We start from the raw sequence: 115,343 nt of genomic DNA, 5'->3' as shown, positions 1-115,343 counted from the left end.
TCGTAGTATCATCATATAACAAATCCGAACAAAATAAAGCATAAATTCCTGCTCTTAAATCCTTAGGGTCTAAATGATAACTAGCTAAAAAGTGTTTTTTTGCTAAATCATATTTGCCTAAGAGTGCATATGCTAAACCTAAATCATATTGCAAAATACTATGCTGTGGATAAAGCTTTACTAATTCTTCTAATAACTCACTAGCACTCTTTATATCATAACTAAAAGCATAATTTAAAGCTTTTGTAATTTGTATATTTATCTTTGATAAAGTTTGACTATTTTTAAGATAATTTGAGCTTTTATCTAAATCATCTAAGTAAATATTAACATTTGCCTTATTTATCATTTTAGTCGCACTTGTCGCATCAAATACTTTAAAAGGCGAAAAATAAAATATCAAATCATATTTTTGTTGCTTTGAATCTATAAAGGTTTTTTCATAAGTATGTTGAGCGTAATTTATATCAAATATCCTATCATCTATGGTTGTTTTGACATTATAGCTTGACTTAAGCCACTCTAAATCATTTTTTTCTAATTCTTTTAAAAACCTTGAAGCTTCTTGATATTCTGCTAATTTTATATCAACTAAAGCTAAAGCTAATTTTGTCTCTTTTGGTTTTATTCTTTTTTCAAGTGCATTTTTTAAATAAAATCTTGCTTTGTTATATTCAGCATTTCTTGCATAAAGTAATCCTAAAGATAAATTTTTATCATAAGAATCTTGTAAATTAATCTCTCTTATAGAATCAGAACTTTTATTAAATGAGCTTAATATTTTTGCTCTTAAATATCTTGCGTCGTTTTGATAAAGTGGATGGATTTGTTTATTTAATGCTTGTAAAGCTTCAGGATAAAATCCTTTATAAAAATTCACTAAACCCAAGTAATAATAATAAAGGCTTGAGTTTTTTTCATTACTTAAATAAGAATATGCTAAATCTATATAATATTTAAATTCTTTATCTTTTTGTAATTTTAAAGCACAAACAGCAGCATTTAAAGCAGCCACCGTGTTATTTTCATTATTTTCTAAAGCCTTTTGAAAACTCTCTAAAGCTCCTTTATAGTTTGCTTGTTTCATTCTTGAAACTCCTAAATTATAATGCGAAAAACTCTCATTATATTTAGCTATATTTTCATATATTTTTAAAGCTTCACTTTTGTTTCCACTCTCGTATAAAGCATTGGCTTTTGCCACCATTAAATCTAATTTTTGGCTTTTAAATTGTTGAATGCTTATTTTTGGCTCTATTAGCTCATTTTGCTCAACTTTAATTTCTTTTGACTTATCTTGAGTAAAAATTAAAAAAAGTAAAACTACTAATAAAATAATAATAAGTAAAGAAAGTCCAGCGATTAAAATTATACTTTTTTTGCTGAACTTACTTTGTTTTACTGGAAGAGTATTTCCTTCTTCAATAACAATTACTTGTTCTTCTGCCATACTTTATCTTACATATATTTTTGTAATACTTCAGGTATTGCTATTGTGCCATCTTCTCTTTGATAATTTTCCATAATAGCTACTAAAGTCCTACCTACTGCAAGGCTTGAACCATTTAGTGTATGAGCTAATTTGTTTTTACCATTTTCATCTTTATATCTTATTTTTGCGCGTCTTGCTTGAAAATCATAACAATTACTAACAGAGCTAATTTCACGATATTTATTTTGTGCTGGTAGCCACACTTCTAAATCAACTGTTTTTCCTGCACTAAAGCCCAAATCCCCACTACAAAGCATTAAATGTCTATGAGCTAAACCTAAGCTTGTTAATAAATCACTTGCGCAACTAAGCATATCTTCAAATACTTTATCGCTATCTTCTTGAGTGCTAATGCTTACAAGTTCAACTTTTCCGAATTGGTGTTGGCGGATAATTCCTTTTGTATCACGCCCTGCACTTCCTGCTTCTTTTCTAAAACAAGGTGAATAGCAAGTCATTTTGATAGGCAATTCATTTAAAGCTATAATTTCATCATTATATAGATTTGTTACACTAACTTCACTTGTAGGGATTAAATACAATTCTTCGCCATCAATTTTGAATAAATCATCTTTAAATTTAGGTAATTGTCCTGTGCCAAACATAGTATTAGCATTTACAATATAAGGAGTATTTACAAACTCAAATCCTCTTGAGCGGTTAAAATCTATCATATAATTATATAATGCTCTTTCAAGTCTTGCACCTTCACCGCGTAAAGCTACAAAACGACTTTTAGCAACTTTTACACCACGCTCAAAATCAAGCCAACCAAGTGCTACACCTAAATCGTGATGGTCTTTTGGAGTGAAATTAAATGTTGGTGGAATTAATACCTTTTTAATCTCTACATTTTCTTCTTCATCATTTCCAATAGGCACACAATCAGCTATTAAATTTGGAATACAAGCTGCAATTTCATTTAATTTAGCTTCACTTACGCTTACTTTTTCATTTAATTCAGCTATTTTTTTCTTATTTTCATCTAAAGACTTTTTAAGCTCACTTATATCTTCTCCTGATTTTGCTTTAAGTCCCATTTCTTTTGAGAATTTGTTTTGAAAACTTTGGGCGTTTTCTAATTCTATTTTTAACGCTTTTGTATCATTGTAGCTATCTAATAAACTTTTTAAAACTCCATCATCTACTTTTTTTGCTTTTAATTTTTGATTAAAAACTTCATAATTTTCTTCAATTTTTCTTAAATCTATCATAATTTCTCCTTATAAACTTAAAGCTTTATAAACTTGTTGCATTTTATTTTGCGCTAATATACTAGCTTTTTTTGCACCATCGTTTAATATATCAGCAATTTCTTTACCTTGCAATAATCTTTCATACTCACTTCTAGCCTTGTCAAAATACTCCCAAATAACATCACATAAATACAATTTAAAATGTCCGTATCCTTCTCCACCTTTTTCATACCTTGCACGAAGACTTGCTAAATCATTTTCATCTAAAAATAATTCAGCAATTTTATATATATTACAATTTTTCCAATCCTTAGGCTCTTCAATAGGAGTGCTATCGCTTACTATTTTATTTACTTGTTTTTTAAGTTGTTTATAACTTGTGAAAATATCAATAGTATTGCCATAGCTTTTACTCATTTTAGCACCATCTGTGCCTACTATTGTTTGAGTATTTTCATCAACTAATGCTTCAGGGATAGTAAATACATTTCCAAATTCATTATTAAATTTAATTGCAATATCTCTTGTAATTTCTAGGTGTTGAATTTGGTCTTTTCCAACAGGAACTAATGGTGCATCAAACAATAAAATATCAGCCGCCATTAAAACAGGATATGAAAATAAGCCGTGATTTGCACTAAGACCTTTTGCTATTTTATCCTTATATGAATGTGCTCTTTCAAGTAATCCCATAGGAGTAAATTGCGATAGTATCCAATAAAGTTCTAAGACTTCTTTAACATCACTTTGTAAATAAAATATACTTTTATTTGGATTTAATCCTAAAGCTAAAAATGCAGCTGCTGCTTTATTAATATTATCTTTAAAATTACTAGCTGTTTTTTTATCCTTTAAAATACTTGTCATAGCGTGATAATTTGCAATAAACATTATCATTTCATTATCATTTTGTCTTTTCATCATTGGAGCTATTGCTCCAAAATAATTGCCTATATGCAAATCCCCACTTGGCTGAAGTCCTGTAAAAATTCTCATTTGTTCTCCATATCTTTACTTGTAATTTAAAATTTATGCTTAATATAGAGCAAAAAAATTAATAAAGGAGCTTAAATGCTATATGATTTAGTAGTAATAGGTGCAGGTCCAGCAGGAATTGCAAGTGCTTATGAAGCACATAAAAATGGTTTAAAAAATGTTTTATTAATAGAAAAAGCAGCAGAGAATTGTCAAACTTTTAGAACTTATTATAAAGATGGAAAAAGAGTTGATAAAGTTTATAATAAAATTGATATTCCAAACTTAGGAAATATACCTTTTGAAGACGGAACAAAAGAAAGCTCATTAGAATTATTTACAAGCCTTTGCGATGGTTCTTTTGAAGTAATGTTTTCAAATGAAGTTGAAAAAATCAAACAAGTTGATGGAAATTTAGTTGTATATTCAAGTAAAGGCGAATTTAAAACAAAAAATGCAGTAATTTCAATAGGTAGAATGGGAAAACCAAATAAACCAAGTTATAAACTACCTTCAAAATTAAGTAAAGTTATCAATTTTAACGCAAACGACGCTAAAGAAAATGAAAAAATCTTAGTAGTTGGTGGTGGTAATAGTGCTGTTGAATACGCTGTTGATTTAAGCAAAAAAGCAAATGTTACATTATGCTATAGAAGAGCTGAATTTAGTAGAATTAATGAAATAAATCATAAAAATGTATATGAAGCAAAACTTACTTTAAAATTAGCAACTGATATTAGCGAAGTAAATGAAGTAGATAACAAACCTGAAGTTACTTATACTAATGGTGAAAAAGAGATTTTTGATAGGATAATTTATGGAATTGGCGGCTCTACTCCAGTTGATTTTCTAACAAATAGTGGAATAGAAATTGATGATAAAGGCGTTCCTACTTTTGATACAAATATGCAAAGTAATGTTAAAAATATTTTCGTAGCAGGAGATATTGCTAGTAAAAATGGAGAAAGCATAATAACTGCTTTAAATCACGCTAAAAAAATTGCTGATTATATTATTAAGGGTTAAGCTTGGCTAAGAAGAATTTAACACTATATAGCTTAGGTGCTTGTGCTGTTATTTTAGGTGGAATTTATTTTGTAATTCCATCTAAAGACACAAAAACAAACCAAACACCAATAAAACCACAAGTAAAAATAGAGCAAAAACAACAAACAAAACAAGTGCAATTGCCAAAACTTGAAGAACAAAACTATAAGATATTAAATGATAGAATTGTAAAGCTTACAAAGCAAATAGAAAGCTTAAAAAATAGCAATACCAAAGCCAATGAAATAGAAAATCTATATCAAGAAATTGAAAAATTAAAAATACAAAACGAACAATTAGAAACCAAGAATAATGAATTAGTTCATCGTTTAAATAACGAAAGTTTATTAGTAAATGAAAATAGCAAAAATTCATATCATCAAATGATAGATAAGCTAAATGAAGATTTAGCAAATTATAAAAGCGAAAATGATAGTTTAAAATTAAGCTTAAATGATAAAGAAAACGCTGTTAAAAATCTAAATTCTTTACTAGGAACTCTTAGTAATCAAAAACAAATGGACGAATTTGAACACGATAATTTAGCAAGAAAATTGCAAGATGAATTAGATAAAGCAAATGCAAAAATCATAGCAAATCAAAAAAATTACACAGATGTGGTTAAAGAAAATGATATTTTAAAACAAAGAGTAAAAAATCTAGGGAATTTAGAAAGTGTAAATGCTGAATTAAGTAAAGTAAATAATGAACTTAACTTAAAAAATCTTGAATTAAGTAAAGAAATAAAAGCAGCAAGTAAGCTAAATGATGAATTAAAAAGCAATAATAATTCTGATTTTGTAAAGCTTAATTTGGATAATAAAAATCTCCAAGCAAAATTAGATGATGCTAAAACTTCAATATTAAAACTAAATCAAGTTAAAAATGATTTGGAACAAAAATTAGATAATTTAAAAAATATTGAAAAACAAAGAGATGAATTAAAAAATGAAGTTTTTCAGGCAAAACTAGAACTTGAAAAATCTAAAAACGAACAAACTAAAGTGATTAAGGATTTAAGTGATAAAAGCCAAAATTCACTTGATAATCTTACAAAAGAGCTAAATAAAGTTAATGAATCTAATGCTAAATTACAAGATAAAAATACAAAAAATGAAATAGCATTAAAAGATATGCAACTAAAAAATAAAGAACTAGAATTAGACTCAAAGAAAAAAGAAAAAGATTTAAGTGAAACAATAGCAAAGCTTCAAAAAATTGATGAGCAATTAAAAGCAAGTAGTGCAAATAATATGGATTTAAAAACAAAATTAGATAATTTACAAAAAGAAAAAATAGAATTAACCACGCAATTAAATAAAATTAATAATGAGTTTTTAAACTATAAAAACGATAGCTTAAGTAATAAACAAAACGATGTTAAGGACTTAAATAATAAACTTTACGAAAGTTCAAAAGCTTATGATGAGCTAAATGTAAAATATATAGCTTTAAAAGAAGAATATGCGGCTAAAGAACTAGATAATAATAAAGCAAAACAAGAAAACAAAACACTTTTAGATGAAATTGAACAACTAAAATTAACTATTAGTAAGGATACAAATTCTGAAAGAGTTTTAGCCTTAGAAGAAGAAAAAGATAAGCTATTAAAACAACTAAATGAAATAAATATCAAAACTTTAAATAACTATAATCAAGAAAATAGCGAACTAATAGCAAAAAAAGAAAAAATTCAAGAATTAGAAAAAAAACTTGAATTAGCTCAAAAAGGAAGTTCGTTAAATACAAATAGTTTAAAACTACAAGATACTTTTGTTTGTGATGATATAAAATCAGGAGTAATTGGACTTAGTAAAACTTGCTCGCTTGAACTTGATAAATTCTTAGCAAAATATAATCAAAATTATTTATATGAGATAACTCCTATAATTGATGATAGTGGCTTTAAGAGTTTAAGTGCTATTGATGGAGTTCATATGGCTAGCAAAGAAGTGCAAAGATTAACTCGCTTAGCTAATTTTGGATTATCAAAAGATAGAACAAAAAGTGCTGCAAGTTATATAAAATCAAAAATTCCTAATGCACTAATTAGCTCAAGTTTAGAGCCTGAATACTCAAAAGACAATAAAAAAGGCTTTATTTTAAGAGTTTATAAATGATAATTTATCAATATAAAAACGGCTATCGCTACAATAGTGATAGCATAATTTTATATGATTTTATAAATAAAGATAAGCTTAAAGGAATAGGACTTGATATTGGTGCTGGAAGTGGAATTTTAAGCCTATTATTAAGCGAAAATAAAAATATAAAAATAGATGCAATTGATATTCAAGAAGAAAATGTAAAACTATGCAAAAAAAATTATGAAAAAAATAATCTTGATTATAAAGTAATTTTAGGTGATATTAAAGATTATAAAGTTTATAATTATTATGATTTTATAATCTCTAATCCACCATTTTATTCTAAAATGCAAGCACAAAATAAGCATTTAAATATTTCAAGACATATTGATTTTTTGCCACTTGAAATATTGTTAAAAAGTGCTGATAAATTATTAAAACCAAAAGGTTTTTTATATTTTTGTTATGATGCTAAAAAAATTGATTTAATATTTGAAACCTTAAAAAATACGAATTTAAAATGCGAAATAATAAGATTTATTCACACAAAAGCCGAAAAACCATCAAATTTAGTATTAATTAAAGCAAGAAAATTAAGCAAAAGTGATGTGCTGATTTTGCCACCTTTAATATGTAACGATAGTAATGGCACAACAAAAGAATTTAATTCAATTTATCAAAATATCAAGGTTCAAAGTTATGATTTACAATAAAGATTACTCATATTCATTTGATGAGAGTAAATGTAGTGAGTGTGGCGGTAAGTGTTGCACGGGTGAGAGTGGTTATATATTTTTAACTAGCGATGAAATTATCCAACTAGCTAAGATAAAAAATACAACTTTTAATGATTTTGTTAATAAATATTGCATTAAAGTAGGCGTTAGGTTTAGCCTAATTGAAAAGCCATACAATAATGGCTTTGCTTGTATATTTTTTGATGAAATTAATAAAAATTGTGGAGTATATGAAGCAAGACCTATGCAATGTAGAACATTTCCGTTTTGGGAATATTTTAAAAATAACCTAAAGGAGCTTAAAAAAGAATGTATTGGGGTAAATTAATACTAATCTTATTAGCTAGTATTACTTTTGCTGATAGTATTGATGATTTGCGTTTAAACGCAATGTTAAACGAAAATAATAATGCTAAATTATCTAGCGAATCATATTTAAAATTATATGATGAAACAAAATTAAAAGCTTATTTAGAAAATGGAATAAAACAAGGTTTTATTGCTAATTTAAATATGGATAAAGCAGTAAATACTTTAAGAGATATTGATAAAGATAATAATTTAATCAAAAAACTAGATATTGTTAAATTAGTAGAACAAAAAAATTATAAACAAGCAAAAAAAGAATATTACAAATTCATATCAAAAAACGAAGATTTTACACTAGCTAATGCTATGAGTAAGGAGCTGTTTAATCAAGGATTAAAAAAAGAAGCCTTACAAATATCTAAAGATTATTATAAAAAATATAGCAATTTATACTCATTATATTTATATATTGAAATGCTTATGGCTAACGAAAAATATAAAGATGTAGTAAAACTAACAGAAGAATTTAATAAAACCGCAGAAGAAAATAATAAAGTAGATACAGAATTAGCTCCTTTTTTATTAATGCGTTTAAATGCTTTAAAAGCTCTTAATATGTGGGAGAAAACGATTAGATTAGACCCTAAAGGCTATTCAGAACAAATATTAAAATTATTTAAAGAAAAAGATTATAAAAATATCAAAGAATATACTAAATTAGTGCCTATAAATCCTGATTATTCATTGTTTTTATTGTATAGATTAGAAGCGCTTTATGAACTTAATAATTCTTCAGATATTGATGAGATTTTTAGCTTAGGAATGAAGCTTTATGAATTTACAAATAATAAAGATATTTTATACACAATAACTAAGAAATTATTGGAATTTAACAAGAAAAAAGAACTTTATGAAATAGCTAATTTAGATGATGAATTAGCTTATAAAGTATATTTTAATTTAAAAGAATATAAAAAACTTAGTGAATTTTTATATCAAAAAGCAATTAAAGAAAATAATAATAGTTATTTAATAGAATCATATATATACGAAATGCTAGATAATCCTAAAGAATTTGATTATTTCAAATTAGATGAATTAGTAGCTAAAGGTGGTGTTGCTCCTAATATGCTAAATATATATGCTTATACAATAATTGATGAAAAAATTGATATTGCAAAAGGTATAAAACTAATACAAAAAGCTTTAGAACAAGAACCTGATAATGCTTATTTTCTTGATACTTTAGCTTGGGGCTATTATTTAATAAATGATTGCAAAAATGCACAAGAAACTATGCAAAAAGTATTACAAAACGAAGATGTTTTAAATGAAGATGAAATAAAACTGCATAATCAAAGGATAAATAAATGCAAGAATTAAGCAAAGAAATTCTAATAAAAAGTCTTGGATTTAATCTGTTTTATCCAAGAGATTTAAGTGAATTTAAAAATGAAATAATTAAATTTAGCTATGACTTAAATGATTTAAATGATGCTTTTATTACCAGTGATTTTGATGAGCTAGGTTATGCTAGGCGTTATGTTAAAAAGCATTTATTTTATTATTCAAAAAACTTAAGCGAAGATGAATTAATCAAAGCTAGTATTTACGGAGCTGATGGGATTGTTTTGGATAAAATTGCTAATAATGATTTATTAAATCTTGCAAAAAATTGTGGTTTTAGCTTAGGATTTTTAGCTAAAAATAATATAGATTTATTTAAAGCTACCATAAAACAATTTGATATTTTTATTGCTAACGATAAATTATTAAAAAATGTTCCAAATACTAAATATAAAGGAATTCTTAATGCAACACCTAAAAGCACCTTGGCGTGATAAATATTTTAAAGAAGATAGAAGTTTATGTCCTTTTTGCGAAGTTAGTGAAGTGTTAGTTTATGAAGATGAATTATGTAGGGTTTTAATGAATAAATATCCTTATTCTCCAGGACATATTCTAATAACTCCTAGAAAGCATGTTGAGTTTTTAAACGATTTAGATGAGATAACTTGGCTTAGAATGGCAAAAATAGCTAGATTTGCTGAAAATATTATGAGAACAACCTTACACGCACAAGGAGTAAATATCGGACTTAATTTAGGCGATGCAGCAGGTGCTGGTATAGCAAAACATTTGCATTTACATGTCTTACCAAGATGGCATAAGGATACTAATTTTATAACCACTATTTGTGATACTAGAGTTATAGGGACTAGCCTAGATGAATTATATTTAAAGATAAAAGAGAGCTTTAAAAACTACAATGCAGCTAATTAGTGCTAAAGAATTTTTAAATACTAATAAAAATATTTTAATAGACGCAAGAAGTCCAAATGAATACAAAAAAGCACATTTAAAAAAAGCCTTAAACTTTTTTGCCTTAAATAACGAAGAGCATAAGTTAGTAGGGACAAAATATGCTACTAATAAATTTAACGCAAAGTTATTAGGAGCTAGTTTTATTTGCAAAAACACAAGCATTCATCTTAAAAAAATACAAAATATAGCAAATCCACATAAAGATGAAATATATATTTATTGTGCTAGGGGCGGTCAGCGAAGTGGTGCGATAGGTCATATTTTAAGTGAGATTGGATTTAAAGTCTATAAATGCGAAGGTGGTTTTAAAGAACTTAGAAACGAGATGATTTCATATCTTAATAGCTATCAAAATCCTAATTTTGTAAGCCTAGCAGGAAATACAGCTTGTGGTAAAACAAGGCTTTTAAAATTACTTGATAATAAAATAGATTTAGAAAAATTAGCCCATCATTTCGGCTCAACTTTTGGCTCTCGTGGGTTTTTACAACCTAGCCAACAGCAATTTGATATAAATCTAATAAATGAATTAAAAGCATTAAAAGATGCAAAAGTATTCATAGAAGCAGAGAGCAAAAACATAGGAACTATAACTTTATTTAATAATTTTTACGAGCAAATGAATAGCGGTATTAAGGTGTTTTGCGAAGCTAGTTTGGATATTAGAGTGCAAAATTGTGTGAATGATTATCAAAACATTAGCTCGGAATTTTTTTATTTTTGCCTTGAGAGATTAAAGCCTTATTTAGGAAATGCCTTAGTTTATGAGCTAAGCACTGCTTATAATAATAAGGATTTAAAAAGTGTAGCAAAAATACTTTTAATCAATTATTATGATAAGGTCTATAAAAAACCTAAGGAATTTGATTTATTATTAAATCTTGATGATTTAGAAAAAGCTAAAAACGAGTTAATGAAATTGTAATTTTATAATCTAAAGGATTTTTATGGATAATGTAAGCTCAAGCATATTAACTTTTAATGAATTAACCGAACTAAATCTTAGCATACCTGATTATCAACGCCCTTATGTATGGGAATTAAAGCAGGTTAAAAAATTAATTGAAAGTATAAATAAAGATGAAAAATTACTTGGTTCAATCGTGTTATATAAAAATAATGACACCTATGAAATAATAGACGGACAACAAAGACTAACCACTATAAAACTTATTTTAAAGGCTTTAGATAAAAATAATAAGTTTTTAGAAAATGCTAAATATTATCATCAAATATCACACATAAAAATTAAGCAAAATTACGAATACATTCAAAAATACTTAAAACAAAATAATAACTTTTATGATAAATTAAAAAATACTAATTTTATTTGTATTAGCACGAATGATATAAAAAGAGCTTTTGTGTTTTTTGATAATATCAATACTAAGGGCAAAAAGCTAGAAAATTATGACTTAATCAAAGCATATTGGGTATTAAATACCAATAATGATTTAATTAATTACTATGTTAAAAAATATAATGATTTTATTGAAGATGGGAAAAAGCACGAACACCCTACATATAATGGAGTAATTTATAATAATTATTTTCAATATTTTTTAAAAAATATAGCTATGATTAGGGGGTCTATGCGTGAATATAATAAAAACTATCAAGATATTAATATCATAGATGAATATTGTAAAATCACTCCTTTTAGTGCTGGATTAAATATAAATAATATAAATGCAAGTTTTACTAATGGGGTTAGCTTTTTTGCTTGGGTAAAAAAGCACTATGAAAATACAAAATTAATAGCAAAAAGTGATTTTATAAGTAAATTCCAAAAACTATATGTAAATAATAATTTATATCACTATACTATTTTTGTTTTGATTATATATCTTGATAAATTCCCTGATGGTGATTTTAATAAAATAGCTAGAATGATAGTTAGGATTACTTATTATAGAGCTATTAATAATGATACAAAATATTCTTATCAATCTTTAATCCAAGATTGCAAATATATAATCCAAATCATTTTAAGCTCAAATATAGAAGAAGAATTAGTTTATAGATTAAATGATTTAATAGCTCATTATCCTTACAAACAATGTATTAAACAACTTGAATTTTTAGAGCAAGAATTTAAAAATTATGGTATTTTAGGAGCTTCTTATGAATAGCAAAATCATTAAAATAAGCGAAATAAATCAAAGCATTGTAATACCGATTTATCAAAGGTTATATGAATGGGATAAAGAGCAAATTAAAATGCTTTTAGATGATATTTTAAATGCAAACGAAGAATATTTCATAGGCACAATTACAACTAGCTTAAAAAATAATGAATTAATAATAATTGACGGGCAACAAAGGCTTAGCACTATATTTTTCTTATGTGCTTATATGTGCTATGAAAATAACAAAATGCAAAAAGCTGAAGGGGAATTTGCAAATGCTTTTAATTTTGCGTATTTAGAAAATGAATGTAGATTTAAAATGCCTTTAAGAGAAGATATAACAGATGCTATTTGGAATTATGATTTTCATAATTTAGGCGAGAATATAGACAATGCTTTTAATACTTTTGAAGAGTATTTTAAAGACAATGATAAGTCAAAATTAAACGAAAACCTTTTTAAAAATATAAAAATTAATTTAGTAATTTTAGATGATAATTTAGGCGAATATTTTTTAACTATGAATAGCAATTTAATTCAATTAAATCCAAGTGATATTTTAAAATCATATTTACTAAATCTCTTAAAAGATGATGATAAATATTTTTATTATTCAAATATTTTAAATGAATGTATGCAAATGGATAAAATAGCTGATTTTAATACAGAATACAAAGCTCTTAGTATAGATGATATTTTAAATACCAAAAATCATGAAAATAATATAAAAATATACGAAAGCCTTATTGATTACCCTACTTTTGTTTTATATGTTTTTAAGATTTTATTTCCAAATAATATAGAAATTAACAAAAACAAATTCTTAGAAAATACTTGGAATAAAATAGAGCAAACAAAAGAAAACGCCATAAAAATAATAAATGCTTTAAAAGAATATAGAATTATTTTTGATAGAAGAAGTGTTAGAAAAACTCACGAAGATTATAAGCTTTTAGGAGATTTAAAGGATGCTAAGCTTGAATTGTTTTTAAATTATTTAAGAGTAGCTAGAAATCCTAGTGAATATTTAGAAACTTTACTAACTTGTAAAAGTGATGAAGATTTATTTAAAGAGCTAAAAAACCTAGATGATAATCTAGCAAAAAACGACAATCTTGATGATTTAAATTATAATCATCAAAATATTGTTTATTGGTTACAACGCTATGAATACTATCTAATGCAAGATGTTGATTTTAAAAACAACTATAAAAATTACATTGCAAATTACCGCTTTAGAGATATTAATTCAGTTGAGCATATTTACCCACAAAGCAAAAGTAAAATTGATGACTTAGGCAATTTAGCCGTAATAAGTGATAGTGAAAATTCACAATTTAGCGATAAAGATTTTAATAAAAAGAAAAATATTTTTCAAAATTTCATAAATGAAAAAATAATAATTAGTCTAAAATTATTAGAAGTCTATTCTAAAAATAGCTGGGATTTAGAAGAAATTAATGCCTATCATAAAAAAATGCTAGATATTTTAAATAATTCCTTTTAAGCTAAATACAAAATTATTTAAAATTCCATAAAAAATATTAAGAATTTAAAATAGATTTTGTGTTTAAAAAGTCTTTAGATAAAACGACTAAAATAGCCCTAAAGGATAAATTATGGATTTTACACATTTACATTTACATACAGAATATTCGCTTTTAGATGGCGCAAATAAAATTGATGAATTAGCAAAAAGATTAAAAGAGTTAAATTTTAAATCTTGTGCAATAACTGATCACGGGGTTATGTTTGGAGCAATTCATTTTTATAAAAGTATGAAAAAGCACGGAATTAAGCCTATTATTGGATTTGAAGGCTATTTGCACGATGATGATGATTTAAGTAGCACTGCAACCAATCGCCGTTGGCATATATGTTTATTTGCTAAAAATCAAAAAGGCTATGAAAACCTTATGTATCTTACTTCAAGAGCTCATATAGATGGTTTTTATTATCGCCCTAGAATTAATAAAAAATTATTAAAAGAATATAGCGAAGGTATAATCTGTAGCTCTGCTTGTCTTGCAGGTGAGATTAATTGGCATTTAAATGATAAAGAAGTTCGTCGCAATGGAAAAACAAATGCTGATATGGGTGCTAAAGGCTATGAAGGTGCAAAAGCAGCCGCACTTTGGTATAAAGAAGTTTTTAAAGATGATTTTTATCTTGAAATTATGAGAATGGGTATAAATTCTCAATTAAATATAGATACAAATATACTTAAATTAGGAAGAGAATTAGGCATAAAAGTAATAGCTACAAACGATTCACATTATACTTATAAAGATAGAGCTCAAGCTCAAAATATCTTTATGGCAATTAGCACAGGAGATATTGTAGGGGTTGATCCTGAAAGTGATGAAGCCAAAAAAGACAATGGCTTAAGACATACAATGAGTGAAATCTATGTAAAAAGCGCTGAAGAAATGCACGAATTATTCCTTGATGTGCCTGAAGTTGTGCAAAATACTCAAGAAATAGTTGATAAATGCAATTTAGAGCTAAACTTAGGAAACCCTACTCCACCAAATTTTAAATTCGCTCTTGAATATGCTGAAAAAATTGGCTTAGAATTGCCTAGTCAAGATATGTTTAGCTTTAGCAATGATGATGTATTGTTTGAAAGGCTTTGTTGGGACGGGCTTAATAAGCGTTTAGTATATATTGATGAGAGTAAACACGAAACCTATAAAGAGCGTTTAAGAACTGAAATCAACATTATTAAAAATATGCGTTTTAGTGGTTATATGCTAATCGTTCATGATTTTATAAAAGCTGCTAAGGATATGGGTATTCCTGTTGGACCTGGTAGGGGCTCTGCCGCAGGTTCATTGGTATCGTTTTGTTTAGAAATAACTGACCTTGACCCACTTCCTTATAATCTACTTTTTGAGCGTTTTTTAAATCCTGAGCGTGTATCTATGCCTGATATTGATGTGGATTTTTGTCAAAATAGGCGTGAAGAAGTAATTGATTATGTTGTAAAAAAATATGGTCGCTATAACGTAGCTCAAGTAATTACCTTTGGTAAATTACTTGCAAAAGGTGTTATTCGTGATGTTGCAAGGGTTTGTGATTTACGCATAAAAGATGCTGATACTTTAGCAAAATTAGTCCCTGATGAGCTAAAAATCACTCTAAAAGATGCTTACGAAAAAAACCCTGATATTAAGGCTTTCATTGAAGATTTAGACAATCGTGCAGAGTATAAAAATATAGTTTGCCACCCTGATGACGTAAGGGGCAAAAGCAAAATCGGAACTAGAGTTTGGGAGTATTCATTAGCACTTGAAGGACTTAATAGAAACGCAGGAATGCACGCTGCTGGAGTGGTGATTTCAAACGAAGAATTATGGAAAAAAACCCCATTGTTTAAACAACCAAAATCAGACGCATTAGTAACTCAATATATGAAAGATTATCTTGAAGATGTTGATTTGATTAAGTTTGACTTCTTAGGACTTAAAACTTTAACCGTTATTGATAATGCTATAAAACTCATTAAGAAACGCCATAATATAGATATAGACTGGAACAAAATTGATGTAAATGATAAAGGCGTTTATGATTTAATTCAAACAGGAAATACTCTTGGGATTTTCCAAATAGAAAGCTCGGGAATGCAGGATTTAAATGCTAGGCTTAAGCCAACTTGCTTTGAAGACTTAATCGCTGTTTTAGCACTTTATCGCCCAGGGCCACTTGATAGTGGAATGGTTGATGATTTTATAGATATTAAGCACGGAAGAAAACCAGCTGTATATGCTTTCCCTGAATTAAAGCCTATTTTAGAGCCAACTTATGGGGTTATTGTATATCAAGAGCAAGTTATGCAAGTAGTTCAAACCATTGGTGGATTTAGCTTAGGTGGAGCTGATTTGGTTCGTCGTGCTATGGGTAAGAAAAAGCTTGAAGAAATGGTGAAATTAAAAGGAGAATACCTAGAAGGTGCTATAAAACAAGGCTTTGATGAGAAAAAGGCTGATGATTTATGGGAGCTTATTTTAAAATTTGCTGAATACGGCTTTAACAAATCTCACTCAGCAGCCTATGCTCTAGTAGCCTTTCAGACTGCTTATCTTAAAAAATATTATGAAACAGAATTTATGGCAGCATTACTAACTAGCGAAGAAGGAAAAGTTGAAAAAATTGAAAAATATAAAGATGAGCTAGATAGATTAGGAATAGAGCTTTTACCACCTAATATAAACGATGGCACAAGGGAATTTAACGTTACTATAAAAGATGGAAAAGCTGCTATTGTCTATGGGCTTGGCTCAATTAAGAGCTTTGGAATTCCTAGTGCTGAAGGACTTGCAAAAGCTAGAGCAGATAAGCCATTTAGCGATATGAAAGACTTTATTGCAAGGGCTGATGCTGCTTATATGAATAAAAAAGGCTTAGAAGCTTTAGCTAAGACGGGTTGTTTTGAATGTATTGGGATTAATAGAAAAAGTGCTTTAAATGCAATTGATTATATTATTAATGAGTTTAAAGCAAAAAAAGAGCATGATAAAAGATTGCAAGAGAGTTTATTCTCTCAATTTGAAACAGAATATCATAGTAGTATTGATATTACAAACCAAGAAGAATTTAGCGTAGCAGAATTAGCCGAGTTTGATAAAGAATATTTAGGAATATATCTTGGCTCACACCCGCTAGATGAGTTTAAAAAAGAAATTAAATCAATTGAGCATTATAAAAGTAGTGATTTTGAGAATTTAGATGATGGGGAATATCAAGCATTTTGCTTAGGAATTATTGAAGAAGTTGATTTTAAACAAAGCAAAAGCGGTAAAAGCTATGCAAATATTAAAGCGCTTGATTATTATTCAAATTTTAATATTTTATGTTTTAACCCTGATTTAATAGATGTTTTAGCATCAAAATATAAAGCAATGAACCTAGCAGCTCAAGATGTAAAAACCAAAAAATCTCTTTACGCATTTATTTTAAATCTTAAAAGAGATAATGCAAAAAATACTTTATTTTTAAATAATTTAATAGAAGTAAATGCTAGTGAAATAGGTGTAAATACTGATGATAAAAACGCTCTTGGATATGAAGTGTTTAGTAAAAAGGGTGGTAAGAAAATTAAGGGCGATATTAAAAGATTTTCTCATCTAACTCAAAATATTGAATACTTAAAAAGTAGCGATTTTAACAAGGCTGATTATGGAGATTACAATGCTTTTTGCTTAGGAATAGTAACTGAAGCAGAATTTAAAGTAAGCAAAAAAAATAAAGCCTTTGCTAAGCTTAAAGTGGTTGATGAAGGTGGAGAATTTGATATTTTATGCTTTAATGATGAAGTGTATAAAAAGCTAGAAAATGAGTTTTTTAGTAAAGAAAAAGAAGAGAATTTATATGGATTTGAAGTTAGTTTAAGAGCTGATGAGAATGGAGTTGGGGTATTTATTGATGATTTTTTCTTAATTACTAACGAGCTTATAAAAGAGCCAAGTGAGAATAAAAACTCATTAGGTTATGTGGTATTTGAAAAACGAATAGCAAAACCAAGAAGGCAGTATTCTAAAGAAAATAAAGAAGAATTTACACAAAGTCCAAAAGCTTTTGAAGGAGAATTTATACAAATTGATTTATTAAATATCAGTGCAGAGATTTTGCAAGAAATCACAAGATTGATTAAAGAGAATTTAAGTCAAAATGTAAGTGCAAAAGAAATTGTTTTAGAATTTTTAGATGATTCTTGCGTGAATAAATATTCAAGAAGATTTGGTTTAAATAATGAAGCTATAGAGAAAATAAAGGAATTATCAAAAATTAGCTAAAAAATTGATATTTAAATTCTAGTGGATAAAGAATTTATAAAATAAATTATAAGACTTTATCCACTAAATAATCTTTTAATTTTATAACTAACTTAGATAAAAGTAAAAGAATTTAAAACATAGATTTTTAATAAGTCCTTATTAAGTATAAAATGCTAGTTAAGTAATACAAAATAAGTTGTATAAATTTTACAAAAGCTTTAGAATTAGGCGTTTGCTAGTATTTTTTAAAGTTAGATAAGACTTAAAGCTTTCAAAACTAAAATAGATTTTTCTTACAGGGTTTAAACTGATTAGCTAAGTGTAAGCTCTCATAAAGCAAACCTATTAGCTAGAATAAATATCTTTAAAACCTTTGCTTGTTATGATTTTTATAAAAAAGCAATACACAAAAATACCTAAAAGAATACGAAAATCAAATTCTAAACAAAATAATAAATGCTTAAAATAATAATTAAAATAACAAATTAGTATAATTTACTTCCAAAAAGAAGATATATTGAAAAAGTTATTGTGTTTTATACTTTTAAGCATTTGCATTATCGGTTGTTCTAAAACAAATATGCTAGAAAAAATCAAATGCGATCAAGATGATTACATTGCTTGCGTTCTCTTAGGTTATAATTATAAAGATAATTATGGTTATCAAAAGGCTGCACAACTAGCTACAAAAGCTTGTAATGATGAAGATTTTGAAGCTTGCTATCATTTAGGAGTTTTATATGAAAACGCACAAGGAGTAGAGCAAGATTATACTAAAGCATTTAATCTTTATAAAAAATCTTGCGAAGGTGGGTTTATTTATAGTTGTAATAATTTAGCTGGTTTATATGTTAGCGGAAATGGCACAAAACAAGACTATGCAAAAGCAGTAAAGCTTTATACTAAAACTTGTAGTGATGAGTATGCTGTTAGCTGTTATAATTTGGGATTTTTATATAATGTTGGAGTGGGTGTAAAGCAAGATTATACAAAAGCAATTCAATTTTATACAAAAGCTTGCGATAAAAACTATGCGAGTGCTTGTAGTAATTTAGGAACTTTATACCAAAAAGGTGAAGGTGAAAAACAAGATTTTGTTAAGGCTGTAATATTCTATCATAAAGCTTGTGAGAAAAATAATGCAATAGGTTGTATCAATTTAGGGTTTATGTATTTTAAAGGACAAGGTATAAAACAAGATACTCAAATAGCTAAACATTTTTTCAATAAAGCTTGTGATTTAGGCAACAATATAGGTTGTGAGAATGCTATGCAACTTAAATAAATATATTTAATTATTTTTAACTAAAAAATCTATATAAAAATAGTGATTTAATGTAATTGCTATATATAAATTTAACTAAAATAAGAGATTAAAAAACTTTTTTCAAGTGAAAATGTCTAGATAATGCTACAAGATATAAATAGAATTAAATAAGAGTTTTCGTTTCTAGCAAATCTAAAGGCTATGACATTCAAGAATTTGTAATGCGAGATTTTAATGATTATGTATATATAATTGCAGAAAAAAATAATTAAATTTAAAGGGAAATTATGAAAGCAGCAGTTTTAAATAATTTTAAAAGTGATTTAGAAATAAAAGAAATTGATATTCCAAAAATAACAGATGATGAAGTTTTAATTAAAGTAACTTATGCAGCCGTAAATCCACTAGATAATCTTATAAAAGATGGCGCACTAAATATAATAACTCCTTATAAATTACCACTAATTTTAGGCAATGAATTAGTAGGAGTTATAACTAGCATAGGTAAAAATGTAAAAAAATTTAAAGTTGGGGATAGAGTTTATGCAATGTGTGAAAAAGCATTTGCTGAATATGTAGCGATAAATCATAAGTATATAGCAAAAGTGCCTGAATATTTAAAAGATGATGAAGCAGCTTGCGTGCCACTAGCCTCTTTAACATTTTTACAAGCTATTAAAATAATGAATGCTAAAAATGAAAACTCAATATTTATTTCTGGAGCTAGTGGGAGTTTTGGAAATCTTGCTTTGCCACTTGCAAAAGAGTTTAAAATATATGCTAGCGGAAATGCTAATTTTAAGCAAAAAGCCTTAGAATTAGGCGTTTGCGAGTATTTTACAAAAAGCGATGATTATACAAAAATTAAAGTAGATTTTGTAATAGATTGCATTGGTGGAAATGAAACTTTTAAGCAGTTTAAAATCCTAAATAAAGGCGGAAAGCTAGTATCTTTAAAGGGTATGCCTGATATAAAATTTGCTAAAAGCTTGAAGCTTTCAAAACTAAAGCAGATTTTATTTTATTTTGCAGGACTTAAGCTAAACAATGCCGCTAAAAAAGTAGGCTGTGAGTATCATTTTATGTTTGTTAATAAAAACGGCGAAGAGCTTAAGCAAATATCTTCTATGCTAGATAATATAAAATACCGCCCATCAGTCGGTGAGATTTTTAGCCTAAATGATATAAACCAAGCTTTAAAAAGTGTAAAAAATAACAATAAAATCGGTAAGGTTTTAATTAGACTTTAGGAGGTTTTATGGCAAGTAGTAGACGCAGCAAAAACACTTCACAATTTTCAATAATTAGTATAAAATTATGATTAAATTATTTTAATTTAATATAATTATTGTCAAAGAATATAATTTAAGGAAATTTGTTATGATTATTTGTGGGATAGATTTTGATTTAATAGATAGTATAGAACAAATTACGATTGCAGATAGTTTTGTTAAAGGCGGAAATAAAATAGGTACAGGTCATGGCGAAGCAAAGCTTTATGTCGGGCAAATAACAGATAATAGAACACAAGAATTTTTTAATCTAAATCCACAAAATAAGCCTATTAAATGTTTTATATTAAAAGACGACCTTTATAGATATCTACTAGATACTAAAATAGAATATCAACATCCTACGCAAAATTATCAATCAGCTAGTCTTATGCCTATGCTTTGGCAAAAAAGATTGGAAAATCTTTCATCAAAAAACAATGTGCTCGAATTTGAACTAATAAATACAAACGTCACTCCGCCTAGAATTTATTTAAATACCCCAAATACAAATGATGAGAATTATAATTTAATAAGAGAATTTGCTTTGCCAAATTTAAGCTATTTGTCTTGTCTAAAATTACGAGATAAAAGAACTTATCAAATTTATTTTTATTTTAGAATTTTTGCAGACCTTAGCTATTTATCAAATAACACCTTAATGGAAAACGAAATTATTGAAAATCCAATTATGGCTAAAAATATCAGAGATGGTCAAGCAAAATACAGACAAATTTTATTGCTTGAGTGTCCATTTTGCCCTGTAACAATGGTAAACTATGATAGATTGTTAATCGCAAGTCATATTAAACCTTATGCCCATTGTAACGATTATGAAAAATATGACCCCAAGAATGGACTTATGCTCACTCCAACCATTGATAAGTTGTTTGATAAAGGCTTTATTACATTTAACATAAATAAACAAATTGTGTTAAGCCCGTGGTTATCAAAACACACTTTCAGGTGCTTAAATTTAACAGAAGGGACTATATATCCTAATTTGCCTTTTGATGAAAAAAGAATTGCTTATATACAATATCATAATCAATCTGTTTTCAAAGCTTGAAAAATTTGTTCTAAGATTTTAACAAGAATATTAACTACAATTGAGTTACCAGCTTGTTTATACATTTGTGTATCGCTTACAACAATTTTAAAACTATCATCAAAACCCATTAAACGCAAACATTCTCTTGGGGTTAATTTGCGAATTCTTCCAGCATGAGTAACATAATTATCAACCCCAGCTCTATGCATTTTATGCATTGTGTTTAAAAGTGGTCTTGCAATGTTTAAATCAGTTTTTGTGCTAGTTTTAAAATTTTTTGTGCCACCTGCTAGAACATAATCTTTTACTTTGTCGCTTAAATAATACTTCTCTTCTACATTTCTTATATCAAATATAAACTCATCAGGCTCTAAGGCTGTTTCAAAAACAAAATCTCCGTGCCAGTTATATTGTTGATTTGCTTTTTGACAAAGTGCTATTTTACCATTAATTTGGGTGTATTTTTTAAGACGATTTTTGGAGCTTGTAACAAATTTAATACCTTTTTCTTTTAGGTAATATTTACTATCTGTAAAATCTTGTAAAAAATCTTGCATAGTGCTTGTAAGCTCTATTGGTTTTGGAAAATTAAATTTAACATTATCTTTAAAACCAACCACGAAAATTCGTTCTCTGTTTTGTGGAATTCCATAATCTTTTGAGTTTAAAATTTGAGAATAAATTGTATACCCTAAATCTTTAAAAGTTTCTTGCACTATTTGCCATGTTTTGCCTTCGTCGTGATTTGTTAATCCTTTTACATTTTCATAGATAAAAACTTTTGGTTTACATTCTTTTATCACTCTTGCATAATCATAAAACAAAGTGCCACGAGTATCTTCAAAACCTTTACGGTTACCAACAATAGAAAAGCTTTGACAGGGACTACCACCCGCTAAAATATCTATTTGTCCTTCAAAAGGTGTGGCGTCAAATTTAGCAATATCGGTATGCCAGCTACTTTCATTTATATCATAATTTGCAAAGTAACTTTGTTTTACAAAATCATCTATGTCGCCAGCAAATTTTATTGTATGATTAATGTTTAATTTTTTTAATGCCATTTCAAAAGCACCTATCCCACTAAATGTGGATGCTACTTTTAAATTGTTCATATATTATATTTCCTTGTAATTTCTTATTGTGTTAAGTATATCAAATATTTTAAAATAACCCTCATGCTCAATGGCTCGTTTTGCTTTTATATAATTCTTTATAAGTAATATTGCTAAAATAATTTTCAATCTTCTTAATTGTTGTAATTATATACAGTTTTTCTTAAGCTTGTGCATACATTGTTTGTTTAAAAACTATCTATATATTAATAAAAAATATTATACACTCAATTACATATTTTTAATAATATAAAATATTTATATTGTAGCTTAAAGAAAAATATAACAGCGTGGTATTTTCTGCTTTTTTAATAAAATAGTAATACTATAATACTAAGAGATGAAAGAATTGTTATAATATTTGTAATTTAAATCAATGACATATTAAAATGTTAATAAAAAATGGCGAAGAGCTTAATCAAATATCTTCTATGCTAGATAATATAAAATACCGCCCATCAGTCGGTGAGATTTTTAGCCTAAATGATATAAACCAAGCTTTAAAAAGTGTAAAAAATAACAATAAAATCGGTAAGGTTTTGATTAATTTAAATAATTAGAACGCTTATAAAATATCTTTCTAATTTAAATTCTAAGAATTTAAATTAGACTAATTATATTTATATTTTAGTTAAAAAACTCAGGGTGTTTGTCTTTTAATAAAGCCATAGTTTCTAAAATAAGCTCAAAATCATCTTCACTCTTAGCTTCATCAATTAGCTCAAGATAAGTAAATGCAGCCTTTTCTAGGCAATTTTTCTTAACTCCTGCATAATACAAAGCAGCTTTATGCATTAGAGCAATCTCATACATTAAATCTTCAATTTCTTCATTTTTCATTAAATTTCTCCAAATAAGTTTTAGTTTGTTCGTAAATCTTAGAATATACACTACTATCTTTATAGCTTGTAAATATCCCGCCACTAGCATTTGCGTGACCGCCACCATTAAAAGCCGTTTTTGCAAATAAGCTAACATCAATTTTATTATTAGCCCTAAGAGAGATTTTCTTGCCAGGATTAATTTCTAAAAAGAAATCATATTCAGGATTTTTTACTAAAAAATCATTTCCTATAACGCTAACATTTCCTATATCATAGACTAATAAGCCTTTTTTATCTTTATAATAAATCGTATAATCTTGCTTATTTTCGCTTAAAATCCTTACTAAATAATCGCTTATTAAATTACACAAAGTATCGTTTTTGTCATTTTTAAAAAACTCTTTTTTAATACTATGAGTTGCATCTTCTAAAGCAATATTTGGATTTTCAAGATGAAAATATTCTCTAGCTTTGTTTAATAAAAAGAACATATAAGCGTGATTTTGCTTAGCAAACATAGTTCTATTTATCTCCTTACTGCTAGCAATTATTTGCATTAATATTTTGCCTAATTCAAAATATTTGCTATCACTTAGCCAAATATCAATGCTATTTATAATATCTACCATTAGGCTTAGCTCTTTATTTTCTCCAAAAATTTTACTAAAAAAATCATAAGTAATCTTAGTAGCACACCTTGAACTATCTAAAAAATACCAAGGATATTTTTCCATACAAGCTTTGCCTGTTTGATGATGGTCAAGCAATAATAATTTTGCGTGATTTAGCCTTGCAACCCTAGAAGTAAATTCTTCGCAAACACTTTCAATAGGATTTACATCAGTTATTAAAATAAGAGCAAATTCATCAGGATTTGCTTCTACTTTTATCATAATTTCTTCAAATTTTTCTTCAATTTCTTTGCCATAATTAGAATTATAAAATTCACAATCCTTAAAATAATTAGCTACCACATATTGGCAACCATATCCATCTAAATCAGTGTGGCTTAGGTGATATATTTTCATTATTTTCCTTTCTAAATTGCTGCATCAACATTACCTATATTATCAAAATCAGCGTTATTTGCAATCTCGCTATAAGCAAGAACAACAACTTGTTTTAATCCAAATCTTTCACAAATCTCTTTTATCTTTCTTCTAAGACTAGGTTCTACTAATAATATAAAAGTATTTGAATGCATATTATAATGCTCTTTTACTTTATCGCTAATTGCTGTATATAAAGCGTGGGTTTGCTCTGTATTGATTGCTAGGGTTGTTGTGCCGTTCTTATTAGTTACTAGCATTTCCAATAAACGCCTATTTACTTGCATTGATAGTGCATAAAATTGTAATTTGTTATTATCATCTAAATACATATTAGTAATTACTCTATTAAGACTAGCTCTTACATGATCTGTTATTGTATCAATATCTTGAGTATAAGGCACTAAATCAGATATTGTTTCTAATATACTTATCATATCTTTTATTGGAATTTGCTCTTTTAATAATTCTTTTAATACCTTTTGTATAAGACCTATTGAAGTGATTTTCAATACTTCTTCAACCAACACACTTTGAGTAAGCTTTAATCTATCTAATAAAGAATTTACTTCTTGCCTTGTTAAAAGCTCGGCTGCGTGCTCTTTAACCAATTCACTTAAATGCGTGCTAATTACTGCACCAGGATGAACCACTACATAACCACTCATTGTAGCTTTATTTTTTTCACTTGGGTCAATCCAAATAGCTTTTGAACCAAAAGCAGGTTCTATTACTTCTATTCCTTCTATTTCATCGGTTTCATCAAAACCATTATCAATTGCTAAAAATTTATCAGGATATATGATATTTTTTGCAATTGAAATTCCTTTAATTCTAAAATCATATTCATTAGGGTCTAACTGAATATTATCAATTATTCTAATATCTTGCATTAAAAAGCCTAGATTTTTAGCTATTGTTTGACGCATTGTTGGAATTCTATCTATTAAATCACTTTCAGCAACTTTTACTAAAGAATATCCGATTTGTAATTCAAGCATTTCAAGATTTAAGCTTTCTTCGTTTTTCTTTTTACGCTCTGCTGCAATTTCAGCTTCACTTTTTCTAGGTGGTGTTGTGCTTTGAGCTGGTGCTGCTCCACTTGTGTTTGGTTGTTGAGCTGCTCCTTTTTGCTTTGGCTTAGGACTTAATAAATCTTCATCTTTAGTCTTCATAAGTAAAAAGCCAAGCCCACCAAATACAAAAGCCATAAAACCTAGTGAAATAGTAGGAAGACCAGGAACTAAAGCAAATACGAACAAAATAAACCCAACTATAAATAAGGTTTTATAATCTCCAAATAATTGCTCTAAAGATTTTTCAGCAAATGGTTTTTCTTCTTTGCTTGCACGAGTAATAATTATAGCTGTTGCTGTTGAAGTGATTAATCCTGGGATTTGAGATACAAGTCCATCTCCTATAGTTAAAATAGTATAACTAGAAGCAGCAGCATTTAATTCTAAATCGTGCTGAAACATACCTATTAAAAGTCCGCCAACTATATTAATAATAGTGATGATTATACCTGCAACTGCATCACCTTTAATAAATTTAGAAGAACCATCCATAGCTCCATAAAAGTTCGCTTCGCCTATTATTTCTTGACGCCTTTCTCTAGCTTGCTCTTCAGTAATAAGCCCTGCATTTAAATCAGCATCAATTGCCATTTGTTTTCCTGGCATTGCATCTAGCGTAAATCTAGCTTGAACTTCACTAACACGAGTTGAACCCTTTGTAACAACCATAAAATTAATTAATACTAAGATACAAAATACAACAACCCCTATTACATAATTTCCGCCTACAACAAATTCTCCAAAACTAGCAATTATATCACTAACTGCAGCAGGACCTTCATGCCCTTTGCTTAAAATCATTCTAGTGGTTGCGATATTAAGGCTTAGTCTAAAAAGAGTGATTATTAAAATTAATGTTGGAAAAGTAGTCAAATCAGTCGGTTTTGGAATATACATAGCTATTAAAATCATCAAAACCGATATAGCAATACTAAGTGCTAAGCAAAAATCAAGTATTCCAGATGGTAAAGGAACGATAATAATTGCTAAAATAGCAACTATTAAACCTACCATAGAAAGACTTTTAAATTTTACAAGTGGCTCTAAATAAGGAGCTACTAGGCTTAGCATAGTATTTTTTTGTTTTGCCATTATTTTAAAATCTGCTCTAAGGTAATATCAGTTAAAAAAGAATTTATTTTATCTTGTAAGTTGGTAATTATAGGATATATTTTACAAGTATCGTGCCTATTACTAGGACACTTATCATCTCCTGTGCATTCAAAAACTAAAGGCTCTTTTTTTTCAGCAGATATTATGACATCTTTTATATTTATTAAATTTGGTTCTTTTGCCAGAATAAAACCACCATTAATACCTTTATAAGATTTTAAAATATGCGCTCTTGCTAAATTTTGTAATATTTTTGCTAAAAAGCTTCTTGGTATATTTAATTCACTTGCTAAAGTATCTACATCTATTGGACTTTTATGTTTTGCAATGTAAATTAAACTAATTAAAGCATATTCACTAGCTCTTGTAAATAACATTGTTTTCCTTAAAATATTTTTATTTAAATCTTAACTTTTTTTATTTAATACATAGACTAAGCAATAATCATTCTTGATTAGGAGTTTAAAAAATATTTATTTTATACTAAAATTAAAAAGGAATTTAAACTCAAAAATGAGTTTAAATTCTTAAAAATTATAAAGAATACACGCTTAATGATATTTCTTCTAAAGCCTTTAAATAAGCTTTTGCAATATCAAGATTTGTAAAGCTTGCAACCTTACTCTCACTTGCTGCGCGTCTTATTTTAAATCCATCACTAAGGCTATTTTTTGCATCTCTTGGAGTATTAATTACTAATGTAATTTCTCCATTAACAATTTTTGAAATTATGTCATCTTCATCGCCTAATTTATTAACACTAATTGCATTAATTCCGTGATTATTAAAATAAATTGCTGTATTTTTAGTAGCTAAGATTTTATAACCTAAGTTCATAAATCCACGAGCAAGCTCAAGTGAATCAGCCTTATTTTTATCATCAATACTAAATAATACTCCGCCAAACTCTTCTATTCTAACGCCACTTGCAACAAGACCTTTGTAAAGTGCTTTGTTTGCACTTGTGCTAGTTCCCATAACTTCTCCAGTGCTTTTCATCTCAGGCCCTAAAACTGTATCCACTAAAGATAATTTTGAGAAGCTAAATACAGGAACTTTTACATAATACATTCCTTGTATTTCTTCAAATTCTTTAGTAATTCCTTGCTCTTTTAAGCTTATTCCTAAAGCAGCTTTTAAAGCTATATTTGCTAGGTTTTTATTAATTACTTTACTTAAAAACGGCAATGTTCTTGAAGCTCTTGGATTTACTTCTAATACATAAAGTTTATTTTCAAAATATACAAATTGTATATTTAAAAGCCCTTTGATTTTTAAAGCAAGTGCAAGTTTTTTAGTGTAATTAATAATTTCTTCTTTTACCTCATCACTTATACTAACACTAGGAGTTATTGCTGTGCTATCTCCACTATGCACACCTGCTCTTTCAATATGCTCTAAAATACTTGGTATATAAACATTTTCTCCATCACAAATAGCATCTACTTCAAGCTCTTTGCCACATAAATATTTATCAATTAATATAGGTTTATCAAGGCTTACTTCTGTTGCTTCTTGCATATATTTTTTAAGTTCTTCATCGTTAAATACAACTTGCATAGCTCTACCACCTAAAACAAACGATGGACGAACTAATACAGGATAGCCTATTAAATTAGCATTTTTGATAGCTTCATCAACGCTAATTGCGGTAATTCCTTTAGGCTGATTTAAGCCTAAATCACTCATTAATTTTTCAAATAATTTTCTATCTTCAGCAGTATTTATGCTATCTAAACTTGTGCCTAAAATCTTAACTCCATTTGCTTCTAAAAACTCAGCTAAATTAATAGCAGTTTGACCACCAAAACTAACAATTACTCCTAAAGGTTTTTCAATATTAATAATTTCTAAAACTTCTTCATTACTTAAAGGTTCAAAATAAAGCTTATTAGCCACGCTATAATCAGTTGATAATGTTTCAGGATTGTTATTAATTATTATTGCTTCATAGCCCATTTCTTTAATAGCCCAAATAGCATGCACGCTAGAATAATCAAACTCAATTCCTTGACCAATTCTAATAGGACCACTTCCTAAAACTATGATTTTTTGCTTATTGCTAATTTCATTTGTGTCTTTAAATTCTTTATTATAAGTTGAATAAAAACTTGGAATTAGATTTTTATAATCCATCGGCTGAACGCATTTATAAATAGGTCTTATATTGTTTTTAGCTCTTAGTTCATACACTTCTTTTTGCTTGCATTCCCAACGATGTGCGATAATTTTATCAGCTAGTCCTATTTGCTTAGCTTTTATAAGTGCTTGAATATCAAATTTTTTCTCTTTTAATTCGTGTTCTGTATCAATGATTTGCTTAAATGTGTCTATAAATAATCTTTGCATTTTAGTAAGATTCATAATCTCATCAACACTAATTCCACGCCTTAAAGCTTCTCCTATGAAAAATATTCTTTCATCTCCAGCTTTAATTAAACGCTTTTTGATTTTTTCATCTGTATATGTTTCGCCGTTTTTAAGACCTAGATGACAAATTCCATATTCAAGTGATTTAATAGCTTTTAAAATACTTTCAGCTAGGCTAGTTCCTAAGCCCATTACTTCACCCGTTGCTTTCATTTGAGTGCCTAAATAACGATTAGCATCTTTAAACTTATCAAATGCAAATCTAGGAGCTTTAGTAACTATATAATCAAGATTTGGTTTATACTCAAGATAGCTTAAGCCACTTGCTTCGTTTTTAATCTCATCTAAAGTTTTGCCTATTGCGATTTTTGCTGCGATTTTTGCTATAGGAAATGAAGTTGCTTTGCTAGCTAAAGCACTTGAGCGTGAAACTCTAGGGTTTACTTCAATAATAAAATATTCTTTTGTAATTGGGTTTAAAGCTATTTGAACATTACAACCACCTTCAATTTTTAATGCTCTTATTAATTTAATAGCAACATCTATCATTTGTTGTTTGATTTTTGGCTCAAGTGTTTGAGTTGGTGCAACAACCAATGAATCACCTGTATGAATTCCAACAGGGTCAATATTTTCCATATCGCAAATTAATATAGCATTATCAGCTCTATCTCTTATAACTTCATATTCAAGTTCTATAAATCCTGCTATTGATTTTTCAATTAAACATTGTCTAGTAGGAGAATAAATTAAGCCTTCGCTAGCTATTTTTTTAAGTTCAGCTTCATTTTCACAAATTCCGCCGCCAGTTCCACCCATAGTAAATGCTGGACGAACAACAACAGGATAACCACATTCATTAGCAAAAGAAATTGCACTCTTTGTATTATTTACAATAACACTTGGTGGAACAGGTTCATTTAATTCATTCATTAATGCTCTAAATAATTCTCTATCTTCAGCCTTATTAATAGTATCTAAGCTAGAACCTAATACCTTTATATTATATTCTTTTAAAATCCCTGCTTTATCTAATTCTATTGCCATATTTAAAGCAACTTGTCCGCCTAAGGTAGCTAAGATTGCATCAGGGCGAGTTTTTTTAATAACCTTTGTTACAAATTCTAAAGTAATTGGCTCTATATAAATCTCATCAGCAATATTTTTATCAGTCATAATAGTAGCTGGGTTTGAATTGATTAATATTACATATTTACCTTCTTCTTTAAGAGATAAACAAGCTTGAGTTCCTGCATAATCAAACTCTGCTGCTTGACCAATTATAATAGGACCACTTCCTATAACTAAAATTTTATTTACATCTTGCATTTTATTCTCCTTTAAAAATAATTTTTCCATCACAAATTGTAAGCTCTACTTTTGAGCTTAATACACTTCCCAAATAAGGCGTATTCTTGCCTAAACTAACGATTTCATCTTCTTTTAATTCCCAAGTTTTATCTAAATCAATTACTACAATATCAGCTATCGAACCAACTTTAAGCTCCCCTGCATTTTCTAAATTAAATATTTTTTTAGGATTAGTGCTAAAAGCGTTTAGAATTGTCTCAAGTTTTACTAAATTAGTTTTTACTAATTTTGTATAAAGCAATGAAAACGCAAACTCACTTCCTATAATTCCAAAATAAGCCTTATTAAATCCACCTTGCTTTTCATCTTTTGAATGTGGTGCATGATCTGTTGCTATTACTTCAATTATGCCTTCATTTAAAGCATTTATTAAATAATCTCTATCAGCTTTGCTTCTTAAAGGCGGATTCATCTTCCACATTCCATTATCTTCTTTAATATCTTCATCACAAGAAATTAAATGATGTGGAGTTACTTCGCAACTTATATTTACTCCAAGTTTTTTGCCAAACTCAACCATCGCAACACTTTCTTTAGCACTTATATGGCATACATGATAATTTGAATTGCATTCTTTACAAAGCAGCATATCTCTTGCAACTTGCACGCTCTCGCTTGAACTTGAAATTCCTTTAATTCCTAATTTTTTAGACTGAACTCCATCGTGCATATGACCGCCTTCAACTAGGTCTAAATCTTCGCAATGTGCAATTACATATTTATTTAATTTCGCACATTCTTTCATTGCATCTTTCATAATTTTTGCATTTGCAACACCTCTTCCATCATCGCTAAACGCAAAAACAAAAGGAGCTAATTGGCTAAAATTAACTAAGCTTTGACCTTTTTCTTCCATAGTAATAGCTCCATAAGGAAGAACTTTCATACAAGAATCTTTTTGAATTAAATCTAATTCAAGTTTTAAATTCTCTAAAGTGTCAGGCACAGGTTTTAGATTTGGCATAGCACAAGCTGTAGTAATTCCACCTTTTGCATTCGCCATTGAGCCTGTTTTTATGCTCTCTTTGTGTGAATATCCTGGCTCTCTTAAATGCTGATGAATATCAACAAAACCCGCACTAACAAGCTTACCTTTAACATCAATTATTTCTCCACTATAATCAATATTAGGAGCTATTTTTACTATTTTTTTACCTTCAATTAAAATATCAGTTTTAACAAATTTATTATCTATAAATGCGTTACAATTTTTAAGAAGCATTTTAAATCCTTTCATACACATAATCAAGTATTGCCATTCTAGCAAATACACCATTACTCATTTGAGTAAAAATCTTTGATTTTTCACATTCAACCAAACAACTATCAATCTCTACTCCACGATTAATTGGGGCTGGGTGCATTATGATTGCATCATTTTTTAATCTTTTATAATTATTAGTTGTAAGTGCAAAAGATTTTCTATATTTTTCTAAATCTAATTCGTTTTTATCGTGTCTTTCGTGTTGAATGCGTAAAAGCATACAAACATCAACCTCATCTATAATTTCATCTAATTTATAGTATTCATTATAAGAATTATCTTGATAAATAGGAGGTGCAGCTAAAAATACTTTAGCTCCAAGTCTTTCAAGCGCATCTTTATTTGATTTTGCTACACGAGAATTTTTTATATCTCCAACTATTGCTATTTTTAAACCATTAAAAGTATTAAAATGCTCATAAATCGTTACTAAATCAAGCAAACATTGAGATGGGTGTGCTCCACTTCCATCACCTGCATTAACCACTTTAGCATTAAGTCCTACTAAATCATCAAAATAATTATTTTGTTTATGTCTAATTACTAAAACGCTAGTTCCAAGACTTTCAAAAGTCTTACAAGTATCATATAAACTCTCGCCTTTATTTACACTTGAACTACTAGCAGAAAAATTAAGCACTCTAAAGCCAAGCTTAAGCTCAGCAACTTCAAAACTTGTCCTTGTTCTTGTAGAATCTTCAAAAAATAAATTAGCTATGATTTGATTTTCATAATTTTTAAAAAAGCCATCGTGTTGTTTGTAATACAAAGCTTTTTTTATAAGCGTATAAAAATCATCATTGCTAAGATTTTTAGTTGTTAAATAATCACGCATTGTCCTTCTCCCACGAGAGTAAGGCCTAACCGCCATTAGAAAACAATTTTAAATAAAGGGGATTGTATAAGTGAAGTTCAAAAAAATCTGTCAATAATAATATTTTAAACTTAAAATAAAATTAATTTTTATAAATTTTAGTAAAAATATATTTTAGGAATTTAAATTCCTAAAATATTTAATTCTCTCTAAAGAATTTTTGTGCCATTTGATTGGCTTTTGCTTTATCACGACCTTTTTTAAAGCTTTTATAAATTCCACTTACATAGTTTTCAAAAGTTTCTTGAGAATCAAGAGCCTTTTCATCTTTTTCTATCTTGGTATAAATTCCATTCTCATCAAGCGTGTAAGCTAATTGATTATCACTTAATTGAAGTCTTAAAATCTCTGCTAATTTAGCGTGCAAACTCTCATTTAATATAGGTGTCATTAGTTCAAGCCTACGCTCAAGATTTCTTGGCATCATATCAGCACTGCTTATATAATATTGTGGAGTTGCGTGTTTAAAATAAAAAATCCTAGCGTGTTCAAGATATTTTCCAACTATACTTCTTACTCTTATATTTTCGCTAAATCCTTTAAGATTTGGTTTAAGACAACAAATCCCACGAACTATTAAATCAATGCTTACACCTTTGTTTGACGCTTCATAAAGTGCTTTTATAATGTCTTCATCAACAAGCGAGTTCATCTTCATTATAATTTCACCCTTTTTACCTGCTAGGCTTTCAGTTTTTATCATTTTTAAAATCTGCTCTTTTATCTGAAATGGGCTCATTGATAGAGTTTTTAAGCGTTTATTTTTGCAATAACCTGTAAGTATGTTAAAAAACGCTGTAATATCAGTATTTGCTATATCAAAATTAGATGTAAAAAAGCTAATATCAGTATATACTTTAGCAGTTGCTGCGTTATAATTACCCGTGCCTAAATGTGCGTAGAATTTAAGCGTGCCATCATCTAATTGGCGAATTACTTGAGTAATTTTTGCATGCACTTTAAACCCTGCTATTCCATATACTACATGAGCTCCTGCGTTTTCTAATTCTTTTGCCCAATAAAGGTTATTTTCTTCATCAAAACGAGCCTTTAATTCAACCATAACCGTAACTTGCTTTCCATCATTAGCTGCGTCCATTAAAGCCTTAATAATTTGCGAGTTTTTTTCTAAGCGATATAGGGTCATTCTAATTGATATTACTTTTGAATCCTTGCTAGCTTCTTTTATAAAACTTGCAACTGGGTCAAAACTCTCATAAGGCTGGTAGCATAAAATATCTTGCTTATCAATTACTTCAAATATACTTACATTCTCATCAAATGGTGGCAAAATCTTAGGCACATAAGAAGCATTGCATAAATAACTTAATTGCTTATTATTTACGATTTGTAGCATTGATGATAGGGCTAATGGGGTTTTGTATTCGTAAATATCTTTATTAAATACTTTTAAATGTATGCTTAAAAAGTTTTTAATCTCTTCACTAGCACCGCTTTCAATTTGAATTCTAACATAAGCACCTTTTCTTCTAAGTTTTAAGCCTTGCTCAAGTAGCATCATAAAATCATCTGCTTCTTCTTCCTCAATTATAATATCAGCATTCCTAGTTACTCTAAAAGCTGCACTTTCTACCATAGTAAAACCTGGGAAAATATCTTCTAAATGCTCTTTTACCACGCTTTCAATAGGAACGAAAAGCCCCCTATCAGCTTCAAAAAATCTAGGCAATACTCTAGGAATTCTAACCATAGCGAATTTATCGTGCTTTTCATCTTCGCTTTTTAACTTAACAGCTAGTGAGAAAGATAGATTATTAAGTGGCGGAAATGGGTGCGTTGAATCTACTGCAATAGGAACAATTACTGGCATTATGGTGCTAAAGAAATATTCTTTAGCTTTGCCTTTTTGATTTCTTGTTAAATCATTATAAGTTTTAAGCTCCACACCCACTTTTGCTAATTCGCTCATTATAGAAAAATAATTTTGTTCTAAAGTGTCTTTTTCTGCGTGTAAATATTCACGAATAGCGTTTAATTGCTCTAATGGTGGTAGTTCATTTTGTGGCACTACTCCTGCTGCAAAAAGTTGCTTAAGTCCAGCAACTCTAATCATATAAAACTCATCTAAATTCGTGCAATATATACTAATAAATCTTAATTTTTCTAATAAAGGTATTTTTTTATTGCACTGATCAAGCACCCTTGAATTAAATTTAAGCCACGATAATTCTCTATTAAAAACCAATTCCTTCTTCATTAATTATCCTTAATTTATAAAACCACTTGCTACTACTAAATCACCTTGATAAAATACTGCTAATTGTCCTTTTGCTAAAGCATATACGCTTTCTTCTAATAATACTTTTTTTTCATTTTTTAGCAATTTACAAGGCACTTCTTTAGTGTTATATCTGATTTTTACCTTGCAATCAATCTCATCAAAATCACAAAAAGCATTTACATTTTTTAATTGAAATTCTTTTACAAATAATTCTTCTTTTGAACCTACTATTATTACATTTTCTTTCGCATCAATTTCTAATACATAATGTGGAGTTAATGCACCTTTTACACTAAAACCACGCCTTTTACCGATAGTATAGTGCATATAGCCTTCGTGCTCTCCTACAACTTCGCCCTTAGTATTTTTTACTAAGCCTTTTTGATTAACTTTTACATAATCTTTTAAAATATCGGTGTAATTTGTGGTTACAAAACATATTTCAGAGCTTTCTTTTTGTTCGCTGATTGATTTTAACATAGGGATTTTTAGTGCTTGTTCTTTTATGTCTTTTTTAAATTTATCCCCTAGTGGAAAAAGCACATCATTTAGACTTTCTTTATTTACATTTGCTAGAAAATATGTTTGGTCTTTGCTTAAATCTACGGCTTTTTTAAGCATATTGTTTTCTATTTGAGCGTAATGTCCTGTTGCTAACTTTGCATTTTTGCTTTTAGCATAGTCTAATAATGCTCCTAGTTTTATTTTTTGATTGCATAAAGCACAAGGATTTGGAGTAAGTCCATCTTCATAAGTCTTAATAAATGGATTAAAAACTGCTTTGCTAAATTCATCAGTAAAATCAATAATATCATAAGAAATTCCTAAAAAATCAGCCACTCTTTGTCCATTTTCTATATTTTTTTCGTGATAGTTTAAACGATTGTGTAATTTCATATAAACACCACTTACATTAAAACCTTTTTCTTTAAGCATAAGAGCTGTATAAGAGCTATCAACCCCACCACTCATTGCTAAAACTACATTCATATAATTTCCTTTCCATCTAAATACATATTTTTTATTTTATTCGTTCTTAAAATTATTTGAGCTAATACATTATCCTTATCATAGCCAAAATCATCTAGCAAGATAAAATCTGCCTTAGCGCCATTACTTAATGGCTTTAAGCCATTTAAAAATAAATGAGAATTATCAAAACAAGCCGCCTTATAAATTATGTAAGCTAATTCGTTTAATTCAAATTCATTATGAGTAAATATAAAAGCTCTTAGCTCATCAAACATATTTAAACTATTATTTGAGCTAAGCCCATCTGTGCCTATGCTAAGATTTAAATCATTTGCTAAAAGATTTTTAAGCTTAATTGCACGAGAGCCTAAAAATCTATTTGATTTAGGACAAGTCGTAATTATATGATGAGATTTAAAAATACTAAAATCATCAACATAATTACAATGAGTAAAAATAGCTCTTAAATCATCAAATCCACTTAAAAAATCCTTAGTAATTAAACTAGGATTAAATCTAGCTAAATAATTGCTTAAAGCGTTACTTTTGCCTTGCAAATACTCCTTTTCATAAGCACTTTCTAAAAAATGTGTGCTGATTAATAAATCATTTTTCTTAGCAAAATTAAGTGCGTATTCATAAGTCTTATCGCAAATTGAATAAGGACTATGTAATGATATATGGTTATTAAGGTTTGAAAATCTTGAAAATCTCTCTTCAAAACTCTTAATATTGTTTTTTAAAGTTTCATCATTAGCACCTAAAATCTCGTGAAAGATAATGCTTTTTATCTTGCTATTTGATAGAATTTCTAGGTTTGCTCCAAAACTTGAAATTTCGCCTAGATACCCTACCCCACTTTGCATTAGAATTTCAATTTGTCTATTAATCTCTTTACTTAATAAATCTTTATTTATCGCTTCACGATTTTTGATAATACTCTCAAGCCATTTTGCAAAATCTCCATAATAAAGCTTAGATAGACAAAACTCTAAATGTGAATGCAAATTGCACAATACAGGGCTTAAAATATATTCGCTTTTATCAATTATTTGAGCGTTTTTGTATTCACTTAAAGCCTTGTTAAAATCACATATTTTAATAATCTCTTCATCAAATACTAAAGCTTTATTAGTTTGTAAAAATTCATCTTGGCTAAAGTCTAAAATAGCCTTAGTTTTCATAATTTTAATCATTTTTTTCCTTTATGAAATATTACGAAACTTTTTTTAATAAATGTTGTTAAAAATATCAAATCGGATAATAAAAATCCTTTTTAGATAAAATTTAATCCATAATTTAAATTCTTTTGATTAAAAATATGTATTAAAGCTTAATAAAATCACCAATTTTAAAGTATTGCTCATAATATTCAGATAATTTTAAAACCCCTTCATTACCCATTACTAAGGCACTATCATTATGAATTTTAAGGGCAGAACCATATGGCAGAGCAAAAACAGAAGAATTTTGATTTAGCTTAAAATATTCATAAAGCTTCATTGAATATTCCCTATCTTGAGGGATATATTCAGTGATTATTTGGTATTTTAAAATACCTAAAGCTTGCAAATTACTAGGATATAATATAGGTAAATCATTACAAGTTTTAATATCTTCTGATAATACACTAGCCCCAGCACCCCAACCAGCATAGGTTATAGAATTTTCTATTTTATCTTTTAAAATATCTAATAAATTTAGCTTTTGTAATCTATGCAAAAGAACAAATAAATTACCGCCACTTACTAATATCCCATCGCTATCGTTTAATATATTAATAGGGTCATTGTGTATAGAAACTATTTTTGAGTTTATTTTATTTTTAAGAGTTTTTTCGTATTCATCAAATCCATCAATTACTTGAGCATAAGGAACTAGAGCTATTTGTTTAGTTTTAGCAAAAAAATCATTTAATATACTAGCACACCAATCAAAAGAATCTAAGTTTTTATATCTATCACTGCTTAATAATAAAATATTTCTCATACTATTTTCCTTTTAAAACTCATATCTATAATTAATCATACTTGTATAATTTAAACTATCATAAAAATTATGATTTGAATTTTGCTTATCATAAATCAAAGCGAAACTCAAAGATTGATTATAATCTAATTTATAATCAAAAATACTAGAAATAACTATTTCATTATCTTTTCTTTTTGAATAATAAGATGAATCAACCTTTTTATAAATTGTATGATTATAACCAAAACTTGGCTTAAAACTAACTTTATTTAATATAGGAATAATAGCCCCGATTTTTATACCATAATTTTTAAAATCAGAATTAGCACTAAAACTATCTTTTGCATTTTCTAAATCATAATTTAAATTAAAATAATAAATATTATCATTATATGCAAAAACATTATTAAGACCTAAAGAATGATGAATAAAATTAGAATCTTTATCCATACTATCAGCAAATATTCCTTTAGATAAATCATAAGAAATTAAATATAAATAATTATCATTTACATTATTTTCATAATTAATACCCATATTTAAGCTATGCAAAAACGCAGCTCTTCTAAGTAATACAAAATCATAACTAGCATTTAGAGTAATTTTGTGATTATCCCTTACATAGCTTGGATTAATTGCTAATGTTAATACATTTAAATCAGGATAATTTTCGCTTTTATTTTTTAAATATTTTTTATTATTTAAACTCGCATAAAGCTCTGCAAAATAATTATTTCCTAAATCTAAATTATAAGCACCATCTATATTAAAATTAAAACTTAAAGAACCACTTGCTTTTTCATTTTTAAAATTTCTAATCTTCTCACCAACAAAATCAGTGAAATTATCATTGCCATAAAGCGGGTTTGTATCATAAGCAAAACCCAAATTAAGCCCTATAAAATAAGGCTTAGCAACTTCTTTTGTCAAATTATCTAAATTATTTAGCATATTATTAATTCTAACTTTTTGAGTAGAACTTAAATCCAAATTATTTAGCATATAATTTAATTCATCTCTCATAAGCTCTGGATTATTATTTTCATAATATAAATTAGCTATTGAAAATCTAGCTTCAATATTGTTTTCATTAATAATTAAAACCCTATCGTAAGCTGCAATTGCTTCTTTTGTATCTTTTAATTTTTCAGCACTTTTTGCCAAAATTAGGTTAAGTTTTTCATCACTACAATCAATCTCACATTGAGCTTTAGCTAATTCTAAAGCTTTTTTATAATTTTTCTTATTAAACTCATCTATATAATTAGCAAAAGCAAGAGAGCTTATTAAAAATGATAAAATAATCTTTTTTATCATTTTTGAACTCCGTAAGTAGAATTTCTTTGCCTATTGTTTTGATAGTCTTTACCATTTAAATATCCCTTATTTGCATAATTTATTTTATTTTGTATGCAATAAGTATTGCCATTACATATTTTAATAATATCTTTAGATATTGAATTAGTATCTAAATCCCTTATTCTTTCATTATTGTATTTATAATTATTTTTATAATCTTGATAATTTTTATTTTGATAATATTCTTGTTTTGCTTTTATCATTTCTTCTTTAGAATTTAAAAACTCATTAAAACTTTCGCTATTTTTATAAGATTGTTTAGTATTTACTTGACTTTCTTTACCTGTATTAATAGTTTCAAATTCCTTAGGCACTATCTTTTCAATCTTAATAACCTTATCATTATCAAATCTTAATTGATTTCCTGCTTGAACTAAAGAAGTTTTATTACCTACTTTAACATCTATTGCACCTTCTAAACAACCTACTTTATCAACCTTTCCAAGACTTCCAACAAACACGGTTCCTCTAATTCCAATCGTTGCTGTTTTTGCTTGAAATTCAAAATTCTTTCTAGCTATTTTTGAAATATTTCCCGATATTACCTTAAAATGCCCATTATTTACTTCAAGACTTACTTTTGATTTTTTACCATCAATTACATAATCTTTAATATTTAAAGTTGTATTTTTACCTAGCGTAACTATTGTATTATCTATGAATTTAATTTGTAATTTTGCATTATTTTTTGTGATTATTTTGTCATTTTCTTCTAAAATATCATTTGTTTTTGCAATTCTTTCTTTGTTGTCACTTAAAATTACAACATCTCCTCTTAATGTAACTATTTTTCCAATATTTGCGAAAAGTGAGCTTGCTAAAAACACAATTAAAGCTATTTTGTTCATATTTTCTCCTATTTTTATAATTTGATTACATTAAAACTACTTGGTTTTAATTTTTCTAATTTGATAATTCCTAAATTTTTATAGTGTAATCTCTCTCCTTTTTTTAAATTATATTTTTTACCGCCTACTCCAACTTCAATTTCTCCTGAAATACAATTAACAAAACCATTATTAACATCTCCACTAAATCTAGTTCCACGAATGCCAATGGTCGCTGTATTTGCTTGGAAAGTAAAGTTTTGTCTAGCTAGCTTAGAAATCTCTCCACTTACTAAATCGTAGCTTCCTTTTTTAGCTTTCAAATTCACTTTAGAATTTGCTCCATTAATTAAATATTTATTGATTTGTAAAGTTGAGTTTTTACCTAAAGTAAGAGTAGTATTATCTATAAATTTTATTTGAACTTTTGCATTATTTTTAGTAAGAATAATATCGTTTTCTAATAGCTCATAATTTTTATGATTTACATTAATTGTTGATTGATTTCTTAAAACCTCAACATCTCCTACATAATTTACAATACTTCCAACATTAGCAACTAATGAAATTGAAAAAAACACCAATAAAAGCAAAATACGCATAATAAGTCCTTTTTTAAGATTTAATCAGTGATTTTATGATATTAACTTTAATTATAAATTAAAAATATATTAAATAAAAAATATAATCAAAAGTAAATTTTATTTATAAAATAATAAATTTATAAATAATTCATCACAATAATTTTTATCTTATTGTGATGAAAGAAGATTAGAAGTTATATCTATATACTAGGTTAAAGCTATAATCTATGTTTAGATTACCACCGAATGTTTTTTCAAATTCTAAACCTATATTTGAACGATTATTTAGTCTGTAAGAGCTTGATAAATTAACAAATACTCTTGAATCTCTTTTACCATTATTAATACTTATAGTATCTAAATCTTTTATAGTTTTCTTAGAATTATTTACCAAATCGCTAGCAAGTCCAACGCCTGCTCTAAGTGATAAATCATTTTTATTAAAACCTGTAAAAATAGCTGTTTTTAAATTAAGTGGGATAAAAGAATCTGATTGTAAATATAATTTTTTATCACTGCTTGTTAATTCTTGCTTACTTACATAACCTGTTATTAATTCAATTTGTGGTTCTAAATAAAAATTATTAAAATCTTTTCTATATCCAATCTCAGCACTAGCTAAAAAAGTATAAGAATTATTTGGTTTTAAAGAATTTGTAACTTCGTTTTGATTTTTAACATATAAATTAAAATCATTTTTATAATTTATATATTTTGCTATTACATCAAAATACAATCCATTATCATATATAGTGCTAGAGTATGCTCCAAAACCATAACCTTTTATACTGCCATCTAAATTATCACTTAAACTATATTTACTAGCATTAAAAATAAGCCCTGTGTAATTTACATAATTATTGCCTTGATTTAATTTATCAGCACCTAATTGCATTTCATAAAACTTAGTCTTGTTTGCGTGTTCGTAAGAGCTTTGACCTGTATAAGCTCTAAACCAAATTCCAGCATTTGCATCTGTGTTATTTCTTAATTCCCCCATTCTTTTTTGCAAGTTATTCCATTCTAACACATAGCTAAAAAATACTTGATTTAACGAACTATCAATCATTTGTGTAACTTCTTTATTTTCTTGAACGAAGAAATAATCTTTAACACTAGGCTTATTTAAATCATCGTTAGGTTTAGGTTCTGGCTTTGTTTCTGGCACAATAGGAGTTGTATTTTCAATTTCTTCTTTATTTACCTTTACTAAATACCAATTAGCTTTGCCATTTTCATTAACAAACTCAACATTAGGTGTATAAATACTGATATTTTCTTTATAATCAAGTGCTTTTAAATAATCATTATTAATAGTATTGTTAGTATTTACAAGACTTGCTAATAAAAACTTATTAGCATTAGCTAAATCAGGTTTAATCATAAAAGTATTTTGCCCACCTAGTGTGCTTATACTTGATATTAGAGTATTGTTTAAACTAAACATAAAATTAGTCTTGCTAGCATTTAAATTAGCTACATTTATATTTGCATCAATATTTGCATTATTTAGCTTTAAAGTAGAATTATTATCTTCTGTGATTATAGAACCACTAAAATTAGAATTATTCATAATGCTAAGAGTTGAATTATTTTTTAATTTCACATTTGCAGTCACTTCAATATCTTTTGCAATTGAATTAAATTCATTAGCAAAAGAAGTAAATACTAAAGAGCTATTTATATGATTTGCATCGTATCTATCAAGATAAATCAAATTCTCTCCTATGCTAAGATTTGATTTATCTAAAGTAATATTACCTGATGTTAAATTGCTATGTTTTAATATTTTAAAGGTTGAATTACTTAGATTTATATTATTTATTTTGCTTGTTCTATTTTCGTATTCATCTTGAGTATTTGTATTAGGAGCAGTATTTACACCTAAAGAATTAGCTAAAGATTGATTTAGGAAATAAGAATGCTCTAAAGGATGACCTTGTAATATCGTAGTTCCACCATTTACACTTAATTCATCAGCTTTTATTTCTCCATCAAATACAAAAGTCTTAAAATTATTCAGTTTTAAATCAATATTATCGCTAATTTGTCCGTGATAAATACCTATATCATTAGTGTTATTTATACTTAGAGTTGATTTTTTAGAATTTGAATTAATAATCTTAGTTCTAAAATCATTTGCTTGAATTTTATCAAAACTCAAATCAACTCCATTTAAATCCAAATATCCACCATTAAAAACTAAATTAGCATTATTAATTTGATTTGCATTAGTTATTTTTAGCCCTGCATTGTTTAGAAGATAAATTGAACTAAACGCTTTATTGCTTGTATTTAAAATCGTTAGCCCTTCGCCACTTCTTAACCCACCTGCACTTTCTTTGCTAATTTCTAGCGTTCCTTTTCCCATTTTATGCAAATTATCATTAGCTGCTGTTTTTGCATTAAAATTAAGTGTCTTACCATCATCTATCACAACTCCACCCAATAAAACTTCTTCGCCATTTAAAGTAGAATTATCTTTAAAATAAAACACACTTGAGCCAAAATTCTCATTCTTATCTAGAGCAATACTTGCAGCTTTACTAAATACTAAATCTTTATTATTTTCATTATATTTATCTTTAATATTTGAATATATATCATTTGAATTATAAGAATTACCACTTAAAGTAGCAGTAAAATCATTCTTAAAATCATTAATTATAAAACTATTTATAAGAGCATATTTTGTATAAGAGCAAGTTGTATTATCATCACCACAATCGCTTCTACTAACTACTCCAATTACTAGCCATTCTTTTTTCAAATTATCCCATACATAAATAGCACTTCCGCTATCTCCTGGAGCTGAAGTATTTGAAAAATCAAGCCTTACATCTTTATAATAATCCTTTGCACTTAAATGTAAATATCCTGTTTCTATTTTGCTTTTATCTTCATCTACATATAAAACTCCGCCGGTTAAAAACTCTGAAGGATCAGCTACTTTTTTAGGAAAAATATTTGTATTAATATTACCAATTTTTTGAATTCCACTACCTGTTCTTGCATATACGCTAAATCTTTCTGGATTATTTAAAATTTCACCTTTTCCTATATTATCATCATCTTTTTCACCGCTTGTTTTAATATATTCTTTATAAGCATCAATATCCCACTCACTAGAGCTATTTTTATTAAAATACTTATCTTGATATATTACATTTTGGTCATTTTTTAAATTTTCACTAACATTTGTGTTTTTAAAATAAAATTCTTTATCAATTAGCTTTGCACTTTCATTGATATTTAATTTACTCATTTTAATTACAGCAAAATCTTTTAAATCATCAACTTGAACTAATTCACTACAAGATTTATTCCATTTAAAATAATCTTTAAAATTTGTATCACTTGCTACTACTTTTGATTTTACTAAGCCAAATTCATATTCTTTATCTTTTTTTATTAAATCATTTCTATATGTAGGACTAATCATATGAGCTGCAGTGATTGCAAAAGAGCCGCCTATATTAGTAAGCTCACCCATTAAATCTCCTGTAGTATTTGCTGCATTAAAACTTGGCATAGGAACTTTAAACTCAATAGTTTTTCCATAAATATCTGTAACTTCTATATTATTACCTACTTTAAATTTGCCTTTGTTATTTCCAAAATCTAAATAATCTTGATAAGCAAAATTAGGATTTACAACACCTGCAAATAAATTAACACTAAGTAAAATGGCACTATATTTGATTTTCATAGTGGCTCCTTATATTAAAATTATGTTTTATAATAATATCAATATACTTTAAATTCTCTTTAAAGAATAATTTTTATTAAAGGAAAAAATATGAAATTATTAAGCATAGCTTTAGAAAATTCTGCAAATTCTCATCTAAAACATATATTAAAAAAATTAGATAATATAGAATTATACGGGATTTATGATATTAATTTAAAAAATGAAATTCCTATTTTAAATTCTAATAATTATTGTGATTTTACAGAATTTAATGCTATGGGTTTTGTGCAGATTTTGCCACTTATTTTAAAAGCAAAAAAAGCTATAAAAGATTTGGTTCAAATAGCACTTAATGACAAAATTGAAAAGATTTTATTAATTGATTCTCCTGCTTTTAATATACCATTTGCAAAAGCCTTAAGAAAAGCAGGTTTTAAAGGCAAAATTATTTATTTTATCTTGCCACAAGTTTGGGCTTGGAAAAAAGGTAGGATTAAGGTGGTTGAGAGTTTATGTGATGAATTAGTTGGGATTTTGCCTTTTGAAAATCAGTATTTTAAAAAATCTCATTATTTTGGAAATCCAAGTAATGAAGCATTGAAAGATTATTTTAAAGAAAACTCAAATTCTAAAAAATTAATAGCCTTTTTACCAGGTTCAAGAAAAAGCGAAATCAAATCTTTAATGCCGATTTTTAGGAATTTAAAACAAGATTTTAAAGACTATGAATGCGTAGTTTGTGTGCCAAATTTTTTAAAAGATAAATTATATTTATATGGGGATTTAAGCGGCTTTACTATCTCATATGATACTAAGGCTACTTTAAAAGAATGCGAGTTCGCTTATATTTGTAGTGGGACTGCAAGTCTTGAAGCAGGGCTTATTGGAAATGCTTTTTGTTTATGTTATAAGGCTAAAATGATTGATTATTTCATAGCAAAAACTTTAGTAAAAATCAAATTTATTGGACTTTGTAATATTATTTTTGATAAGCTCAATTTGGGCGAATTTCATAAAGAATTCATTCAAAATTTAGATAAGACAGAGTTATTAAAAGCATTTGAAAATGCAAATAAAGATGAATTTTTAGAAAAATCAAAAAAATTAAGAGAATTAACTAAAGGTGAAATAGCAAATAATTTAGCAAAATTAATCAAGGAGTAATAATATGGAAATGATGACACAAAAAGGATATGAAAAATTATTTAAAGAATTAGAGCATTTAAAGGTAGTTGAGCGTCCTAATGTGGTAAAAGAAATTGATATTGCAAGGTCTCACGGAGATTTAAAAGAAAACGCTGAATATCACGCAGCAAGAGAAAAACAAAGCTTTTTAGAAGGCAAAATCGCAGAACTTAGCGAAATTTTAGCAAATGCTAAGATAGTAAATCCAGCAGAATTTAATCACGATAAAGTAAGATTTGGTAGCACGGTTTTGATAATGGATTTAAATACAGAAGAAGAAAAAACATTTAGCATAGTAGGAAATAGTGAAAGCGATTTAGATAAAGGTTATATTAGTATAAACTCACCTATAGCAAAAGCTATGATAGGTAAAGTTGAAGGCGATGAGTTTAATGTAGTATTACCTAAAGGTAAAGCTAGTTATGAAATACTTGAAATTTATTATAAAGAGCTTGATATTTAATGCTTGTATTAAAAGAAGGAGCAATTTTTATAGCCGATGTGCATTATGATAGCACTAGGCTTGATTTTGTAGATTTTATAGATTTTTTAAAAAAGACTAATCCACCACAAGTAATACTTCTAGGAGATATTTTTAATCTTTTAATAGGTGGAATTTCAAGTTGTAAAAACGATAATTTAGATATTATAAAAGCATTAGATGATTTAGCTTTAAAAATAGAAATTATTTATTTTGAAGGAAATCATGATTTTAATTTAACTAAGCTTTTTAACAATGTAAAAATCATTAAAAATCAACCAATTTTAGCAACTTATAACAATAAGATTTTTGCTATATCTCACGGAGATATATTCTTACCAATCATCACTCAAATAGCTTTAAGATTTTTAAGATTTAGCTTTGTAATTTTTATATTAAATTTATTAAATATTTTAAGTTTTGATAAAATTTATCAAAAGATTTGCAATCAACAAAAGGTAAAAAAGCTATATAAAAAATTAGATTTTTTTAAAAAATTAATGGAATTTAGAATTAAAAAATATAAAAGTTTTTTTATAAAAAAAGGCGTAAATATTGATTATATAATAGAAGGGCACTTTCATCAAGGAGATGAGTATTGCTTAGAAAATATAAAATATAAGAATTTAGAAGCTTTTGCAAATGACCGAAGTTTTTTTATACTAGAATATGGCTTTATAAAAAAATATAACTTACCCAGAAAGGAGTAAATATGGCAGAAGATAAAGTCTTAAAGGCTGATTCTAATGAAATGGAACTTGTAGATTTTCGTATCTATAAACAAGGACAACATAAAGTCTATGAAGGAATTTATGGAGTTAATGTTGCTAAAGTTAAAGAAATCATAAAAATACCTGCACTTACAGAATTACCAGGTGTTCCTGAATATATTGAGGGAGTATTTGATTTAAGAGGAGTTGTAATTCCTGTAATAAATTTAGCTAAATGGATGAATATAATTGAGCCAAAAGATATGGTATTAAAACCTAGAATTATTATTGCTGAATTTTCAAATATTATGATAGGTTTTATAGTTCATGAAGCAAAAAGAATTAGAAGAATTAATGCAAGTGATATTAGAGGTTCTGATTTTTCAACAAATACAGGCGGATTTGATAAAAGTCAAATAACAGGAATTGCTAAGATTGAAAATGATGAAGTTTTATTAATCTTAGACCTTGAAAGAATTGTTGAAGAGCTTGGAATTTACTCTCCAAAAATTGATATAGAAGAAAAAGAAATCAAAAAAATGACAGGAACAGCAGTTGTATTAGATGATAGCTCAACTGCTAGAAAATTAGTTCGCGATGCACTTGATAAAATGGGCTTTAAAGTAATTGAAGCAAAAGATGGTGTAGATGGACTTAATAAAATGAATGAACTTTATGAAGCATACAAAGGCGATATTGCTAATCAAGTAAAAGTTATTATTAGTGATGTTGAAATGCCACAAATGGACGGATTTCACTTCGCTTCAAGAGTTAGAGAAGATATTAGATTTAAAGGTATTCCAATTATCTTCAACTCATCTTTAAGTAATGAATTTTCAACTCTTAAGAGTAAAGATGTAGGTGGAGATGCCTTTTTAACCAAATTTGATGCTAATGTATTTTACAAAGAAGTATCAAGAGTAATTGAATCATATATTAAAAAGTAAGGAGCGTAGATATGGAAGATATGCAAGAGATATTAGAAGACTTCTTAGTAGAAGCTTTTGAATTAATTGAACAAATAGATCACGATTTAGTTGAGCTTGAGAGTAATCCTGAAGATTTAGAATTGCTAAACCGCATTTTCCGTGTTGCTCACACTGTTAAAGGAAGTTCAAGCTTTTTAAACTTTGATGTTTTAACAAAACTAACTCATCATATGGAAGATGTTTTAAACAAAGCTCGTCACGGAGAATTACTAATAACTCCTGATATTATGGATGTTGTGCTTGAATCAATTGATATGATGAAAGACTTATTACATTGTATTAAAGATAATGGCAATGATACAGCAATAAATATGGATATTAGCTCAATTTGTAGCCGTCTAACTGCAATTAGCGAAGGTAAAATTTTAAGCGAAGTTAAGGCTGAGCCAAAAAGTTTAGATGAGAAAATTGAAGAATTAATTGAAAAAGATTCAAATAGTAATGAAGAAGAAGTAGATGTAAATTCTTTAAGTGCTGATGAAGTAGAAGCTGAAATTGAAAGATTATTAAAACAAAGAAAAGCTGAAGATAAAGCAAGAAGAGAAGAGAAAAAACAACAAGAAGCAGTGGTAGAAACTAAAAAAGTTGAAAAAGTAGTTGAAACACCTGTTGAAAAACCAGTAGAAAAAATCTCTGAAAGAGCTAGTGAAAAACAAGATACAAAAGAAGCTAGAAATGCAAAACAAGCACCTGTAGCTGCTGATAAAGGCAATTCATCAAATATGGAGCAAACTATTAGGGTTGAAGTAAAAAGACTTGATAACCTAATGAACTTAATAGGCGAACTTGTATTGGGTAAAAATAGACTTTTAAAAATCTATGATGATGTTGAAGAAAGATATGAAGGCGAAAAATTCATAGAAGAATTAAATCAAGTTGTAAATCAATTAAGCGTAGTAACAACTGATATTCAATTAGCTGTAATGAAAACAAGAATGCAACCAATTGCAAAAGTATTTAACAAATTCCCAAGGGTTGTTAGAGATTTAAGCCGTGATTTAGGAAAACAAATTGAGCTTGAACTTGAAGGTGAAGAAACAGAACTTGATAAATCAATCGTAGAAGAAATAGGCGATCCTATTATGCATATGATTAGAAATTCTTGCGATCACGGAGTTGAATCAGCAGAAGATAGAATAGCAGCAGGCAAACCAGAAAGAGGAACGGTTCAGCTAAAAGCATACAATGAAGGAAATCACATAGTAATTGAAATAGCTGATGATGGTAAAGGACTTAATGCTGAAGTATTAAAAACTAAAGGTATTGAAAAAGGAATTATTAGCGAAAGAGAAGCTGATAATATGAGCGATAAAGAAGCTTATGGTCTTATATTTAAACCAGGATTTTCAACTGCTAAACAAGTAACAAATGTAAGTGGTCGTGGTGTTGGAATGGATGTTGTTAAAACAAACATTGATAAGCTAAATGGTATTATTGAAGTAGATAGCGAGTTAGGAAAAGGAACGGTTATAAAACTAAAAATCCCATTAACACTAGCTATCATTCAATCACTACTTGTAAAAACTCAAGAAGAATTCTATGCAATTCCACTTGCTAGTGTTCTTGAAACGGTAAGAGTTGCTATTGATGATATTTATACAATTGAAGGCAAAAATGTTTTAAGACTTAGAGATGAAGTTTTATCACTTGTAAGACTTAGTGATTTATTTGGAGTAAAACAAGTACTTGAAAATAGCGAACAAGCTTATGTAGTTGTTGTCGGTGCAGCAGCTTCTAAACTTGGAATTATAGTAGATACTTTAATAGGTCAAGAAGAAGTTGTAATTAAATCTATGGGATATTATTTACAAAATATCACAGGAATTGCAGGCTCAACCATTCGTGGAGATGGTAACGTTACATTAATAGTTGATGTTGGTGCAATGATGGATATGGCAAAAGATGTTAAAGTAGATATTAAAGCAAGTAGCGAAAGTGGTGCTAAAGTTTCAAAAGAAAAACCAAGTGATTATGTAGTTTTAGCTGTTGATGATTCTCAAATTGATAGAGGAATTATGAAAAAAGCATTAGAACCACTTGGAATTAAAGTAATTGAAGCAAGCAATGGTGTAGAAGCTTTAAATATAGTAAAAAGCGGCGAGCATTCAATAGATGGAATGCTAATTGATATTGAAATGCCAAGAATGGATGGTTACACACTAGCAGCAGAAATTAGAAAATATGCAAAATATAGAAATCTACCACTAATTGCTGTTACAAGTAGAACTAGCAAGAGTGATAGATTAAGAGGCGTAGAAGTAGGAATGACTGAGTATATTACAAAGCCTTATTCTTATGAATATTTAGAAAATGTAGTAAGAAAGAATTTAAAATTAGGATAATGTAATGGAAAGATTAAATCAAGTTTTAAATAGACAACAAGAACAAGTTAAAGGTGCTTCTGGTAGAGATGTAAAAGAAGAACAAATTAGACAATTAGTAGGATTTATGATTGATGAAGAAGAGTATGCAATTCCAATTCTAAGCATACAAGAAATCATAAAACCTATTGAATACACTAGAGTTCCTAGCGTTCCTGATTATGTATTAGGAGTATTCAATATGCGTGGTAATGTAATTCCATTAATTGACCTTGCAAAGCGTTTTGGCTTGGGTAGTTCAAAACATACTCAACATACAAGATATATAGTTTTAAAAGGTGAAGAAGGAAATATCGGTTTTGTTATTGATAAATTAACAGAAGCTATCAAAATTAAAGAAAGTAATATTGACCAACCACCTGAAACTTTACTTAAAGAAAAAGGTATGATTGATGGAATTGGCAAGCAAGAAAATAGTATTTTAACTATATTAAAAGTTGAAGCTTTAATGAAAAGGGATTTTTAATGAGTGGATATAGCATTTGGTGTGATTTTATTGAAAATAGTTTTTTAGATAATGAATTTTTACAAATGCTAGCTAGTGGCACTATAAATGGTGCTACTAGTAATCCTAGTATATTTAAAAATGCAATTACTACTTCAGCATATTATAAAGAAAGAATTAAGCAATTAAGTATAAAAAATAAAGAAGAATTATTTTTAACTCTAGCTTTAGAAGACATTAAAAAAGCAGCTATTAAAATGAGCTATTTATATGCAAAAGATAACAATAATGGTTTTATTAGTTTTGAAATAAATCCACTAAATAGCAATAATGCAGGTCTTAGTATTGCAGAAGGTTTAAAGATTGCTAATTTGATAAATATGCCAAATTTAATGATAAAAGTGCCGGCAACTAATGCAGGATATGAAGTTATGAATACATTGGCAAGTTATGGAATTAGCATAAATGCTACACTGATTTTTTCTTACGAACAAGCAAAAAAATGTAATGATGCAATAGCACAAGGTATGAAAAAATATAAAGCAAAAAATCCTAATGGAATAATTAATAAAGGTGTAGTTAGTATTTTTGTAAGCAGAGTTGATAGCTTATTAAATAATAGATTTAGCGTTAAAAACCAAATAGGAATTCAAAACGCAATTTATTCAGCATCTAAAGTAGATAGTGAAAATATAAGAGCTTTATTTGCAAGTACAGGAACAAAAAGTAATGATTTAAGTAAAGATTATTATTTAAAAGAACTAGAATTTAATAACACTATAAATACAGCTCCAATTAATGCTATAAATGCCTATAAACCTAGTAAAACTATAAAGAATTTAAATCAAGAAATAATTTCAAATTCAAAAGATTTTATATTCTCAACTATAAACGAAATTGAGTATAATGCCGCTTGCAAAAAACTTTTAGAAGATGGATTAATCCAATTTGAAAAAGCATATATAGATATTTTAGAAAGTCTTTAAAGGTTATTAATGGAAATAGATTTAGAAAATATTCGTTGGGAATTAAGAGATAATTTAGATGGTTGGTTAAATACCTTAATTGAAGTTGGTGGAAGTGATTTACACCTTAGCTCAAACCTAAATCCAAAAGGTAGAGTAAATGGAGAAATTAGCGAAATAGCACCTGATATTATATCAAGAGAAGATATGTTAGATTTATGTAAAGCCCTAACAAGGGGAGATTTTACAAGATTTGTAGATAATAAAAATATAGACTTCTCTTATGAGCCTAAAAATAAAGATAAATTTAAATACAAAGGCTCTTTTCGTGTGAATTTATTTTTTACAATGAATGGACCTAGTGCTGTTTTTAGAACAATCCCTGATACTATGCCAAGTTTTGAAGCATTAAAACTGCCAGAAGTTATTAAAGATATAACAACAACAGAAACAAGAGGATTAATATTAGTTACAGGACCAACTGGTAGTGGTAAAACAACTACACTTGCTTCAATCATTGAATATATTAATCAAAACTACCATAGACATATTATCACTATTGAAGACCCAATTGAATTTAAATATAAACCTGCAAAATCAATAGTAAATCAAAGAGCTATAGGACAAGATGCTTTAAGCTTTCAAGATGCACTAAGAGCAGCTTTAAGGGAAGACCCTGATATTATTCTAGTAGGTGAGATGAGAGATTTAGAAACCATTGAAGTAGCAATGCACGCAGCAGAAACAGGACACTTAGTTTTAAGCACACTTCACACAATTAATGCACAAGAAACATTAAATAGGGTTTTAGGAATGTTCCCTAAAGAAGAGCAAAACAGAATTAGAAGTTCATTTTCTGGAGTATTAAAGGCTGTTATTTCTCAAAGATTATGTAAAACCACAGATGGAAAAAGAACAGCTGCTATTGAAGTTTTAAGAGGAAATGAGCGTATAAAAAGACTTATTTTAGAAGGTAGAGAAAACTCAATAGGCGATGTATTAAAAGAAGGCACAATGAAAATGCAAAGTTTTGACCAACATTTGCTAATGCTATATAAATCAGGAAGAATTACAGAAGAAGAAGCGTATGATAAAGCAAGTAATGCAAATGACTTGAAAGTATTAATTGATGGTTATAAATTTGGAGAAGCTAAAAAATCATCATCTAATGTAAGCACTGGTTTTCAATTTAAACTTGCTTCTCAAGAAGAATGATATTTTTATTAAACTTTTTATAGTATTATTCACACTTATTTTTTTTGAAAGGACATTTTATGTTAGAAGGACAAATTAGACAGAGTATTGGTAGAAAGTCAGCTAAAGCTGCTAGACAAGATGGTATGCTAATTGCTAATATCTATGGCAAAGGCGTTGAAAATATCCATGCGGTATTTAAAACAAACGAATTTATTAAAGAAGTTCGTAAAAAAGACGGATTAATTTTCCCTGTTAGTGTTGATGGTAAAACTTATGAAGTTGTAATTGTTGATTATCAACACCATCCAGTAACTAGCGAAATTAAGCACGTTGATTTAAAAATAGCACTAAAAGGTGTTGAGAGCTTTTATATGGTTCCAGTAAAAGTTGTAGGAACTGCAAAAGGTCTTAAAAATAAAGGTGTATTAATTCAATCAAAACGCCGCTTAAAAGTAAAATGTAAAGCAGAAAATTTACCTAATTTCTTTGAATTAGATGTAACTGATTTAGATGTTGGTGATGCTTTATTAGTAAGAGATATTAAAGTTGCTGATAATGTAAAAATTATTGACGCTGGTCGTGTAGCTGTTGTTGGAGTTGAAAAAGCTAGATGATTTTAGTAGTAGGCTTAGGAAATCCTGGCGAGAAATATGCAAATACTCGCCACAACCTAGGCTTTATGTTAATTGATAAATTACTTAACTCTTCTTATACTAAACAAAGTTTAAACTGCAATGGAGAACTTTATAAAAAACAAAATATATTACTACTTAAACCACTAACCTACATGAATAATTCAGGGGAAAGTGTAAAGAAAGTCGTAGATTTTTATAAACCAGAAAGAATAATTGTATGCCACGATGAAATGGATATAAATTTTTCTAAGCTAAAAATTAAAAAAGGTGGTAGTTCTGGTGGTCATAATGGATTAAAATCCATAGATAACTTTATAGGTAATGATTATGAAAGAATTAGATTAGGAATTGGAAAACCTGATTTAAAATATGAAGTTATTAATTATGTTCTTGACAATTTTAATGAAAATGAAAAAAAAGAATTAGAAAACTTCTTAAATTATTCAAAAGACGCTTTAGAATATCTTTTGGACAATGATATATTAAAGACTCAAAATAAATTTCATAATTAAACACTTTCAAATAATTAATAAAATCATTATTCTTAAATAATTAATAATACAAATATGTATTTAAATAGCCTAATATTTTAGCTATTGCAATTTTGCCAAGCTCATAAATAAATTACAATTTATAATAATCGTGGTATAGACTTAAAATAAATCATACTTAAAGCCTATTTAAAATGTTTATTTAAAAACAAAATTTTTCAAAATAAGATAAATTAAATTACAAATATAAAATTATTTATCAACTAACTCCATTAACAAAACACTCATTAAATATTTATAAATATTTAAAAAGTTAATTTTATGAATTTAAAAATATACTTATATGATTAAATCACAACAATAGAATTTATAAAAAACTTAATATATTCAAAATCTACATATATTTCTAAAAATATAAAAGTAAAAATTAACAAATTCTCTAATTTGAACTATTTATAAAACACTTAGAAAATAATTAATTTAGCTAATTGATTATATCTAATAAGTTACTTTAATAACCTATAATCGCGACATTTTTTTAAAAAAAGGATTAAAGTGGCAGAGATAAAACTACAAGGACATACACTAAAATCATTTGACTTAAAAACAAAACCAATTATGCAAGAATACTTAAAGGATTTTGATGTTAATGTCAGTGATTATTCATTTTGTGCGAACTATATTTGGCTTTCTAAAGCTAGTGGATTTTATTCAATAATCAATAATACATTTTGCTTATTTGTTATGAATGGTGGAGAATTATCTATGTTATTACCACCACTAGGAAAACCTCAAGATTGTTATGATAGCATACCAGAATGCTTTAAGATTATGAATGAAAACAATACTTCTACATATTACTCTAAAATTGAATATGTTTGTGATAACTTCTTAGAAGGATTTATTACCCATACAAATGAAGGTGAAGTTATGTTTAGCTCACTAGATAATTATATAATAGAAAAAAAATTAGCAGATTATATATATGTAAGCGATGATTTAATAGAGCTTAAGGGCAATGCTTATCACACTAAAAGAACCGAAATTAATAAATTTAAAAGAGTATATCCAAATTATTTTTTACAGACATTAGATTGTAAAAAACATAGCGATGATATAAAAATGCTTTTTGATAAATGGGTAAGCGATAGGATTAAATATGTTCCAAAAGCAGAAGTAGATGCGTTTTTAGATGGAATTTATCAAGAAAGATTAGCAATTAAAAAATGCTTACAAGATTACGAGACATTAGGACTAGATGGCTTAGTAATTTATATTGATGATGAATTAAAAGGCTTTACAATAGGCGAAAAAATATGTAGCGATACAGCAAGTGTATTGATTGAAAAAACTGATTTTGAAACTTTAGGTTGTGCTCAATTTATATTTAGAGAGTTTTCAAAAGTTTTAAAAGAAAAATATGATTGTAAATACATAAATGTAGGAGATGATATGGGCTTTGAAAACCTAAAAAAAGTTAAAATGTCGTATCGTCCAGAAAAAATCATACCAAAATATACAATATACCAAAAACTATGATTATAAAAGCTACTAAAACTCATTTAAAAGACCTTTTGCTAATTGAAGAAGAATGTTTTAAAAATGATTGTTTTAAGTTAAGTAAAAATAATTTCTTATATCACATAAAAAAAGAAAACATATTTATTTTTTTATGTGATAAAAAAGTAGCTGGATATATTATGAAGCTTACTTATAAAAATAGTATTAGAATATATTCTTTAGCGATAAAAGATGAATTTAAGGGTTTAAAAATAGGCACAAAATTATGCGAAGAGCTAATTAATAATGCTAAAGTATTAAATAAAGAAAAGATATTTTTAGAAGTAAGAGTAAGCAATATAAATGCTATTAATTTATATAAAAAACTTCAATTTAAAGAAGAAAAAATCTTAAAAAATTATTATAGCAATGAAGATGGTATTAAAATGACGCTTATATTAAAGCCTAAAAATTAGGCTTTAAGTTTATTTTCTAATATGAGCATTTCCTATGATTTGATATTTTGTAGTTGTTAATTCATTTAATCCCATAGGACCTCTTGCATGAAGCTTTTGAGTGCTTATTCCTATTTCAGCCGCATAGCCAAATTCCGCACCATCGCTAAATCTAGTGCTAGCATTTACATATAAAACTGCTGAATCAATCTCATCTAAGAACTTATTAATATTAGTATAATCTTGAGAGATTATCGCTTCTGAATGATTTGTGCTGTATTTTTGAATGTGAAGTATAGCTTCATTAATATCATCTACTATTTTAATAGCTAGTATTAAATCTTCAAATTCTTCTTCCCAATCACTCTCGTTTGCCTTTTTATAATTTTTTAAAAATTTCTCACACTTAGTGCAAACTCTAAGCTCTACATTAGGCATTTTGCTTTCTAATAAAGGCAAAATTTCGCTAGCTATATTTTTATTAATGAGTAAAGTCTCTACACTATTACATACCCCTGGTCTTTGCGTTTTAGCATTATTTATAATATTTATAGCATCATCTATTTTCGCATTATAATCAACATAAATATGGCAATTCCCTACTCCTGTTTGAATACAAGGAATTAGGCTATTATTTTTAACTTCATTAATCAAACTAGCACTACCCCTTGGAATTACAACATCTATATAATCATTCGCCCCTAAAAGCTCTTTTACTAAATCCCTATTAGTATCACTTACAATCTGAACGAAATTCTCATCTAAACCAAATCTTTTTAATACCTTTTGAAAAATTGAAACTAAAAATAAATTAGTATTTAAAGCTTCCTTTCCACCCCTTAAAATCACTACATTAGAACTCTTAAAACATAGTGCAAAAGCATCTACGCAAACATTAGGACGAGATTCAAAAATAATAGCAACTACTCCTAAAGGCACCTTAATTTGCTGCATTTTTAGACCATTTTCTAAAGTCTTTCCAAATACTACCCTACCCACTACATCATCAAGTAAAGCGACATTTCTTAAAGTGCTTATCATATTATTTATTCTATTTTCATTAAGTCTTAACCTATCTACAAAAGCACTTTTTAGATTTGAATTATCATTAATATCTTTAAGGTTTGCTTTTAATAAACCATCAATATTTGCAAGTATTTCATCAGCACAAGAATTTAAAACTTCTTTTTTAATACTTGAATTAAGCTTAGCTAATTTAGTCTTTGCATTTTTTGCATTCTTGCATAAAATATCAATCATTTTTACTCCTTATCAAAAATAGTTCCTATATCAGCACCACTAATTAACTCGCTAATATTCATAGGATTAGAGCCGTTTAAAATAGCCATTCTTACACCATTTGTAGCACAATTACTTGCAGCTTGTAATTTTGTCTTCATACCACCTATACTAAACTCACTACCTTTATCTCCGCCCATTTGCATAATCTCATCTGTGATTTTTTCTACATAAGAAATTCTTTTTGCATTAGGATTGTTCTTAGGATTTGCTGTATAAAATGCGTCTATATCACTTAAGATTATTAGCAAATCAGCCTTGATTAGACAAGCAACACTAGCCGAAAGGCTATCATTATCACTAAATTCAATCTCATAAGTTGAAATAGTATCATTAGCATTAATTATCGGGATAATTTCGTATTTTAATAAAGTATTTAAAGTGTTTTCAGTATTTTGTTTTCTTTGCTCTATTTCAAAATCATCTTTAGTTAGTAAAACTTGTGCTACAAATGAACTAAAATTAGCAAATGCGTTTTGATAAATATGCATAAGCTCTGCTTGACCTATTGCTGCTGCTGCTTGTTTTTCCATAGTAATTGTAGGTCTTTGCTTAAAGCCAAGTTTTTTTGAGCCAACCCCAATCGCACCTGAAGTAACCAATACAACTTCTTTTCCTTGATTTTTCAAATCAGCTAAAACCCAAGCTAACTTATTAATTAATCCTAAGTTTAAATTACCATTTTCATAAGTTAGAGTTGATGTGCCAACTTTGATTACAATTCTTTTGCTATCTTTTAAATTAATTTTTAAATTCTCATTCATATTTTCCCCTTATTTAGAAGAATATTAAATACTTTAAATTAATGCTTAAATATAAAAATTACAAATGAGAATTTAAAATGATTAGAATATAAAATAATAATATTTTACCCCTAATATTAGGGGTAAATTTTAGTAAAATATTATATGAACTTTTTGACTTCCATGAACTCCAAAAACGGTTACAAGCTCAATATCAGATGTTCTACTAGGACCTGCAATATATAAAATATTAGTAGGTAAAATCTCATTTTCAGCCTTTATTCTAGCAAGACCACTAGCAAGTGAAGGCTCAATTTTTGTTTTATCAAGTAGCATAATGCAAAGCATTGGAGCAAGGCTTAGCATTCTTGGTTGATTTGCACTTGATTTTACACAAGCAACCCCATGTGAGCTAATAGCAAATTCTACATCAATTACTGAAAAATCACTATGAAAAACTTCACTTCTTAATTCTTCTACGCTTTTATCAAAACAAACTTTTTTACTTGCATTTATTTTTTCTACATCAGCACTTAGGCTTTTTGGATAAATTAAAGATGAATATCCATAAGAGCTTGTGATTTTGTTTATTTCATCATAAACATTATCTAAGCCACTAACTTCATGAACTTCAAATTTGTTTTCACTCATTTTGGTTTTAGTTTCTTCTAAAGGATTATCGCTTTGTTTTATATGCACACTTGGGTCTATACTTTTATCATTTAACTCGTGTCTTACACCACATTCAATTGCGTTTAAAATCTGATTTCTTGAGCGATTGCTTATCTCTTCAATTCTCTTATTCATAAGAAACTCCTTCTAAGTTTTCTAATTCTTTATAAATATTTCCTTTAAGTTCAGGTAAGTCTTTATAAGTAGCCCAATTTTTAAGCACAGGTAGGCTTGTTCCTAGACTTTGTAATAGCCAGTTAAACTTACTTGCGTTACCAATAGCAACTCTCCACATTTTTGGACTTGTAGCAATATCAGCAAACTTAGCAAATCCATAGCTTTCCATTGCACTATGCTCTAATTCATTTGCACCTAGTGGAGCATTGTCCCCAGCTTCACCTATCTTATCACGGCGTAATTTTCTAATCATACTATCAAGTGGGATTTTTACAGGGCAAACTTCAGAGCAACGACCACATAAAGAACATAAACTTAAAATATCTCCATGCTCTTTCATACCGAATAATTGCGGAGATATAACTTCTCCAATTGGACCAGGATAAACAGCATCATAACTATGACCGCCGATTTTATCATATACAGGACAAAAGTTCATACAAGCACCACATCTAATGCAGCGTAATGCTTCATAATAATCTTCGTTACTTAAAATATTTGTTCTATGGTTGTTAAATAATATTATATGCACTTCTTTAGGACCATCTAGCTCATCAGCTTTTCTAGGGCCTGTAATAATATTGTTATACGCAGGGATAAATTGTCCTGTAGCAGATGGAGTTAATAATGTATCAGTTGTAGCTGCATCAGTAAAACTCTCTACTATTTTTTCAATTCCACAAATTGCTACATGAATAGTTGGAGCAGTTGTACACATTCTACCATTGCCTTCGTTTTCAATCAGCCAAATAGCACCTTCGCTTGAAATTGCAAAATTTACCCCGCTAATTCCCATTTGCAAACCTTCAAATTCATTTCTTAGATGAGTTCTAGCAATTGCATTTAATTTTTCAGGCTCACTTTCTTTATCTACGCCTAATTTTTCGCTAAATAATTCTCCTATTTCATAACGATTTTTATGAATTGCAGGAACAACTATATGAACAGGAGTTTCATTACCTAATTGTAAAATCAGCTCTCCTAAATCAGTTTCAATTGCATTCAAGCCTTTGTGTTCTAAATAGTGATTTAAGCCTATTTCTTCACTAGCCATTGATTTGCCTTTTAAGACTTTACTGATTTTCTTTTCCATCATTAGCTCATAAATTATCTCACAAGCATCTTCTTTAGTATTTGCAAAATGCACTTTCATTCCATTTTTTGTAGCATTTTTTTCAAATTCTAATACCCTATCTTTTAAGGTATATAAAGCATTATTTTTAGCTTTTTGTGCTTTTGTTCTAAGCCCTTGCCAATCTTGAAATTTTGCATTTATTAGGTTTTTTCTTCTATCTTGTAAGGCGTGCATTGCAGAGCTTACATTTTCTCTCATTTGTTTATCAGCTAATTTAGTTTTAATTAATTCACTATGATTTTTCATATCTTTTCTCCTTGCATTCTAGCAGCTAAAAAGTCATATAAATGATAAGTTTTGATATCAAGACCCATTTTTGCAATAGTTCCACGAATGTTTAATAAACACCCACCATCAGCTGAAATTATAACCTTTGCTCCACTTTCAACTATATCATTTACTTTTGCAGTTGCCATAGCGTTTGAGATTTCAGGCTCTTTTACACTAAAAGTCCCACCAAATCCGCAGCATTCTTCTTCATATTTAAGCTCAACTAATTCAACATTTTTAAGACTTCTTAATAAATTTTTAGAAGCTTCAATGCTTTTTTGCACTCTTAAAGCGTGGCAATTGCTATGCCAAGTAACCTTAATAGGCTCTCCTTTATCTTCTATCTTAAATCCAATTTGTTCTAAATATTGACTAAGTTCTATTACTTTTGAGCTAAATTTTTTAATTTTTTCATAATTTGCGTCATCTTTAAAAAGCTCAACATAATCATGGCTCATCATACCACCGCAACTTCCACTAGGAATTACTACTGGCAAATCTTCACTAAATAATTCGGCATTATATAAAGCTACTTTTTTAGTATCTTTAAAATATCCTGTGTTATAACTTGGCTGACCGCAACAGGTTTGATCTTTTTTAAAAATCACTTCAACTCCAGCACTTCTTAAAAGCTTAATAGAGTTTAAAATAGTATTCTGCATAGCAGCACTTGCTAGACAGGTCGCATAAAAATATACTTTTTTTTGCATTTTTAACCCTTTTTAATAAAATGATAATTTATTATATAACTTTAAAAATATTAAAGGGTTAAAATGGTTTTTTATGCGATTATTTTTTTAAATGTGTTGATTTATTTACTTGAATTTTTATTTGGTAAATCTGTATTTATAAATAACTTTTCACTTTATTATGGAAGTGATTTTTATACATTTTTTACCTACTCGTTTTTACACGGAGATTTTGAGCATATTTTTATGAATATGGTAATGCTTTTTATGCTATCTCAAATTCTTAGATTTTTAAATATCAAACACTTACTAATTGTATATTTTGTAGGTGCAATTATTTCATCTTTGGGGTATTATTATTTAATGATAAATATGGGATATTATAATTTCATTTTACTTGGAGCTAGTGGAGCTATTAGTGCTTTGATGGGTTATGCTGCAATTATTTTAAGACAAAATGGATTTTTAATAGCTATTGTAGTAACTAGTATAATTTCTGCTGTGATTTTTCAAAATATTGCTTGGCAGGCTCATATTTTTGGTGCTATTTTTGGCATAATCTATGCTTATGGAATTTATTTTTTAAGGAGATAGAATGAAAAATTTTTTAAAAGGTTTTAGCTTATGCTTTAGTTTATTTATATTCTTTATATTAGGATTAATATCTACTAAAATTTATGAGTATTTAATAAATAAAGATGAAATTGTTATTGAGCAAACAATAGAAGTAGAAAAAAGATTAAATTATGATTCTTATATTTCAAATCCAAAATTTACTATGACAAAACAACTTAGTGTAAAAGAAAATCTAAATGAAAATGAAAAGAATGAAATAGAAGAATTGTTCTCTAAGGTATTAGAAAGAGTAAAAGAAAGTAATTTATGTGAAGGTGGAAGCTATATATTACAACCTAATATAGCCTATCAAGATGGAATGAATATTCCAAATGGTTATAAATTTGATTCTGCTTTAAGATGCGAGTTTAAAAAAGAAGAATATCAAAACTATAAGAATTTATTAAAAGATATAGATAACATACTAGCTAATAATGAGTATATTACAATTAATTCTCCTGCCTTAAATCTATCAGTTAGTAAAGAAGAAATAAGCATAATAAAACAAGAATTGTATGATGAAATATTTAAAAAAGCTATAAGTATAAAAGATAAATATTCTAATCTTACAAATAAAATTTGTGAAATAAAATCAATAAAACATTATGAATTAGCACAAAATCAAATATTAGGTGCTGATTATAAATACGATGATACACCAATAGAAAAAGATAGTGATTTTAAATTAAACGCTACTTTAGAATTAACTTGCAAATAAGGAAAAAATATGAGTGAAATTATAACTAAAGGCTTTGCAGCTTATGATGAAAGTGCTAATTTTAAGCCAATTACTTTTAAAAGAAGTGCTTTAAGAGATGATGAGATATTGATTAAAACTATGTATTGTGGGATTTGCCATAGTGATATTCACGCTGCTAAAAATGAATGGAAAGCTACAAAATATCCTATAGTTCCAGGTCATGAAATAGTTGGCTTAGTAGTTGAAATCGGTAAAAATGTAAAAGAATTTGAAATAGGAAATTACGCAGGAATTGGTTGTTTGATTAATTCTTGTGGTGAATGTGATGCTTGTTTAAACTCAAATGAGCAATTTTGTCAAAAAGGTGCTGTTTGGACTTATAATAGCGTTGATTATTTTAATAATTCAGAAATTACTAAAGGCGGATATTCAAATTATATAAAAGTTCATAAAAACTATGCAATTAAAGTTCCTAATAATGCTCCACTAAAACTAATTGCTCCACTTTTTTGTGCAGGAATTACTACTTATTCTCCACTTAAATTCTCTAAAGTTAGTAAAGGTATGGATGTAGCAATCGCAGGATTTGGAGGCTTGGGTGTAATGGCTTTTAAATACGCAAAAGCAATGGGTGCAAATGTTAGTGTAATAGCTAGAAACGATACTAAAAAAGAAGCAGCTATTAAACTTGGAGCAAGTAATTATTATAATGATATTAATAAGGTTGATAAAAAATTTGATGTAATAATTAGCACAATTCCAAGTAAATACGATGTCTTAGCGTATGCGAGAACTTTAAAATACGGCGGAGAAATGGCAATCGTTGGCTTACCACCAATAAACGAGCAAGTATCAATTAGTCTAAATGCCTTAATTAGAGTAAGTCATAAGAAAATTTATGGCTCATTAATAGGTGGCATTAAAGAAACTAAAGAAATGCTTGAATTTTCATTAAAACACTCAATTTATCCAGAAGTTAAAATCATAAAACCTGATGAAATTAATAAAGCTTATGATGATTTATTGAATAATTCAAATTCTTTTAGATATGTAATTGATTTTAATGAATAAAAATCTAATTTTAAGCCTAATATCTTTAGGCTTAATATCATTTTTAAGCGTATTAATTGAAACTTCTTTAAATGTAACTTTTGCTTATTTAATACAAACTTTTAATATTGATATTAATAAGGCTTCTTTGCTTACTTCTATGTTTTTACTAGCAATCACACTTACAATGCCACTAAGCTCATATTTAGTAAATCAAATTAATACTAAAAAACTTTTTATTTTTACTAATTTATTATTTTTAATAAGCCTAATAATTTGCTCAAGTGCAGGTGAGTTTTATATTTTAGTTTTTGCTAGATTTTTACAAGGAATTGCCGCAGGTATTGCTCTACCACTTATGTTTAATATGGTAATTTTTAAAGCTAGTGAAAAATACTTCGGATTTTTGATGGGATTTTGTATATTTTTAGTAGCGACTGCACCTGGTTTTGGGCCAATTTATGGTGGATTTATTATGAAATATTTTCAGTTTAAAGATATTTTTATATTTTTAATACCTTTTTTGGTTTTTGCCTTTGTTTTAGGAATTAAAAATATTCCAAATCTTGGAACAAAATATAAATTAGACTTAAAAGAATATATATTAATTGTATTGCTAGTAATTAGTGTTGCTATAAGTATTAAATATATTTATATTTTATTTTTTAGTATTTTAATTATTTTTATGCTAAATAAAAGCAAAATTATTGCAAGTGCTAAGAATTTGCAATTTTTCTCATCTACTTTAATTGTATTTTTAATGCAGTTTTTTGCTTTAAGCTACTCGTTAATACTACCGAATTATTTAATTATGAATAAAAATTATGATAATTTTGAAGCTAGTAAAGTAATGCTTTTAGGCTCATTAATTGCTGCTATTTTATCTCCAATAAGCGGATATTTAAGCGATAAATTTGGCTCTTTTAAATTAAGTTTGCTAGGTATTTTTATCATAATAATTGCAAATATTTTATTATTAAATATTGAAGAAAAAACATTATTAAATCTTTCAATGTGTTATTTAATTTACGCTTTCGCACAAGGCTTATCTATGAGTGCTTTAATTTCTTACTCTATAAAAATTTCTAAAGATAAAACAAATGCAAATAATTATATAAATACTTTTCAACAAAGTTTTGGAAGCTATGCTGTGATGATAATATCTATAATTTTTAATAATAATTACGAAATTGGCTTTTTAAATTCTATAAAATTAATACTATTTTTAGCGTGTTTACAATTAATCTTAATTTATTTTGCTTTTAGAAAAAAAATCTAGCAATGGTTTTTAATCATTGCTAGATTTTTTATTATATAAACTTATGTAAAGAATGTAAGTGATATAAAATAAGTTGAAAGCTTTATGTGCTCGTTATTTAAGCTTGATTTTTGTAAAATGTAAGTGCTTTACAAAGTGTATAAAATAAGAGTTTTTGCTTTACATTTTATAAAATACTTTTAAAAAACCTTTACAACATACTTTACAAAATCTTTATAAAAGCCTATTAAATCGGCTTTGAAATACTTTTAAAATCTTTTTAAATAAATATATGCAAAAAATATTGCGGGGACATTTGGGGGATATTTTGTCCCCCATAAATAAAATTATAGCAACATTTTAAGCCAATTTTTAATATTAATCTTGACCATTTCTAACGAATGCAGGTTCGTTAAAATCTCTAGTTTTATAATCTACTTTTATTGTTCCGCCACTTACTTTTTGCATTTCAGGTTGAACTATTTTATAGCTTAACTCTTCTTCACGCTTTTTGCTCTCTTGCTCAATTTTAGCTTTTTGTGCTCTTGTTTCATCAAAACCTGTAGCTATAATAGTAACTTCAACAGCATCAGCTGGCAAGCTAGTATCTAATACATGTCCGCAGAATACATTTAAATCTTCGTTACTAGAATTTGAAATCTCTTCCATTGTCTCAACAAGTTGGAAGAAAGGAATATTTTCACCATAGCTAAAAAATACTATCATAGCTTTAGCGTCTTGTAGGTTAGTTGTATAATTTTCTAATAATGGAGAATCAATTGCATTTGCATACGCTTCTTTAATAGCATTTTCACCTTCAGCTCTTCCCATTCCCATAAGTGCTGTTCCACGATGGCTCATAACAGAAGTAACATCTGCAAAATCTATATTAGTATCAGCTTCAATTAATAACATTTTAATTATGCCGGTTACAGCATTTACTAAAACATCATTAGCAAATTTGTTAGCTTCTCTAGTATTTAAAGTTTTTGGAACTACTAATTTTAACTTATCATTTTGGATTAATATAACGCAATCGCTTTCTTTTTTTAGCTCTTCTAATCCTTTTTCAGCAGCTTTAATTCTAGCTTTTTCATAACTAAATGGGAATGTAGCAACAGAAACAACAAGTATGCCTAAAGATTTTGCAATTTTAGCAATAACTGGACCTGCACCAGTGCCAGTTCCACCGCCTAGACCTTCGGCGATAAATAATAATTCTGTTCCTGCTAAGCGTTCTTTAATTTCATCTTCAACTTCTTCAGCTGAAATTCTACCTATTTCAGGATTTGCACCAGCTCCACGACCATTTGTCTTCTTTGGTCCTAATTGTATTTTAATGTTTGCTTTTGACCTATTTATATCTTGAATATCAGTATTTGCAATCATAATATCTACATTAGAAATATCAACTTTTAAAGAACTAGCACAAGTTTCTACAATATGATTTATCATATTTCCACCTGCTCCACCAACACCAATTACTTTTATCTTAACGCCGCAATCCATTTCACTCTCCATTACTTTAAAATCTATATTATCACCTAAAATATCAAAATCCATTTCTTAAAATATCCTTTCTATATAAGCACAAACTTTCTTCCAAGATTTAGCAAAAACGCCTTCAGATTTTTCTTCGTTAGAACTAATCTTTAATGACTCTAATACTTCATCTTTGTCATTTTTTTCAATCTTAAGCAATTTTTGTTCCTTAACATCTATATTTGTGTAATAAGAAGTATTGTTTTTAGTTTCTATTTCTTTATCTACCGAAAAATCTATAATTTTTTCTAATTCTGTGGTTTTTTGTCTAGTTAATAAAACACCACTAGAATTAAGCTCATATTTAGTATGAAAACCACAAGAATACATACATAGGCCTAATAAACATGTATATTCAGGCATAGTAAAAATCTCATTATCCCCATAAAATACGCTATTTTTTTCTATAACGGTTCTTACGGCTTTATTGTTAAATTTAGGAGTTGCTCTTTCAGCCATATTGTCTATTTTGAAACAACCTCCAGTTAAAACTACTCTTGAGAAAAATTTCTCATAAGGACTATCATCTATGCTAGCATATATACATTCAAGCATTTCTGTAAGTCTCATATTTACACACTTTGAAACTGATTCAACAGATACTCTATCAAGAGTTTGAGAACCGGTTTTGTAATATTCTACATGAGTGCTATTTTCTTCATCTTTAAATAAAGAAAATTGTAATTTAATTTTATCTGCAACCTCATTACTAGCGGTAAGATATTTAGCAATATCGCTTGTAATATGCCAAGAACCAAAAGGAAAATAATACATCCATATAATTGAATTATAAGCATATATTGCAATATCACATACTTGCGAACCACAATCAATGATAGCAACACCATTTTCTCTTTCATCGTTATTTAAACAATAAATTGAATTAGCATATATAGAAGATACTAAAACATAGTTTTTTATATCAGCGTTTGATAATATTTGCTTTATATTTTCATAATCATTTTTATTCATAGTAATAATATTAGCTTCCAATCTAAAGCTTGAAGCCATCATACCAAGTGGATCTTCAATATTATCAGTATTATTCGCTCTAAATCTATAAGGCAGTATATGAATTGGAATTTGATCGCTATGAATATCTGCAGATGTTCTAGCAGCATTAATTGCTTTTTCTATATCCTTAATCGTAATTGCTGAGCCATTAGCATCTAACCTTATGTCAGCATATCCAGTTACAGAATTTGTATAAGCTCCACTAACAGAAACAGCAATTTTATCTATATTAATACTTAAATTTTCCTTAACCTTATTTACTGCTTTTTTAATGGAATTACTTGCGTCATTAATGCTTGTAATTTTTCCAGATTTAATTCCGTAAGTTTGTGTATTAGCGACACTAACTACTTTGATACCTTCCCCATCAAAACTAACAATAGCTACTTTTATTAAACTAGAACCAAGATCAATAGCTAAAATATTCAAAATTCACTACCTTTATAATAATTTTTAATTTCATAACGCTTATCTAATTCTTTTATTAAATCATCAAGCATAAGAGTAAAATTAATATTTTTCAACTCATTACTTAAATCAGTATTATTCTTTTCACTTGTATTATCAACTAATTTTTGAGACAGTATTTCATATACTAATACTTTATCATTTAAAAGCACATAAGATTTTTTAGTATTTTTCAAAAATAACTCGCTCACAAATGTAAAAAATTCTGTATCCGTTAAATCGGTATTATTTTTAGAAACTTTAGATATAAAACCTATATTTTTGCCATTAATTTTATCTTTTTTTAATTCTTCTTCGCCTGTATTTGACAATAATTCTTTAAATTTTAATTCTCTTAAATCTTCTTCTACCATCATTTTAGCTTTTTCAAATTCTAAAGCAGTTGGCTGATTTATTTTATCAAGTCTTACTATGTAATATTTATTATCCATAATAAAAGGCTTACTCATTTCACCTACTTTTAAATCTTTATTTTGTAAAACTAATTCAGAATAAGCATTTTGATTTGTAGTTGATTGGAATTTAATTTCATTATTTTTTAACTTAATGTAATCAAGTTTAGCTTCTTTTTCTAACAAACTTAAAGCAAAATCTATCTTAACATCATTTAATGCTAGTTCATATTCTTTAATTTTGCCTTCTTCATCTTTATAATTAAATTTATTATTTTCCCAATAAGCTTTCATATCACTTTCAATTAAATTATCTAAATTAGGATTTAATGTATATACAGAATAATCATATGATAGTTCAGTTTTGTATTCATCTTTATGTTCTTGCCAATAAGACTTTAATTCATCTTCGCTTAATTTGATTTTATCTTCTTCTTTAGACAAATCTATAATTTTTAAATTTATCTCATCTTGCATATTTAAACTAGCATTTGCGATTTCTAATTCTTCTTTATTTGCTGGAACTGCTAGTAATTTTAATAATTTAGAAATTTCTAATTTATTTTTAATTTGATTAGCAAAATCTGCTTCACTCATTCTTAAATTTTTCAAATACGTTAAATATTTACTTTTATCAAATGTTTTATCTTCTTCACTTTTATTAAATAACTCATAGCTAGCTATTGTTTTTACAACTTCTTCTTCACTAGCATAAAATCCCAAATCATAAGCATAATTTAATAATAATTTTTCTCTTATTAATTCCACTAATGCTTGTTTATCCAGTCCTAATTTTAACGCTTGTTCTTCTGTTAATTCACCATTAGATAATTGATTTTGAATATAAAATAATTCGCTATATTTATCATTAAATTCTTTATGTGTTACGCCTAAATTTCCTACTTTTGCTACATATTTGCTTCTTGAACTATTTAAATCTACACTACCCCAACCAACAGTTCCTGCACCAACAAATGCTATAACGCTAATCCAAATTGTAACAACTAAATATTTTTTATGACGTTGCATCCAAGTAATCATTATTTATCCTAATTTCAAGTGTTTTTAAAGAAAAATCCTATCTTATAAGCATTAACAAAGATTTAATTTATAAAGAAATTTTAGCCTGCAAATCTATATCAAAAATTTTAGAAAATAAACCATTAAAATCTCTATCAAAAATCAATAATCCAAAATTCTTTATCATTAAAAAATTAGATTTATTTTTTCTTAATTTATCTATTAAAACATTCATATCTTGTAAAATTAATTCATTTTCTATAAAAATATTTTGATTTTGATATTTCAAACTTGAACCATCGCATATTTTCATTATATCTTTAGTGCAAACTACGGCTATCACTTTAGCTTGTGAAAAAGAATTATATATTTTTGAATGTAATTTTACATATTTACAAGCATCATATTGTTTATAATTTTCATTTAACAATAATTTAATAAAGAATGAATTATCATCATTAAATATTGTATTTTTGTTTATTAAAAACGCATTATCTTCAAATCTTGAAGATATAGAACCATTAAGTCCATATATAAAGTCTTTTTCATACATTATTTTTGCGTATTTTTTGATTTCAGCAAACATTATTATATCCTTGTTAAAAAGTTTTATTTATTATATATACAATATTAAATTACAAGGTAAGCATTTGCAAATTCATATTCCCGTTTTAAAAGATGAAGTAGTTAAATTATTTAAAGATTTAGATAATGGTTATTATCTTGACGCAACTTTGGGCTATGCAGGACACGCTAGTGCTATATTAAAAAATAATAATAAACTAAATCTAATAGCGTGCGACCAAGATATAGAAGCCATCAATTATTCTAAAGAAAAATTAAAAGAATTTAATGTAGATATTCAAATTTATAAAACAAATTATGAAAATATATTTTCTTTCATTAATAACAAAAATGAAATTAAAGGTGTATTAGCAGATATTGGAGTATCTAGTTTGCAATTAGATAAAGATGATAGGGGTTTTTCTTTTGATTCTAGTGAATTAGATATGAGAATGGATAAAAATAAAGATTTTGATGCAAAAACTCTAATTAATACCTATACTAGCAAGCAACTAAGTGAAATTTTTAAAAATTACGCAGAATTACCAGAAAAACTAGCTTCTGATATAGCTTCAAATATTATCAAAAATAGACCTATTAACTCTTGCAAAGAACTTAGTAAAATAATAGGAAATGCAAAGTTAAACAATCGTAGTGTAAGCCTAAAAACTTTAATATTTCAAGCAATTAGAATTGAAGTAAATGATGAATTAGGAGTGCTTAAAAGATTTTTAGAGCAACTGAAAGAATTTAAAAATTGTCTAATTTGTATAATTACTTTTCATTCTTTAGAAGATAAAATAGTAAAAGACACTTTTAAAAAATGGGCAAATAATTGCATTTGTGATGAATTTGCAATTAGATGTGAATGTGGTAATAACCATTCCTTAGGAAAAATTATTACTAAAAAACCAATTGAACCTAGCAAAGAAGAAATAAAATATAATTCTAGGTCAAGTTGTGCAAAACTTAGAGCGTTTTATTTAAAATAATGAAAAACATAAGAACAAGTACAGAAGAAAAAGAAGAATTACTAATAAATAAATACCAAGATTATTCTATTTTAGGTTTTAACAAAAGGCTAATATTATTATTTTTTATAATAATGATTATATCAATTAGCTTAGTTTGGGTTAGACTTCAACTCTATGAATCAAGTAAAGTTTATGCTCAATTAAAAGACAAAAGAGAAGTATTAAGCGAAGAAAATAAAGAGCTTAAAAGAAAAATAGAAGCTTTACAATTTAAAAATAAAATTACAAATTATTTTGAAGTGCAATATGGAACTAAATAAACAATATTTTATTAATTCGTATCAAAAATTAAAAGTGTATTTTCATAAATACGACCCTAGTAATTTTTCATTACTATACGCTATGAAAGCTTGCGTTGGACTTGCTATTTGCTTAATCATAAGCTATTTTACAATTCACGAAAACTATACTATTTTTAGTGTTTTATCTTGTGTTTTTATATTTTATATGAACAATCTTAATTCGGTAGGAACTAAGAAAATATTATATTTGCTAGCTTTTACTTTTTTTGGTTGTTTTTTTGCTCTAGTAGTTCCTTATTTAATCAAACTTGATTTTTTTATGGCAATTCCTAGTTTTATTTGGATTTTCGCTGTTATTTTTGCAGGTGCAATTTCACAAGACGCACTAAAAGTTGGCATATATGCAACCTTACTTGTTATGGCTATGTTAATTAGTGCTAGTCTAAATAATTTTGATTCTTTAGAAGTATTTTATGCTACATTAATTGGCTCTTGCGTAGCAACTATTTTTAGAACTTTTGCATTTTATACTTATGGTGGATTTACTAGAAGAAGTTTTATAATGCTTTTAAATGATTTGATTTATATGAGTGAAAATATGACAAATAGCAAATATGAAATGTGGCAAAATTTATTCGTAACAAGGATAAATGAATTTAAAAGACTTTTTGAAAGTAAATCAGTAAATATAAAAGATTCAAGCCTTATAAGACACCAAGAAATGGCTATGTTTTATTTACTAAAGTGTGAAGAAATAGCACTTGCTTTATTTTCGTTAAGGACATTTTTTAAACAAAATTCAAAAAATGCTCATATAAAAAATATTCAAAATGAAATTATTTTTAATCTTGAAGAATTAAAAAAGATATTTAAAGATGAAAAAGTCAATCTCAAATCATTTTGTCTTGATAGATTAAAACAATTAAATACATTACCAATATTATGTACCTTAGTAGAGGTTCTTTATTACAAGCTTGAATTATTTAAGCAAGGTGGAGCAAAACAATTAACCTTAAAACCAAAAGATAAAAAAATCACAATTAAAACTATTTTAGAAAAGTTTCATTTTGATAATAAGTATTTTAAATTCTCAATAAAAGTTGCATTAGCAACTTCGTTTTCGTTATTTTTAGCATTATTTTTCAAAATTGACCACGGAATTTGGATAGCGATGGGTGTTTTTACAATGTTTAAAGAAACCATCAATTCAACTACAATTAATAATAAAGAAACCATTTATGCAGCACTAATAGGCTTTGCATTAGGACTTTTAATTATTTTTTCAATACATTCAAAATTAATTTTTGTAGTGCTATTTTTATCATATTTTGCTTGTATATATTTTAAGCATTTTCCATATTTTATAGCAACTATTTTTATTATGCTAAATCTTGCTATTTTATTTGCGAGTTTAGGACTTGATTATGAAAGATTACTTGTATATAGATTAATTGATTTTATTGTAGCATTTTTTATAGTTTATACCTTTTCGTATCTTTGGCCTAGCAAAAGCGAAGATGATATAAAACCTACTTTAAAAGACGCAATAAATAATCTTAAAAACTTTTTAAGTGCTGTTATTAAAAAAGAAGATTATTTAAATTATGAAAATAAAATTTTATTAAATATTAAAAGCCTTAAAAACCTTTTATACGAAAGCAGAAACAAACATAATAAAATTGAACAAATTAGACTACTAGAAGCAGTTTTGGAAATGAATAACTTATGTATATCATTAAATGAGTATTTATATTCAAAATATAATAAAATTCAATTAAAAGAACAATCAGATATTGGAATTTTAATCACTAGATTTAAAATGATGGAAAATATAAGCAATGACTTGCCTTATTATTTTTATGATGAAATAGATGATAAAATTCTAACAAACGATGAGAGAATTAAGTATTTTATAAACCAAATCTCAAAACGCCAAGATATAGTATATAAATATCTAATTGATAACTAAAATCACTCTAATTCAACTTGCTCTAATAATAATTCATCGCCACTTTTAATCTCAACATTATTGCTAGAGCAATTTTTGCAACAAAACTCATTTTTATTTTGAATAAAACTACAATTACAATCTTTACAAAAAAGTTCAAGTTCTTTTAAAACTACTTCTAATTTAGCATTGAAATAGCTTGAATTATTATCGCTAGTAAAAGCATTGAAAGCTTCTTTAAAATAATGCTCTTCAACCCCACTAAGCCTACCTATACTAACTCTTACTCTAGTAATTTTTGTAGCTTTATTATTGATTCTAATTCTTTCACACTCATCTAAAAGATTATTAACAATTGCCATTTCATGCATTAGCAAATCCTTGGCAATAATTCGCCTTTTGGCATTTGTAAAATCCTACTTCCACCATAGCTATTATTAAGCTTTACTAATGGGCTTTTTGACTTATGCACTACACCTATTATATTTGCAAAATCATTGTATTTTTTTAATTCTTTTAATACATTTTGCGCATCTTCTTTAGAACAAATACAAACAAATGTTCCTTCATTAGCTAATTCTAAAGCATCAAATCCTAATAATTCACAAAGCCCTAAAACCCCATCACTTATACTAATATCACTTTCATTGATTATAAATTCCAAGCCACTTGATTTTGCTAATTCATTTAACACGCTAGATAAACCACCACGAGTAGCGTCTCTTAGACATTTTATATCGTATTTTAAAATATCTTTTACTTCATTATATAAACATTTTGCATCACTTATAATATCGTAGTTAAAACCAAATCTAGCAGCCATTACACAAGCTCCATGCCTTCCTAAATCACCACTTACTATAATAGCGTCGCCTTCTTTTATATTTTTTGTGCTAATTTTATTATTATTAATAAATCCATTTGCATCGCCTATACAAGTTGTATTTATATATATCTTATCAGCCTTACCCTTAGGAACTACCTTTAAATCCCCACACTTAATTCCTACTTCAAATTCTTTTGCAGTATTTGATAAATCATTTAATATTTTTGCTAAATCATCAAGTAAAAAACCTTCTTCTAAAATAAGACCTAAAGTAAGATATTTAGGCTTTGCTCCCATCATCAAAACATCATTTATAGAACCACAAGCTGCGATTTTACCTATATTTGCACCATTGATAAAAATTGGGTCAAGCACAAAAGAATCAGTTGAAAAAGCGATTTTAGAAAAACCATCACAAACAGCAGCATCTTCGCTAAGTCCTTGAGAATTATCAGCTTGAATATGTTTTAAAATAAAATTATTTAAAAACTCATTCATCTCATCTCCGCCACCACCATAGCTTAATAAAACTTGCTTTTGCATAATACTTCCTTTAATTTCCTATTGTGTAATCTCTTACTAATCTAATTTTTGCTACTTTTGATAAAGCTTCTCCTGTCTCAACACTAATTCTTGCTAAAACGGTGTTTTTATCAAATTTTAACGCCTTAGAACTATCAACTTTTGTATATTCTATTGTGATTAAATATTTTCTATCACTATTACTAGGGTAATAGTAATTCTCGGTTATTTTTGCGTTTGACATAATACCTGAATTAACTATAGGATCACCTGATTCAAACCATCTACTTAATGCCTTTGCTCTAGCCCCGTCCATTATAAGTTCAACTTGCTCTTTAAGATAAGCTCTAGCTGCAAATGATACGGTGCTTTTTGATGATTGTAGGGTCAAAACTCCAACAACGCTTACTAAAATAATAAATATAATAGCAGTTATCATACTAAAACCTGATTTTTTCATATTATTACCCCACTTTTGCAAACTTTAAGGCTTGTCTTTTTAGTAATAAAACTACCTGGCAAATCATTTACTTCTAAGCATAATTTAATTTTAGTAACGCCGTTATTATTACTAATAATAAAATCACTAACATTATTTACAAGTGTTACTTTATCAATGGTATTTGTTGCGAAATTTGGTTTTTTATCTTTAAAATCATAACTATAATATTTTAATTCACCATCTTCAAACTTAATACCTTCAATCTTATCAACTAATACATATACATTACTAATTGTAAAAATCTTATCACTTAGTTTTAGTTCAATTTTTGCATAATCTTCTTTCTTACCACTACCAACATTTCTTTCAGCTATTTCTAAATCATACAAATCTTTTTCCATAAAAGAAGTTGAAGTTGCTATATTATCCCCTAAAAAATATACACCTAACTTATCTCCTAAAGAATACGAATTAATAATTTTAGTATTAATACCTTTTTGCTTATGAGAAAAACAATTAAAATAATTTGTTCCATCATAGCAACTTGCTTTATCATTTACAGCTGCATGAACAACACTTTTAGTTTCATTAAGTCCGTCCCATTTATTATGCTTTTTATCAATAATAGCAATCCTAGCCCATTCAAAAATCTTAAAATCATTCTTTAAAGAATCATCTTCAATATTAAAAACAAACTTACAATCAGTTACAGAATTTACACATTCAGAATCTTCAGCCTTTTTAAGTCTAAAGCTATTTTTAATGGCATTGTTTAGGTGTGTTGTTAAAAAGTCCATAGTAGCTTGAGATTTAAGCTCAAGTTCATTTAATGCTCTAACTCTTTGTTCGTTATCATAAGAAAATTTAATAATCTCTATTCCAAGCCCTGCAATTATTCCTAAAATAACAATAACAACAATTAATTCTATTATCGTAAAAGCCTTTTTCATCTACTTCCTTATAAACTTAAATAATTTTTTAATTTTGCTTCATTAGTGCTATCCCAAGTGGTATCACTAGTCTTCATTGCATATTGGCTATAAATACTATCTAATCTTCCAAATTTATTAAAAAATACATCAAATGATACAACAGGATTAGCTCCATCTAAAATCTGCATTTGACCTACATACATTGTGCTAGTCCCGCCTATATCTCCACATATACTATTTGTTGATACAGCACAATCAGTAGGGGTTTTAAAACCAAATTTATAAGATGAATCTATTTTTGAATACTTACCATATATATAATTTATCTTTTGACCTAAAACATTAGAAAAGCTTACATTTTTTTGATTATTTATAGAAATATTATTGATATTTGCAGCACTTCCTGATGAAGTAGCATAATATCTTGAATTAATATTAATTTGATTTAACTCATCAACTTTATAAGTTATCTTACCTTGTAAAGCAGGAGTTAATATATATTGAGATAATAAGCTATTGGTTTTGTATTCATCATAAGCTATATTAGAATTATCATAAGGTAGATTTCTAATAAGTCCATAAAGCTCTTTTACTTCATAAAAATATTCTTGTTTATAACCTACCTCATCGCCTTCTAAACTAGCATTAACTATTTTTGGAATAGCTGCTAAGCTAATTCCAATTACAACCATAGAAAATATAAGCTCAATTAATGAAAAGCCTTTTTTCATCCACGAACCCTTTCGTATTCTTTCATATATTCGCCTAAAATTTTAACTTTTTCTAAACTAGCACTATTGTAAATACTAGCTCTTAATCCGCCAAGTTTTTTATGACCTTTTAAACCTAGCATATTGTGTTCTTTAGCAGCTTTACTCCAAAATTCTAAGTCTAATTCATCATTTCCTGTAGTAAAGCAAACATTCATAACTGATCTATCATCATTATTTACATAAGCTTTGTAAAAATTACTATTATCAATAATATCATAAAGATATTTAGCTTTTATTTCATTTTCTTGATTAATTGCATCAAGTCCGCCCTTAGCCTTAATCCATTTCATAATTTTTGCATATACATAAATAGCAAATGTAGGCGGAGTATTAAATAAAGAATTATTATCTGCATAAGTGTTGTAATTAAACATTTTAGGCATAGTTTTATTTTTACTGCGTTCTAATAAGTCTTTCCTAATAATTAAACATGCAAATCCTGCTATACCAGCATTTTTTTGAACTCCACCATATAAAACACCTATATTTGAAAAGTCTAATTTCTTAGAAAAAAAGTCCGAACTAGCATCAACAATCAAAGGAGAATTTGAAATAGGAAGTTGCTTATATTGAGTTCCATGCACCGTGTTATTTGAACAAATATAAGTATAAGAACTATCATTATTTAAAGCAATTTTTGGAATATAATTATATTTACTATCTTTTGAACTAGCTACGATTTTTGCATTTACTCCAGCTAAGATAGCTTCATCATAAGCTTTTTGCGTCCATACATCAGTATCAATGTATTCACAAGGCTTATTATCTAGGCTAAAATTCATAGCCAATAAGCTAAATTGCATAGTAGCACCACCTTGAACGAAAATTACTTCATAATCATCATTTATTCCATAAAGCTCTTTTGCATCTTTAATAGCGTCATTGTGCATTTGCTCATAATAACTTGAGCGATGACTAATTTCCATAATAGAAAAGCCGTTATTTTTATAACTTAATAATTCTTCTTGAATTTCTTTTAAAACCTCTAATGGTAATTCAGATGGTCCTGCACTAAAATTGTATTGTCTCATTTTTACTCCTTTATAATCTTTGCTATTTTTACACAATCAATTGATTTTAGCGTGATTTCATCACCTTCTTTTAAAGCACTAAGTTTTATGCCTTTATTATCTTTCATAACTCTAGCATACTCTTTAATGCTTTCTAAGAATGCTTGATGAGTGCTTAAAATCTTTTGATAATTGTTTATTTTTACATATTTTTCTTTAAATTTAGGTTTAAAGCTGTTATTTAATAATATTTTTTGATTTTCTAGTTTGTCTTTTGCTAGTTTTATTTTAAAATCAATGATATTTTTACTCTTTATAAAATCATTTAAAGATTGATTTTTGTTTAAAATAGCCTTATTAAATGATTGCTTTGCTAATTTTTCATATTGATTTAGACTAAATTGCATACTTGAAATATTGCTTTTAAGCTTTGTGATATTTATCTTATTTTCATAAATATTACAAAGCCTTTCTTTATTTTCTAAGGCTTTATGAAAATTATTATTTAAAATAGTTTTTTGATTATTTAAAATTAGCTCATTTTGTTTTAAAATATTTTTTAGCTTATTTTGAAATAAAGTCTTTTTATTTAAAAGATTATTTTTATATGAATTAAATTTAAAATTCACTTCTTTTTTAGAAAATTTACTTGCTAAATATAAATAATTTTGCTCTTTTTTATCCAAATGTTTTTTAATAGTTAAGTTAAAATAATTTTGCAAATTATCTAAATCTAGCATTCTATCAAACTTATTATAAACCAAGCTTTGCATAGCCGCAGTTGGGGTTGCATAATACTTACTAGCTGCTAAATCGCTTAAATGAGTGTCTATTTCGTGTCCTAAACCTGTAATTATTGGGATTTTAGATGCTACGATTTGTCTTACTAAAGCTTCATCGTTAAAGCAAAATAAATCTTCTTTACTACCACCGCCACGAGCTATTAATATAATATCAAAATCAAATTCATTAGCCTTTTTAATACACTCAATTACTCTTTTACTAGCATTTTCTCCTTGCATTAAACTATCAAAAAACACTAATTTTATTAAATAAGCTTCGTTGTTTTCATAAACTCTTAAAATATCTTTAGCAGCAGCTGAATTAATAGCTGTAATTACTGCAATTTTTTTAATATTTTTTGGAATTTGTTTTTTATAAATATCTAAAAACAAGCCTTCATCTTTTAATTTCTTATAAAGCTCATTAAAAGCTGCTTGTAATTTACCCAATCCATCGGCTAATTCATAATCAGTGCAGTTTAATTGATACTTTCCACTAGCAGGATATATGGTAAGTTTTCCAATGGCTATTATTTTATTGCCTACTATTAAATTAGCCTTACCTTTGTTATAACTTGAAAACATAGTGCAATCAAGGCTTGATAACTCATCTTTAATAGTAAAATACCAATGCCCTGAAGTATGATTTGTAATCTTGCTAACTTCTCCTTGAATTGCGATATTTAAAAAAGTATTTTCTAAATTATTTTTAGCAAGATTATTAATTTCGCTTACACTAAAATATGTTTTTTCTAGTTTATTTGCTAACATTTTTACTCGCTATAAACAATGAACTAACTCCAAAACTATAAGTTTTGAAAAGTTTTAAATCAAAATTATGTTCTTTTAATTTATCTTTAAATTCATCATTTGAGTAAAAATCATCAATAGAATTAGGTAAATATTCATAAGCTGCTTTGTTTTTGCTTAAAATTCCACCTATTATAGGTAATATTTTTTTTAGATAAAAATCACGGAAAAATCCTATTATACCGCCCTTTTCTCTTTTGAAAAACTCCAATACTAAAAGCGTTCCATTAGGCTTTAGCACTCTTTTAAATTCTTCTAATGCTTCATCTTTTTCAACCACATTTCTAAAACCATAACTAATAGTAATTAAATCCACGCTTTCATTATCTAATGGTAAATTATTTGCATAGCCTAATTTAAAATCAATTTCTAAATGACGCTTTTTAGCCACTTCTAGCATTCCACTGCTTGGGTCAATCCCTACAACCTTTGCATTTGGAATTTTACTTAGCAAAACACACATATCGCCTGTCCCACAAGCAATATCAGCTATATTTAAATTAGAATTTAAATTAAGAAAATCTTTAACCTTACTAATCGCATCAAATCTCCATTTTGCATCGATACCAAAACTTAAAACCTTATTAGCTTTATCATAGCTTGGAGCTATTTCATTAAACATTTCTACTATTTTTTCTTGTTTTTGCATATTTATCCTAAATAATAAGTTCTAGCTATTTTACTAATTTTTCTAGCTATTTTTTTAACGCTTTTATTTTTTGCTAATTTTTCTTGAAAATCCAATTTTTTATGAGTTTTAAAAAAGCTTAAAAATTCAAGCAATATTATTAATTTTTCGCAACTTTCATTAAATCTTAATACTTTTATAGCTTCTTTTCTTAAAACTTTTGAAAAGATTTTTACAAAATTAACCTTAGCACAATTTGTGGTATAAAAATTATTTTCATCTAAAATAATACAAGATAAATTATCATAAAAATTATCATTTTTATTGATAGTTTTTATTATATTTTCTTCGTAAATAAAAGAGAATAAATTAAGAATTTCTTTTATTATCTCTTGTTTAGAATTAATACTCAAATAAAACAAATATATCCTTAAAGCAAGTCCTATGCTAATGCTTAAATCCCTTGATTTAAGCCCATAAGTTAAAAATATTTTTAATCTTTCATATTCACTAAAACTAAGTCCATCTTGAGAATTTTCATCAAATAAAGTGCAGATATAAAAATTATTAAATTGTTCTATCATCTTGCCTTGAGTGATGGCTCTTTTGTATTTTAAACTTTTGCTTTTTACTTCATTTAAGCTAAGCTCACTCGTATGATATTCTATGTCAGCTCTTGATAAATTAGCTTTTAAAAAATGTAAATTACTATCAATTATATCAAGTTTATAAAGACTATTTTCAAATAAACAAAAACTATCTTTAAGCTTTTTAAACTCTAAATTACTCTCTAAGGTAAAAAAGAGAAAGTGTTTTAAAATACTCACCTAAACTCCTTTTTTATCTTATTTTAACTTATATTATTTGCAATTTGAACAAGTAGCCAAAAACGCTGTAATTTTAATACTTTCTATAGGATTATCTAACTTAGTTTGTAAAGTTTGTTGATATTTATCAAGCCCAGCCTTAACTTTATCTAAATCAAAAACACTTTTACAATTATTACAAACCAAATGAATATGTTCGTATTCATATATATCGTATTTTGATTTATCATTAGGGATTGAAATCTCAACTACTAAACCCTCATCAATCATAGTGCTAAGATTTTTATAAACAGTAGCAAGTGAAATTGCAGGATATTCAACCTTTATTTGCTCGTATAATTCATCAATACTAGGGTGTTCGTGTTTTGATAAAACTTTTAAAATGCTTATTCTTTGCGGAGTTGCTTTTAGCTTTCTATCCTTTAAAATCTCTAAAAACTTCATATTTACCTTTACCAAATAATATTTTTTATTAAATGCGAAAGAATACTATAAATAACTTAATATTTCTAGTCATTAATTAAGTTATTTTAAATTTGTAATATTTTTGTAAGGAGAAAAAATGAAAGCGAAAATCATTTATTGTAATGCTTGAAAATATGAACCACAAGCTGCAAGGGTTGCAGATGAATTAATTGGTGAATTTCAAGGAATAGAAGTAGAATTTGAAATAGGAAGTAAAGGCGATTTTATAGTTATTTGTGATAATGAGAAAATATATTCAAAAAATGAATTAATAGGTTGTGATAGCAAAAGATTTCCACATATTAATGAGATTAATTCGCTTATTAAAGCCTATAGATAATTAAAGAATTTAATTTTAAATTCTTTAATTACAAATCAATTCTTACTAATTTATAATCAGGGTCAAACCTAAATGATAATAAATTTTCATATATTCCAAAAAGTATCATAAAGGTTACAAAAGAGCTTCCACCATAGCTAAAAAACGGCAGTGGCACTCCAACAACAGGAGCAAACCCTATAGTCATAGATACATTAACCCCAACATAAATAAATATTAATATGGATAGAGCTGATGTGAAAGTTTTAGCAAAATAATCTTTTTTAAGCTTTTTATTAAAGCTTAGCAAATGTAAAATCAGTAATAAATATAATCCTAAAAGCAAACAAGCACCTAAAAATCCGTATCTTTCAATAGTATATGCAAAAATAAAATCACTCGTGCTAATTGGTAAGAATTTAAAATGAGTTTGAGTAGCATCATCTTTGCTTTTACCATTTATTCCACCACTTCCTATTGCTATCATACTTTGTCTTACTTGATAGCTTGGTTTTTCACTTAAAAAATCGGTAATTCTTTTCTTTTGGTAATCATTTAAATTATCATAGACAATAGGAGCTATTGGCATACAAATTCCAAGCAATAATGCTCCTGTTAAAATAATTTTATGATGAATGCCCACTAAAAACAATGTAACATAGCCAACTATTAAAATAATTAAAGCAGAACCTAAATCAGGCTCACTTTTAATAAGAACAAAAGGTAAAATTATATAAAAACTAATTTTGCAAAAATCTTTAAATCTATATCCATCATCAGGTGGAGGATTATGTCTAATTAAATAAGCAAGCATTAATAAAAACGCAGGTTTAAAAATCTCACTAGGCTGAATCGTAAATCTTGTAAAAGGAATTTCAAGCCATCTAGTAGCTCCTAATTTAGTAGCCCCTAAAACATCAACTAATAATAATAAACCTATACAAAACCAGTAAAAAAAAGGAATAAGCCATTCAATTTTTTTAATGGGTAATAAAAAAAATATAAAAAAAGCAAAAAACCCTACAATCACATATATAATTTGTTTATGCGCTAAAACTTCATTCGCCTCATTCATTAATAAAAATGAAAAAATTATTATTGGAAATACGAGCAATGGCAATATAAAATCAAAGTGGGTTAAAATTTTACCATCTAGTTTTATCAATTTACAACCTTTTGCTAAATTTGTTTATGAATATGATTTAAAAAGGTTAATATTGAGTAAGATTGTAGCAAGTGAAATTGAAAGAATTGATATATATTTAGCTAAAGTTTTAGGACAAAGTCGCTCACAAATTTCTAATCTAATAAAAAATCAAAATGTATTAGTAAATAATAAAGTAATTAAAAGCTCATATAAACTAAATATAAATGATGAAATAGAGATTAATTACCCTGATATAAAAGATATAAATATTAAATATGAAGCTAATTTTGATGTAGAAATTCTGTATGAAGATGAGTATATGCTAGTAGTAAATAAGCCAAATAATGTAGCAACTCACGGCTGCTCTTCTTTAAAAGAAGCATCATTAGTAGAATGGCTACTTGAGAGAAATTATAAACTAGCTGATATTAACGGCAAAATAAGAGCAGGAATAGTGCATAGACTTGATAAAGATACTAGCGGAGTTATGCTAGTAGCTAAAAGCAATGAAGCATATTTTAGCTTGGCAAATCAGATTAAAAATAGAGAAGTAAATAGAATTTATCTAGCAGTTACAAACCACACAATAAATCAAAATCATATAGAAAAATATATAAAAAGAAATGAGAATAATAGATTAAAAATGCAATCTTTAAGCAAAGATGAATGTATTAAAAAATACGGCTTAAATGAAGATAGATGGGGCAAATGGGCTAGAACTCATTTTATAAATCTTGCAAATACAAACGATAAAGCTTTAATTTCAGCAAAATTAGAAAGCGGTAGAACTCATCAAATAAGAACCCATCTAGCAAGTGTAAATAGATATATTTTAGGAGATAGTATTTATGCTGATGAGAGCAGTAAAAATAAAGCAAATAGATTAATGCTACATTCATTTTATATAAATTACACCCACCCAATAACAAATAATTTTATGGAATTTTATTCAAGTAATTGTTTGAGTTTTAATGAAGCTATTAAAGATTTTAAAGATATAAAACTTGACTTAAATCTAGCTCATAATTTATTAAATCAATTTAGTAATAATTTGGAATAGGATATGCTTATAAATCATTATTCATACTTAGTATAATTAAATCTTTACACGAAAGGCAAAATATGAAGAAAATTATTAAAATAAGTTTATTTACAGCTTTTATTATAGGCTTTAATGCGTGCTCTAGCACAACAAGTCTTAGTGAAATTGCTCCGATTGATAATCTTACTATGGTAAATAATATAAGAACTCTTCAAGGTATGAGAGAAATAGGATTTGAGTGGGACCCTATATATGATCAAAATATAGATGGTTATAAGATTTATAGAAAAGAGCTAAATGATGAAAATGCAAAAGACAAACTAATCGCTACTATAAATGATAGATATGCAACTCATTATTCTGATAATAATTTAAATCCTGATACTAGCTATGCTTATACTTTCGTAACTTTTAATAAAGAAGGTAATTCAAAACTATCTACTATAAATGTAAAAACTATAGGAAAAATTGAACCAGTTACATTCATTCAAGCAATAGCAGGACTTCCTAATAAAATCAAAATAATTTGGAGACCGCATACTGATTCAAGAGTTGTAAAATATAATATTTATAAACAAGACGCTAATTCTGATAAATGGTATAAAGTAGCAACTATTAATAATCGCTTAAGTGCTGAATATTTAGACGAAGTTAAAGCAAATCTATATGCTAAATACAAAGTAACTGCACTAACTTATAACGGAGTTGAAAGTGATGCTAGTGCTGAAGTTGAAGCAATTAGTAAAGTTTTACCACCACAAATTGTAAATATCAATGTAACTACAAACCTACCTAAAAAAATAATTCTTACTTGGGACGCTCCTAAATATGAAGACTTTTCTCATTATAAAATATATTATTCAAAAGCATCTTTATTACCATTTTTTGAGCTAGCTACAACTACAGAAAATAGCTATGAGGATAATATAGGAGATGATGGAGTAAGCAGATATTATTATGTAACTATGATAGATAAAGACGGACTTGAGAGTGCAAAAACTGGCGTAAATGTAGTTGGAATGAGCCTTGATAAACCTAAAACTCCTGCTCTTACAGGATTTGAATTACAAAATGAAAATACACTAAAAATAAAATGGATTAGCACGGATAATCGTATAAGAACCTATAAACTTATTAAAAATTCAACAGAAGTTGCAAACGGAATACAAAATGATTATTATGTAGATACTACATATGTGCCTGGAGATGTTTATCAAATAATTGGCGTTGATGAATTTGGAATAGAATCAAAACCTAGTTCAAAATTGAGTGTTAAATAATGCCAAATTTTAAAGCAAAATATATAAAGAATTTAACCTTGCCAATTAGTGTTGGGGAGGTTGAATTTAAATTTAAAACAAAAACACAATTAGGCAAAACTTTAGTTTATACTAGTATTAATAATTCTAGTTTTTTTATAGAACTTAACGAAAAAAATAATGAATTTGTAGTAAAAATTGATAAATTAACAAAAATTACCGACTTAGCCTTAATGCAAAAAGCCTTAGAAGCATTTGAAAAAACATTTTGTGATGAAATCATATCAAAAGCATATCATTATAATAAATTTAAAGAATTAGCAAGTAATGTCATATCATCTCCTAAGGACTTTAAAGAATTAATTAATTCATTAGATAATGCTTATTTAGAGATAGGTTTTGGTTCAGGAAGACATTTGCTATATCAAGCAAAAAATAATCCTCAAAATACTTATATTGGAATAGAAATTCATAAACCTAGTCTTATTCAAGTAAGTAAATTAGCTAAAGATTTAAATAATATATATTTATTAGATTTTGATGCAAGAATAGCTATAAAAGAATTAAATAATAGTTGTTTAAATGGAATATATTTGCATTTTCCTGTGCCTTGGGACGACGCTCCTTATAGAAGAGTTGTATCAAACGAATTTAAAAACGAGTGCGAAAGAGTATTAAAAGAAAATGGATTTTTTGAATTAAGAAGCGATAGTTTAATGTATGCAGAATATACAAAAAATATTTTTTCTGATTTAGACTATGATTATTTTAAAAATAAAGACGCAAGGATAATAAGCAAATACGAAAGCCGTTGGCTTAAAATGAATAAAGATATATATGATTTTGTTTGCTATGTGAGAAATAAAAAGAATTTAAATCAAGAAATCATAAATCAAAAAATTAATTTCAAAATTAATTTTAATAAGCTTAATTTTATAAAACATATCGATGAAGATTTTTTCTTAAAAATATCAAGAATTTATGAATGTGATAATGCAAAAATCATTCAAATAGCTTATGGCGGATTTGACACACCAAGTAGCTCTTATTTATTATGTAAAGAAAATGAAGAATTTGAGTTTTTATTTCACGACTTTTGCCCAAATACTTTAAATTTAAAAGCATTTATTAAATTAAAAGAGTTTTTACAATGAAAAGCAATGCTACTTTAATAAATGCCAATAATTTAACTCTAGCCTACAATAATGAAATAGTATTGCATAATATAAATTTTAGTGCTAATGAAGGTGATTTTATATTTATCACCGGTAAAAGTGGTAGCGGGAAAACAACATTGCTTAAAAGTTTTTTTGGAGAATTTAGCGAATTTAGTGGGGATTTGCATGTTTTGTTTAAAAATATGGGAAATATTAGCAATGCTGAATTGTTAAAACTTAGAAGAAAATTAGGAATAATTTTTCAAGATTATAAGCTAATTAACGAGCTAAATGTAAGCGATAATATAGCATTACCTTTAAAAATAGCTGGCGTTAAAAATGAGCAAATCAGCAAGCATGTAGATGTGTTATTAAAATACACAAAACTTCAGCATAAAGCTAAAAAAATGCCTTTAGAATTAAGTGGCGGAGAGCAACAAAGAATAGCCCTTGCAAGAGCAATTATACACAATCCTAAAATAATAATATGTGATGAGCCAACAGGAAATCTTGATATTCATTCAGCTGATATTATTTGGCAATTACTAAACGCTGCTAGAAATACATTCAATGCTTGCATTATCGCAGTAACTCATCAAATTCCACCTAGAATTGATTTTAATTATAGGCATTTAAATATAGAAAATGGGGTTTTGAATGAATTTATTTAAAACACATATTAGTTTTATTTTTCCACTTTTTATTATATGTTTTTGTTTTCAATTTGCCTTTTTTATTGATGAATTAATAAAAGATTATGAAACCAAATTAAATAAAGATTACAGCGTAGTATTAGTAAGCGAGCTAGAAATTCAAGCAGTTGATTTAGCTAATATTGAGTATTTTTCAAGTATTAACGAATTAGACCCTAGTGAAATTCTTAATAAATTAAAAAAAGATATAACAAATGCTAATTTAAATACCTTAAAATCAAAACTTCCAAAATTTTATAATATTAGCTTTACTAAATTTATTAATGAAAACGAAATAAATCAAATCAAAAAACAACTATTAAAAATACCGAATGTTTTAAAAGTAGAAACATTCTCAAAAACACACATTAAAATATATAAACTATTAAATATTATAAAACTAATCTCTTATATATGTTTAATTTGCATAAGCATATTATCTATTGCTTTATTTATAAAACAAATAAAAATTTTTAAATACGAGCACGAAAATAGAATTTATATTCTTAATTTATTTGGGGCAAATTTCTTCCAAAGAGCTGCACCAATGCTTAAGATTGTATTTGTAGATAATATAATTTGTTTTGCTTTATTATTTGCGTTTTTTATTAATTTTAATAATATCTCTTATATAAAAGAATTTTTAGCAAAACTTGATATAGATTTACCGCAAATTGATTTTTTACCTAGCTTAATTGAAGTAAGCTCTTATTCTTTACTAGCTTCATTACTATGTATAATGATTGTAATGTTTAAGGTAAAAAGACAATGAAAAAACTTCTAATAGTTTTGTTTAGCTTAAGTTTATTTGCAAATCAAATAGAAAACAACACAAAAAAACTAGAGCAAACTCAAAATGAAAAAGAACAAATATCAAAAAAATTAGAAGATTTGGCAAGTGAAATAATTGAAGGGGAACAAAAATTAAAAGAAATAAATGAAAAAGTTAAAAAAACTTCAAATATAACGGCAGAATTACAAGAACTTGTAAATGCTCAAAATGGAGAATTAAATACATTTATTACACAAAATAAAGAGCTAATGAAAGATAAAGAGAAATTAGGTGCTAAATTAGTTGAAATAATTGCTAAGGATTTTTCGTATGATTTAATAGCACCAAAAGATTTAATTGATAGCTCAATGAGTATAGTTTCTATTGAAGTATTAAACACACTTTCTGAAGTTTTGAATAATGAGCTTTATAAAATTTCAAAAGATTATGCAAGAACGCAACAACAAATTGATTATAAGCAAAAAAAAATTAGTGAAATGAATGTAAATATTGATAATTATAAAAAACAAGCAAAAGAATTAAGCGAACTTAAAAAACGCCAAGAGAATTTAATTTCTAAACAAAAACAAGATGAAAAAATATATAAACAACGCCTAACAAATTTACAAAAACAACAAGATGAAATTAGAGCAACTTTGGCTAAATTAAAAATCATAGAAAATGAAAAATCAAATAAAAAATCAAGTCAAACTACACAAGTAAAACATTCTGATACCTTAAGTTATGATGGAAAGGTAGCAAAATATACAGGAGCAAAAACTATAGCACCTTTGGTTGATTTTAGTGTAAAACAAAAATTTGGAGATTACATAGACCCTATATATAAATTAAAAATATTTAATGAAAATGTAGTGCTACGCTCAAATACGCCTGATGCCAATGTAAGAGTAGTATTTGATGGAAAAGTAGTTTTTGCAAATGATACTGCAGTCCTTGATAAGGTTGTAATTGTTGAACACGCAAATGGAATTCATACAATATACGCTCACTTATCAAAATTTAGCAAACTTGCAAAGGTTGGAGAAGTATTAAAAAAAGGAAACATTGTTGGAAAAGTTGAAAGGGATTTAACTTTTGAAGTTACACAAAAAAACTACCACATAAATCCGTTAGAACTAATCAACAATTAAATTATAGTTATACTTTTAAGTATTTATACGCAAATAACATTAGTAATGCTAAAAATAATACAAGAAATCCTTGCATACTAAAATACAATTCATAACTAATATTATCAATATATTTTGCAATAATTCCTTCAATTCCTTGTGCAGCACCAGAACATAAAAACCAAATTCCCATAGTGCTTGAATTAAATCCACTTGGAGTTAATTTTGATACTATGCTAAGTCCTAAAACCCCTATACTTGTTTGAGAAATACCCAACATAAAATAAGTAATTAATATATATATTGGATTAATAAAATCATCTTTACTAAGCATTCCTAAAACAATAAATGAACTAGCAGCAATAATCATAGCAGCTGGTATAATTAATGCTTCATTAATTGAGCTTTTTTTACTTATAAAACTTAAAAGCATACTTGTAAAAATACTGACTAAAAACATAAAAGCTAAATACCAACTAGCTGGAATTTGATAATTTAAAATACTAAAAGAAACCTTACTTTTAATTAAAATATTTAAAGTATTAAAGCTTTGAAAAATCAGCATATAAAAAAACACAGCAGCTATTAAATAAAAAGCTAATTTTTTAAAATTATTTTTTGTTGGTATTTTTCTATAAATAAAAATATAAAAAATTATTAAAATTAAAATTGAAAAAATACTTATAATTTTACTAACCACCAAAAGTTCTTGAGTAGCTAAGAATGCAATAAATAAAAATATCAAAATAAGCATAGCTATATTATTTTTAAAAAAATCATATTTTATAGGTTCGCTAGATATATATTTTGAATTATAAAAAAATACTAAAATAGCACAAAATACACTAAAAAATGATATGAAAAATGCTAAATTATAAGAATGTAGTATTAAAAGACCAGCACTAATTTGCCCCAAAAAACATCCTATATTTACAAAAATATAAAACATACTAAATACATACTCGCTATCATTAGGATAACTTTTAGATAACAAACTTGTAATATTTGACTTGATTAATACACTACCAAAAATAATGCAAAAAAGAGATATATTTAAAAAATCAAAAGTTAAACATAAATACCCTAAAGTAAGAAAAATAATTCCTAAAATTACACATCTTTTTGCACCTAAGCAAAAATCACTTAAATATGCTCCAAATATACCAAAAGCATAAATAGCAGCACCCAAACTTGCACTTATTGCACTAGCTTCACCTTTAGAAAAAGAAAATGTATCCATTAAATAAAATACAAAAATACCTAAAAAGCCTAAAAAGGCAAATCTTTCTAGGGCTTCTATGTAACATATTGGTAATAGTGGTTTTAACTTATTTTTTGACATCGTTTTCTCCTAAAGAAAATCTTGAAGCCTAAGAAAGATTTAATTCTATTAAATTTAAAGGAGGTGGTGGATTTACCAGGACTCGAACCTGGGACCAACCGGTTATGAGCCGGTTGCTCTAACCAACTGAGCTATAAATCCTCCGTGATTAAAAGCTGTTATTATATATTTAAAAACTTAAAAATTACTTAAACAATAAAATTTTTATCTTTTTTATAGGCTTTTATTGAATATTACAAAATAACCCATAAAAACCTATAGGCATTTATAAAAAATATAAATGCCTAATCATATTACATAGCAATGAAATTCTTAGGATTAAAATACTCAAGGTTAAAGGCATTTGCCACACCTTCGTGAGTGCAGTGTCCTTTATGTGTATTTAAACCATATCTTAAACTTTCAAAACAAGTTATAGCACCAATTACTCCAAGGTTTGCTATTTTAATTCCATAAGGAGTTGTAGCGTTTAATAATGCTAAAGTAGCTGTTTTTGCAACTGCTCCTGGCATATTACCAACTGCATAATGAATTATCCCATCAACTTCATAAATAGGGTTTGTATGAGTTGTTGCACGGCTTGTCTCAAAACAACCACCTTGATCAATCGCAACATCAACTATAACAGCACCTTTTTTCATATGCTTTAAATGTTTTCTAGATAATAATTTAGGAGTTTTTGCTCCTGGAACTAAAGCTGCTCCAATTACTACATCAGCATCTTTTATACTATCTAATATATTTGAAATATTACTATATAAAGTAGTAATCTTACCATTAAATACATGGTCAATATAATCTAGTCTATTAGCATCACGACCTAAAATTACAACTTCTGCTCCCATACCAAAAGCAAGTTGAGCAGCATTAAGCCCTACCATACCACTACCTAAAATTACAACTTTTCCTTTTTTAACACCAGTTAGACCACTAAGCAGCATTCCATTACCGCCATAAGTTTTTTCCAAATACTTACAACCTTGAATTACCGCTAAACGACCAGCAATAGCACTCATAGGAGCTAAACAAGGAAGATTTTTACCTTCTTGAATCGTCTCATAAGCAAATGCTGATATTTCTTTATCTATTAACATTTTTGTAAGTTTTTCATCTGCTGCTAAATGTAAATATGTATATAAAATCTGTCCTTTTTTAAAATACTTATATTCACTTTCAATTGGTTCTTTTACTTTAATAATCATTCCAGCTTTTTCAAAAATTTCTTCTTTAGTTAAAATCTTTGCTCCGGCTTTTATATATTCTTCATCACTTATATCAATACCAGCACCGGCTTTACTTTCTACTAAAACTTCATGTCCATGATTTATATATTCAATAACATCTAAAGGCGTTAAGCCAACTCTATATTCTTGGTCTTTAATTTCTTTTAAACAACCTATAATCATTTATACTCCTTTTGTGATAAAGGAGTATGATATAAAAAAAATAAAAACTTCAAAAGATTTTTTTGAAAAAATTATAAAAAGTGTTACGAATTTACAAGTTATATGTTTTCTAGCATATGAACTATTACAATTTTAAACGCCAAAAATAAAAGTAGCAAGCTTCCTATTGGTTGTAAAATTTTTTTATTAACTTTCATTTTACTTATAAATAAACTAGAAAAGCACATAAAAAATGTAATTAAAGCTATTAATAAAGAAGAAATAAATAAATTATATTCCAAAGAAAATATCATAAGTCCTGCACCTAGTGCATCAATACTAGTCGCTATGCTAAGCAAAAATAATGAACCATAACTTATATTAATATTCTCATTTTCATTATCTAAGAATTCCTTAAATAATTTATATGCTAAAAATACAAAAATTGCAAAAATCACATAATGGTCAATTGCTTGAATTAACTTCATATACCTTACATTTAATAAATAAGTTACATAATATCCTAAAATAGGCATTAAAACTTGAAAACAAGCAGATAATGCACTAAAAACCAATAACTTTTTTAAAGATTGTTTTTGTAGCACTAAGCAAATACTTAATGCTACAAAAAATGCGTCAATTGCTAAAGAGAAAGCTAAAATAACAATATCAATTATCATCAAATAAGCCATTCTCTTCTTCTAAATTTTCTTCTTCGTCTTCTTCCTTAGGGCATTTTGCAATGCTTACAACCTCATCGCTACCAACATTTACAACAATTACTCCGCTTGTATTTCTACCAGCTTTTCTAATGCTTTGCATATCAGTTCTAATCATCTTGCCACTACTTGTAAGCGCCATTAAATCCATAGTATCATCAACAATTACAATGCCTACTAAATCTTTTGTCTTTTGAGTAAGTTTCATACAAATTACGCCCTTACCACCACGACTTTGTAAGCGATATTCTCCTGCATCAGTTCTTTTTGCGATACCTTTTTGGCTAACACTTAAAATTTCTTGCTCATTACTTTCAATAACCACTGCACCTATTACATAATCTTGCTCTTCTTTAAAGCGAATAGCAGTTACCCCACGAGCTACACGACCAATTTGACGAACTTTTGTAAGTGGGAATTTAATACACATACCCTTTTTAGTAGCTACAAAAATCATAGTTCCACTAATTTGCTCTTCTTGATTATCTTGGTTTTCATCTAAAGAATTTTCTTCTTCAACAATTTGAATATTATCATCTTCAATAATTTCACTATTTTCATCAACCAAATCAATATTTTCACTATCATCATTTTGTGCTATTAAAACACTTACTAATTCATCGTTTTCATCAAGATTAATAGCTCTTACACCAACTGAACGGATATTGCTATATTCACTTAAATTCGTGCGTTTAATAAGACCATTTTTAGTAAAGAATGCAAGTGATTTTGTCTTAGCAAAATCAGTTGTTGGAATTATTGCCATAATTTTTTCATCTGGTAAAAGATTGATTAGATTTACAACAGCTTTTCCTTTAGCAGTTCTGCTACCTTCAGGAATTTTATAAACTTTTAACCAATATAGTTGTCCTTTATTAGTAACAAACATTAGCGTATCGTGAGAATTTGCAGTAAAGAAACTCTCTATAAAATCATCATCATAAGTAGTTACTGCGACTTTACCTTTACCACCACGCTTTTGTTTTTCATATGATTTTGTAGGAACTCTTTTAATATATCCACGATGAGTAATTGTAATTACCATTGGCTCATTTGGTATTAAATCTTCTACATCAATTTCATCATAATCATCTACTATTTCAGTAATTCTTGGAACTTTAAATTTATTTTTAATTTCTAATAATTCATCGTGAATTATTTCTTCTATTTTTTCTTCACTTTTTAAGATTGCATTTAGTTCTTCAATTTTTGCTAAAAGTTCTCTTAATTCATCTTCTAATTTATCTCTTTCAAGTCCTGTAAGACGGCTAAGTCTCATTTCTAAAATAGCATTAGCTTGTAATTCAGTTAAGCTAAATTTTTCTACTAAAGCATCTCTTGCACTTGCAGTATCTGCACTTGATTTAATTAATGCAATTACTTCATCTATATTATCTAGTGCAATTTTAAGACCTTCTAAGATATGCGCTCTTGCTTTTGCTTTTTCAAGTTCAAAAATAGTTCTTCTAATAATTACGGTTTTTCTATGATTTAAGAATAAATCTAATAGCTCAATTAAAGAAAATACCTTAGGTTCTTTATTATGAATTGCTAACATTATCACACCAAATGTTGTCTCCATTGTGGTGCTTTTAAATAAATTATTTAGCACAATTTCACTCATAGCATCACGCTTAAGCTCAATTACAAGGCGAATTCCATCTCTATCACTCTCATCTCTTGTCTCGCTTATACCTTCTATTTGCTTTTCTTTTACAAGCTCTGCAATTTGCTCGTGAAGTCTTGCTTTATTTACTTGATAAGGCAACTCATCAATTACTATTAGCTCTTTATTTCCTTTTTGTTCTATATGAGTTTTTGCTCTTACTTTAATTCTACCGCGACCTGTTTTATAAGCTTCTATAATGCCTTTTTTACCAAAAATTATCCCACCAGTTGGAAAATCAGGACCTTTTATAAACTGCATTATTTCTTCTAAACTAGCGTTTTTATTCTCAAGTAAATATAAAAGTCCATCTACTAATTCATCTAAACTATGTGGTGGAATATTAGTTGCCATACCAACAGCAATACCACTTGAGCCGTTTAATAATAAATTAGGCACTCTTGAAGGTAAAACATCAGGCTCACTCATACTATCATCATAGTTTGGAACAAAATCAACGGTGTCTTTATCTAAATCTTTTAACAATTCTTCAGCCAAAATTGTCATTCTAGCTTCAGTATAACGCATAGCTGCAGCACCATCTCCATCAACTGAACCAAAGTTTCCTTGACCATCAATACTTGGGTATCTCATTGAAAAGCTTTGTGCCATTCTTACTAAAGCATCATAAACAGCAGTATCTCCGTGCGGATGGTATTTACCGATTACATCACCCACTATACGAGCTGATTTTTTATAAGCACTTTTTGAACCTACTCCTAAATCATTCATTGCATAAAGAATTCTTCTATGAACCGGCTTTAATCCATCTCTTGCATCAGGTAAGGCACGGCCTATAATTACTGACATAGAATAATCAAGATAGCTTGTTTTTATACTATCTTCAATATCTACAATAGTAATTTCACTATTATCAAATAAATTCATTGTTTTCCTTTAAGTAAAGATTTTTTTATACTAGCAAACTAAACTTTCGCATCGGCTAATACGACCGCAAAAAGAACCTTAATTTTAGCTTTTTTAAGCACTAAATTCGCTTGTTTTAAAGACTCACCTGAAGTGATAATATCATCTACTAAAATTACAGGTAAATCCAAGGTCTTTTGCAATTCATATTTTCTTTTATTTTTCTTTCTAAACAAAAGACTTTTACCTTTATAAATAATCTTATTTTTTGCTTTAATTGCGTTATATAATGGAATAATATTTTTTGATTTCATATTTTTAATAAGTATTGCCGTATGAGAATACCCGCTAGAGCAATCATCATCTAAGCCTAGAGCATAAGCTAATTCATTATCAAAATGAAATCTTTTATAAGAATAAGATGCGAGTTTATTTAACATAAAATATCCACTAATAAAATGCTTGTGATTTAATAATTTTTTAATTTTAGAATATTTATAAAAGCTAATTACTTCTAAACCATCATCCAAAATTCTTCTTTTACATTCAAGTAATTTAAATTCTTTTTCACAAGTTTTACAAAAAATCTTAAATGTAGGCTTAGAGCAATTATAACATAGCATAAAGATTTTATTCTTTATCTTTTAGACGCTTTTTAACCGATTTTACCTTATATTTTAGATTATCATTTCTACTTTTGTGAATGTCAAATTTGGCTACTAAATAAACTCTATCTTTATTAATTAATTTATTTGCTTTATTTAAAATTTTTAAAGCACTTTTTAAATCATCAGTTTCTACGCTAGTTCCCATTGCACCTAATTTGTGTTTTATATTTTTCTTTCTTAAATACTCAATAATTGGTGCTATTTCTTCACTTTTACTATCATCGCTCATAGAAAAAATACAAAAATCCATTGTAACACTCATTTTTTCTCCTTTAAATAAATTTAATTATTTCTTCATTACTTGCTCTAGTAGTTTTAAAATCATTTACATTATCGCTACTTTTTTTACCTATTGCAATGCCACATATAATTTTGCCTTCAACCCCATTTTCTCTAATAGTATCGCAATATTCAGCAATACTACCTAAAACACAAGTGCTAAATCCTAAATATGTAGCCGCATTTAAAAAATTAGCTAGAAAAATACCACAATCTAACAAAGAGCCTTCGTTTAAACCATTATCAATATGTAAAATTGCTAGATTTTTAGCATTAAAGAATTTAAAATTCTTATGCCATTGCTCTAACCTTTTTTCTTTCTCATCTCGCTTTATATTAAGTGCTTCATAAAGCCTAATTCCTGTCTGAAATCTTCTGCTCTTATAAGGTTCAAACCAAATATCAGGATATAATTTTATATCTTGACTTTTTAAATTATTTTTTACAGCATTTAATAAATCATCACTTAATTTAGCAAGGCTTTTACCACTAAAAAAGCTTAGTTTTGCTGGTTGCATATTTGTTGCACTAGGGCTTAATTTTGCAAGTTCTACTATATTAATTAATTCATCTTTACTTAATTCATAGTCAATAAAATCTCTACAAGAAAATCTATTATCCAAACATTCCTTAAAAGTCATAAAATCTCCTTAAAACAAGCATAATCGCAAAATATTCTAAAATAAAAGCAGAAATTATATTAATAATCTTTAGCACTTTTATACTAAATAAATTTGTATATTTATATACAAAAAACGAAAGCGAAAATATCCAAATAAGTATGCTAACGCTAAGTCCTAAAAATAAATATATAGGATTTTGTTTAGTGCTTAGCATAGTTGCAACGCTAAGCCAAAATGTGATTACATAAGGATTTGCTAGATTTAGTAAAAATCCTTTAATAAAATTACTAAATATATTTGTATTTTCTAAATTCTTATGAAGATTTATATCTTTTACTGGCTTTAGCATTAAAAATGCTAAATAACTTAAAAATATAAAGCCAAAAATACTTAAAATATTTAAAAATAAATTGTTTTTAATAAATTCTAAAACGCTAAAGCTTAATAATGATAAATAAAGCAAATCAGCAACAAAAGCACCAAAACCTAAAGAAAAAGCATTCTTAAAAGATTTTAGTGCATAACTTAAAATTAGAATATTAACAGGACCAAAAGGAACGCAAACTCCAAGTCCTAATAATATCCCATCAAATAAATCATTCATCTGCTAAACTAAGTCCTACTTTTCCATCTTTAATTTCACTAACTATTACTTCTAGCGTTTCGCCCTCATTAAAGCTTTTACCCTTGATTTTATTAGAATGTAATAATCCATCAATGCCGTCTTGTAAGGTTACAAATACTCCAAAATTAGCTACTTTTTTAACAACGCCACTAAATCTAGTTCCTATTTCAAATTCTACTTTAGGAGCTTGTTTTTTGCCTTTAGATTTTGGTTTTAACACTTCATTTAATATATATTCTTTAGCTTCTTTTACTAATTTTCCACTAATTTTTACTTCATTTTTATCTCTATCTAAATCTATGCTAACGCCAAATTTATCTATGATTTCTTTAATAGTTTTACCACCTTGACCAATAATTTCTGGAATATCATTAGCACTTACGCTAAATATTTCTAATTTAGGTAAAATTTCTTCATTAATAACAATTTTAGAATTTGCTTCTTCCATTAAATTAAGAATATGAATTCTTCCTTTTCTAGCAGCTTCTAAAGCTTGGGTTAATATTTCAGTGCTAACCCCACCTAATTTTATATCCATTTGCATAGCAGTTATTCCATCAACACTACCTGCTACTTTAAAATCCATATCCCCATCGTGATCTTCTAAGCCCATAATATCAGTTAATACAGCATATTCATTATCTTCAATTATAAGTCCCATAGCAACTCCAGCTACTAGTTTTTTACTAGGCACTGCTGCAGCACGAAGAGCTAATGAGCCACCGCAAACACTAGCCATTGAGCTACTTCCATTACTTTCTAATATTTCTGAAACTATTCTAATAGTGTGAGCATAATCTTTACTAACTGAAGAACTTAAAGCTCTTTTTGCTAGATTTCCGTGTCCTAATTCTCTTCTTGAAGGTGCTTTTAAAGGACTTGCTTCGCCTACACAAAAACCAGGAAAATTATAATTAAACATAAATCTTTCATAGGTAGTTGATTTATTATTTAATAATTCAATTGCTTGAGCATCATTGTCGCTACCTAAAGTGCAAACCACTAATGCTTGAGTTTGACCCCTTGTAAATAAACAAGAGCCGTGCGCATTTGGTAAAATATTAGTCAATATACTAATAGGACGAACCTCATCTAAAGCTCTCCCATCAGCTCTTCTTTTTTCTTTTAAGATTTGCTTTCTTACTATGTATTTTTTAATACGATTTAATTCATAATCAAGTTCAGCTTCACTCCAATTATTATTTATAAATTCTTCATCTAAAACAACTTTTTTTGCAATAGCTTTAAGCTCACTTGCCCTTTCGCTTTTAGCCATTTTATTAATTGCAAATTTTATATCTTCTAAATAGTTTTTTTCTAAATATTCATATACTGCTAGATTTTCGCTATCAGCTTTATAGTTAAACTCATAAGATTTTTTATATTCTTTAAAAGTATTATAAAAATCATTACTTATATTTAAAATACTACCTTTTGCAAATTCTAAAGCTTGTAATAACTCACTCTCACTCATCTCATTCATTGAATTATTAGTCTCATTTGCTTTCATTTCTATCATTAATAATTCATCTTTAAGACCACTTACAAACAAATCAAGACTTGAAAGTTCTAAAGAATTTAAATCAGGATTTAGAACAAAACCATTTTCATCCTTAGCAACCCTAACCCCAACTGCTGGATATACAATTTCAATATCACTTAAAAATAAAGCCGCACTTGCTGCATAAAGTGCAAGTGGCTGAATATCAACATTTTCTTCAACCGAAAGAAGCATAACAACGATATGAGTTGGGTGTAAATAGCCCTTAGGAAATAATGGGCGTAATGTTCTATCAATTATTCTTGAAGTTAAAGTCTCATAATCACTTGGTTTTGTTTCTCTTTTCACAAAACCGCCTGGAATTTTACCTGCTGCATAAGTTTTTTCTACATAACTAACGGTTAATGGTAAAAAATCTTCACTAACACACTCATCTTCTCTAGCAACACTTGCTAACATAACCGTTTTACCACAAGTCATTAAAACACTTGCATTTGCTTGTTTGGCAACTAAATCAAGTTCAAATACTAATTCTTTATCGTTAATCTTAATTATTTTTTTCATTTATCTCCTTTTGATATGGCAAATAATAATTGCTCGTTTCTAAAATCTCACACGCATATTCACTTGATATTTCAAGTGGTTGCTTGTAGTAATAATCTTTATCTATAAAATGTTCTATTTTTTCTAAATAATAAACTTTATCAAATAAATCATTATAATAATTATAAGCATCAGCAGCTACTAAAGCACTTGCATATTTTATACTTCTAACGCCTAAACCCAATAAACTTTTATGACATACATTAATAGTTAAACCGCTGTTTGAACCTTGGTCTAACAATAAAATATCCTTACCTTTAAGATTGCTAAGTGGTAAAGACTTTCTATATTTTGCAATTTTACCCATAATTGATTCATCATAAAGCACAGTACTCATTGATAAAATATATTCTTGAGTTATGGAAAAAGCTTCAATTAATTCTTGAATACATACTATATCTCTTGTTTCACTAATTTTTGCTATCTGACATTCATTATTTGGGGCATATATGCCTTTGTTAAAAAGCATATCATAATATAAATTAAGTTCACTTGCAATAGTCTCAATAAAAGGAATATTTTTAATACTATTTCCTATAATTATATGCCCTTCTAATTCTTTATATTGCAATAATTTTTCACTAAATTTATTAGCAGCTTGTAAAGGATTGTCAAAAATCATAAGTATCATCACCTCTTAAAGCAAAATTATATCTTACACCGCCTATTGGATAAAGATTGAATTTCAAATAAACCCCCCTATCTCTTACAGATTTTACACCCATTTGAGTAAGTTTAGCTGTTGTGCTTTCTTTAAATTCTAAAGAATAATTTATACATCTTTTTTTATGAGTAAAACCTATACTATAGTTTTCAAATTTCTTGCTATTTAAATTAAACCAAGCTTGAGAATATATTATATTATAAGGCATAAATTCATATTGAAATTTACTAGTTAAAAATCTATCATAAGGCTTATTTTTCACAAGAAGCTCATCAATTTTATTATAATAAAATCCAGAACTTATTTTAAATGGCTGGGTTGTATATACGCCTTCTATAAAAAATCTATCAATATTAGAATTTTTAAACGAATACTCCGTAGTATTATTAATATTAAAATTATTATTAAAATAATACTTAAGCTGATTGCTTAAAATATTAAACTTAGAATCTTCTGTCCTAAGCGTTAAAGAATGCTTAAGTTTTTTATCATTATCGCTAAAAATTATTTGAGATAACTCAATATTAAAGGTTAAATCATCATAAGTATTTGGTATGAAAAATTCATTTTCTATTTCTTTTGAACCAGTCCTAAGACTAGCACCAAAACCAAAATTAATATTATGCAATATATAATCATACTTTCTAAATAAATTAGTATATATAAAAGCACTATGAGTAGAATTAAAATTATAATCGTCTCTTCTACTATATTTATTATAAAAGTTAAGTCCTAATTCAAATTCTTCATTTAAAACAAAGTTAATATAATCATTAAATAAGCTTTTATTAAACTCAATTGGAACATAAAAATGAAATCTATTTAATGTGCTACCTTCTCTTCTATAAAAATTGCTATATGAAAAATCTGCTTTATAGTTAATATGATTATCAAATAAAGTATCATAAAATCTATGATAATGTAGATTTGGAATTTCTTGTAAAGTATAATCTTGATTAATACTTGAAGTGTCTTGATAATATTTAGCATATAAACCGAAATAATCTTTATTATCTGTATAAAAATAATTAAATTTTGAAGTTATTATGGCTTCATCATTATTATCTAAAAAACTAGATAAATTCAAATAATCAATATCACTAATTCTTAAAAAGTCTAAATATAATCCTTCTTGATTTTTGTTATTTGTATTAAAGATTTTATCTCTTTCATAGTGCATATTAAATCCATAATGCTCGCCAAATTTCAATTCTTCTTTATTAAAATAACTATTAAATTCTTTAAAATACCCAACTCCTATATTTCCTTTAGAATAAGGGCTATCAACAAAACGAAAATTAGAATAAATTCCATAACCCCTATTTGTTCTAATTTGTGGTCTTAATTCTAAATCCATTCTATGATTAATCGCCCAAAAAAATGGTTGCTCATAATGAATAGCTTCTTTGCTTTTTATTGATAATTTAGGAACCAAAAAACCAGTTTTTCTACTATCATCTGTATTAATAGCAAAATATGGCATATAAAAAATTGGTATATTTTTAAATCTTAAAACCATACCTTTTAATACTAAATCTTGAGTTTTAGTATTATAAATACCTTCCTTAAAATCAATACTCCATTCAGGATTTGCAACATCACAAGAACTAACACTTGCATTTTTTACAATAAAATCACCATTTATATAAGAACTATTCTTACTTTTTAACCATACTTCAATAAAAGAATCGCTTATAAAAAAATTATCAAAATTTGCACAAGAATTACCTAAATTAATTTTTGCATAATTTGATATAGTAGTTTGATTATTGTTTATTAAAAATACATCTCCAAATAATTCTAACTCTTTTGTATCTTGATTATATTTACCACCATTTGCTCTTGCAAAATAATTTTCTTTAAACAACAATATATCTTTATTTGAGATTATGTAATTATCTTTTTTTATAAACTCATCTGATTGAATTTCAATTTGATTTGAATAAAGTAAGCCAATAAGCAATATCAAATAAGATATTTTTTTAATCAACTTTAATCACCATAGATTTGCTAGCAATATCAGCAAAATTTCTTCTTGTCTTATTAAAGAATATAGATACAAACAATACCCCATTTATAAAAAATTCACAAAATACAAACACTAAAGCCCTATTTAAAGATTCTGTAAAATTAGGAGTATCAAAATGTTCGCAATTTACAATTTTTGTCTTTGTAATCATATTGCCAAAAGTTGCACCATACATATAAAAAAATATAAGAACATAAAAGAATTTAATAATAAAATATGCTTTTACATAGCGAAATAATAATATATTTAAATTGATATAATCTTCGTTATTTATTAAGGTTCTTATTTTAATTATTTCTTCATCGTTTATAAAATATATCATTAAAATAAAGATAAGAATATAGCAAATTATAAAATCAGCCACAAAAGCAATAAACCTAGCAACAATATCGGCTAGTTGTTTATCTTCTTTTTCAAGCTTTTCTAATATTTTATCATCCATTTAAAACCCTAAACATAAATCCCCAAACAAGCGTTAAATTTCAAGGTCTTGTAACCTAAAAAATAGTGGAAGAAAAGCATTAAAGGCTGCAATTCACAATTACTTGCATCACAGAACACGGTTGCTTAAACTTAATCACATAAAAAAATCTGTTAGACCGAATATATTAAACCCGCGTTGTCTAGGGTAGTGTAATTTTACATAAAAAGCTTAATGAATTTTTACTTACCCAAGCAAAACTCAGAAAACATTGCATCAAACAATTCATCGCTTCCTGTTTTTTTACCAAAAAGAGATAGTTTATTTAAACTTTCATTTAAATAATAAGCACAAATTTCAAGCTCATTAAAATTATCTATAGCTAAATAAATATTCTCACTAGCACTATAAAACGCACTTATTAAATCAGTATTTGTTAAAACCAATTCATTGTCTAATTGAGAATTTAAATAATTTTTTAATTCAAATTCTAAAGCTTTTATATCATTATTTAATGCTGATATTTTAATACCTTCTAAAGTATTTACTTGAGCTAAGTCGCTTTTATTTTGAACTATAAAATATTTTTTACCACTATTTTTAATGTATTCTAAAAGTTTTAATTCATCTTCTAAGCATTCTTTTGATGAATCAATTAAAAACAATACTATATCAGCCTTATTAATAGCCTCATAGCTTCTTTTAATGCCTAATTCTTCTATCAAATCATCACTTTGTCTAATTCCTGCAGTATCAACTAATTTTATTAAATGTCCGTGATAGTTTAAATACTCTTCAATACTATCTCTTGTAGTTCCTGCAATATCACTAACTATTGCTCTATTAAATGATAATAAAGCATTTAATAAAGAGCTTTTCCCTACATTTGGTTTTCCAATAATTGCTAGGTTAAATCCTTCTATTAGGCCTCTTTTTTTCTCACTTCTAATTGCAATTGTTTCTAATTCTTTAGCGTTATTAAGTAGTTTTGCTTTAGCATTTTCTAAAATATCTTCAGGCAAATCATCATCAGCATAATCAATTGCGGTTTCTAAATAAGCTAAAGTTTTAATTAACTCATCTTGGGTGTTAGTGATTAATTCTTTAAAAGCTCCATCTATATTCTTAGATATTATTTTTCTTGCATTTTCACTCTTTGCAGCAATTAATTCATTTATTAAAAGTGCTTTTTCTAAACTCATTTTATTGTTTAAGCAAGCTCTTTTGCTAAATTCCCCTGCTCTTGCAAATCTAGCACCTAATTTATTTAAAATCATAAGTATATTTTGTGCGTTTGTAAAACCGCCGTGAATTTGAAACTCTACGCAATCTTCACCAGTAAAAGAAAAAGGGGCTTTAAAATAAATTATAATGCCTTCATCAACAAATTCATTTTCGTAAAATAGTTTAAAAAAGTGAGCATAGCGGGGATTATTTTTTAATTTTTCTGCGTTTTTTTGACTTAATAATTTTGATGCTATTTCTAAAGCTTTTTCCCCGCTTAATCTAATAATACTAATAGCACCATTTCCACTAGCACTAGCAAGTGCTACTATTGTGCTATTCATTGTTTTTTAAATTCTCCATAAATTGCAATGTATCTTCCTAAAGAACTATCTTTTATAACTATATTTTTATGAGAAAATTCTTTTAATAATTCTTCATATACTAGATTTAATAAACTTGTTTCTAATGGTCTTGTTTGAGCCTTACCCACTTCATCAATTTTTGTCTTTACTTCGCTTAAATGCTTTTCAAGATTTTCTCTTAATTTAGCAAGAACACCACAAATCTCAACTCTTGCGTGAAGATTGTATTTAATGTTTATTAGATGATTTACAATAGTATCTAGTGCTTTGTATTTATGTGCGTCTTTTCCTATTAAACTTTCATAAGAATTTGCAATAAATTCTACATTTACACTATTTTCATTAGCTGGAGTTACCACAACATCTCTTACATCAAAATATTCACTACAAAATAAATTTTTTAAATCTTTTGCAATATCTTCAATAATATTAATTTCAATTTTTTTCTTAACTTTTACTTCAATTATTGCATCTTTTTTAAAAAAACCTAAAAAACCAGCTTTTGGCAATTGAATTATTTCATACTCTAATTCTCTAATAGAGCAATTAGTTTCCTTAATTGCTCTATCAATAGCACCTTCTAGTGTTTTATCAACTATTTGCATTTTTTCCTTCTTTATTAGCAAAAATTTTATTTACAAACCATTGTTGAGCTAGTGAAAATGTATTATTTACACACCAATACAATGTAAGACCTGCTGGGAAATTTATAAAAAATATCACAAATACTAAAGGTAAGAATTTCATAATCTTAGCTTGTGTAGGGTCTTGTATAGTCATAGGAGTTATAACTTGTTGTAAAAACATAGTAGCACCCATATAAATTGGTAAAATATAATAAGGATCATGTATTGCTAAGTCATTAATCCATAAAGCCCAAGGGGCAGCCTTAAGTTCAATAGCATTTAATAATACCCTATAAATTGCAAAAAATATTGGAATTTGAATTAATATTGGTAAACATCCGCCTAATGGATTTGCCTTATGTTTTTTATAAAGCTCCATCATATGCATTTGCATTTTTTGTGGATTACCTTTATATTTTTCTTGAATTTCTTTAATTTTTGGAGCTAAAACTTTTAATTTTTGCATAGAAACCATACTTTTATAAGTTGGATATGTAAGACAAATTCTAACAACTATCGTAAGAATAACAATAGACCAACCCCAATTGCCTACATGTGAATATATAAAACTTAAAAATGCGAACATTGGTTTAGCAATAAAAGTAAACCAACCATATTCAACCACATTTGTAAGTTTTTCATTAACAGCTTCTAAAATTTTATGCTCTTTTGGACCAATATAAGCATTAAATGTATCATTTCCGCTAGCTACAACATAACCAACTGATAAATCTTTGTGATTTTTAACAACTACCTTAAATGGCTTTTCAAAATTATAAAATGTGCTTGTGTAGTATCTATCAGAAAATGCAGCTATTATAGAATCAGTTTCAACTCTTTCATCATTTGATTTTATATCTCCATCTTCATAATCTACTTTAGTATCATCATTTTTGTAAATCATAGCACCATGAACTGTTAAAGTATCTGCTAAAACATTCGGACGCTCACCTGGAGTAATAACATAATCTCTTAATTTATTATCGCTAAAAGTAATTTTTACTTGATAAAAACCATTTTCTTTGAATGTTATAATTTTATTAACAATTACACCATTTACATCTTTACTTAAAACTAGCTCTTCACCAATATTTACACTACTTTTATTTGCTTTAAAAGTTGTATTGTTAAATTCTTTATTAAATTCACTATCATAAAAAACCATAGATAAAGGATATAAAGTAGTATTTTTATCAACTAAATTAATAGCTTCATTTGTTTCATTTAAAAATCTTTCATCTTTTAAAATAAAACTACTAATTTCTCCATTTTCATTGATTTGAACATCAAAATGCTCATTATTAACACTAGCAATAATATTATTTGTTTTTATTGCTTTAATATCTCCGATATTTTGAGTTTTTGTTTGTATATTACTAACTTCTTGCTTTTGAATTTGTTGAGTATTAGTAACAACTGGTTTAGGGATTAAAAAATCATAACCTATAAAAAAAACCATAGATAAAACTACAGCAATTATAATCCTTTTTTGTTGAGACATATTATCAAACATATTTTTCCTTTATTTGAATATTACTTTTACTATATAATAAAATTGTTTATCTTTTGGAACAAAAATCATTTTAAGTTTTTTTATCTTATTTTGATGTGTAAAAAGCATAATAGGTTTATGTTTAATTTTAATTATAGGATAATCAAAACCACCTACAAATAATTGATTACATTTTAAAATTCTTAAAGCTGTTAAAAAAAGTGCTTTAAAAAAATTATTATATTGAAGTTGAATAATCGCATATTGAGAGCAAGTTGGATAATATCTACAAGATTTAGGCTTTAAAGGACTTAAAAAATATCTATAAAATTCAACTAATTTAACAGCTAAATACCTAAACATTTTATTCCTTTAAACACCCCAACCTTTTAAGACTCCACTTAATATTCTTTTCTAATTCAAAATAACCTAAATCACTAAAACCTTTTTTTGCTACAAATATGTAATAACCGCTACTTATATTTGGATAAAGTTGTAAAAAAATAGCTCTTATTAATCTTTTAGTTCTATTCCTTACAACAGCACATCCTACTTTTTTACTTGCGATTACTGCAATTTTTTTAACTTCGCTTGGTTCGTGATAAATAACGCAGTTTTTAGCAAACCATTTTGAACCAATTTTATAAAGTCTAGCAAAATCTTTAGAATCATTTATGCTAGAAAATTCCTTTAGATTGCTAATCTTCTTCTACCTTTTGCGCGTCTTGCATTGATTACTTTACGACCATTTTTAGTCTTCATTCTTACACGAAATCCGTGAGTTCTCTTGCGAGGTGTATTGTGTGGTTGATAAGTTCTTTTTGGCATTTTTCTTCCTTAAATAAAAAAATTAAACGCATATTCTATCACAAATAACTTAATTATTTTTAAGTATTTTTGATATAAAATAAATTTTATGGATAAAAATACATATTTACATTACTTAAAATTATTCGGATTTTCCTTTTACAACGATAAGTTAAGCGTTAATAAAAACTACAATATAAAAGATATAAAAAATTGCAAATTATGCAATTTATACAAAAATAAAAATAATTTTTATACAAATAAAGTAATTAAATCAAATATTTTCATACTAAGCGATATTGGTTTTAATGACAATGATGCTGAATATTTTAATAGTATTTTAAGCAAGAATTTAAATCTTAATTTAAATAATGTATATATTACAAATATAGTAAAATGCTCAAATCAATATAAACAAGAAAATATTTTAAAGTGCTATCAGTATTTTTTAAATGAACTTTTAGAAAGTGAAGCAAATATTATAATTTTATTAGGAGAAAATTTAAAAAATATATTACAATTATCAAATTTTAATATTGGAGATATTATTTTTTATGACTTTTATGGTAAAAAAAGAAAAGTTTTGCTAAATTACAGCTTTAGCTTTATTAAAAAAAATCCAAGTTATGAAAATGATTTTATAAATAACTTAAAAAAAATAAAGGAATAATTATGAAAAAATTATTAACAACAATGTTAATATGCTCAAATCTTATTGCTGCCAAACAAGAATTAGTCAAAATTGAGCCAGCAAAGGTTTTTTATGTTAATTACGAAAAAGAAAAATGCTCTGATGAATGTCTAAAAGACTTATTATACAAAGGTCTTTACATAAGCTATATAACAAGATTTAATTCTAATGATGAAAAACTAAATAACATTTATGTAAAACTTCTTAATGGAATTGAATATATTGATTTACCTAAAAAACAACAATTAAACACAATTAAAATAGCTTTAGTTATACCAGAAAAAGTTGTAAAATCTTATTCTAGTAATATAATTTCTCCTGCACTTGCATATCTTATGAAACAAAATGATAATGTATATATGAAAGTATATTTTACAGGAGATGAAAGTGAAGCTAATATAGCTCCTATCATAAGCCAATTACACGATTATTCACTAATTATTACAGGATTTCAAAAAAACGGCATTAATGTATTAAACAAAAGTATTACAAATATTGCAGTATTTAATCCATTAGCAAAATCTAGTGATTTTGATAATGTAAATTCTAATTTTACATTTGGTAGCATAGATTATCAAGAACAAGTTGCAAAACTAATAAATATTTCAAATAATAAAATAGCTGTATTTAAAGATGATAGCTTATTAGCAAGTAAAATAACTGATAATATAAGAGAACAAAGCAATATAATTTCTCTTAAAACTATTGAAAAGAAAAATCTAAATGTAAATTCGGCTTTAAGTGATGCTTGGAAATTAAATAATTCTAGCGTATTTTTTAATATACCATTAGTAAAAACAACTCTTTTGGCAACACAAATAAGAGCTTTAAGTATTAGACCAAATAAATATTTAAGCACTCAAATTAATTATCATCCAATGTTTTTAAACCTAAGCCAAGAAAACGAAAGGTCTATGTTTTATTTTGCTAATTCAATAGGCGAAATTGATGAAGAAATAGAATATATAAATGATTTATTAGGGCAAAAAATAGCTTATAACTGGATAGCTTATTCAACTAGTGTTGGATTAGATTACTACTATCACGAGCTATATTCAAACAAAAAAGATAGATTATTTAAAGATAATTTTATAGGTAATTCAATACATTTTAATGTAAGAATTATGAATGCTAAACAATCAAAATTTAGCGAACAAAAATAAAACTAAGAATTTAAATTCTTAGTTTTAAGTAATTTTATAAAGATAATAAAGCAATTCTTACTGCGTTAGTTGCTGCTCCAACACGAATTTGATCAGCTACACACCATAAATGTAAAATCTTAGGATTATTTAAATCAACTCTAATTCTACCAACATAAGTTTCATTTGTATTGCTTGTAAATAAAGGCATTGGATAGCGTAACTCTTCATTTTCACTATCTTCATTATGTGCTTTTGTATTTGGATTATCCATCAATACAACGCTTGGAGCTTTACTTAAAATCTCTCTTACTTTTGTTAAATCTACATTATTTTTAAAAGTAATTGTAATACTTTCGCTATGACTTCTAAGCACTGGCACTCTAACGCAAGTAGCACTAATTTGCATTTTTTTATTCATAATTTTTTGAGTTTCATTTACCATTTTTAGCTCTTCTTTTGTATAGCCACTATCAGTAAATACATCAATTTGAGGAATTAGATTTAATGCTAGTTGATAAGTAAATTTTGATGGTTTAATTTCTTCAAAAGCAAATACTTTTTGAAGACCTTCCATAAGCTCACTCATACCTAAATTCCCTGCTCCACTTGCCGCTTGATAAGTGCTAACATCAACTCTTTCTATATCAAATACATCATCAAGTGGTTTTAATACTTGCACCATTTGAATGGTTGAGCAATTTGGATTTGCAATTATTCCTTTATGTTTTTCAAAATCACCAGGATTACATTCAGGCACTATTAAAGGCACATCATTCATCATTCTAAAATAACTTGTATTATCAATAACCAAAGCACCTTTATTTGCTGCAATTTTTGCATATTTTTCACTTATACTTCCACCCGCACAAAAGAATGCTATATCAACATCTTCTTCATCAAAACTATGCTCATCTAATTCTTCTATAACATAAGTTTCATCACGCCATACAATCTCTTTACCAGCACTATTTTTACTAGCTAACAATCTTAGTTCTTTTACTGGAAAATTGTATTCATTTAATACATTTAATATTTCTTCGCCTACAGCACCTGTTGCACCAATGATTGCAATATTTTTCATTTCACTCTCCTAAATTGTATTTTTGCATTTTTTCTCTAAAAACTTTTTCGCTCATTGAAATTAATTTAGAAGCTGCTTTTATATCCTTTTCTTGCTTTAAAGCTTCTTTAATTAATTCAAATTCTAAGTCATTTATATTATTTTTATTATTATTAGTAAAATTAAGCCTTAAATCACTATCTTTTACTACATTTTCATCGCTTAAAATTGCAGCACTTTCAACAATAGAAATCAATTCTCTTATATTTCCAGGATAATTATAATCATTTAATACTTTTATAGCTTCTTTGCTAAAAGTTTTTTCCCCTAAATCATACTCATTACAAATTCTATTTAAAGTAGCATTAGCAATTTCTATTATTTCATCTTTTCTTTGTCTTAAAGGCAAAATATCTAGCATAATTGTATTTAATCTATAAAATAAATCTGCTCTAAATTTATTATTTTTAATATTATCTTGTATGTTTATATTACTAGCACTTATAATTCTTACATCTATATTAATTAATTTTGTGCCACCTAATCTTTGTATAGTTTTTTCTTGTAAAACTCTTAATAACTTAGCTTGAATACTAGCACTCATTTCACCTATTTCATCAAGAAATAAAGTGCCTTCATTAGCTAACTCAAATAAGCCTAATTTATTAGAATTAGCATCTGTAAAAGCTCCTTTTTCATATCCAAACAATTCACTCTCTATTAAATTTTCAGGAATAGCAGCCATATTAATAGCTATAAAAGGCTTATTTGCTCTTTTACTATTTTCATGAATAAATTTTGCAAATACTTCTTTACCAACTCCACTTTCACCGCTTAAAAATACACTTACATTTGTTTTAGCTGCTTTTAAAGCTATTGTTTTTAAATTCTCAAGTTCTTTTGATGAACCTAAAAATCCACTTTGTTTTACTGGAATTTCTTTTTTAATTTTATTAGCTTTTTTTTCTCTAATAATTTTTGCTCTATTTATTGCTTCATATAATTTATCCAAATCAAATGGCTTTGTTAAAAAATCTTTTACTCCAAGTCTTAGTGCTTCAATTGCTTTATTTAAAGTCGCATTTCCTGTAATAATTATAAACTCAGCACTAATTTTTTGTTCTAAAGCTGTTTTTACAAACTCAAGTCCGTCCATTTTAGGCATATTAATATCACTTATTATTAAGTCAAAACTATCATCTAATTCTTTTAAAGCATCAATTGGATTTTTATAAGTTTTTAATTCATAATCATCACTTAATGATAATTCTAAGGATTTTCTCATATTAATATCATCTTCAACTATGGCTATTTTCATACCTTATCCTTTGTGTAAATCAATATTTTACCTTGAGCAAGTTCTGCTTTAAAATAAATTGGCAATAATCTTAAATGAGTTTTTATACTTGCTTTAAAATTATTGACATCAACATATTCACTCACTATCGCTTTATTAACACAATCTATTAAATTTGTTTGTTGGTCTTTTAAACTATCATAAACATTAGACTTTGTAGCATTAATCTCACAAACATAAGTATATCTTGCTTTTTTATCAATACTCATTGCTCTACTTAAGTGAAATTCTTCGTTAGTTAGGACTAGATTAGTAGTACTTAATCTAGCCCAAAATATATAATCAGGATTTGCAGCGTTTAATAATCCTAAAAAGCTAATTAATATGAGAACAATTCGTTCCATTTATATTTATCAATTTTTAGTTCTAATTCAACCGTATAAAGACCATCTTTAAATCCTTCTCCGGTAATGTTTGCATTTTTAATAAGTCCATTAACATATGTTGTAATTAACGAGCTTCTAAGCATTGCATCTTTTACATTTTCTCTAGAATTTACTCTAACCCCATAAAGTTTGCCAGCTAATTGACGATAAGCATCAGCTAATGCTGCTCTTTTTGCAAGTGCTAATGCTTGAGCTTGCGAAACTGTGTTTTGAGGTGGAATTCCCTCTCCTACCGAACTAAAAATCATAAGTCTTACTGCTTCTTCTTCAGGACTTAAAACAGGCTCTTGATAACTTGCTTTTTTATAAGCTGTTTTTTGAGTGTTATTTTCTACTTGAACTGTTGTTTCTTTTTTTTGTGGAACACAAGCACAAATAAATATAGCTAAAGCGATGGTGCCTAATCTTTTCACGATTTTTCCTTTAAATAATTATTTAATTGCTTCAAAGCAATTATTATTCCTTTTCTTTAAATAGCTTGTTATAATATGAAAAATAATCTGTTGTTTTGCTTAATTGCTTAGAAATATTTGAATAAAAATTTATTTCATCAATTTGATTATATTCTAAATTATTATCCAATTCAGCTATTTTCTTTAAAGAAGAACATTCATATAAATATAAGTTATTTTTTAATGCAACCATCACACTACCAATAGCCCAAGTTCTACAAAATTCTCTTAAATCATTTCTATTTGGAGTTAGTTGTTTTTTAGCGTATAAATTCGCTGCTAAAACATTAGTATCAAAATATATAAAATTGTTATATTTATTTTTAATACTATCATATATTTTTTGACTAGGAGCTATTAATAATGTATGCTCAATATAATTATTAAAAATTACTCTATCGCCTATTTGTGGAGTTAATATAGGTAATGGTAAAGCATCTTGTTTTAAATCAGAAAATGTATATAGCTCTAATTTAATATTATTGTTCTCATTATTTACAAAACTAGCTCTAGCAACAATTATAGAATATTCTCCAATATCTTTAATAACAATAGCGCCATTTTTTAAATTGTTTTCATCATATTTTGCATCAACTATATGAGCATAAGCATAGCCATTATCAATCTTATCAATAACAGCATTTATAAATTGATTAGCAAATGCAAAAACCGAAAAGCATATTAAAATAAAAGTTTTCTTAAACATATTATCCCTTTAAAATTAAATTACTAAATTATAAGCAAAAAAAAGTAAAATGTCTGCCTTATTTTGGAAATTTTATCATATTTTAAAGGAAAATAATGCGAAAAATCATATTAGTTTTATCTATTTTTTTAAGTTTAAATTTATTCTCAAAAGAATTAAAAATGGAAGAATTAATATGGGAAAGAGGCGAGAGTTTTTTATTTTTCTTACAAAAAAATCAAATTCCATTAAGCATATATCATAATCTTGATAAAGAAGATAAAGAACTAACAGCAGAAATCATAGCTGGGGTTAAATATCAAATATTAAGAGATGAAAATGATAATATAGAGCAAATTTTAATACCAATAAGCGAAACTTTACAAATACAAATATATAAGGATTTAGAAGATAAATATGCTATAACATTTACTCCAATTACTTATAAAGTTGAAGAAACAAGTTTAACATTTAAAATAAATAAATCAGTTTATCAAGATATTATAGATAACACTCAAAACTCTAGATTAGCAAGCGCTCTGCTTAGAGCATATGCAGGAACGATTAATTATACAGGAATGAAAAAAGATGATAGAGTAGTAATCGTTTATTCTCAAAAAAGAAGATTAGGTAGAATTTATGGAGATGCAAATATAAAATCAGCTATGATTGAAGTCAATAAAAAGCCTTATTATATATTTAAATATGGAGATAATGATTTTTACGATGAAAACGGAAAACAATTAGAAACATATACTTTTATATTGCCTGTTGGAAATGTTAGAATTAGTTCTCCATTTAACCCAGGAAGATTTCATCCTATTTTAAAAAAATATAGAGCCCATCTAGGAATAGATTATGCAGCACCAACAGGAACACCAGTAAAAGCAGCAGGTGCTGGAAAAATAATGTTTAGAGGAGTAAAAGGCGGATATGGAAATGTAGTTCAAGTAAATCACTCAAGTGGCTATATGACTTTATACGCACATTTAAGCAAATTTGGTAAATACAAAATAGGAGATAGTGTAAAACAAGGTCAAGTAATTGGCTATGTAGGAACTACAGGTCTTAGCACAGGGCCGCACTTACATTTTGGTATGTATAAAAACAATGCAGCAATTAACCCAGCAACAGTTGTTAGAGTTGCAAAAGATGGTCTAGTAGGCAAAGAAAAGCAAAAATTTGATTTAATAACTAAAGAATATATAAGTGAAATTAAACATATATTAGAAAGTAAAATAACTCCTATAAAAGAAGAGAATTTTGAAAATATTGTGGAGCTTAATTAAAATATGAAAAATACAGCAGTAGCTTTTGAAATAATACAAGATTTTTTAGATGAAAAAGATGTTAGCTACGCTGAATTATTAGAAGCCCTAAAAATAATAAAAAATGATGATTATGAAGCTTATGAAAACATAATTAAAAGTCTTGATGATGAAGACTTAGGAAATATCGCAACGCTAATGCCTGAACATATGTTAAGCGATGTTTTGAAATTATCTTCAAGCAAAAAATTAGCTTTAGCATTAGGCGAATTAGAAAGCGATGATGCAACTGATTTAATGCAAAGCATTGAAGAAATTGATGATGAAAAAGCAAATAGAATTTTTTCAAATCTTAGTAAAGACGAACAAGATGATATTTTATTCTTAAAACGCTACGATGATGAAAAAGCTGGTGCTTATATGCAAACAGAGATTTTTACCGCAAAGCTTAGTGATACTCTAGAAAGTGCTATTAGCAAATATAAAGAGCTTAAAAAAAGCGAAGAAATAGAACATATAATCCAACTTTTTATAACCGATGAGAATGAAAAATTAATTTATAGTTTGCATGTAGGAGATTTAATTTTATATGAATTTAAAGATACTTTTCAGCAAATTCTGGATAAAAATGAAGATTTAGCAAAAGATTTACATTTTATTAGAGATTACGACACTATAAATGATGCTATCTCTATGGTTCAAGACTATGATTTAAGTGTAATTGCTGTAGTTGATAATAATAATAAATTATTAGGAAGAATAACTTATGATGATATACACGACTTAATCCAAGACTATGCAACAGAGCAAATGTATAACTTTGCAGGGGTTGGAGATATTGATAGCGAAGATGAAAATACTATAAAAGCAGCTAAAAGTAGAGCTAAATGGCTTATTGTAAATCTAATTACTTCGTTAATTTCAGCCCATGTTATCGCAATGTTTTCTGATGCAATAGAAAAGTTAGTAGCACTTGCGGCTTTAATGCCAATAGTTGCATCAATGGGTGGAAATACTGGCTCACAAGCACTTGCCGTAACTATTAGAAAACTTGCTTTAGGTGAATTAAGTTATGAGAATTCAAAACATATATTATTAAGAGAAATTGCTATTTCGTTTTCAAACGCAACGATTTTTGCCATTGTGTTAGGAGCTGTTGCGTATTTTTGGTTTTCAATCCCAATGCTAAGCCTTGTGATATTTATATCAATGATTTTAAATTTAGGTTTTGCAGGTTTAATTGGCTCATTAATACCTTTGGTATTAAAAAAATGTGGATTTGACCCTGCACTAGGTAGTGCAGTTTTACTAACAGCAACCACCGATGCTTTAGGGTTTTTTAGCTTTTTATTACTTGCTAAGGTAATATTGTTATAATTTAATCTACTTTTAACAAAATTATGTTTAAATTAATGATTTAATTTTCAATGAAAAAGGAGATGAAATGAAAATTTCAACAAAACTTTCGTTATGTATACTGATTAGTTTATGTATCTTAGGTATTAGCCTAATATTTATTTCTAACAAAGGAATGCAAGAAATTGATAACGTAACAACTAAAACAGTAGAAGAACTAGCAATTAAAGATGCTAGAAGTGCTGCAAAAAGCATTGTATTTGGATTTTATAATTTTTCTGAAAAATTATATAAAGACTTCGTAAAAGCTGGAGATGGACCTGAAGATGCACTTGAAAGCACAATTGAATATCTTCAAGGTATGAATTTAGATAGCACAAATATTAGATTTTTTGCCGTTAATTCAGATGGAACTTATTTAGTTCATTATCAACTAGAAAAAGTAGGGAAGAATTTAAAAGCAGATTTAGATATTAAAGGCGAAAGCTATGTAGAAAAATTTGTTAAGAATGGCTTAGCAGGTGGTGGTTTTACAGAAGTTACATTCTTTGATAAGGTAACTAATAAAGATAGAAATATCATTACCTATACTAAAAAAGATAAAAATATGGATATTATCTATGGTTGCACAATAGATATGGATATAACAAATCAAGAAATCGCTGAAGTAGGTAAAATAATTGATGAAGTTATTAGTAGCTCAAATTACAAATTTACATTAGCAGCAGTTGTTATAGCGGCTATAATTTTAATATTAATGATTATCTTCGTAAAATTCCAAATCACTCGCCCACTAAATAATCTAACAGCTAAATCAAACGAACTTAGCAGTGGAGATGGAGATTTAACTAAAAAGCTAGATGATAAAGGT

Annotated in this window: 106 protein-coding genes, 1 tRNA gene and 2 pseudogenes (1 of these 109 running past the window's edge); 46 read left to right on the top strand and 63 right to left on the bottom strand. The window is 27.1% G+C overall.

Features of this window, described 5'->3' with window-relative positions:
* The 3 genes in view from AVBRAN9333_RS00545 to trpS are tightly spaced (at most 9 nt apart) and all read right to left on the bottom strand, a layout consistent with a single transcriptional unit that may run on beyond the window.
* Positions 1-1,450 carry the 5' portion of a tetratricopeptide repeat protein gene (locus AVBRAN9333_RS00545; protein ID WP_214120054.1) on the bottom strand. Its footprint begins 803 nt before the window's first position, so the window shows 1,450 of its 2,253 coding nt (coding positions 1-1,450); it begins with the start codon at positions 1,448-1,450; its stop codon lies beyond the left edge, outside the window.
* A gap of 8 nt (positions 1,451-1,458) precedes the next feature.
* On the bottom strand, positions 1,459-2,706 hold the full coding sequence (gene serS / locus AVBRAN9333_RS00540; protein WP_214116697.1) for a serine--tRNA ligase: 1,248 nt from the start codon (positions 2,704-2,706) through the stop codon (positions 1,459-1,461).
* Between the two features lie 9 nt (positions 2,707-2,715).
* Complete coding sequence (trpS, locus tag AVBRAN9333_RS00535) at positions 2,716-3,684, bottom strand: tryptophan--tRNA ligase (protein ID WP_214116695.1); 969 nt, start codon at positions 3,682-3,684, stop codon at positions 2,716-2,718.
* Positions 3,685-3,759: 75 nt separating this feature from the next.
* Here trpS and AVBRAN9333_RS00530 point away from each other — a divergent pair, with 75 nt between their 5' ends.
* The 14 genes from AVBRAN9333_RS00530 to AVBRAN9333_RS00465 all read left to right on the top strand — a co-directional run bounded on the left by AVBRAN9333_RS00530 (position 3,760) and on the right by AVBRAN9333_RS00465 (position 21,681).
* Entirely contained in the window at positions 3,760-4,689 is a 930-nt protein-coding gene (locus tag AVBRAN9333_RS00530; RefSeq protein WP_214116693.1) for an NAD(P)-binding domain-containing protein, read from the top strand.
* A 2-nt stretch (positions 4,690-4,691) separates the two neighbouring features.
* Positions 4,692-6,830, top strand: coding sequence for a hypothetical protein (locus AVBRAN9333_RS00525; protein ID WP_336609244.1), 2,139 nt, complete (start codon positions 4,692-4,694; stop codon positions 6,828-6,830).
* Positions 6,827-7,510 (top strand): tRNA1(Val) (adenine(37)-N6)-methyltransferase, encoded by a 684-nt coding sequence (locus AVBRAN9333_RS00520; protein WP_214120057.1) that lies wholly within the window; start codon positions 6,827-6,829, stop codon positions 7,508-7,510. Before AVBRAN9333_RS00525 ends, AVBRAN9333_RS00520 begins: the two co-directional genes overlap by 4 nt.
* Positions 7,497-7,862: a YkgJ family cysteine cluster protein gene (locus AVBRAN9333_RS00515; protein WP_214116687.1), complete on the top strand. Its 366-nt coding sequence runs from the start codon at positions 7,497-7,499 to the stop codon at positions 7,860-7,862. Before AVBRAN9333_RS00520 ends, AVBRAN9333_RS00515 begins: the two co-directional genes overlap by 14 nt.
* Entirely contained in the window at positions 7,844-9,226 is a 1,383-nt protein-coding gene (locus AVBRAN9333_RS00510) for a tetratricopeptide repeat protein (RefSeq protein ID WP_336609243.1), read from the top strand. The genes AVBRAN9333_RS00515 and AVBRAN9333_RS00510 overlap by 19 nt, the downstream gene beginning before the upstream one ends.
* The gene (locus AVBRAN9333_RS00505; RefSeq protein WP_214116683.1) at positions 9,214-9,684 is read left to right on the top strand and encodes a hypothetical protein; all 471 of its coding nucleotides are present in this window, start codon (positions 9,214-9,216) and stop codon (positions 9,682-9,684) included. The genes AVBRAN9333_RS00510 and AVBRAN9333_RS00505 overlap by 13 nt, the downstream gene beginning before the upstream one ends.
* Positions 9,656-10,126: an HIT family protein gene (locus AVBRAN9333_RS00500; protein ID WP_336609242.1), complete on the top strand. Its 471-nt coding sequence runs from the start codon at positions 9,656-9,658 to the stop codon at positions 10,124-10,126. The genes AVBRAN9333_RS00505 and AVBRAN9333_RS00500 overlap by 29 nt, the downstream gene beginning before the upstream one ends.
* Entirely contained in the window at positions 10,113-11,093 is a 981-nt protein-coding gene (mnmH, locus tag AVBRAN9333_RS00495; RefSeq protein WP_336609241.1) for a tRNA 2-selenouridine(34) synthase MnmH, read from the top strand. Before AVBRAN9333_RS00500 ends, mnmH begins: the two co-directional genes overlap by 14 nt.
* A 22-nt stretch (positions 11,094-11,115) precedes the next feature.
* Entirely contained in the window at positions 11,116-12,300 is a 1,185-nt protein-coding gene (locus tag AVBRAN9333_RS00490; RefSeq protein WP_336609240.1) for a DUF262 domain-containing protein, read from the top strand.
* The gene (locus AVBRAN9333_RS00485; RefSeq protein WP_336609239.1) at positions 12,293-13,804 is read left to right on the top strand and encodes a DUF262 domain-containing protein; all 1,512 of its coding nucleotides are present in this window, start codon (positions 12,293-12,295) and stop codon (positions 13,802-13,804) included. The genes AVBRAN9333_RS00490 and AVBRAN9333_RS00485 overlap by 8 nt, the downstream gene beginning before the upstream one ends.
* 109 nt (positions 13,805-13,913) lie before the next feature.
* The gene (dnaE, locus tag AVBRAN9333_RS00480) at positions 13,914-18,092 is read left to right on the top strand and encodes a DNA polymerase III subunit alpha (protein WP_442862213.1); all 4,179 of its coding nucleotides are present in this window, start codon (positions 13,914-13,916) and stop codon (positions 18,090-18,092) included.
* Positions 18,093-18,591: 499 nt separating this feature from the next.
* Complete coding sequence (locus tag AVBRAN9333_RS00475; protein ID WP_239802732.1) at positions 18,592-19,359, top strand: tetratricopeptide repeat protein; 768 nt, start codon at positions 18,592-18,594, stop codon at positions 19,357-19,359.
* A gap of 269 nt (positions 19,360-19,628) precedes the next feature.
* Complete coding sequence (locus tag AVBRAN9333_RS00470) at positions 19,629-20,591, top strand: NADP-dependent oxidoreductase (protein WP_336609238.1); 963 nt, start codon at positions 19,629-19,631, stop codon at positions 20,589-20,591.
* 130 nt (positions 20,592-20,721) lie between these two features.
* Positions 20,722-21,681: an HNH endonuclease signature motif containing protein gene (locus AVBRAN9333_RS00465; RefSeq protein ID WP_239802734.1), complete on the top strand. Its 960-nt coding sequence runs from the start codon at positions 20,722-20,724 to the stop codon at positions 21,679-21,681.
* On the opposite strand, the gene AVBRAN9333_RS00460 is transcribed toward AVBRAN9333_RS00465, so the two are convergent.
* Positions 21,660-22,778, bottom strand: coding sequence for a DNA cytosine methyltransferase (locus tag AVBRAN9333_RS00460; protein ID WP_239802735.1), 1,119 nt, complete (start codon positions 22,776-22,778; stop codon positions 21,660-21,662). The genes AVBRAN9333_RS00465 and AVBRAN9333_RS00460 overlap by 22 nt on opposite strands.
* A gap of 389 nt (positions 22,779-23,167) precedes the next feature.
* Between AVBRAN9333_RS00460 and AVBRAN9333_RS00455 the strand changes: the two genes are divergently transcribed.
* Complete coding sequence (locus AVBRAN9333_RS00455; protein ID WP_336609237.1) at positions 23,168-23,338, top strand: zinc-binding dehydrogenase; 171 nt, start codon at positions 23,168-23,170, stop codon at positions 23,336-23,338.
* Between the two features lie 67 nt (positions 23,339-23,405).
* Here the strand turns inward: AVBRAN9333_RS00455 and AVBRAN9333_RS00450 are convergent, their stop codons facing one another.
* The 15 genes from AVBRAN9333_RS00450 to AVBRAN9333_RS00380 all read right to left on the bottom strand — a co-directional run bounded on the left by AVBRAN9333_RS00450 (position 23,406) and on the right by AVBRAN9333_RS00380 (position 44,383).
* Entirely contained in the window at positions 23,406-23,618 is a 213-nt protein-coding gene (locus AVBRAN9333_RS00450) for a hypothetical protein (RefSeq protein WP_214116664.1), read from the bottom strand.
* Positions 23,608-24,630, bottom strand: a complete 1,023-nt coding sequence (locus AVBRAN9333_RS00445) for a DHH family phosphoesterase (RefSeq protein ID WP_214116662.1) — start codon at positions 24,628-24,630, stop codon at positions 23,608-23,610. The genes AVBRAN9333_RS00450 and AVBRAN9333_RS00445 overlap by 11 nt, the downstream gene beginning before the upstream one ends.
* An 11-nt stretch (positions 24,631-24,641) precedes the next feature.
* Positions 24,642-26,819, bottom strand: a complete 2,178-nt coding sequence (gene flhA / locus AVBRAN9333_RS00440; RefSeq protein WP_214116660.1) for a flagellar biosynthesis protein FlhA — start codon at positions 26,817-26,819, stop codon at positions 24,642-24,644.
* Positions 26,819-27,217 (bottom strand): Rrf2 family transcriptional regulator, encoded by a 399-nt coding sequence (locus tag AVBRAN9333_RS00435; protein ID WP_214116657.1) that lies wholly within the window; start codon positions 27,215-27,217, stop codon positions 26,819-26,821. Before AVBRAN9333_RS00435 ends, flhA begins: the two co-directional genes overlap by 1 nt.
* A gap of 157 nt (positions 27,218-27,374) precedes the next feature.
* Entirely contained in the window at positions 27,375-30,539 is a 3,165-nt protein-coding gene (carB, locus tag AVBRAN9333_RS00430) for a carbamoyl-phosphate synthase large subunit (protein ID WP_336609236.1), read from the bottom strand.
* Position 30,540: 1 nt separating this feature from the next.
* Entirely contained in the window at positions 30,541-31,803 is a 1,263-nt protein-coding gene (locus tag AVBRAN9333_RS00425) for a dihydroorotase (RefSeq protein WP_214149730.1), read from the bottom strand.
* Between the two features lies 1 nt (position 31,804).
* The gene (locus AVBRAN9333_RS00420; RefSeq protein ID WP_214120028.1) at positions 31,805-32,680 is read right to left on the bottom strand and encodes an aspartate carbamoyltransferase catalytic subunit; all 876 of its coding nucleotides are present in this window, start codon (positions 32,678-32,680) and stop codon (positions 31,805-31,807) included.
* Between the two features lie 178 nt (positions 32,681-32,858).
* On the bottom strand, positions 32,859-34,937 hold the full coding sequence (locus AVBRAN9333_RS00415) for an RNA degradosome polyphosphate kinase (RefSeq protein ID WP_336609235.1): 2,079 nt from the start codon (positions 34,935-34,937) through the stop codon (positions 32,859-32,861).
* 9 nt (positions 34,938-34,946) lie between these two features.
* Positions 34,947-35,951 carry a tRNA 2-thiouridine(34) synthase MnmA gene (gene mnmA, locus AVBRAN9333_RS00410; RefSeq protein ID WP_214149728.1) on the bottom strand — a complete coding sequence of 335 codons (1,005 nt, stop codon included), beginning with the start codon at positions 35,949-35,951 and terminating at the stop codon, positions 34,947-34,949.
* The gene (gene mqnF / locus AVBRAN9333_RS00405; RefSeq protein WP_336607912.1) at positions 35,948-37,129 is read right to left on the bottom strand and encodes an aminofutalosine deaminase family hydrolase; all 1,182 of its coding nucleotides are present in this window, start codon (positions 37,127-37,129) and stop codon (positions 35,948-35,950) included. The genes mnmA and mqnF overlap by 4 nt, the downstream gene beginning before the upstream one ends.
* Before the next feature lie 130 nt (positions 37,130-37,259).
* Entirely contained in the window at positions 37,260-37,922 is a 663-nt protein-coding gene (locus tag AVBRAN9333_RS00400) for a Type 1 glutamine amidotransferase-like domain-containing protein (protein ID WP_214116644.1), read from the bottom strand.
* Between the two features lie 12 nt (positions 37,923-37,934).
* Positions 37,935-39,221 (bottom strand): porin family protein, encoded by a 1,287-nt coding sequence (locus AVBRAN9333_RS00395; protein WP_336608476.1) that lies wholly within the window; start codon positions 39,219-39,221, stop codon positions 37,935-37,937.
* Positions 39,218-40,111, bottom strand: coding sequence for a FecR family protein (locus AVBRAN9333_RS00390; protein ID WP_239802741.1), 894 nt, complete (start codon positions 40,109-40,111; stop codon positions 39,218-39,220). Before AVBRAN9333_RS00390 ends, AVBRAN9333_RS00395 begins: the two co-directional genes overlap by 4 nt.
* 14 nt (positions 40,112-40,125) lie before the next feature.
* Positions 40,126-40,692, bottom strand: coding sequence for a FecR family protein (locus AVBRAN9333_RS00385; protein ID WP_214116637.1), 567 nt, complete (start codon positions 40,690-40,692; stop codon positions 40,126-40,128).
* Positions 40,693-40,861: 169 nt separating this feature from the next.
* Entirely contained in the window at positions 40,862-44,383 is a 3,522-nt protein-coding gene (locus AVBRAN9333_RS00380; protein ID WP_336609234.1) for an autotransporter outer membrane beta-barrel domain-containing protein, read from the bottom strand.
* Between the two features lie 90 nt (positions 44,384-44,473).
* Here AVBRAN9333_RS00380 and AVBRAN9333_RS00375 point away from each other — a divergent pair, with 90 nt between their 5' ends.
* The 12 genes from AVBRAN9333_RS00375 to rimI all read left to right on the top strand — a co-directional run bounded on the left by AVBRAN9333_RS00375 (position 44,474) and on the right by rimI (position 55,820).
* Entirely contained in the window at positions 44,474-45,529 is a 1,056-nt protein-coding gene (locus AVBRAN9333_RS00375) for a lipid-A-disaccharide synthase (RefSeq protein ID WP_336609233.1), read from the top strand.
* Positions 45,530-45,533: 4 nt separating this feature from the next.
* On the top strand, positions 45,534-46,013 hold the full coding sequence (greA, locus tag AVBRAN9333_RS00370) for a transcription elongation factor GreA (protein WP_239802743.1): 480 nt from the start codon (positions 45,534-45,536) through the stop codon (positions 46,011-46,013).
* Positions 46,013-46,741, top strand: coding sequence for a UDP-2,3-diacylglucosamine diphosphatase (locus tag AVBRAN9333_RS00365; RefSeq protein WP_336607906.1), 729 nt, complete (start codon positions 46,013-46,015; stop codon positions 46,739-46,741). Before greA ends, AVBRAN9333_RS00365 begins: the two co-directional genes overlap by 1 nt.
* Positions 46,742-46,743: 2 nt before the next feature.
* Entirely contained in the window at positions 46,744-47,688 is a 945-nt protein-coding gene (locus tag AVBRAN9333_RS00360) for a chemotaxis protein (RefSeq protein ID WP_214120312.1), read from the top strand.
* An 11-nt stretch (positions 47,689-47,699) separates the two neighbouring features.
* Positions 47,700-50,072 carry a hybrid sensor histidine kinase/response regulator gene (locus AVBRAN9333_RS00355; protein WP_336609232.1) on the top strand — a complete coding sequence of 791 codons (2,373 nt, stop codon included), beginning with the start codon at positions 47,700-47,702 and terminating at the stop codon, positions 50,070-50,072.
* Between the two features lie 4 nt (positions 50,073-50,076).
* On the top strand, positions 50,077-50,577 hold the full coding sequence (locus AVBRAN9333_RS00350; protein ID WP_214116625.1) for a chemotaxis protein CheW: 501 nt from the start codon (positions 50,077-50,079) through the stop codon (positions 50,575-50,577).
* Positions 50,577-51,542: a transaldolase gene (locus AVBRAN9333_RS00345; RefSeq protein WP_214120314.1), complete on the top strand. Its 966-nt coding sequence runs from the start codon at positions 50,577-50,579 to the stop codon at positions 51,540-51,542. Before AVBRAN9333_RS00350 ends, AVBRAN9333_RS00345 begins: the two co-directional genes overlap by 1 nt.
* Before the next feature lie 9 nt (positions 51,543-51,551).
* On the top strand, positions 51,552-52,736 hold the full coding sequence (locus AVBRAN9333_RS00340; RefSeq protein WP_214116621.1) for a type IV pilus twitching motility protein PilT: 1,185 nt from the start codon (positions 51,552-51,554) through the stop codon (positions 52,734-52,736).
* 59 nt (positions 52,737-52,795) lie between these two features.
* Positions 52,796-53,332, top strand: a complete 537-nt coding sequence (locus tag AVBRAN9333_RS00335) for a 50S ribosomal protein L25/general stress protein Ctc (protein ID WP_214116615.1) — start codon at positions 52,796-52,798, stop codon at positions 53,330-53,332.
* Positions 53,329-53,865, top strand: coding sequence for an aminoacyl-tRNA hydrolase (pth, locus tag AVBRAN9333_RS00330; RefSeq protein WP_214116613.1), 537 nt, complete (start codon positions 53,329-53,331; stop codon positions 53,863-53,865). The genes AVBRAN9333_RS00335 and pth overlap by 4 nt, the downstream gene beginning before the upstream one ends.
* Before the next feature lie 534 nt (positions 53,866-54,399).
* The gene (locus AVBRAN9333_RS00325) at positions 54,400-55,383 is read left to right on the top strand and encodes a DUF2156 domain-containing protein (protein WP_336609231.1); all 984 of its coding nucleotides are present in this window, start codon (positions 54,400-54,402) and stop codon (positions 55,381-55,383) included.
* On the top strand, positions 55,380-55,820 hold the full coding sequence (rimI, locus tag AVBRAN9333_RS00320) for a ribosomal protein S18-alanine N-acetyltransferase (protein ID WP_214116611.1): 441 nt from the start codon (positions 55,380-55,382) through the stop codon (positions 55,818-55,820). The genes AVBRAN9333_RS00325 and rimI overlap by 4 nt, the downstream gene beginning before the upstream one ends.
* A gap of 9 nt (positions 55,821-55,829) precedes the next feature.
* Here rimI and AVBRAN9333_RS00315 read toward each other — a convergent pair whose 3' ends face one another.
* The 5 genes from AVBRAN9333_RS00315 to AVBRAN9333_RS00295 form a co-directional block, all read right to left on the bottom strand.
* Entirely contained in the window at positions 55,830-57,059 is a 1,230-nt protein-coding gene (locus tag AVBRAN9333_RS00315) for a glutamate-5-semialdehyde dehydrogenase (RefSeq protein ID WP_336609230.1), read from the bottom strand.
* 2 nt (positions 57,060-57,061) lie between these two features.
* Positions 57,062-57,862, bottom strand: coding sequence for a glutamate 5-kinase (gene proB / locus AVBRAN9333_RS00310; RefSeq protein WP_336609229.1), 801 nt, complete (start codon positions 57,860-57,862; stop codon positions 57,062-57,064).
* 129 nt (positions 57,863-57,991) lie between these two features.
* A complete protein-coding gene (locus AVBRAN9333_RS00305; RefSeq protein ID WP_214150424.1) occupies positions 57,992-58,648 on the bottom strand; it encodes a LutC/YkgG family protein in 657 nt (218 codons plus the stop codon).
* Entirely contained in the window at positions 58,641-60,071 is a 1,431-nt protein-coding gene (locus AVBRAN9333_RS00300) for a LutB/LldF family L-lactate oxidation iron-sulfur protein (protein WP_336609228.1), read from the bottom strand. The genes AVBRAN9333_RS00305 and AVBRAN9333_RS00300 overlap by 8 nt, the downstream gene beginning before the upstream one ends.
* Entirely contained in the window at positions 60,068-60,805 is a 738-nt protein-coding gene (locus AVBRAN9333_RS00295) for a (Fe-S)-binding protein (protein ID WP_214116599.1), read from the bottom strand. The genes AVBRAN9333_RS00300 and AVBRAN9333_RS00295 overlap by 4 nt, the downstream gene beginning before the upstream one ends.
* 63 nt (positions 60,806-60,868) lie before the next feature.
* Between AVBRAN9333_RS00295 and AVBRAN9333_RS00290 the strand changes: the two genes are divergently transcribed.
* The 4 genes from AVBRAN9333_RS00290 to AVBRAN9333_RS00275 are packed head-to-tail and all read left to right on the top strand — an operon-like array spanning position 60,869 to position 64,428.
* Complete coding sequence (locus AVBRAN9333_RS00290) at positions 60,869-61,378, top strand: rhomboid family intramembrane serine protease (RefSeq protein ID WP_336609227.1); 510 nt, start codon at positions 60,869-60,871, stop codon at positions 61,376-61,378.
* Position 61,379: 1 nt separating this feature from the next.
* Positions 61,380-62,117, top strand: coding sequence for a hypothetical protein (locus AVBRAN9333_RS00285; protein ID WP_239802753.1), 738 nt, complete (start codon positions 61,380-61,382; stop codon positions 62,115-62,117).
* A 9-nt stretch (positions 62,118-62,126) separates the two neighbouring features.
* The gene (locus AVBRAN9333_RS00280; RefSeq protein ID WP_214116593.1) at positions 62,127-63,170 is read left to right on the top strand and encodes an NAD(P)-dependent alcohol dehydrogenase; all 1,044 of its coding nucleotides are present in this window, start codon (positions 62,127-62,129) and stop codon (positions 63,168-63,170) included.
* Positions 63,163-64,428: an MFS transporter gene (locus AVBRAN9333_RS00275; RefSeq protein ID WP_336609226.1), complete on the top strand. Its 1,266-nt coding sequence runs from the start codon at positions 63,163-63,165 to the stop codon at positions 64,426-64,428. The genes AVBRAN9333_RS00280 and AVBRAN9333_RS00275 overlap by 8 nt, the downstream gene beginning before the upstream one ends.
* Before the next feature lie 357 nt (positions 64,429-64,785).
* Here AVBRAN9333_RS00275 and ftsZ read toward each other — a convergent pair whose 3' ends face one another.
* From ftsZ to AVBRAN9333_RS00255, 4 genes are all read right to left on the bottom strand, one after another.
* Positions 64,786-65,970: a cell division protein FtsZ gene (gene ftsZ / locus AVBRAN9333_RS00270; protein ID WP_214116589.1), complete on the bottom strand. Its 1,185-nt coding sequence runs from the start codon at positions 65,968-65,970 to the stop codon at positions 64,786-64,788.
* 3 nt (positions 65,971-65,973) lie between these two features.
* Positions 65,974-67,392 carry a cell division protein FtsA gene (gene ftsA, locus AVBRAN9333_RS00265; protein WP_214116587.1) on the bottom strand — a complete coding sequence of 473 codons (1,419 nt, stop codon included), beginning with the start codon at positions 67,390-67,392 and terminating at the stop codon, positions 65,974-65,976.
* Entirely contained in the window at positions 67,389-68,864 is a 1,476-nt protein-coding gene (locus AVBRAN9333_RS00260) for a peptidylprolyl isomerase (protein ID WP_336609225.1), read from the bottom strand. The genes ftsA and AVBRAN9333_RS00260 overlap by 4 nt, the downstream gene beginning before the upstream one ends.
* 67 nt (positions 68,865-68,931) lie before the next feature.
* Entirely contained in the window at positions 68,932-69,429 is a 498-nt protein-coding gene (locus tag AVBRAN9333_RS00255; RefSeq protein ID WP_336609224.1) for a hypothetical protein, read from the bottom strand.
* Between the two features lie 64 nt (positions 69,430-69,493).
* Here AVBRAN9333_RS00255 and rsmH point away from each other — a divergent pair, with 64 nt between their 5' ends.
* Genes rsmH through AVBRAN9333_RS00240 form a run of 3 tightly spaced genes read left to right on the top strand, consistent with a single transcriptional unit; the run spans position 69,494 to position 72,652 of the window.
* A complete protein-coding gene (gene rsmH / locus AVBRAN9333_RS00250) occupies positions 69,494-70,399 on the top strand; it encodes a 16S rRNA (cytosine(1402)-N(4))-methyltransferase RsmH (RefSeq protein ID WP_214116580.1) in 906 nt (301 codons plus the stop codon).
* Entirely contained in the window at positions 70,399-70,701 is a 303-nt protein-coding gene (locus AVBRAN9333_RS00245) for a hypothetical protein (RefSeq protein WP_214116578.1), read from the top strand. Before rsmH ends, AVBRAN9333_RS00245 begins: the two co-directional genes overlap by 1 nt.
* Entirely contained in the window at positions 70,688-72,652 is a 1,965-nt protein-coding gene (locus AVBRAN9333_RS00240; protein ID WP_214116576.1) for an FUSC family protein, read from the top strand. Before AVBRAN9333_RS00245 ends, AVBRAN9333_RS00240 begins: the two co-directional genes overlap by 14 nt.
* A 2-nt stretch (positions 72,653-72,654) precedes the next feature.
* Here AVBRAN9333_RS00240 and AVBRAN9333_RS00235 read toward each other — a convergent pair whose 3' ends face one another.
* Genes AVBRAN9333_RS00235 through AVBRAN9333_RS00190 form a run of 10 tightly spaced genes read right to left on the bottom strand, consistent with a single transcriptional unit; the run spans position 72,655 to position 80,627 of the window.
* Positions 72,655-73,002, bottom strand: coding sequence for a hydrogenase maturation nickel metallochaperone HypA/HybF (locus AVBRAN9333_RS00235; RefSeq protein WP_214116574.1), 348 nt, complete (start codon positions 73,000-73,002; stop codon positions 72,655-72,657).
* Positions 73,002-74,000 (bottom strand): hydrogenase expression/formation protein HypE, encoded by a 999-nt coding sequence (gene hypE, locus AVBRAN9333_RS00230; protein ID WP_336609223.1) that lies wholly within the window; start codon positions 73,998-74,000, stop codon positions 73,002-73,004. Before hypE ends, AVBRAN9333_RS00235 begins: the two co-directional genes overlap by 1 nt.
* Before the next feature lie 10 nt (positions 74,001-74,010).
* Positions 74,011-74,439 (bottom strand): hypothetical protein, encoded by a 429-nt coding sequence (locus AVBRAN9333_RS00225; protein ID WP_214150038.1) that lies wholly within the window; start codon positions 74,437-74,439, stop codon positions 74,011-74,013.
* Positions 74,436-75,371, bottom strand: a complete 936-nt coding sequence (locus AVBRAN9333_RS00220; protein ID WP_336609222.1) for a prepilin-type N-terminal cleavage/methylation domain-containing protein — start codon at positions 75,369-75,371, stop codon at positions 74,436-74,438. The genes AVBRAN9333_RS00225 and AVBRAN9333_RS00220 overlap by 4 nt, the downstream gene beginning before the upstream one ends.
* An 8-nt stretch (positions 75,372-75,379) precedes the next feature.
* Positions 75,380-76,084: a type II secretion system protein gene (locus AVBRAN9333_RS00215; protein WP_336609221.1), complete on the bottom strand. Its 705-nt coding sequence runs from the start codon at positions 76,082-76,084 to the stop codon at positions 75,380-75,382.
* On the bottom strand, positions 76,081-77,157 hold the full coding sequence (gene serC / locus AVBRAN9333_RS00210; RefSeq protein WP_336609220.1) for a 3-phosphoserine/phosphohydroxythreonine transaminase: 1,077 nt from the start codon (positions 77,155-77,157) through the stop codon (positions 76,081-76,083). The genes AVBRAN9333_RS00215 and serC overlap by 4 nt, the downstream gene beginning before the upstream one ends.
* A 2-nt stretch (positions 77,158-77,159) precedes the next feature.
* Positions 77,160-78,689: an exodeoxyribonuclease VII large subunit gene (gene xseA, locus AVBRAN9333_RS00205; protein WP_336609219.1), complete on the bottom strand. Its 1,530-nt coding sequence runs from the start codon at positions 78,687-78,689 to the stop codon at positions 77,160-77,162.
* Positions 78,676-79,377 (bottom strand): bifunctional demethylmenaquinone methyltransferase/2-methoxy-6-polyprenyl-1,4-benzoquinol methylase UbiE, encoded by a 702-nt coding sequence (ubiE, locus tag AVBRAN9333_RS00200; protein ID WP_214116559.1) that lies wholly within the window; start codon positions 79,375-79,377, stop codon positions 78,676-78,678. The genes xseA and ubiE overlap by 14 nt, the downstream gene beginning before the upstream one ends.
* Before the next feature lie 2 nt (positions 79,378-79,379).
* Complete coding sequence (locus AVBRAN9333_RS00195) at positions 79,380-80,183, bottom strand: hypothetical protein (RefSeq protein WP_214116557.1); 804 nt, start codon at positions 80,181-80,183, stop codon at positions 79,380-79,382.
* A gap of 33 nt (positions 80,184-80,216) precedes the next feature.
* Positions 80,217-80,627, bottom strand: coding sequence for a Fur family transcriptional regulator (locus AVBRAN9333_RS00190; protein ID WP_214116554.1), 411 nt, complete (start codon positions 80,625-80,627; stop codon positions 80,217-80,219).
* A 163-nt stretch (positions 80,628-80,790) separates the two neighbouring features.
* On the opposite strand from AVBRAN9333_RS00190, the pseudogene AVBRAN9333_RS00185 reads away from it, so the two are divergent.
* Positions 80,791-80,988, top strand: a pseudogene (locus AVBRAN9333_RS00185) (Rdx family protein); the annotation flags it as partial.
* A gap of 28 nt (positions 80,989-81,016) precedes the next feature.
* Here the strand turns inward: AVBRAN9333_RS00185 and AVBRAN9333_RS00180 are convergent.
* Positions 81,017-82,132, bottom strand: coding sequence for an FtsW/RodA/SpoVE family cell cycle protein (locus tag AVBRAN9333_RS00180; RefSeq protein WP_214116552.1), 1,116 nt, complete (start codon positions 82,130-82,132; stop codon positions 81,017-81,019).
* A gap of 52 nt (positions 82,133-82,184) precedes the next feature.
* Between AVBRAN9333_RS00180 and AVBRAN9333_RS00175 the strand changes: the two genes are divergently transcribed.
* The 6 genes from AVBRAN9333_RS00175 to AVBRAN9333_RS00150 all read left to right on the top strand — a co-directional run bounded on the left by AVBRAN9333_RS00175 (position 82,185) and on the right by AVBRAN9333_RS00150 (position 88,187).
* Complete coding sequence (locus AVBRAN9333_RS00175) at positions 82,185-83,174, top strand: RluA family pseudouridine synthase (RefSeq protein WP_214120132.1); 990 nt, start codon at positions 82,185-82,187, stop codon at positions 83,172-83,174.
* A 62-nt stretch (positions 83,175-83,236) separates the two neighbouring features.
* Positions 83,237-84,436 carry a fibronectin type III domain-containing protein gene (locus AVBRAN9333_RS00170; protein ID WP_214120131.1) on the top strand — a complete coding sequence of 400 codons (1,200 nt, stop codon included), beginning with the start codon at positions 83,237-83,239 and terminating at the stop codon, positions 84,434-84,436.
* Positions 84,436-85,569, top strand: coding sequence for a tRNA (guanosine(46)-N7)-methyltransferase TrmB (gene trmB, locus AVBRAN9333_RS00165; RefSeq protein WP_336609218.1), 1,134 nt, complete (start codon positions 84,436-84,438; stop codon positions 85,567-85,569). Before AVBRAN9333_RS00170 ends, trmB begins: the two co-directional genes overlap by 1 nt.
* Positions 85,566-86,243 (top strand): cell division ATP-binding protein FtsE, encoded by a 678-nt coding sequence (locus AVBRAN9333_RS00160; protein WP_214120129.1) that lies wholly within the window; start codon positions 85,566-85,568, stop codon positions 86,241-86,243. The genes trmB and AVBRAN9333_RS00160 overlap by 4 nt, the downstream gene beginning before the upstream one ends.
* Positions 86,230-87,036: an ABC transporter permease gene (locus AVBRAN9333_RS00155; RefSeq protein WP_214116540.1), complete on the top strand. Its 807-nt coding sequence runs from the start codon at positions 86,230-86,232 to the stop codon at positions 87,034-87,036. Before AVBRAN9333_RS00160 ends, AVBRAN9333_RS00155 begins: the two co-directional genes overlap by 14 nt.
* Positions 87,033-88,187, top strand: coding sequence for a murein hydrolase activator EnvC family protein (locus tag AVBRAN9333_RS00150; RefSeq protein WP_214116538.1), 1,155 nt, complete (start codon positions 87,033-87,035; stop codon positions 88,185-88,187). The genes AVBRAN9333_RS00155 and AVBRAN9333_RS00150 overlap by 4 nt, the downstream gene beginning before the upstream one ends.
* Before the next feature lie 7 nt (positions 88,188-88,194).
* Here AVBRAN9333_RS00150 and AVBRAN9333_RS00145 read toward each other — a convergent pair whose 3' ends face one another.
* The 19 genes from AVBRAN9333_RS00145 to rpmH all read right to left on the bottom strand — a co-directional run bounded on the left by AVBRAN9333_RS00145 (position 88,195) and on the right by rpmH (position 106,093).
* Positions 88,195-89,508: an oligopeptide:H+ symporter gene (locus tag AVBRAN9333_RS00145; protein WP_336609217.1), complete on the bottom strand. Its 1,314-nt coding sequence runs from the start codon at positions 89,506-89,508 to the stop codon at positions 88,195-88,197.
* A 64-nt stretch (positions 89,509-89,572) separates the two neighbouring features.
* Positions 89,573-89,649, bottom strand: a tRNA-Ile gene (locus AVBRAN9333_RS00140).
* A 152-nt stretch (positions 89,650-89,801) separates the two neighbouring features.
* Complete coding sequence (gene ald / locus AVBRAN9333_RS00135) at positions 89,802-90,914, bottom strand: alanine dehydrogenase (protein ID WP_214116534.1); 1,113 nt, start codon at positions 90,912-90,914, stop codon at positions 89,802-89,804.
* A gap of 98 nt (positions 90,915-91,012) precedes the next feature.
* Positions 91,013-91,585, bottom strand: a complete 573-nt coding sequence (locus AVBRAN9333_RS00130) for a manganese efflux pump MntP (protein WP_214120127.1) — start codon at positions 91,583-91,585, stop codon at positions 91,013-91,015.
* A complete protein-coding gene (gene gyrA / locus AVBRAN9333_RS00125; RefSeq protein ID WP_336609216.1) occupies positions 91,563-94,166 on the bottom strand; it encodes a DNA gyrase subunit A in 2,604 nt (867 codons plus the stop codon). Before gyrA ends, AVBRAN9333_RS00130 begins: the two co-directional genes overlap by 23 nt.
* A gap of 38 nt (positions 94,167-94,204) precedes the next feature.
* Positions 94,205-94,768, bottom strand: coding sequence for a ComF family protein (locus AVBRAN9333_RS00120; protein WP_336609215.1), 564 nt, complete (start codon positions 94,766-94,768; stop codon positions 94,205-94,207).
* Positions 94,769-94,775: 7 nt separating this feature from the next.
* Positions 94,776-95,075 (bottom strand): thiamine-binding protein, encoded by a 300-nt coding sequence (locus AVBRAN9333_RS00115; protein ID WP_214116528.1) that lies wholly within the window; start codon positions 95,073-95,075, stop codon positions 94,776-94,778.
* A gap of 10 nt (positions 95,076-95,085) precedes the next feature.
* A complete protein-coding gene (locus tag AVBRAN9333_RS00110) occupies positions 95,086-95,733 on the bottom strand; it encodes a nitroreductase family protein (protein ID WP_239802770.1) in 648 nt (215 codons plus the stop codon).
* Positions 95,723-96,319, bottom strand: a complete 597-nt coding sequence (locus AVBRAN9333_RS00105) for a LysE family transporter (RefSeq protein WP_336609214.1) — start codon at positions 96,317-96,319, stop codon at positions 95,723-95,725. Before AVBRAN9333_RS00105 ends, AVBRAN9333_RS00110 begins: the two co-directional genes overlap by 11 nt.
* A complete protein-coding gene (locus AVBRAN9333_RS00100) occupies positions 96,312-98,405 on the bottom strand; it encodes a polyribonucleotide nucleotidyltransferase (RefSeq protein WP_336609213.1) in 2,094 nt (697 codons plus the stop codon). The genes AVBRAN9333_RS00105 and AVBRAN9333_RS00100 overlap by 8 nt, the downstream gene beginning before the upstream one ends.
* Positions 98,389-99,075: a sodium:proton antiporter gene (locus tag AVBRAN9333_RS00095; RefSeq protein WP_336609212.1), complete on the bottom strand. Its 687-nt coding sequence runs from the start codon at positions 99,073-99,075 to the stop codon at positions 98,389-98,391. Before AVBRAN9333_RS00095 ends, AVBRAN9333_RS00100 begins: the two co-directional genes overlap by 17 nt.
* On the bottom strand, positions 99,056-101,098 hold the full coding sequence (locus AVBRAN9333_RS00090) for an LPS-assembly protein LptD (protein ID WP_336609211.1): 2,043 nt from the start codon (positions 101,096-101,098) through the stop codon (positions 99,056-99,058). The genes AVBRAN9333_RS00095 and AVBRAN9333_RS00090 overlap by 20 nt, the downstream gene beginning before the upstream one ends.
* The gene (locus AVBRAN9333_RS00085) at positions 101,091-101,579 is read right to left on the bottom strand and encodes an RDD family protein (protein ID WP_214116509.1); all 489 of its coding nucleotides are present in this window, start codon (positions 101,577-101,579) and stop codon (positions 101,091-101,093) included. The genes AVBRAN9333_RS00090 and AVBRAN9333_RS00085 overlap by 8 nt, the downstream gene beginning before the upstream one ends.
* A gap of 221 nt (positions 101,580-101,800) precedes the next feature.
* On the bottom strand, positions 101,801-103,126 hold the full coding sequence (gene mnmE / locus AVBRAN9333_RS00080; RefSeq protein ID WP_214120381.1) for a tRNA uridine-5-carboxymethylaminomethyl(34) synthesis GTPase MnmE: 1,326 nt from the start codon (positions 103,124-103,126) through the stop codon (positions 101,801-101,803).
* Positions 103,123-103,752 carry a Jag N-terminal domain-containing protein gene (locus tag AVBRAN9333_RS00075; protein ID WP_214116505.1) on the bottom strand — a complete coding sequence of 210 codons (630 nt, stop codon included), beginning with the start codon at positions 103,750-103,752 and terminating at the stop codon, positions 103,123-103,125. The genes mnmE and AVBRAN9333_RS00075 overlap by 4 nt, the downstream gene beginning before the upstream one ends.
* Complete coding sequence (gene yidC, locus AVBRAN9333_RS00070; protein WP_214120382.1) at positions 103,739-105,286, bottom strand: membrane protein insertase YidC; 1,548 nt, start codon at positions 105,284-105,286, stop codon at positions 103,739-103,741. Before yidC ends, AVBRAN9333_RS00075 begins: the two co-directional genes overlap by 14 nt.
* 9 nt (positions 105,287-105,295) lie before the next feature.
* Positions 105,296-105,628: a membrane protein insertion efficiency factor YidD gene (gene yidD, locus AVBRAN9333_RS00065; protein WP_214116501.1), complete on the bottom strand. Its 333-nt coding sequence runs from the start codon at positions 105,626-105,628 to the stop codon at positions 105,296-105,298.
* A 1-nt stretch (position 105,629) separates the two neighbouring features.
* Positions 105,630-105,968: a ribonuclease P protein component gene (gene rnpA, locus AVBRAN9333_RS00060; protein ID WP_275592001.1), complete on the bottom strand. Its 339-nt coding sequence runs from the start codon at positions 105,966-105,968 to the stop codon at positions 105,630-105,632.
* The gene (gene rpmH, locus AVBRAN9333_RS00055; protein ID WP_214116499.1) at positions 105,956-106,093 is read right to left on the bottom strand and encodes a 50S ribosomal protein L34; all 138 of its coding nucleotides are present in this window, start codon (positions 106,091-106,093) and stop codon (positions 105,956-105,958) included. Before rpmH ends, rnpA begins: the two co-directional genes overlap by 13 nt.
* An 88-nt stretch (positions 106,094-106,181) precedes the next feature.
* On the opposite strand from rpmH, the gene AVBRAN9333_RS00050 reads away from it, so the two are divergent.
* Both AVBRAN9333_RS00050 and AVBRAN9333_RS00045 read left to right on the top strand, forming a co-directional pair.
* The gene (locus AVBRAN9333_RS00050) at positions 106,182-106,742 is read left to right on the top strand and encodes a uracil-DNA glycosylase family protein (protein WP_336609210.1); all 561 of its coding nucleotides are present in this window, start codon (positions 106,182-106,184) and stop codon (positions 106,740-106,742) included.
* Positions 106,743-106,744: 2 nt separating this feature from the next.
* On the top strand, positions 106,745-107,926 hold the full coding sequence (locus tag AVBRAN9333_RS00045) for a hypothetical protein (protein ID WP_214116496.1): 1,182 nt from the start codon (positions 106,745-106,747) through the stop codon (positions 107,924-107,926).
* Between the two features lie 34 nt (positions 107,927-107,960).
* Here AVBRAN9333_RS00045 and AVBRAN9333_RS00040 read toward each other — a convergent pair whose 3' ends face one another.
* From AVBRAN9333_RS00040 to AVBRAN9333_RS00020, 5 genes and pseudogenes are all read right to left on the bottom strand, one after another.
* A complete protein-coding gene (locus AVBRAN9333_RS00040; RefSeq protein WP_214116494.1) occupies positions 107,961-108,989 on the bottom strand; it encodes an aspartate-semialdehyde dehydrogenase in 1,029 nt (342 codons plus the stop codon).
* A 1-nt stretch (position 108,990) separates the two neighbouring features.
* Complete coding sequence (locus AVBRAN9333_RS00035) at positions 108,991-110,286, bottom strand: sigma-54-dependent transcriptional regulator (RefSeq protein WP_336609209.1); 1,296 nt, start codon at positions 110,284-110,286, stop codon at positions 108,991-108,993.
* Positions 110,283-110,669 carry a hypothetical protein gene (locus AVBRAN9333_RS00030; RefSeq protein WP_336609208.1) on the bottom strand — a complete coding sequence of 129 codons (387 nt, stop codon included), beginning with the start codon at positions 110,667-110,669 and terminating at the stop codon, positions 110,283-110,285. The genes AVBRAN9333_RS00035 and AVBRAN9333_RS00030 overlap by 4 nt, the downstream gene beginning before the upstream one ends.
* A pseudogene (locus tag AVBRAN9333_RS09500) lies at positions 110,645-110,953 on the bottom strand (lipoprotein required for motility); the annotation flags it as partial. The pseudogene AVBRAN9333_RS09500 and the gene AVBRAN9333_RS00030, both read right to left, overlap by 25 nt.
* Before the next feature lie 214 nt (positions 110,954-111,167).
* Positions 111,168-111,869 carry a plasminogen-binding N-terminal domain-containing protein gene (locus AVBRAN9333_RS00020; RefSeq protein ID WP_214116480.1) on the bottom strand — a complete coding sequence of 234 codons (702 nt, stop codon included), beginning with the start codon at positions 111,867-111,869 and terminating at the stop codon, positions 111,168-111,170.
* A gap of 95 nt (positions 111,870-111,964) precedes the next feature.
* Here AVBRAN9333_RS00020 and AVBRAN9333_RS00015 point away from each other — a divergent pair, with 95 nt between their 5' ends.
* The 3 genes from AVBRAN9333_RS00015 to AVBRAN9333_RS00005 all read left to right on the top strand — a co-directional run.
* Entirely contained in the window at positions 111,965-113,137 is a 1,173-nt protein-coding gene (locus AVBRAN9333_RS00015; RefSeq protein WP_214116477.1) for a peptidoglycan DD-metalloendopeptidase family protein, read from the top strand.
* Between the two features lie 3 nt (positions 113,138-113,140).
* Positions 113,141-114,493: a magnesium transporter gene (locus AVBRAN9333_RS00010; RefSeq protein WP_336607693.1), complete on the top strand. Its 1,353-nt coding sequence runs from the start codon at positions 113,141-113,143 to the stop codon at positions 114,491-114,493.
* Positions 114,494-114,560: 67 nt separating this feature from the next.
* Positions 114,561-115,343: cache domain-containing protein (locus AVBRAN9333_RS00005; RefSeq protein WP_336609207.1), on the top strand; the 783-nt coding region annotated here is incomplete at its 3' end.

This window comes from Campylobacter sp. RM9333 (assembly GCF_020137705.1).
GTDB lineage: Bacteria > Campylobacterota > Campylobacteria > Campylobacterales > Campylobacteraceae > Campylobacter_E.
Note: the sequence above shows the minus strand (reverse complement) of the source record. Positions and strands in the feature narration are given on the sequence as shown.

What these genes read in the sequence shown, in the direction of transcription:
- serS (WP_214116697.1), bottom strand. Translation starts at nt 2,706, where the DNA reads ATGATAGATTTAAGAAAAATTGAAGAAAATTATGAAGTTTTTAATCAA.
- trpS (WP_214116695.1), bottom strand. Translation starts at nt 3,684, where the DNA reads ATGAGAATTTTTACAGGACTTCAGCCAAGTGGGGATTTGCATATAGGC.
- AVBRAN9333_RS00530 (WP_214116693.1), top strand. Translation starts at nt 3,760, where the DNA reads ATGCTATATGATTTAGTAGTAATAGGTGCAGGTCCAGCAGGAATTGCA.
- AVBRAN9333_RS00520 (WP_214120057.1), top strand. Translation starts at nt 6,827, where the DNA reads ATGATAATTTATCAATATAAAAACGGCTATCGCTACAATAGTGATAGC.
- AVBRAN9333_RS00515 (WP_214116687.1), top strand. Translation starts at nt 7,497, where the DNA reads ATGATTTACAATAAAGATTACTCATATTCATTTGATGAGAGTAAATGT.
- AVBRAN9333_RS00510 (WP_336609243.1), top strand. Translation starts at nt 7,844, where the DNA reads ATGTATTGGGGTAAATTAATACTAATCTTATTAGCTAGTATTACTTTT.
- AVBRAN9333_RS00505 (WP_214116683.1), top strand. Translation starts at nt 9,214, where the DNA reads ATGCAAGAATTAAGCAAAGAAATTCTAATAAAAAGTCTTGGATTTAAT.
- AVBRAN9333_RS00500 (WP_336609242.1), top strand. Translation starts at nt 9,656, where the DNA reads ATGCAACACCTAAAAGCACCTTGGCGTGATAAATATTTTAAAGAAGAT.
- mnmH (WP_336609241.1), top strand. Translation starts at nt 10,113, where the DNA reads ATGCAGCTAATTAGTGCTAAAGAATTTTTAAATACTAATAAAAATATT.
- AVBRAN9333_RS00490 (WP_336609240.1), top strand. Translation starts at nt 11,116, where the DNA reads ATGGATAATGTAAGCTCAAGCATATTAACTTTTAATGAATTAACCGAA.
- AVBRAN9333_RS00485 (WP_336609239.1), top strand. Translation starts at nt 12,293, where the DNA reads ATGAATAGCAAAATCATTAAAATAAGCGAAATAAATCAAAGCATTGTA.
- AVBRAN9333_RS00470 (WP_336609238.1), top strand. Translation starts at nt 19,629, where the DNA reads ATGAAAGCAGCAGTTTTAAATAATTTTAAAAGTGATTTAGAAATAAAA.
- AVBRAN9333_RS00465 (WP_239802734.1), top strand. Translation starts at nt 20,722, where the DNA reads ATGATTATTTGTGGGATAGATTTTGATTTAATAGATAGTATAGAACAA.
- AVBRAN9333_RS00460 (WP_239802735.1), bottom strand. Translation starts at nt 22,778, where the DNA reads ATGAACAATTTAAAAGTAGCATCCACATTTAGTGGGATAGGTGCTTTT.
- AVBRAN9333_RS00455 (WP_336609237.1), top strand. Translation starts at nt 23,168, where the DNA reads ATGTTAATAAAAAATGGCGAAGAGCTTAATCAAATATCTTCTATGCTA.
- AVBRAN9333_RS00450 (WP_214116664.1), bottom strand. Translation starts at nt 23,618, where the DNA reads ATGAAAAATGAAGAAATTGAAGATTTAATGTATGAGATTGCTCTAATG.
- AVBRAN9333_RS00445 (WP_214116662.1), bottom strand. Translation starts at nt 24,630, where the DNA reads ATGAAAATATATCACCTAAGCCACACTGATTTAGATGGATATGGTTGC.
- flhA (WP_214116660.1), bottom strand. Translation starts at nt 26,819, where the DNA reads ATGGCAAAACAAAAAAATACTATGCTAAGCCTAGTAGCTCCTTATTTA.
- AVBRAN9333_RS00435 (WP_214116657.1), bottom strand. Translation starts at nt 27,217, where the DNA reads ATGTTATTTACAAGAGCTAGTGAATATGCTTTAATTAGTTTAATTTAC.
- carB (WP_336609236.1), bottom strand. Translation starts at nt 30,539, where the DNA reads ATGCAAGATGTAAATAAAATTTTAGTTATAGGAAGTGGTCCTATTATA.
- AVBRAN9333_RS00425 (WP_214149730.1), bottom strand. Translation starts at nt 31,803, where the DNA reads ATGCTTCTTAAAAATTGTAACGCATTTATAGATAATAAATTTGTTAAA.
- AVBRAN9333_RS00420 (WP_214120028.1), bottom strand. Translation starts at nt 32,680, where the DNA reads ATGCGTGATTATTTAACAACTAAAAATCTTAGCAATGATGATTTTTAT.
- AVBRAN9333_RS00415 (WP_336609235.1), bottom strand. Translation starts at nt 34,937, where the DNA reads ATGAAGAAGGAATTGGTTTTTAATAGAGAATTATCGTGGCTTAAATTT.
- mnmA (WP_214149728.1), bottom strand. Translation starts at nt 35,951, where the DNA reads ATGAATGTAGTTTTAGCAATGAGTGGTGGGGTTGATAGCTCTTATACA.
- mqnF (WP_336607912.1), bottom strand. Translation starts at nt 37,129, where the DNA reads ATGATTAAAATTATGAAAACTAAGGCTATTTTAGACTTTAGCCAAGAT.
- AVBRAN9333_RS00400 (WP_214116644.1), bottom strand. Translation starts at nt 37,922, where the DNA reads ATGAGAAATATTTTATTATTAAGCAGTGATAGATATAAAAACTTAGAT.
- AVBRAN9333_RS00395 (WP_336608476.1), bottom strand. Translation starts at nt 39,221, where the DNA reads ATGATAAAAAAGATTATTTTATCATTTTTAATAAGCTCTCTTGCTTTT.
- AVBRAN9333_RS00390 (WP_239802741.1), bottom strand. Translation starts at nt 40,111, where the DNA reads ATGAACAAAATAGCTTTAATTGTGTTTTTAGCAAGCTCACTTTTCGCA.
- AVBRAN9333_RS00385 (WP_214116637.1), bottom strand. Translation starts at nt 40,692, where the DNA reads ATGCGTATTTTGCTTTTATTGGTGTTTTTTTCAATTTCATTAGTTGCT.
- AVBRAN9333_RS00380 (WP_336609234.1), bottom strand. Translation starts at nt 44,383, where the DNA reads ATGAAAATCAAATATAGTGCCATTTTACTTAGTGTTAATTTATTTGCA.
- AVBRAN9333_RS00375 (WP_336609233.1), top strand. Translation starts at nt 44,474, where the DNA reads ATGAAATTATTAAGCATAGCTTTAGAAAATTCTGCAAATTCTCATCTA.
- greA (WP_239802743.1), top strand. Translation starts at nt 45,534, where the DNA reads ATGGAAATGATGACACAAAAAGGATATGAAAAATTATTTAAAGAATTA.
- AVBRAN9333_RS00365 (WP_336607906.1), top strand. Translation starts at nt 46,013, where the DNA reads ATGCTTGTATTAAAAGAAGGAGCAATTTTTATAGCCGATGTGCATTAT.
- AVBRAN9333_RS00360 (WP_214120312.1), top strand. Translation starts at nt 46,744, where the DNA reads ATGGCAGAAGATAAAGTCTTAAAGGCTGATTCTAATGAAATGGAACTT.
- AVBRAN9333_RS00355 (WP_336609232.1), top strand. Translation starts at nt 47,700, where the DNA reads ATGGAAGATATGCAAGAGATATTAGAAGACTTCTTAGTAGAAGCTTTT.
- AVBRAN9333_RS00350 (WP_214116625.1), top strand. Translation starts at nt 50,077, where the DNA reads ATGGAAAGATTAAATCAAGTTTTAAATAGACAACAAGAACAAGTTAAA.
- AVBRAN9333_RS00345 (WP_214120314.1), top strand. Translation starts at nt 50,577, where the DNA reads ATGAGTGGATATAGCATTTGGTGTGATTTTATTGAAAATAGTTTTTTA.
- AVBRAN9333_RS00340 (WP_214116621.1), top strand. Translation starts at nt 51,552, where the DNA reads ATGGAAATAGATTTAGAAAATATTCGTTGGGAATTAAGAGATAATTTA.
- AVBRAN9333_RS00335 (WP_214116615.1), top strand. Translation starts at nt 52,796, where the DNA reads ATGTTAGAAGGACAAATTAGACAGAGTATTGGTAGAAAGTCAGCTAAA.
- pth (WP_214116613.1), top strand. Translation starts at nt 53,329, where the DNA reads ATGATTTTAGTAGTAGGCTTAGGAAATCCTGGCGAGAAATATGCAAAT.
- rimI (WP_214116611.1), top strand. Translation starts at nt 55,380, where the DNA reads ATGATTATAAAAGCTACTAAAACTCATTTAAAAGACCTTTTGCTAATT.
- AVBRAN9333_RS00315 (WP_336609230.1), bottom strand. Translation starts at nt 57,059, where the DNA reads ATGATTGATATTTTATGCAAGAATGCAAAAAATGCAAAGACTAAATTA.
- proB (WP_336609229.1), bottom strand. Translation starts at nt 57,862, where the DNA reads ATGAATGAGAATTTAAAAATTAATTTAAAAGATAGCAAAAGAATTGTA.
- AVBRAN9333_RS00305 (WP_214150424.1), bottom strand. Translation starts at nt 58,648, where the DNA reads ATGAATAAGAGAATTGAAGAGATAAGCAATCGCTCAAGAAATCAGATT.
- AVBRAN9333_RS00300 (WP_336609228.1), bottom strand. Translation starts at nt 60,071, where the DNA reads ATGAAAAATCATAGTGAATTAATTAAAACTAAATTAGCTGATAAACAA.
- AVBRAN9333_RS00295 (WP_214116599.1), bottom strand. Translation starts at nt 60,805, where the DNA reads ATGCAAAAAAAAGTATATTTTTATGCGACCTGTCTAGCAAGTGCTGCT.
- AVBRAN9333_RS00290 (WP_336609227.1), top strand. Translation starts at nt 60,869, where the DNA reads ATGGTTTTTTATGCGATTATTTTTTTAAATGTGTTGATTTATTTACTT.
- AVBRAN9333_RS00285 (WP_239802753.1), top strand. Translation starts at nt 61,380, where the DNA reads ATGAAAAATTTTTTAAAAGGTTTTAGCTTATGCTTTAGTTTATTTATA.
- AVBRAN9333_RS00280 (WP_214116593.1), top strand. Translation starts at nt 62,127, where the DNA reads ATGAGTGAAATTATAACTAAAGGCTTTGCAGCTTATGATGAAAGTGCT.
- AVBRAN9333_RS00275 (WP_336609226.1), top strand. Translation starts at nt 63,163, where the DNA reads ATGAATAAAAATCTAATTTTAAGCCTAATATCTTTAGGCTTAATATCA.
- ftsZ (WP_214116589.1), bottom strand. Translation starts at nt 65,970, where the DNA reads ATGGATTTTGATATTTTAGGTGATAATATAGATTTTAAAGTAATGGAG.
- AVBRAN9333_RS00260 (WP_336609225.1), bottom strand. Translation starts at nt 68,864, where the DNA reads ATGATTACTTGGATGCAACGTCATAAAAAATATTTAGTTGTTACAATT.
- AVBRAN9333_RS00255 (WP_336609224.1), bottom strand. Translation starts at nt 69,429, where the DNA reads ATGTTTGCTGAAATCAAAAAATACGCAAAAATAATGTATGAAAAAGAC.
- AVBRAN9333_RS00245 (WP_214116578.1), top strand. Translation starts at nt 70,399, where the DNA reads ATGAAAAACATAAGAACAAGTACAGAAGAAAAAGAAGAATTACTAATA.
- AVBRAN9333_RS00240 (WP_214116576.1), top strand. Translation starts at nt 70,688, where the DNA reads ATGGAACTAAATAAACAATATTTTATTAATTCGTATCAAAAATTAAAA.
- AVBRAN9333_RS00235 (WP_214116574.1), bottom strand. Translation starts at nt 73,002, where the DNA reads ATGCATGAAATGGCAATTGTTAATAATCTTTTAGATGAGTGTGAAAGA.
- hypE (WP_336609223.1), bottom strand. Translation starts at nt 74,000, where the DNA reads ATGCAAAAGCAAGTTTTATTAAGCTATGGTGGTGGCGGAGATGAGATG.
- AVBRAN9333_RS00225 (WP_214150038.1), bottom strand. Translation starts at nt 74,439, where the DNA reads ATGAAAAAATCAGGTTTTAGTATGATAACTGCTATTATATTTATTATT.
- AVBRAN9333_RS00220 (WP_336609222.1), bottom strand. Translation starts at nt 75,371, where the DNA reads ATGAAAAAGGCTTTTACGATAATAGAATTAATTGTTGTTATTGTTATT.
- AVBRAN9333_RS00215 (WP_336609221.1), bottom strand. Translation starts at nt 76,084, where the DNA reads ATGAAAAAAGGCTTTTCATTAATTGAGCTTATATTTTCTATGGTTGTA.
- serC (WP_336609220.1), bottom strand. Translation starts at nt 77,157, where the DNA reads ATGAGACAATACAATTTTAGTGCAGGACCATCTGAATTACCATTAGAG.
- xseA (WP_336609219.1), bottom strand. Translation starts at nt 78,689, where the DNA reads ATGTTAGCAAATAAACTAGAAAAAACATATTTTAGTGTAAGCGAAATT.
- ubiE (WP_214116559.1), bottom strand. Translation starts at nt 79,377, where the DNA reads ATGCAAAAACAAGAAAAAATAGTAGAAATGTTTAATGAAATAGCTCCA.
- AVBRAN9333_RS00190 (WP_214116554.1), bottom strand. Translation starts at nt 80,627, where the DNA reads ATGAAGTTTTTAGAGATTTTAAAGGATAGAAAGCTAAAAGCAACTCCG.
- AVBRAN9333_RS00170 (WP_214120131.1), top strand. Translation starts at nt 83,237, where the DNA reads ATGAAGAAAATTATTAAAATAAGTTTATTTACAGCTTTTATTATAGGC.
- trmB (WP_336609218.1), top strand. Translation starts at nt 84,436, where the DNA reads ATGCCAAATTTTAAAGCAAAATATATAAAGAATTTAACCTTGCCAATT.
- AVBRAN9333_RS00160 (WP_214120129.1), top strand. Translation starts at nt 85,566, where the DNA reads ATGAAAAGCAATGCTACTTTAATAAATGCCAATAATTTAACTCTAGCC.
- AVBRAN9333_RS00155 (WP_214116540.1), top strand. Translation starts at nt 86,230, where the DNA reads ATGAATTTATTTAAAACACATATTAGTTTTATTTTTCCACTTTTTATT.
- AVBRAN9333_RS00150 (WP_214116538.1), top strand. Translation starts at nt 87,033, where the DNA reads ATGAAAAAACTTCTAATAGTTTTGTTTAGCTTAAGTTTATTTGCAAAT.
- AVBRAN9333_RS00145 (WP_336609217.1), bottom strand. Translation starts at nt 89,508, where the DNA reads ATGTCAAAAAATAAGTTAAAACCACTATTACCAATATGTTACATAGAA.
- ald (WP_214116534.1), bottom strand. Translation starts at nt 90,914, where the DNA reads ATGATTATAGGTTGTTTAAAAGAAATTAAAGACCAAGAATATAGAGTT.
- AVBRAN9333_RS00130 (WP_214120127.1), bottom strand. Translation starts at nt 91,585, where the DNA reads ATGGCTTATTTGATGATAATTGATATTGTTATTTTAGCTTTCTCTTTA.
- gyrA (WP_336609216.1), bottom strand. Translation starts at nt 94,166, where the DNA reads ATGAATTTATTTGATAATAGTGAAATTACTATTGTAGATATTGAAGAT.
- AVBRAN9333_RS00120 (WP_336609215.1), bottom strand. Translation starts at nt 94,768, where the DNA reads ATGCTATGTTATAATTGCTCTAAGCCTACATTTAAGATTTTTTGTAAA.
- AVBRAN9333_RS00115 (WP_214116528.1), bottom strand. Translation starts at nt 95,075, where the DNA reads ATGAGTGTTACAATGGATTTTTGTATTTTTTCTATGAGCGATGATAGT.
- AVBRAN9333_RS00110 (WP_239802770.1), bottom strand. Translation starts at nt 95,733, where the DNA reads ATGACTTTTAAGGAATGTTTGGATAATAGATTTTCTTGTAGAGATTTT.
- AVBRAN9333_RS00105 (WP_336609214.1), bottom strand. Translation starts at nt 96,319, where the DNA reads ATGAATGATTTATTTGATGGGATATTATTAGGACTTGGAGTTTGCGTT.
- AVBRAN9333_RS00100 (WP_336609213.1), bottom strand. Translation starts at nt 98,405, where the DNA reads ATGAAAAAAATAATTAAGATTAACGATAAAGAATTAGTATTTGAACTT.
- AVBRAN9333_RS00095 (WP_336609212.1), bottom strand. Translation starts at nt 99,075, where the DNA reads ATGATACTTATGATTTTTGACAATCCTTTACAAGCTGCTAATAAATTT.
- AVBRAN9333_RS00085 (WP_214116509.1), bottom strand. Translation starts at nt 101,579, where the DNA reads ATGGATGATAAAATATTAGAAAAGCTTGAAAAAGAAGATAAACAACTA.
- mnmE (WP_214120381.1), bottom strand. Translation starts at nt 103,126, where the DNA reads ATGAATAGCACAATAGTAGCACTTGCTAGTGCTAGTGGAAATGGTGCT.
- AVBRAN9333_RS00075 (WP_214116505.1), bottom strand. Translation starts at nt 103,752, where the DNA reads ATGCAAATAGTTGATAAAACACTAGAAGGTGCTATTGATAGAGCAATT.
- yidC (WP_214120382.1), bottom strand. Translation starts at nt 105,286, where the DNA reads ATGTTTGATAATATGTCTCAACAAAAAAGGATTATAATTGCTGTAGTT.
- yidD (WP_214116501.1), bottom strand. Translation starts at nt 105,628, where the DNA reads ATGTTTAGGTATTTAGCTGTTAAATTAGTTGAATTTTATAGATATTTT.
- rpmH (WP_214116499.1), bottom strand. Translation starts at nt 106,093, where the DNA reads ATGCCAAAAAGAACTTATCAACCACACAATACACCTCGCAAGAGAACT.
- AVBRAN9333_RS00050 (WP_336609210.1), top strand. Translation starts at nt 106,182, where the DNA reads ATGGATAAAAATACATATTTACATTACTTAAAATTATTCGGATTTTCC.
- AVBRAN9333_RS00045 (WP_214116496.1), top strand. Translation starts at nt 106,745, where the DNA reads ATGAAAAAATTATTAACAACAATGTTAATATGCTCAAATCTTATTGCT.
- AVBRAN9333_RS00040 (WP_214116494.1), bottom strand. Translation starts at nt 108,989, where the DNA reads ATGAAAAATATTGCAATCATTGGTGCAACAGGTGCTGTAGGCGAAGAA.
- AVBRAN9333_RS00035 (WP_336609209.1), bottom strand. Translation starts at nt 110,286, where the DNA reads ATGAAAATAGCCATAGTTGAAGATGATATTAATATGAGAAAATCCTTA.
- AVBRAN9333_RS00030 (WP_336609208.1), bottom strand. Translation starts at nt 110,669, where the DNA reads ATGGAACGAATTGTTCTCATATTAATTAGCTTTTTAGGATTATTAAAC.
- AVBRAN9333_RS00020 (WP_214116480.1), bottom strand. Translation starts at nt 111,869, where the DNA reads ATGTTTAAGAAAACTTTTATTTTAATATGCTTTTCGGTTTTTGCATTT.
- AVBRAN9333_RS00015 (WP_214116477.1), top strand. Translation starts at nt 111,965, where the DNA reads ATGCGAAAAATCATATTAGTTTTATCTATTTTTTTAAGTTTAAATTTA.
- AVBRAN9333_RS00010 (WP_336607693.1), top strand. Translation starts at nt 113,141, where the DNA reads ATGAAAAATACAGCAGTAGCTTTTGAAATAATACAAGATTTTTTAGAT.